Raw genomic sequence first — 113,990 nt, 5'->3', positions numbered from 1 at the left:
GGAAGATCGGCGGCACGAAGCCGAGGAAATCGAACGCCAGCGCGCCCGCCATCTGCTGCGTGCTCGCAGCGTACATGCCGAGCGGGAAGACCGCGCCCCAGTACAGCGGGTCGTACTTCAGCGGGAAGCGTTTATAGACATGTCGCCACAGCCCGAGGATCAGCAGCATCGGGATCCACCACGTGCCCGTCGCCCAGTAAAACACCGTGAACCCTTTGAGGAACGGCAGCAGCGAACGCAGGAAAGGCGCGTCGGGAGCGTTCACGATCAGCAGCGAGCCGGCCAGCGTCGAGATCGCCATCGCGCCCATGTTGATCCAGTACGGCGGCGCGAGGTCGCCGGGGGAGAACAGGAAGAACGTGTAGCGGTAGAAGATCAGCGACATCATCCAGATGTAGAGCATGCCGCCCCACAGCCACATCGACAGCGCGAGGAAGTTCAGCTCCAGCCGGTAAGGCTGCTCGAGGTGGTTCGCGAGCAGCGCGCCGAGCACTGCGATCGACTGCGTCGCGACCACCGCGAGCAGCCAGCCGCCGCTGATGCCGCGGTCGAGCGTCGGCTTCTGCTCCTTGACGGTGAAAGCCGTGAAGATCGTGTAGGTCAGCCCGATCCACAGCGCGATCGCGACGAACCACAGCGCGAGCCCGGCCGCTTCGCTGTCCGCGAGGATCAGGAACTGGCTGCCGAGGATGCCGGACGCGGCGACCGCGGTGAAGAAGCCGGGCCCGCGCAGGTGATCGACCATGTCGCCGAAGAAGCGCTGCGGAAAGCGGATCATGCGCAGCACGAACAGCGCCGCGATGACTCCATAGATGCCGACGTTGAGGACGAACAGCGCGTGCGCGAGGCGCGGCAGCGCGAGGAGATGCGCGCCCAGCGAGATGATCCCGGTCGCCATGACCATGCCGAAGTACGCCGGAGACATGCCTTCGAGATCCTGCAGGAGGCGTGCGCCGGCAAGCGTGCGTGCTGCCGGAGCGGCGGTCATTCTGCGCACCCCTGCGGCGGGTGCGCGTACCACCTGCCCGGTTCGCCTTCGTACAGCGTGACACTCGACCAGAAGTTCCAGCTGAAGCCGATGTCCTGCCGGTCGCCGGTGGACAGCGCATGGGCGAAGAACCAGCCGTCGGCGGTGGCGCGGCCGGCAATCACGTGCCCGCCCGGCGAGGCCGTTGCCTGCGCGCAGCTCATGCCGGAACCGCCGCGCGCGACGACTTCGACCGCGCGGCTCGCCGACGCCGTGTTGCCGGCGCTGTCGGTCGCGCTATAGGTGCACGCGTAGCGGCCCGGCCGGGCCGTATCGACGCTGCTGCAATCGGCGCTGACCGCGAGTTCGCCGTCCTCGGGGTCGGCGACGCTCGCACCCGGATCGACGAACGTCTGCCCCTCTTCGAGGCGCAGCGGGTTCGCGCCGGCGATCGTGATGCGCGGGCCGCCGGGTTGGGCGGCGCCCGCGCGCGGATGGCGCTCGAAGAAATTCCACGCGATGTCCGGAAAGCTGGGCCCGTGCCGGATCGACCATTTGCCGTCCCGCCCCTGCTCGCCGCCGATCCAGTAGTGGCCATGGTCGGTGTCGGACGGGTTCGGCGTCGCCTGCGGACCGTCGTAGAACACCGTCTCGACGATCGAGCGGCTCGCGGTGGCGCCGTTCGTCGTGAAGACGGAATGCCGGCAGCCGTAGTCGTCGTCGCCGAACACCGGCGTGCACGGCATCTGGCGCGCCATCGCCGTCGCCGGCGTATCGTGTCCGGCCGAGCCGAACACCGTCAACTGCGCGTCGCGCAGCGCGCGACCGGCTGGCTGGACGACCGTGCAGTCGGCGTTGTTCTGCACCACCAGCAGCGGGATCGGGTAAGGGTCATCGATTTCGGCCTGCATGTCGGCGACGACGCGGCTCACCGGATGGAACGTCGCCCGCCCCGGGCACTGCCCCGACAGCGACACCGACGCCGAGTCCTCGCCATACGGAATGCCGGCCACGCTCGCCGCGGCCGCCCAATACTCGTTGTGCGCGACCGCCGCGACCACTGTCATCGCCCCGCCCGACGACAGGCCGGTGATGTAGCGTCGCGCCGGGTCGATGTCGAAATTGCCCTCGACTTCGCGCGCGATGCGATGCAGATCTTCCGGCTCGCCGCGCCCTTCGTGCTGGTGCGCGTCGAACCAGAACCCCCAGCAGTTGCTGTTGCGCAGCCCGTCGTAGCTGGTGATGCGCGGCGCGACGAGGATGAAGCCGTAGCGTTCGGCTGCGGCGGCGAGCCCCCAGTCGCGCAGCACGTCTTCCTCGGTCTGCTGGCAGCCGTGCAGCGCCATGACCAGCGGCGCCGGCCCGCTCAGACCGTCCGGGACATAGACTTTGTACTGCCGGTCGCGCGAGCCGGAATAGTCCTGCGCGCGGAACGTGAAAGCTTCGGTCGTGCCGGCGATCGCCGCCGTGCCACCCACAACCAGCAGCACCGCAGCCAGCGCATTTCGCCACACCCGTTTTACGCGCATCGACACACCTCCCTGAGGCTCGCCGCGGAAGATCCGCGGGCAGTTCGTCATCTCGCGCGTCCCGCCGGGCCGTGCCCCAGACTCCGACGCGCCGGCCACTGCGCTCCCGGCCTGCGCTTTCACTGTAACCCAACGTGCGTATTGACACAGTTTTGCGTCGCTTTTGACCCATCGCACACCGGTATCGTGGTGCTCAACGTGGTGCACGCGGCGAGGAAGTTTCCTCACTGATTACGCCGGGCCACCTCGAACTCGCCATGGGCACCTCTTGCACCGCTCGTGGAGATGCGTATAGTGATGCACAATGGCATCTTTAATGATGATGGTGCGCGGATGAGAACGACTGTTACGATCGATGATGACCTGTACGAAAAGGCCCTGGAAGTTGCCGACCCGGCCATGGACCGGGCCGATCTCTTCCGCGAGGCGATGAAAACTTTCGTTCGGGTACAAGCCGCCAAGCGTCTTGCTGCGCTGGGTGGCACCGTGCCGGAGATGCAGGATGTGCCGCGACGGCGCGGCGAGACCTCGCAATGAAAGGCGTCCTGGTCGACACCTCGGTATGGGTTGACCACTTCCGACAACGCAATGATGTCCTGGTGGACTTGCTCGATCGGGACCTGGCGCTCACGCATCCAATGGTCCTGGTCGAACTGGCGTGCGGAACACCCCCTGCACCGCGGGCTCGAACACTCGGCGACATAGGACTGCTTCAACAGACGCAACAGGCGAGTTTGCGCGAGGTGATGGACTTCATTGAACGCGAAAAACTCCATGGGCTTGGGTGCGGGCTGGTTGAAACGGTTTTGTTGGCGTCAACGCTGATCACACCGGGCGCAGAGCTGTGGACGCTGGACAAGCGCCTGGCCACGCTGTCAGAACGGTTCGGCGTGATGCACCAACCGATCTCACGCTAGAAGCGGCCGGCAATCAGATCAATCGTGGCACTCAGACGGCTCCACGTCGCCAGCGGCAGGAAAAGCGTCAACGGCGAGTCGGGCAGAGCGATGAAGCCGTGATAGCAGATAGAAGGCCGCTGCCGCTTCATCCTTCGCATCGACCATCAAAGCATAAGCGGCAATCTCGGAGTTGACCGCACGGTCGAGCGCATCGGCCAGCAGCGCACCGCCTAAACCCTGGCCCTTGAAAGCCTGATCGACGGCCAAGCGGCCCATGCGAACCGCTGGCACAGTCGGATAGCGCGGCAGCTTCTTGCCGGTGCTGGCCGGAAGATCGGTCAGCAACAGGCTTGCCGACGCCAGGGTGTAGTAGCCCGCGATGCGACTGCCGTCCCCCAAGGCCACGAAGCAGGCCGCCACGCGGCGGCGAATGTCTTGGGTAACCTGCTCCCGCAAGTAGCGATCTAGCGAGCCAGCACCGCAGTTGAATGCGGCGCGGTCATGCTCGGCACCAAGCGGCGCAAGCAGGAACGGTGCGCTGCTCATTCAGCACGCAGGAGCTTGCGGCGACGCGCGAAAGCGCGCTCCAGGGCTGGTGCCGGTTGCGGCGGCGACAGCAGCGCCTGGGCAAAGCACTCCTGATCGGCGAGCGACAGACGGATGACTTCAGCCTGCTCGATAGCGCGCTGTGCGGCTTCCTGCACGGCAGCGATGACAAAATCAGTCATGGTGCGCCCTTGAAGTTCAGCGGCGCGCTTGAGCATCGAATGCAGATCCGTGCTGATCCGGGCTTCGAGACGGGCGGTGGAAATGGCTGCAGGCATAGTATTGTCCTCCTGACGCAAGGATACGGCAAACTGCCGTACGTTGCCACGCCCCTCTCATACGATTTTTAGAAGTTTGGTCACCTGCCCCTGCTTCATGCTTCCCCAGAGCCGACGCCTCACGCCCCCGCGAACGCGGCCGGACGGCCGAAGTGGAAGCCCTGGTAGAAATCGAAGCCGAGCGCGCGGCAGCGGCGGGCGCGTTCGGTGGTGTCGACTTTCTCAGCCAGGAGCCGCGCCGGGTAGAGCCGCAGGCGGCGCACCAGCCGTTCGAGCGCGTCGGCATCGAGCTGCAGCACGTCGATCTTGACGATGTCAACGAGCGCGAGGAGCGGTTCACAGGCGGGCGTGATCGCGCAGAAGTCGTCGAGCGCGAGGCGGTAGCCGAGGTGCTTGAGTTCGGCGCAGCGGTGAACGATCGCCTCGTCGACTTCGATCGTTTCGAGCAGTTCGAGGACGACATCCTCTTTCGGCAGGCGTTCGACGCCGCGGCCGAGCAGGGTTTCGGCATCGAGGTTGACGAACGCGGCGCAGCCTCCCATGACGCTGTGGACGCCGAGCCGGCCGAAAACACGGGCGATCACCTGCGCGGTCGCGCGCGCGCCGTCGCTGACTCTCGCTTCGCCCGATCCATCGTCGCGGAACAGCAGTTCATAGGCGATCACATTGCGCTCCTTGTTCAGGATCGGCTGACGCGCGACGAACACTTCGTTCTGGTTGCCCATGATTGCCTCCATTGCCGTGATTCCCGGCGGCATGCGTTGCCTCGACCGCCCTGCCCGGCGCTTTCCGGACCATGACTGCATTCTTCTCCACTGCGGCTGAACGACTCATGAAGACGGCATTCACAACGCGTTCACCCGGAAAAATCTCTCCTTCTCTCGGGAACGACTGTTGCAGCGGAGCTCATCCGGGCTTCATTTGTCGTATGTCCACAGGCGTCTGATCACGCCACATTGTCATTGTTTCAATCGGGATGCCTGGCGCCGGAAATTTTGGTGCGCGTCCCGTCCTACAACCTGTCCTGCAATCGTCGTGCCCTGCCGGGCGGGCGGCGGATCGGACAGGCTGGCAGCGCAGGACTGCCCGTAATGGAGATGCGAGATGGAAAAATCCAAGGCGGAAAAATCCGGGGCGGAAGAACACGACGGGGGAAAACCCGCGGCGATTCCCGTTTCACTGATATTGAGTGGCGGCCTGGCGCTCGGCGCCTACGAGGCCGGTGTTCTCGAAGCGTTCGACGAGTCGGGGCTGCTCGAAACGGTGGCCGTCGCGGGGTCGTCGATCGGCGCACTCAACGGGGCACTCTTCGTTGGCAATCCGCCGGACAGACGGAGCGCGCAGCTGCGGGCGTTCTGGTCGCGCATCACGTCGAACGTGCTGCCGGGAAAATGGCTTCAGCCGAACGGCGTCGCCGACCAGCGCCTGTTCCGACATGCGAGGAACTGGATCAATACGCTCGGCGCGCACGTCGCGGGCGTTCCGAACCTGTTCCGCCTGCGCACTTTCCTCGACGCAGGGCCGAGCGAAGTCCCGAGTTTCTATGACTCCTCGCGAACGAGGGTGACGCTCGCCGAAATGGTCGATTTCAACCTGCTCAACGCCGGGCCGATGCGCTATTGCGCCGTCGCCACCGACGTCGAAACAAGTGCTGCGGTGCCGTTCGACACTTTGGAAGGGACGCGGATCACGATCGATCACCTGCTCGCCAGCTCGTCGCTGCTACCGTCGTTTCCGCCGGTGCGCATCGGCACGCGCCTGCTCGCCGATGGCGGCCTGTCCGCGAACTCGCCTCTCGAACCTTTTCTTGCGTCCGACCGCGTCGGCGAACTGCCTTCGCTGTGCATCCTCATCGACCTGTTCTCGACCGAAGCGAAGCCTCCGCGCACGCTCGAAGCGGCGATGGAGCGCGGGACCGACATCAAATACGCTGCCCAGACGCGCCTGAGGCTGGAAGCGATCCAGCGGGAACGCCGCCTCGAAGCCGCACTGAAGTCCGGCGAGGCGGGCGACCGGGGAACGGACCTCGTCCACCTCTGCTACCGGCCGCTCCCGCATGACGCGGGCTCGGAAAAGCAGTACGACTTCTCGAGCGAGACGCTCGCGGACCGATGGCAATACGGGCGGGCCGACGCACTGCTCGCCCTCGAGCGGATCAGCGCGCTGGCGAAGGAAACGGTCCAGGGACCGGGGCTGCGCGTTTATCGCGTCGGCGCGTGGACGGCGCCGTAGCGGGGAGCGTCGGCGCCGCGGCAGGCGGAAGGGTGTCCGGCTGCTACGGCGCGGCTTTCGCGATCGACGCGATCGTGTCGTCGATGAGCCGGCGCGCGATGCTGAAAGGATGGGGCAGGCGCGGCAGGTGGTCGATGCCGAACCAGGCCGCGGCTTCGATTTCGCCGGGCTGCGGGACGATCTCGCCGCTGACGTAGTCGGCGACGAAGGCGATCATTAGCGAGTGGGGAAAAGGCCACGGCTGGCTGTCGAAATAGCGCAGATTCGTGATCTCGACGCCGACCTCTTCGCGCACTTCGCGCTGCAGCGTCTGTTCGAGCGTTTCGCCAGGCTCGACGAAACCGGCGAGCGCGCTGTACATGCCTTCCGGGAAATGCGGCGAGCGCGCGAGCAGCAGCTCGGGCCCGCGCCGCACCAGCCCCATCACCGCCGGCGACAGGCGCGGATAGCCCGCAAGTTGGCAGTTCGGGCACACGCGCGCCCGCTCCCCGTGCTTCAGCGCGGTAGGCGAACCGCAGCGGCCGCAATAGCGGTGCGTGTCGTCCCACTCGACGACCTGGATCGCGCGACCGGCGATCGTCAGCACCGTTTCGTCTAGCCGCCCGAAAAGCCTTCGCAAGCCCTGCCATTGGGCATGTTCCGGCAGTTGCGGCGGCGCTTCGGCCGCTGCCGTGAAACAGCTCCGCTCGCCGAGCCGGCCGAGATAGTGGCGGCAGCGCGTCGCGGCGACGCCCAGTTCCTCGAGCTCGCGGCGGCACGGCACCCGCGCCGTCGTGCCTTCGCCGATCACGAGCAGGCTGCCCGCGTTGAACACGAACCACAGGTCGCTGTCGCTCGTCTGTGAAGGTTCGGTGATTCCCGGCACAAAAGTGTCCATGCGCATTCGCTGATTCCCGCTGTTCATCGTCGCTCGGCAACAGTCTCCACGCTTTGCGCGGCGGCTGGAAGTGCCGGCGCGTCTCGTTCAGCACGCGGTGCGCGGAGTTCCGCGTTCGACGCGTGCCAAGTGCGCGGACCCGCGCCTTACGCCACGAGCAAAAGACCGGCCCGCAGGCATGGCCGAAGGCCGCAGCATCATCGCCCGAAAGGCTGCGCGGGCGCGCGCGGCAGAAGCATGCCGAACGTCGTGACGCCATCGGCCGACTCGGCAGTCATCGTTCCGCCGTGCGCCTCGACGATCGCGCGGGTGATCGCGAGCCCGAGCCCCGCCCCTTCGCCGTGGCGCTGCCGGTCCGGGCTGGCCCGATGGAAGCGCTCGAAGACCCGCGACAGCTGGTCGGGCGAAATCGTGTCGCCGTGATTTCGCACGCGCAGCGCGACTTGCGGGCCTTCGTCCGCGATCGTGATCTCGATCGTTCCGTCCGCCGGCGTGTGACGGATCGCATTCGACAGCAGGTTCGAGATCGCGCGGCGCAGCATCAGCCCGTCGCCGCGCACACGCGCGTTCCCGCCCACGTCCATTTTCACGCCGCGCTCCTCCGCCAGCGCTTCGTAGAACTCGACGAGAGCCCGCGCCTCGGCGGCGAGCTCGACGGTTTCGTCGGGATGCGGCAGGCGGCCGTTCTCCGCTTTCGCGATGAACAGCATGTCGCCGACCATGCGCGCGATGCGCTCGTATTCCTCGAGGTTCGACGCCAGCACGTCGCGATATTCCTCGGCGCTGCGCGGGTGCGACAGGCACACCGCGGTCTGCGTCATCAGGTTCGATACCGGCGTGCGCAGCTCGTGCGCGATGTCGGCGGAAAAATCGGAAAGACGCTGGAACGCGGACTCGAGACGGTCGAGCATGCCGTTGAGCGCTTCGACGAGCTCATGCACTTCGGCCGGCGCATCGGTGTCGTCGAGACGTTCGCCGAGCCGCGCGGCCGACAATGCGCCGGCAGTCGCAGTCACGCGGCGCAACGGCGCGAGGCCGTGATGCGCGGCCCACCAGCCGAGCATCGCCGCGACCGCCGCGGCGACCGAGATGCCGAGCCACAACCCGCGCCGCGTCGCATCGAGGAATTGCGCGTGGTGCGTGATGTCGAGCCCGACCAGCGCGGTGACACGGCTCGCGTCGCCCGCCCCGGACGGCAGCGTGAACGTCCTTTCCCTGCCGACGTAATCGCGCCCGTCCTTTTCCCAGCTCGCGATGCCCTCCGGCAGGCGCTGCCCCGCGAGCTGCGACGCATTGAAGAGGCTTGGATGGACGGCGTAGATGACGCTGCCTTCGGCGTCGCGCAGCAGGACGCCGACCATGTCATGGCCGACGAACGCGTCATCGAGGCGCTGCCCGAGCGTGTCGCGCGCTTCGGGCGTCGCCGACGTCAGCAGGTGGTTTTCGATCAGCGCGAACTTGCCCAGGAGCTCGTGGTTGTCGAGCTCGACGAAATGCGCTTCGACCGCCCGCCCGAGGACCACGCCGACGACGATCAACAGGCTCGCGGTCATCGCCGCGAACAGCAGCGCGAGGCGCGCGGTCAGCGACAGCGGACGCTTCACCGCGGCTGCGGCGCTTCGAGCACGTAGCCCATGCCGCGCACCGTGCGGATCAGTTTCGGCTCGAACGGGTCGTCGACTTTCGCGCGCAGCCGCCGCACCGCGACTTCGATGACGTTGGTGTCGCTATCGAAGTTCATGTCCCACACCTGCGACGCGATCAGCGAGCGCGGCAGCACTTCGCCCTGGCGGCGCAGCAGCAGTTCGAGCAGCGCGAACTCCTTCGACGTCAGGTCGATCTTCACGCCGGCGCGCGTCACCCGCCGGCGCAGCAGGTCGAGCTCGAGGTCGCCCGCGCTGTAGATCTCCGGCTCCTTCGCCTTGCCGCGGCGCAGCAGCGTGCGCACGCGCGCGAGCAGCTCGGAAAACGCGAACGGCTTGACGAGGTAGTCGTCGGCGCCGAGCTCGAGTCCCCGAACGCGATCCTCGACCTGGTCGCGCGCGGTCAGGAACAGCACCGGCATGTCGCGCCCGCTGCGCCGCACCGTCTGCAGCACGCCCCAACCGTCGAGCGACGGCAGCATCACGTCGAGCACCATCAGGTCGTAGTCGCCGTCGAGCGCGAGATGCAGGCCGTCGAGCCCGTCGCGTGCGAGATCGACGACGAAGCCCGCTTCGGCGAGCCCCTGGCGCAGGTAATCCCCGGTTTTCGGCTCGTCCTCGACGATCAGGATTTTCATTGCTCGTATCCCCCGCGGCTATCCGCGAGCGCATTCTGCCCCGGCACAGGCCGACACGAGCGGAGATTACAAAGATGTAATCGCCATGTCAGCATCCCGACTGCTGCCGGCGCGACGAACGCGACCCGCGCCAAGGCGGCGTCGCCGCACTTTGCAGTCCCCGTCAGGGCGTGTCTCGTGCCCAGGCGTCCGCCGCGCGCCAACGAGGCGCGAGGCACGCCCTGACGGGGGCGGGCAGAAACCGACGATGCCGAATGGGGAAGGAACCGTCGCTACTCGATGATCCCCAGCAGCCGCGCCCGATCCACCGCGTGCCGGCGGTTCGCGGCGTTGAGCTTGGCGAGGAGGTTCTTCATGTGCCACTTGATCGTCTCGGCGCCGACATCGAGCATTTTTGCGATTTCCTTGTTCGAGCGGCCGAGCGACAGCGCGCCAAGGATTTCCATCTCGCGCGCGGAGAGCTGCGCCGGGCGGCTCTTCGGGTCCGCGGTCTTCTGCCCGCTCGCTTCCGGCACCCAGCCGAAGCGGCAGCGTTCGGCGGCGCGCTCGACGAACGCCGGCGTGATGCCGGCGCCTTTCGCGAGGCCGGAGCGGTCGAGCTCCGGCAGGCATTCGAGCGCCGCCGGCCAGTCGTCGGCGATGACGCGCACGAGACGGAAGGATTCGGCGAGGCTCAGCGCTTCGGCGAGCAGCCGCGCCGAGGCATCGTCGCCCGACCCTTCGCAGCACGCGGCGAGCAGCTTGACGGTGAGCTGGTCGCGCCCGCGGCGCAGCCGAGCGGCGATTCCGCCCGCGTGCTCCAGCGCGAGCGCCGCCCCCTCATCGTTGAAATCGAGCAGTGCGACGCGCGCGGCGGCGATCTCGCGGATCAGGCGCAGTTCCGCCTCCAGCCCCTGGTCCGGCCGGTCCGCGCCGGCGATGATCTCGTCGATCGCACCCAGCAGCATGCGGCACGACACGACCCGGTTGCGGAGGGCGTGCTGGCGGACCTGCTCGCCGAGGCTCGCGACGACGAGGCGCGGCTGGTGGCGCAGTTCGCCGATCGCTGCGAGGCTGTTCAGCGCGTCGAACGCCTTTCCCTCGCGCCCTTTCTGGTTCTCATAGCGCGCGAGCGTCAGGTACGCGAGCATCACCGCGTCCGGCAGCGCCGCCTGCTCGATGAGATCGAGGCGGTTCGCGAGCAGCGCGCGCGCTTCGTCTTCGGCGCCGAGCTCCCAGCACGCTGCCGCAAGCCCCGCCGCCTGCATCGCCGCCGGCAGCGAGCGCCAGCCAGTGCTCGCCTCGGCGCGCTCGAGCGCAGCGCGGAAAATGCCCTCCGCTTCGCTCGCCTGACCTTCGATCAGGTAGCTCAGGCCGACCGCGAACGCGCCGTACATCGCGTCGTAGAAGTTGCGCACGCCGCGTCCGCGGCCGTCGGAAATCTGCTGGTAATAGCGCGCGCGGTCGGGGAAGCCGGTATGGATCGCGACGAACGACAGCGTATTGCAGTACAGCGGCCCGAGCTCCGGGTCGTAGCTCTCGATGCAGCCGCGCGCGCGCGTGTAGTCGTCGCAGTGGATCGCGACCGCCGAGCGCACGATGTTCGCCTGCAGCGCGATCTCGGGCGTGACCCCGGGGCGCGCGAGGATCACGTCGGTCAGGCGCTCGGCATCCTGCGGGCGGTAGCACAGCGCGCACGCCCACGCGGCCGTCAGCTGAATGCCTTCGCGGCGCGTGATTTCCTCGGGCGGCAGGCGGTCGAGCCACGCCAGGACTTCGACGATGCGGCCCTGCACGCCGAGGTGGCGCAGGCGCTTCTCGATCCAGTCCATCGCCTGCGTGCGCATGCCGGCGACGAACGCGTGGTCGGCCGCCTGCTCGAGCATGTTGTGCGCGGCGAACCACTCGGCCGCCGTCGCGTGCAGCACGCGCAGCTCGTCGGCCGGCAGCGCGTCGAGGAGGCTGTGCAGGTACTCGATGAACAGCGGGTGCATGCGGTAGTTGTCGCCGTCGCCGCCGACCGACGTCACGAGTCCGGTGTTCTGCTCGAGCCGCGACAGGATTTCACCGCTCTCGGCGACGCCGCTCAGCGCCGTGCACAGCTCGGGGTGCTGCGTCTTCAGGATCGACGCGCGCACGAGCATCGCGACGGCGTCCGGCTCGAGGCTTTCGAGCACGAACTGCGAGAAATAGCGCGCGATGTCGCCGGTCGCGCCCGAAAGCCCCGCGACCGTGCCCGCGACGTCGCTTTTTCGCGCCATCGCGGCGGTGACGATCTGCAACGCCATCGGCCACCCTTCGGTGCGCTCGTGCAGCCGCGCGCAGGTCTCGATGTCGATGTCTTCGCCGAGGCGCCGGCGCAGGAAACCGATCGTGTCGTCGAGGCGCAGGCGCAGGTCCTCGGTGACGAATTGGGTGTACAGGCCGTGGGCGTTCAGTTCCTCGACCGGGAACGGCGGGTCGGCGCGCGAAGTGGCGACGACATGGAAATTCGGCGGCGCATTGCGGATCAGGTAATAGACGAACTCGACCGCGTGCTCGTCGGACAGCTGGTGCAGGTCATCGATGAGGACGTAGGTCGGGCGCGCGAGTTCGTGGATCTGCACGAGGACTTCGCTCGCGATCCACAGGTCGGCGCCCGACTGGCCGAGCTGGTCGAACGAGCGCGCCGGGACGTCGAGCCCGACTGCGACGCGGATCGACGCGACGAGCGCCGGGATGAACGTCGCGCTGTCGTCGCTCGCGTCGACCGTCAGCCACGCGACGGCCGCGCCGGTCGCGAGCAGCTCGCGGCGCCACTGCACGAGGAGCGACGTCTTGCCGAAGCCTGCCAGCGACGTGACGACGACCAGCGGCTGCTCGGCCGTCTCGCGCAGGCGCTCGAGCAGGCGCGCCGGCGCGAGCGCCTGCTTCGCCGAATGCGGCGGCATCGTCTTGAGGGCAAAACGATACGGGATTGCCTCGGTGGTCTTGTTCCTCATGCAGCGTCCGTGCGTCGATGATGCGGGAACGCCACGATACCAGCGGTTTCATCCGCGCCGAAGCCTTACGCGTCGGCGGGCGGCTTCGCTCCCGGCACGGTTGGCGACTCTTCGGTGGCGGCGCTTTTCGCCCAGAACGCCTGCAGCGCCCGGTCGAACTCGGCAATCGCTTCGGCGGGAACCTGGCTGCCGCATTCGTAGCACGTGCCGTGCATGCGATCGAACCAGCGGCAGCCGCACTGCTCGCACGCGAGTTCCGGAGCGCCGGACGGGTTGTGGAAGATCATCGGCACGCTCCCAGGAAAGCCAGGCCGAGCGTATCGAGGAACTCCTCGTAGCCCGCGTCCTGCAGTTCGAACTTCGTGCGCAGCACGAAGAACATGATGTTGCCCTGGCGGATCAGGCGCTTGATCGACGACAGCGTGTCGCCGTCGAGCGATGCGTGCATCACCGCGAGCGCGACGTCGTCGGCGACGAACAGCAGGTCGACGCGCGCGTCCTGGAAGCCCGGGTACGGCTCGACGCTCGCGACCATGCCGCTGCCGTCGGCCATCCAGCGCATCATCTCGACGTCGCTGCCGCTTTCGACGAGCCCGGCGACGTGCTTGCCCGGCTGGATGCCGGAGCCCGTGCGCGGCACGAAGCCGACCGCCGAGCCCGGGATCATCTCGGTGAAAAGTTCGCAATGCCGGTCGAGCATCGCTTGCCACACGGGCGGTTCGACAAACACGCGCGACGCGGTCGCCGGCGGTGCCTCCAGTTCAATCTGCATCTGAACCTCCATGCCTCATCGGGCCAATTCCCTTCATCACCCTTTCCCCTCGCTCGAACAGCCGTCGCGGCAGTAGCGCGCGAGGCCGGCGCGAATCTCCGGCGGGATCGGGACCGATTTCATCGTTTCCAGGCAGCACATCACGAGTGTCTGCCGGGCTTTCAGCCGTATTTCGTCGCCAACGCGCCCCTGCACTTCGAGGTCGATCGCGCTGTTGCCGATCTTCGTCACCGTCAGCCCGAGCACCAGCCGGTCGCCGAGACGGCTCGGGCGGGAAAACGTGCAGTCCATCCTGGCGGTCGGGGTTCCCATCTTGCGCACCGTCACGAGTTCAGCGGAATCGACGCCGAGCCCGTCGGTGAACCAGTCCTCGACGAGGCCGTTGAGGAGGACGAAATACTGCGGATAGAACACGATGCCGGCTGGATCGCAGTGCGCGAACCGGATCAGCTCCTCGCGCTCGAACATCGCCGCTGCGGCGCAGGGTTCGAGCGATGGCTGCGCGTCCCGCTTCGGTGCCGCGACGGGCGTCACTGCCGACACGAACGGCAGGAAACCGAGCAGCGTCTTCCACACCGACGTCATTACTGCCGCTGCCGATTTGGCGCCGGCGTCCGCAAAACGCTCTCCGCCCCGCACGTTGCGCGCCGCCCCTTCGGGCACGACCCCTGTCGCCATCGCGTTGCCCAAAGCTGTCATGGTCTTCCTCCTTGCACGAGCCGCCGGGAGACCGGGGCTGCTGAACATGGAGTGAATATAACGACGCACCGTCCCCGCCACCCCCCCCACCCGGGAGGGGTGAAGGAAAGCGCTTACCTGCAGCAGATGCGGGCCTGATCGGCAAGCGTCTTTTCGGCGACGCCGACAAGCTTGTTTTCGCGCCCCTCGACTTTGCGCAGGTCGATGTCCTGCATCGGGCTGCGCGCCTCGCCCCCTTTCAAGGGCGCGGCCGCTTCAATTCCACAGCATTTCCGCGAGTGCTTCGGGCAGCACCGGCTTGCTGAACAGATAGCCCTGCCAGGCCTCGCACCCCTCCTGCGCGAGGAAGTCTCGCTGCGCCGGCGTCTCGACTCCTTCCGCGGTGCAGCCGAGCCTGAGACTCGACGCCAGCCCGAGGATCGCGCGGGTCACCGCCTCCGCATCGGCATCGCCGGGCAGATCGCTGATGAACGACTTGTCGATCTTCAGGTGCTGGAGCGGGAACTGCCGCAGGTGACTGAGCGATGAATAGCCGGTGCCGAAATCGTCCAGCGACACACGCACGCCGAGGCGGGCCAGTCTCGATAGCGTCTCTTGCGCTTTTTCCGGATCGCCCATCACCATGCTCTCGGTGATTTCCAGCTCCAGCATGGTCGGCTCGAGACCGGTCTCTTCGATCAACGCGGCGATCCGGTCCGCCAGTTTCTTCTGGTTGAATTGGCGCGGCGACAGATTGACGCTGATGAACCCCGGTCTGCCGTAGCGCGCTTGCCACTGGGCCATCTGCCGGCACGCGGTCTTCAGCACCCATTCGCCGATCGGTTCGATCATTCCGGTTTCTTCCGCGAGTCCGATGAACCGCGTCGGCAGGATCAGTCCGTGCTCCGGACTCTGCCAGCGCACCAGCGCCTCGGCACCGACCACCGTCCCGCTTTGCATGCAGATGCGCGGCTGGTAGTTGAGCACCAGCTCGTCGCGCTCGACCGCGCCGCGCAGACTGTTCGTCAGGAAGAGCCGCTCCCTGGCCTGCTGGCTCATGCCGCCCGAGAAGAAACTATAGGCGTTCTTTCCCTGGCCCTTGGCAATGTACATCGCCTGATCGGCGTGGCGTCGCAGCATGTCGGCGGACTTGCCGTCGAGCGGATAGCAGGCGATGCCGATGCTGGCCGACAGGCGCAGCCGCTGGCCGGCCAGATTGAACGGTTCGGCGAGCAACTCCACCATGTTCTGGGCCATCCAGCCTGCCTCGTCGACGTCGTGCAGCTCGTCGAGCAGCACCATGAACTCGTCGCCCCCGAGTCGCGCGACGGTGTCGGACTTGCGCAGGCAACAGCTCAGTCGCTGCGCCACCCCCTGCAGCACCTGGTCGCCGACCTCGTGGCCGAGCGCATCGTTGATCGGCTTGAAGTGATCGAGGTCGATGCACAGCACTGCAAAGCGCGAATTGTGTCGTTGTGCCCGCACCACCATATCCTGCAGCCGTTCCTGGAAAAGGGCGCGATTGGGCAGACCGGTGAGGCTGTCGTGATGCGCCAGGTAGTGCAGCCGCTCCTCGACGGCGCGATTCAACGAAATGTCGGAGAAGACGGCGACGTAGTGGCGCCCGCCGCTATCGGCCACCACGCTCAGGCTGGCCCAGGCGAGATACACCTCGCCACTCCTGCGCCGGGCCGAGATCTCGCCCTGCCACGCGCCGGTGCTGCGCAGCGCGGCGCGTTGCGCCTCGAGCTGCTCGGGCCGCGGCGTTTCGGCGTACAGCATGTCGTACTTTCGTCCGATCACTTCCTCGGCCGGATAGCCGGTGATCGCCGTAAACGCGCGGTTGACGGAGAGGATCCGGCCGCCCTGCGAAATCATGACCCCTTCGCCGGCGCTTTCCAGTGCGCGCGCCGCGAGGCGCAGCTCTTCCTCGGTGCGCCGGCTCCTGGTGATGTCGAGGTGGACGCCTCTGAGCTTGCGCTGCCCGCCGCTTTCCTCGGCCAGCGACAGGCGGCACAGGATCCAGCGATCGCTGCCGTTCTTGTGCCGCAAGCGGAATTCCAGCTCTCGCGCGGGTGAAGGGGCCTCGATGTACTGGTCCATCGCGTCGATGACGCTCTGGCGTTCCTCGGGATGCAAGAGACGGATAAAGTCCGAAAATTCGCCGTTCAGCTCATCCTCGGCATAGCCGATATGTTGTTTACATTGGACCGACACATGCATCCGGTCGGTCTCCAGATCCCGCTCCCAGAAACCGAGCTGCGCGATTTCGGCCGACGCCTGCAACTGCGCCTGGGTTTGCTGCAACTGACGTTCGGCGCTTCGTTTCTCCGTCACATCCATCAGCGTCACGGCACAGCCGAGGGACCGGCCTTTTCCGTCGTTCACCCGATTGGCACTGACCAGCACATCGATCGCGTCCCCGCGGGCGTTGCTCAATGCCGCCTCGAGGCCCCGGACGGTTTCCCCTGCCCGAACCGCACGCAATGAAAAGCCCCTGTCCCGCCCGCTGGAGGCGAGCGGAAACGCTTCGTCGAAAGGCAGGTACAAAGGGTTGCGACCGGCGAGGCGATAAGCCTGCGTGTTGGCCCGGACGACCCGCCCGTCCGCGTCGCACATGATGGTTGCTTCGGCGGCCTGCTCGAGGATCGACGCGGCCAGCCGCTGCGACGCGAGGAAAGCTTCGGTGTGCTTCTGCTCGGTAAGGTCGGTGAGCACGACGCACAGCAGCGGGATGCCGTCGATGCAGGCTTTGCTGACTGACGCGTAGACCGGGATGGTGTCGTCCCGCGCGGTGGCGAGCCTGATTTCGTCCTTCGATTTTTCGGCGGCCCCTTTCTCGAGCAGCGCCTCCATCACCATCCGGTCGCGCGGGTCGACGTACGCGTGTATCGGCGAGCCGACAATTCGTGCCGTCGGCAGGCCGATGATTTCGCCGAAGCTGCCGTTGCAATAGAGAATCGTGCCGTCGAGCGCGACGGTCGCCGCACCCTCGTTCATCTCCTCGACCAGCACTCGATAGCTGTCCTCGGCGCCGGAGAGGATAAAGATGCTGTCCCCCACCTCCTCGTTGACGACCAGGGCATCGACGCTCCTGCTCCGGATCGCCTCGAGCGTCTCTTCCAGCTCGGCCAGGCGCCCCTGGAGAGCGGCAATCATGGCGGCGGGATCGGGGGCTTTTGAAGTCGTCACGTGGGTAGAGGTGGGCGTTTGCCTGGTGCGAGAGCTTAGTGTAGTTTCGCGCCGGGAAACAATTTTCGTTTTTCGTGGAGCCCAGCTCCATACGAAGTAGTATCTGTAAAAGATGCAAGAAAAAGACGACATTCAGCAGGAAATCACGTCCAGCATGCGCAATTATTCCGATATCGATCCGGCTCCCCTGGAAAAAGCCCCGACCGGAATCGACGGCTTCGACGACATCACCAGAGGGGGGTTGCCACGCGGCCGGCCGACCCTTGTTTGCGGATCGGCGGGCTGCGGCAAGACGCTGTTCGGCATGGAATTCCTCGCACGCGGCGCGGCGGAATTCGACGAACCGGGGGTATTCGTCGCGTTCGAAGAAACACCGGACGAACTGATCCGAAACGCGGCCTCGGTCGGCTTCGACCTCGCGGCGCTGAGCGCCCAGGGCAAGCTCGCGATCGAGCATATCTACCTCGAGCGCAGCGAGATCGAGGAAACCGGCGAATATGATCTCGAGGCGCTGTTCATCCGGCTCGGCTACGCCGTTGACCAGGTCGGCGCCAAGCGCATCGTGCTCGATACCCTCGAAGCCCTGTTCGCCGCGCTGCCGAACGAGTTCATCCTGCGCGCCGAACTGCGGCGCCTGTTTCGCTGGCTGAAGCAAAGAGGCCTCACTGCGGTCATCACCGGCGAGCGCGGCGCGGGCACGCTGACGCGCCACGGGCTCGAGGAATATGTCTCCGACTGCGTGATCCTGCTCGACGTGCGAATGGCCGAGCAGGTCGCGACGCGGCGCCTGCGCATCGTCAAGTACCGCGGCTCGAGCCACGGCTCCAACGAATATCCGTTCCTGATCGATCGCGGCTTCACGGTGCTGCCGATCACCTCGGTCGGACTCGAGCACGAAGCGTCGGACGAACGCATCTCCACCGGCATCGCCCAGCTCGACGCGATGCTCGAGGGCAAAGGCCTCTACCGCGGCAGCAGCGTGCTGCTGTCGGGCACAGCGGGCTCGGGAAAATCGAGCATCGCGGCGCATTTCGCGCAGGCCTCGTGCGCGCGCGGCGAGCGTTGCCTGTACTTCGCGTTCGAGGAGTCGCAACAGCAGATCCTGCGCAACATGCGTTCGATCGGGGTCGACCTCGCCGCGTGCCTCGAGGGTGGCCTGCTGGCCTTTCACAATGCGCGCCCGACGCAGCTCGGGCTCGAGATGCATCTCGCGCTGATGTACAAAACCATCCGGACGTTCAGGCCGCGCATGGTGATCGTCGACCCGATCTCGAACTTCATGTCGCTCGGCACCCAGATCGAAGTCAGGGCGATGTTCACCCGCCTGGTCGATTATCTGAAGACGGAAGGGATCACCGCGGTCTTCACGAGCCTGACGAGCGGGAGCGCGATCGACAATCTGGAGCGCACCGAGACCGAAATTTCGTCGATCATCGATGCCTGGCTGCTGCTACGGGACATCGAGACGGACGGTGAGCGCAACCGCGCAATGTATATCCTCAAGTCCCGCGGCATGGCTCATTCGAACCAGATCAGGGAATTCGTTCTCTCCGAGCGGGGCATCGACCTGATCGAGGTCTACACCGGGCCCGAAGGCGTGCTTACCGGCTCGGCCCGCCTCGCGCGCGAAGCGCAGACCCGCGAGGCGCAGCTCGACCGCACCGCGCAGCTGGAGCTCACGCGCGTCAGGCTGGAGCACAAGCGACACGCGATCGAAGCGCAGGTGGCAGCACTGCATGCGGAACTGGCCGCAGAAGCGGCCGCCTTCGACACGGCGCTTAAGGCCGAACAGGGGCGAGACGCGCGCTTTTCCGAGGACCGCGACCGGATGGCGACACAGCGCAAGAAAGGGCCTTTCGCCGCCCGGCAAGGGAAGGGGGAATGATGCCCGGCACCGCTGACGAGGGGTTCTACGAACTGCGGCTGTATGTGGCCGGGCAGACGCCCAAGTCGGTCGCAGCGTTTGCAAACCTGAAAAGAATCTGCGAGGAACATCTCGAGGGACGCTACCAGATCGAAATCATCGACCTGCTCGAGCGTCCCCAGCTCGCCAAGGGGGACGAGATCATCGCGATCCCGACGCTCGTGCGGCGCCTGCCCGAGCCGATCAAGAAGATCATCGGCGATCTGTCGAACACGGAAAAAGTGCTGGTCGGATTGCAGTTGAAGCCCCACCATTGAGCGCTTCGACTGCGCCGCGCGGCTTGCCCATGCCAGAGCAGTACATCCTGAAGCTCTACGTCACCGGCACGACGCCGAATTCGCTGCGTTCGATCGCGAATATCAAGGCGATCTGCGAAGCATATCTGGAAGGTCGCTATCAGCTCGAGGTCCACGATCTGTATCAGGAGCCCGAGCTGATCCGCCGGCATCACCTGATCGCGGCGCCGACGCTGATCAAGGAGCATCCGCTCCCGTACCGGAAGCTGATCGGCGACATGTCCGACACGGATCGGGTACTCGCCGGCCTCGGCCTCTAGCGGCCGGCACTCGCCCGACGCCGGTTCGATCTTTCCCGACGCCGCGCTGCAAGCGGACGAAACGAGGCGCGGGACGCCGCCCTTTGCCGGCGCCCCGTTCTGCCCCCTCCCGCCCGCTTACATCTTGCAGCCGCGGGCCGGATCGGCGAGCGCTTTCTCGGCGACGTCGACGAGCTTGTTGTCGCGCCCTTCGACCTTGCGCAGATAGATGTCCTGCACCGGGTTGTGCGCCTTCGACATCGTGAAGGCGCCGCGCGGACTGTCGATCTTCGCCGACTCCATCGCCTTGATCATCGCCGTCTGGTCGAGCTTGCTGCCCTTTACCCCTTCCAGGCCGGAGCGCAGCAATTGGGCCGCGTCGTAGCCCTGCACCGCGTAGACGTCGGGCTGCATCTTGTAGGCGTTCTCGTACGCACTGCGGAAGCTCTTGTCCTTCTCGTTCGTCAGCCCGTCGGCGTAGTGCAGCGTCGTCAGCAGGCTCTCGCCGGAGCCGCCCATCGCGTCGAGCGTGCCGTCGGTGAGGAAGCCCGAACCATACAGTGGAATACTCTTCTTCAGCCCGGCAGCGTCGTAGTCCTTGACGAACTTCGCCGCACCGCCGCCGGCGAAGAACACGAACACCGCATCCGGCTTGAGATTCGCGATCTCGGTCAGGAAAGGCTGGAACTCGACGTTCGGGAACGGCAGGTAGAGTTCCTTCGCGACCTTGCCGCCGGCCTTCTCGAACGCTTCCTTGAAACCGGCGACGGCCTGCTCGCCGGCAGCGTATTTCCACGTCAGCGTCACCGCGTTCTTGTGGCCGCGTTCGGCTGCGACATTGCCCATTGCATAGGCCGGCTGCCAGTTCGTGAACGACGAACGGAAGATGTTCGGTGCGCACAGCGGGCCGGTCAGCTCGTCGGCACCGGCGTTCGGGATGATCAGCAAGGTCTTGGTGTCGCGCGCGACTTTCGCCATCGCCAGCGCGACGCCCGAATGCACCGTGCCGACGAGGACGTCGACCTGGTCGCGCTTGATCAGCTTGCTCGCGTTCTCGGTCGCTTTCGACGGATCCGATTCGTCGTCGACGACGAAATACTCGACTTCACGCCCACCGAGCGTGCCGCCCTGCTCGGCGACGTGCTGCTTGAAGCCGTTCGTGATCGCGTTGCCCAACGCCGCATAGGTGCCGGTGTAAGGCAGCATCAGGCCCACTTTGACTTTCTCCGCGGCCTGTGCGGCGCCGAGCGGAACCAGGACGCCGATCGCCACTGCCAGCACCGCACGACACGCTTTCTCTTGTTGTTTCTTGCGCATCCTCATCTCCTCCCGTCGTTCCATGGATTGGCGGCAATTGCGGCGGCCGCTCGGCGCCGTCGTGCGCCCCCCGCTGTCGCTGTTCCGTTCAGGGGGCGGGATTGCGCAGCCGGAACCGCTGCAGCTTACCGGTTTCAGTGCGCGGCAGCTGGTCGAGGAACTCGACCGCACGCGGATATTTGTACGGCGCGATCGTGCGCTTGACGTAGTCCTGCAGTTCCCGGACGAGCGCAGCACCTGCTTCGTGGCCGGGTCTGATGACCACATAGGCTTTGACGATCTGCCCGCGCTCGGCATCCGGCACGCCGATCACCGCGCACTCGGCGACGGCCGGATGCTGCAGCAGCGCGTCTTCCACTTCCGGGGATCCGATGTTGTAGCCGGCCGACACGATCATGTCGTCGACGCGCGACTGGAAATGGAAGTACCCGTCGGCATCCATGATGTAGGCATCGCTGGTGTAGTTCCAGCCGTCCCTGACGTAGTCGGCCTGCCGCGGATCGTCGAGGTAGCGGCAGCCGGTCGGCCCTTTCACCGCGAGACGGCCGAGCGTGCCGGGCGGCACTTCCCGCCCGGCCTCATCGACGATGCGGGCACGGTAGCCGGGCACCACGGTGCCGGTGGCGCCGGGTCGCGCATGGGCTTCGTCGGCCGAGATGAAGATGTGGAACATCTCGGTCGCGCCGATGCCGTCGATCAGCTCGATGCCGGTGGCGTCTTTCCACAGCGCGCGTGTCGCCGCGGGCAGCACTTCACCGGCGGACACGCATTTCCTCAGCGGCCCGCCGTGCGGCGCGCCGAGCCGCCGCTCGCGGGCGCCATCGGCCATCGCGCGATACGACGTCGGTGCGGTGAAGAGAACCGTCGCGCCGAACTCGCCGATCGCATCGAGCAGCTGCGGCGGCGACGCCTGCTCGAGCAGGACGGTCGAGGCGCCGACACTCATCGGGAACAACACCAGGCCGCCCAGCGCAAAGGTGAACGCCAGCGGCGGACTGCCCATGAACACGTCGTCGGCCTGCGCTTTCAGCACGTGTTCGGGCCAGCACGCGCAGCTGGCGAGCAGGTCACGATGAAAATGCATCGTCGCTTTCGGCTGACCGGTCGTGCCCGACGTGAAGGCAAAAAGACAGGTGTCGTCGGCCGCAGTGGCGACGTTGTCGAACTGCCCGGAATGGTGCGCCATGTCCGCTTCGAGGCCGGTGCCGGACGGGCCGTTGAAAAAGCGCAGCTGCGCGAGCGTCGGATGCGCGCGCGCAGCGTCTTCGAGTTCGGCGCGCAGCGCGTACTCGCACAGCGCATGGGTGACACGGGCCTTGTCGATGACTTGGCCGAGCTCCTTCGCCCGCAGCAGCGGCATCGTCGTCACCGCGATGGCGCCGACTTTCATGACCGCGAACCAGCACGCGACCATCATCGGGTTGTTCGGCCCGCGCAGCAGCACCCGGTTGCCGGGGACGACGCCGAGGTCACGAACCAGCACATGCGCGATGCGGTTCGCGTGCCGTTGCAGATCGGCATAAGTCCAGTCGCTGCCGCCGGGCGCGCGCAGGCAGGTCCGATCCCCTTGGCCCCGCTCGATCCAGCGGTCCAGCAACTCGGTCGCGCAGTTCAGAAGCGGCGGGAACTGCAGCGATGGAAGGTCGAACAGGAATTCGGGCTGCTGCGCGACCGGGGGCAGATTGTCGCGCGCGAACGTATCAACGTGAGCCGTCATGTCATCTCCTCGCATCAGTCGACGGGTGGCGGAAGCCGTCGGACAAGGCGCAAAACGTCGCCGTGCACTCCCCGCCTCCGCTCGCGAAAGGAGCGGGGCGGGCGAAACATCCGGGCCTGGTCTTACGGCGTCTTCGTGAAGTCCGGCTTGCGCTTTTCCTGGAACGCGGTGATGCCTTCGCGCGCGGCGTGGGTGCAGGCGCTCTCGCCGAACGCGCGATAGCCGACTTCCAGCGCCTCGTCGAGCGTGCGGGCGGACGCCGCTTCGTGGATCGCGGATTCCATCAGGCGGATGACTTCGGCGCTCAGGACCTGCCCGTTCGCGGCTTTCGGTTCGATGCGGTCGAGCGGCGCGATGTCGATCGCCCCGTTCGGAATCCCCGCCACCTTGCCGGACAGCGCACGGACCCGCGCGACCGCGGCGCGCACCAGCCCCGGATAGTCGTCGGCGAGCTCGTCGATAACGCCGAGTTCGAGCGCACGCCCGGCCTTGAGGCGCTCGGCGCGGCGCAGCATGCCGTTGAACTCGCGCGACGCCTGCGGCCAGCGCCGGTACGGCACGACCATCGCGCCGATGCCGTGCACGATGCCGAGCGTGACTTCGGGCAGCTGCATCCACGCGTCCTTCAGCGCGACGATGCCGTGGCAGCGGATCGCCAGTTCGAAGCCGCCGCCGAGCACCATGCCGTTCAAGGCCGCGACGACCGGCTTCTTCATGCTGTCCAGATACACGAGGAGGCGCGAGCAGTCGCGCGCGTACTGCGCGGCGCCCGCCGCGTCGCCCAGCAGGCGCGGGAAGCGGCCGATGTCGGCGCCGGCGCAGAACGCGCGGTTGCCGTAGCCGGTGATGACGAAACCGGTGACTTCGGCGTCGTGTTCGTGCCGGCGGATCACCGACAGGATCTCGTCCGTCATCTCGTCGTGCAGCGCGTTCATCGCTTCGGGGCGGCGCAGCGTGATGACCTTGACGCCGTCGACATCATCGACGAGCACGTGTCGCAGGAAATCCTGGTACGCGGCAAACGAGCGTCGCGGCTCGGGCATTCCCGGTCGCTCCGCGCAGAAGCGTTCGACGATGCGGCCGGTCGTGTCATCTCCGAGGTCGCGCATCAGATCGAGCGGTCCCTTGCGGAATCCGAGCGCTTGGCGGCAGCCGAAATCCAGATCCGCCGGTTCGCCGATGTTGCGATCGAGGATGTCCGCGCTCTGTGAGAACAGCACGCCGAGCAGGCGCTCGCGCACGGCCTCGGCCGTTTCGGGCGACACCGGCACCGACTTGCCGGGGGCGACCGTGAGCCAGCGATCGACCGAGCGGAAGACCGGCGCGGGCCGGTAGTGCGGGCCTTCGATCTCGGCCTGCAGCGTGTTCGTCTCGGTGATGATCGGGTTGCCGTTCGCGAGGTTCAGCACGAAGAACGGGCCGGCATGGACGAACTCGGCCGCGACGGTGTCGATTTCGGCCGCAGTCGCGCGCTCGAGCAGCAGCGCCGACTCGTTGCACCAGTTGTCGAAAATCCGGTCGAGCATGAAGCACGCGACGTCGTCGGTGACGAGCGGCACTTTGCCGGTGCTGCAGAACAGCCAGCGCAGGTACTCGACGACTGCCGGGTCGGTTTTCTCCCAGCGCACGACTTCGACGACCGGGTTCTTCCACGCCGGGGCGAAGAAGTGCGTCACGGTGGCGCGGTCGGGGTGGCGCAGCTCGGCGAAAATCTGCGCGGCCGGCAGCGAACTGGTGTTCGACGTGATCAGCGCGTCGGGTCGCACGACCGCTTCGACGTCGGCGAAAATCCTGCGCTTCAGCGCGATGTTCTCGGTCGCCGCCTCGAGCACCCAGTCGGCGTCGGCGATGTCGCCGTAGTCGAGCGTGCCGGAGAGGTTCGCGGTCACCGCTCGGGCTTCGGCTTCGCTCATCTTGCCCTTCGCGACCGCTTTGGCCGCGTAGTCGTGGAAGCGCTGCAGCGCGCGGTCGAGCGCCGCCTGCGAGACATCGACGAGCGTGAGCTTCAGCTCCGGCAGCGCGCTCTTGAGGTAATAGCCGATATCCGGCCCGATCGTGCCGGCCCCGATGACGGCGACCGCGCGCGGCATGGGGCGGGACGAGCCCGCGAGCAAGGGATTGGCGAACGGGAGTGCCATGCGTGGGTTCCTTTGGTGTCGAGTGGGTCCGTGACCGGATCGCGGCGATGAGAGGCCGCCCGGTTTTTTATGTATACAGTATCCCGTACTCTTCCGCGAAAACGCAACTTCAATGTATCGTGGCGATCGCCCTGCAACGGCCTCCGCTCGCGCGCGGCTGCGGGGCCGGTCGAAACGGCTACGCGTCGTGCGGCCGCGGGGCCCGCTCGACGCCGTGGCGCAGCATGTCGACCATCGCGTCGGCGATCTCCTTCGGCGAGCGCCGGCCTTCGCGATACCAGATGTACACCCAGTTCATGGCGCTGAGCAGCAGCAGGCGCAGCAGCGTGCGGTCGGTGCCGGGCGCGAGCGGCAGCGCGTCGATGAGTTCGCGGTAGATGTTTTCATACGCTTCGCGCACCGGGCGGATTTTCGCGAACAACCCGTGGTGGCGGATCATCGCGAGATTGTGGCCGGTCACGCGGTCGACCGGAGAGCCGGTCGCGATGCCGCCGACATGGACTTCGCAGGCCCGCATGAGGCGTTCCCACGGATCGCGGGTTTCACCGATCGCGGCCGTGACCGCTGCCGTCAGGCGCCGGAAGCCTTCGCCGTGCACCGCCAGGTAGAGCTCGTCCTTCGATGCGAAATAGTGATAGACCGAGCCGGGCAAGAGCCCGACCTTGCGCGCGATGTCGCGGATCGAGCTGCGGTCGTAGCCCTGCTCCGCGAACAGCTCGGCAGCCGCGTTGAGGATCACCTGGCGGCGGTCGATCGGCTCTTCGACGGCATCTGCGGCCGCTCCGGGCGAGGCGCTGCGGACGAGCCGTGCGGTGAGCGCGCCGCGCTCGAGCAGCCCGCGCTGCGTGTCGGTGAGGGCCGCCAGTCCTTCGCGCGAACTGCCGGCAAGCGCCCGCAGGCGCTTGACCGCGGTCTCCAGGCCATGCTTCTGCCAGATGTAGCGCACGCCGGACGGCGAGATTGGCAGCCCGGCCTGGCGCAGCCGCTCTGCCACCGCGGCTTGGCCGAGCGCCGGCTCATCGCGCGACAGCCGCAGGATTTCGGCTTCGACCGCGGAAGGCTGGGCAGTGCTGTGTTCGGAAACGGTCGGGGGCTGAGTCATCGAAACCGGGGCATGGGAGGTCGGATGGGGACAGGATCATAACGAGCGCCGCGGCCCGATGCAGCAAATCGCGCAGCAGTTCCTATGTAACGCTGTCGGGAGCCGTGCCGAACCGCTACCCGCTTCCGCCTTCGCCACGATTGCAGTGTCGGATGTTCGTCCGTCTCCTCGCCTTTACATGCAAAAAAATACTGTATACAGTATTCATTCATCGGCCTTCGGCCCCGCATTTGCCCCTGCAAGGTTCTGCTCATGGTTCCGTCACTCAAACCTGTCGAACGTCCGCTTGCCCTCGGCGAGCAGGTGTATCACAAACTGCGCTCGCATCTGCGCAACGGCATGATCGTCGCCGGCCAGCCGCTGCAGGAAGTCCAGCTCGCCGAGCAGCTCGGCGTGTCGCGCACCCCGGTGCGCGAAGCGTTGCGGCGCCTGTCGAGCGAAGGCCTGCTGGTCTCCGACGGGCGCAGTTTCGTCGTCCCGGCGCTGACGCTCGACGACGTCAACGACATCTACGAGATCCGCTTTCTCGTCGAAACGGCGGCGATCCGCCGCATCGCCGCTTTCACGCAATCGCCGGCGATGCGCCGCTCGATCGACGACGCGCTCGCCGCGGCGGTGCGCGCGCACGAGGCGAACGACGCCGACGCTTTTCGCGAAGCCAACATCAGCTTTCGCGCCGCGTGGCTCGCGCTGGTGCCCAATCCGCGCCTCGTGCGCATCGTCGAACAGTACGCGGACCACATGCAGCGCATCCGCACGCTGACGCTCGGCGACGCGCAGATCCGCACGATCGTGCTGCGCGGGCTCGGCCGCATCGCCGCAGCGCTCGCCGCCGGCGATGGCGATGCCGCGGCAGCGGCGATGCACGAGCATCTGTCGGAAGCCAAGCACGCGTTCATCGTCGCGGTCGGCCTCGACGACAGCGCGGCCGGATAGCCGTCTCGCGCCTCGGCCCCACAGCATCCCGCCCCGACACGTCATACCTCCCCGCGAACAACCACGGAGACCGGAACGAATGAAGAGCATCCGCATCATCGGCACCGCAAAGGCGGTCCTGTCGTGAGCTACAAGGCCGAAATTCCGTACGGCGCTTACTGGAGCACGCCGTTCGCGCGCTGGCAGGGAAGCTTCGCAAATCTCCACAGCGTCCGCTTCGCAGCGCACGTCGCGCGCGAGGAGCTGGGCCGGCGCGCAATCGATCCCGCGCTGTTCGACTACGGCGTGCTCGGCTTCTCGGTGCCGCAACAGCACGCGTTCTACGGCCTGCCGTGGCTGACCGGCATGATCGGTGCAACGCGCGCCGGCGGCCCGACGATGATGCAGGCGTGTGCGACCGGAGTGCGCACGCTGCTCGCGGCGGCGCAGGAAATCGAATCGGACATGGCGAGCGTCGCGCTCGCGATCAACTGCGACCGCACGTCGAACGGACCGCACCTCTATTACCCGAATCCGCGCGCTCCCGGCGGCACCGGCAGCGCCGAAAACTGGGTCATGGACAACTTCGGCTGCGACCCGCTCGGCGGCCATTCGATGCTCGCCACCGCCGAGAACGTCGCGTCGAAACACAACGTCACGACCGCACAGCAACACGAACTGGTGTTGCGGCGCGAGCAGCAGTACGGCGACGCGCTGCGCGACGATTCGGCGTTCCTCAGGCGCTTCATGACGCTGCCTTTCGCGGTGCCGAGCGCGGACTTCCGCAAGACGGCCGCGACGCTCGACGGCGACGAAGGCACGTCCCGGTCGACGGCCGAGGGGCTCGCGAAGCTGCGGCCCGTCATCGACGGCGGCAGCGTGACGTTCGGCGCGCAGACGCACCCGGCCGACGGCAACGCCGCGATCGTCGTCACGACGCCGGACAAGGCGCGCGAGCTATCGGCGGACCCGAAGATCGCAGTCCGCCTGCACGGCTTCGGCCTCGCCCGGACGGAGCTTGCGTACATGCCCGAAGCGATGATCCCGGCCGCGCGCCGCGCGCTCGACCAGGCCGGACGCAGCATCGCCGACCTCGCCGCGATCAAGACGCACAACCCGTTCGCGGTGAACGACATCGTCTTCGCCCGCGAGACCGGCGCCGACCTCGCTTTGATGAACAACTACGGCTGCTCGCTCGTGTGGGGCCACCCGCAGGCGCCGATGGGCACGCGCGCGATCATCGAGCTGATCGAGGAGCTCGCGCTGCGCGGCGGCGGCTTCGGCCTCTTCACCGGCTGCGCGGCCGGCGACACGGCGATGGCGGTGGTGATCGAAGTATGTGACGCATAGGCAACGCAAGCTGCACGAGCTCCCCCGACGGGGAGCGACGAGAGGCGCAAAAGCGCCCGGACAGACGTACCCCGACCAGAGTGAAAGCGTGTTTATAGAGGCGCAAAAAGCGCCCGTGACGAGACAACTGGAGGAGGAGTGGGCATGGAGCTGTCCGAATGGATAGACCGCCACGCCGGGCTCGTGCCCGGCAAGACGGCAATCCGGTTCCCGGAGCGCGACCTGTCGTACGCGCAGCTGGCCGCGCTGGTCGAGCGGCTCGCGTCGGCGCTCAACGCGTCCGGCGTGAGGCATCGCAGCTGCGTCGCATATCTCGGCTACAACAGCCCGGAGATGCTCGCGACGCTGTTCGCCTGTGCGCGGCTCGGCGCGCTGTTCATGCCGCTGAACTGGCGCCTGGCCGGGCCGGAGCACCGGCAATTGCTCGCGGACTGTCCGCCGTCGGTGCTGCTCGTCGAGCCGCGCTTCGTCGCGCAGATCGACGCGTTCCGCGACGCGCTGGCGGACGTGACGCTGGTCGCGTTCGATGCGCCGCCGCAAGGCTGGATTTCGTACGACGCGCTGCTCGAGCGCAGCGGTGACGCAGTGGCGCGCGACCCGGAAGTCGGGCCGCAGACCCCGCTGCTGATCTGCTACACGTCGGGCACGACCGGCAAGCCGAAAGGGGCGCTGCTGTCGCAGGGCGCGCTGGGGTGGAACGCCGCGAACAGCATCGACCTGCACGAGCTGAGCACCGACGACCGCATCCTGACGACGCTGCCGCTGTTTCACGTCGGCGGGCTCAACAACCAGACGACTCCGGCGTTCTCCGTTGGCGCCACCGTCGTGCTGCATCCGAAGTTCGACGCCGACGCGACTTTCGACGCGATCGAGCAGGAACGCATCACGCTAACCGTGCTCGTGCCGGCGCAACTCGAAATGATGATCGCCCGCCCGCGCTGGGAGAGTGCCGACCTGTCGAGCCTGCGCATGATCACGACCGGCTCGACGATCGTCCCCGAGCGACTGATCCGCGAAGTGCACCGGCGCGGCGTGCCGCTCGTACAGATCTACGGCTCGACCGAGACTTGCCCGATCGCCGCGTACGTCAAGCCCGCAGACGCGCAACGCAAGGCCGGTTCGGCCGGTCGTGCGGCGCCGCACTGCAGCCTGCGCGTCGTCGGCGATGACGGGCGCGACGTGAAGCCGGGCGCGACCGGCGAAATCCTCGTGCGCGGCCCGAACGTCATGAGCGCGTACTGGAACGACCCGCAGGCGACTGCCGCAGTGCTCCAGGACGGGTGGTTTCGTACCGGGGACATGGGCCACCAGGACAGCGAAGGCTTTCTCTGGGTCGACGGGCGCAAGAAGGAAATGATCATCTCCGGCGGGGAGAACATCTATCCCGCCGAGATCGAGAACCTGCTCGGCGAATCGCCCAACATCGCCGAAGTAGCGGTCGTCGGCCGGCCCGACGAGCGCTGGGGCGAAGTCGTCGTCGCCGTCGTCGTGCCGCTCGAAGGCCGCACGCTCGACACGGGGCACGTGCTGCAGCTGCTGGAAGGCCGCATCGCCCGCTACAAGCTGCCGAAAGAGGTGGTGTTCCTCGACGAACTGCCGCGCACCGCGCTCGGCAAGGTCAGGAAGGATGACGTGCGCCGGCTGGTCGCACGGAAAACGTTCATGGAGCAGACCTGATGACACTGAAGATCGGAATCGACGTCGGCGGCACTTTCACCGATTTCGTCGTCACGCGCGACGGCGCCGAGCCAGCCATATTCAAGTCGCTGTCGACGCCGGCCGACCCGTCGATCGCGGTCGTGAATGGCCTCGCCGACATCGCCGCAAGCATGGACCCGCCGCTGTCGCTCGAAGCTTTCGCGCCGCTGATCGACACGATCGTGCATGGCACGACGGTGACGACGAACGCGACGCTGACCGGCAACGGCGCGAAATGCGGCCTCCTGACGACCGAAGGCGTGCGCGACGCGCTCGAGATGCGCCGCGGCGTGCGCGAAGAGCAGTACAACAACCGCTACACGAACGTGAAGCCGCTCGTCCCGCGTTATCTGCGCGCCGGCATTCCGGGACGGCTCGACCGCGACGGCCAACAGACCACGGCCCTCGACCTCGATGCAGTCGCGCAGGCGATCGAACTGTTCCGCCGCGAAGGCGTCGAGGCGGTGTCGATCTGCTTCATGAATTCGTTCGCGAACCCGGCGCACGAACAGGCCGCAGCCGAGCTCGTGCGCCGCGAACTGCCCGACGCGTACCTGTCGGTGTCGACCGACTTGCTGCCGTCGATCCGCTTCTACGAGCGCGTCAGCACGACCGCGCTCAATTCCTACGTCGGCCCGAAGCTCAACCACTACCTCGACCAGCTCGTCGGCCGGCTCGAGGGCATCGGCTTCGACGGCCTGCTGTTGATCATGCAGTCGAACGGCGGCGTGATCTCGCCGCAGCTCGCGCGCGAAAAAGCGGCGCTGACGCTGCTGTCGGGCCCGGCCGGCGGACCCGGCGCAGGTCTTTTCTACGTCCGCACGCACGGCCAGGACCGCTGCATCATCACCGACATGGGCGGCACGAGCTTCGAAGCGTCGGTCGCGGTCGGCTCGCCGATGATCAAGAACGACGGCGAAATCGCACGTCACAAGATCGCGCTGCCGATGCTCGACATCCACACGATCGGCGCCGGCGGCGGCTCGATCGGCTGGCTCGACGAAGGCGGCCTGCTGCGCATGGGGCCGCAGAGCGCCGGCGCCGATCCGGGACCGGCGTGCTACGGCAAAGGCGGAAAGCTGCCCGCGACGACCGACGCGAACGTCGTGCTCGGCTACCTCGACCCGGAATTCTTTGCCGGCGGAAAAATGAAGCTCGACGTCGAGGCCGCGCGCGCCGCGATCGAGGAGCACATCGCGACGCCGATGGGGCTCACGGTCGAGGAAGCTGCGGCGGGCATGTACCGCGTCGCGTGCAACAACATGGCGCAGGGCGTGCGCGAAGTGACGATCAAGCGGGGCTTCGACCCGCGCGAGTTCCCGTTCATCCCGGCCGGCGGCGCCGGCCCGATCCACTCGTGCCTGATCTGCGACGAACTCGAGATTCCGCTGCAGATCGTGCCGCGCGAGTCGTCCGTGCTGTGCGCGTTCGGCATGCTGATGAGCGAGTTGAAGCACGATTTCGTGCGCACGTTCGTGTCGCGCCTCGACGCGCTCGACTGGCCGAAACTCGGCGCCATCATCGACGAGATGGCGCTCGACGGCGCCGGCCAGCTCACCGAAGAGCGCATTCCGGACGCACGCCGCCGCTTCGACGTCAAGCTCGACTGCCGCTACGTGAAGCAGTACCACGAAGTGTCGTTCATCGTGCCGCACCGGCTGATCCAGGCGGGCGACGCGGCGGCGATCGCGGCGGCGTTCCACGCCGAGCACAACCGGCTGTACGGCTACTCGCTCGAACAGGAGGCAACGCCGGTCGAAGTCATCAACGTGCGCGTGCAGGCGATCGGCGTCACCGACAAGCCGGTCGCGCGCGAGGAACCGTGGGCGGGCGACGACGCGGCGCACGCGCTGAAAGGCCGGCGCGCCGTGTATATCCCCGAGACGAAGACGTTCCGCGACGTGCCGGTCTATGACGGTCACCGCATGCGCCACGGCAACCGCATCATTGGGCCGGCGATGATCGAGCAGGAGACCACTGCGATCTTCGTCAGCGCGGCATACGACTGCGTCGTCGACGCGCTCGGCTCGTTCGCGCTGTTCCGGAAAGGCCGCGAGGATCTCGTGAAGTCGTGCATCAAGGACAAGAAGGAGGCTCTGGCATGAGCGCCGTGACTATCGATCCGATCCTGCTCTCCGTCTATGCGCGGACGTTCCGCTCGATCACCGACGAGATGAGCATCTCGATGGAGCAGACGACACGCTCGCCGATCCTGTGCGAAGCGAAAGACTACGTCACCGGGCTGTACGACGGCGACGGCAACATGCTCGAACAGACCGAGAACCTGCCGATCCTCGCGTTCTCGCTCGCGCCGGTGTGCAAGTACATCAAGGAATATTTCGGCGACGAGATCTACCCCGGCGACGTGATTTTCCACAACGACGTGTTCAGCCTCGGCAACCAGAACAACGACGTCGCGGTGTTCAAGCCGGTGTTCTTCGAAGGCCGGCTCGTCGCCTGGACTGCGGTCAAAGGCCACCAGGCCGACATCGGCGGCAACGTCGCCGGCGGCTACAACCCGAACGCGGTCGAAGTGTGGCAGGAGGCGCTGCGCATCCCGCCGGTGAAAGTCGTCGAGAAAGGCAAGCTGCGCAAGGACGTCTGGAACCTGATTTTCGCCAACGTGCGGCTCGACATTGTGCAGCACGACATGAAAGCCGAGATGGGCGCCTGCACGGTCGGCGAGCGGCGGCTGCTCGAGCTGCTCGCCAAGTACGGCGTGCCGAGCTACGAAGCGCACAAAGAGGCGCTGTTCGACGCGACGCGCAAGATGATGGAAGCCGAGATCGCGAAGATCCCGAACGGCAGCTATTCGGGTGAAGGCAAAGTGTTCTACGACGGCCGCCACGTCGGCTCCGAATTCACGATCCGCGTCGACATCGAGGTCAAGGACAAGTCGATCCGCTTCGACTATTCGCGCACCGACCCGCAGACCAACGGCTTCGTCAACGGCACGTTCACGTCGAGCGCGTCGGCGACGATCCTCACCTTGCTGCAGATGGTGAACCCGGACATCCCGCACAACGAAGGCATGGTGCAGCCGATCGAGATCGTTATCCCGGAAGGCACGATCCTGAACGCTGCGTATCCGAAAGCGACGACGTTCGGCAACCACCTGTGCCCGCCGAACGCCGATGCGATCCAGCGCGCGCTGGCGCCGGTGATGCCCGAGCGCGTCACCGCCGGCTGGAACAACCTGCTCGCGAGCCTGACGACCGGCATCGACCCGCGCAACGGCGAGAAATACGTCGATATCGGTTTCATGGGCCTCAAGGGCGGCTCCGGCGCGATGCTCGGCACCGACGGCTACGACCACATCGGCATGATCGACGCGTCCGGCGGCGTGCTCGACCAGGACTACGAGATGTTCGAGCAGCAGACGCCGCACCGCCTGATCCGCCACGAACTGCTGACGGACTCGGCCGGCGCCGGCGAATGGCGCGGCGGGCTCGGCGTCGAGACGATCTTCGAGATCGGGTCGGAGAACACGCAGCTCGTGACGTTCGGCGACGGCGACTTCGAGCCGGCGTTCGGGCTCTTCGGCGGTGGCGAAGGCGGGCTCAACTTCATCCGCCTGAACTACCCGGACGGCACGACCGTCGTGCCGAAAAACAAGGACCTCATCACCGGCGTGCCGAAAGGCACGATCTACCACCAGGTCGCGAGCGGCGGCGGCGGCTACGGCGACCCGAAGCGCAGGAGCCGCAAGCTGCTCGCCGAGGAGATCCGCAACGGCGTGATCTCGGCAGAAGCTGCGCGCGAGAAGTACGGCTTCGATCCCGGGCAGGTGGCCTGATGGACTTCGATCTCACCGACGAACAACGCGCGATCCAGGACACGTTCGCGCGCTTCAGCGACGAGCGCATCGCGCCGCAGGCGGCCGCGCTCGACGAGGCGGGGGCGTTCCCGCGGGCGCTTTTCCGCGAGCTCGCCGAGCTCGGCTTTTTCGGCATGCGCTATCCCGAGTCGGTCGGCGGCTCGGGGCTCGCGCTGAGCGAGTTCTGCCTCGCGCTGTCCGAAGTCGCGCGTGGCTCGATGTCGCTCGCCGGCGCGGTCGCGATGCAGTCGCTGATGGGGACGAAGTTCCTGCACGCGCTGGGCAACGCCGACATCGTCGAGCGCCTCTTCAAGCCGGCACTGGCCGGCAACAAGATCGGCGCGATCTGCATGACCGAGCCGAACGCAGGCTCCGACCTCGAATCGATCGCGACGACCGCGACCAAAGTGGACGGCGGCTATCTCATCAACGGCCAGAAGACGTGGATCACGTCGGCTCCTGTCGCGGACTTCTTCACCGTGTTCGCGCGCGCCGGCGACGAGAAGAAGCTGACGATTTTCCTCGTCGAGAAGGACTTCCCGGGGATCACCATCGGGCGCGAAATCCACAAGATGGGCGTGTGGGCGCTGCCGACGTCCGAAGTCGCGTTCGACGGCTGTTTCGTGCCGGACAGCCACCGCCTGTCGAAAGAGGAAGGCGACGGCGAAGGGCATCTGAAGAAGACGCTCGCCGAGATCCGCATCATCACCGGCGCGATGGCGCTCGGCGTCGCGCGCGCGGCGCTCTTGGCTGCAGTGCGCTATGCCGGCGAGCGGAAACAGTTCGGCAAGCCGATCAACCGCTTCCAGGCGATCCAGCTCAAGCTCGCCGACATGGCGACCGGGCTCGAAGCCGCGACCGCCCTTGTCCACCGCGCCGCGTGGCTGTGCGACATGAAGCGCCCGCATCACAAGGAAGCCGCGATGGCGAAGCTGTTCGCGACCGAAACGGCCGCAAGCATCTGCGACGACGCGGCGCGCGTGCTCGCGTCGTACGGCTACGCGATGGAATACCCGGTGCAGCGGTATCTGCGCGACGTGCGCTTCACGCTGATCGGCGGCGGCACCAGTGAAATCCTGAAACTCGTCATTGCGAAGGAAGTGAGCTCATGAACGACACAGGACAGCAACGCAGGATCAAGGTCCTGCTCGCGAAGCCCGGCCTCGACGGCCACGACCAGGGCGCGAAGATCGTCGCCCGCGCGATGATGGACGCGGGCTTTGAAGTGATTTACACGGGCCTGCGGCAGACGCCCGAGCAGGTCGGGCGAATCGCACTCGAGGAGGACGTCGACGTCATCGCGCTCTCCAGCATGGCGGGCTCGCACCTGCCGTTCTGCCGCAAGCTGAAACCGCTGCTCGAAGAGAACGGTCTGCACGACAAGCTGTGGCTGATCGGCGGCAACCTGCCGGCGCAGGACCATGACGCGCTGCGCGAACTCGGCTTCAAGGGCATTTTCCCGACCGGCTCGAAGCTCGACGCGATCGTCGCTTATATCCGTGAGAACGTCCGGGAGCACGTCGCATGAACGATCGCGCGCAATCGACGCTGAAAATCATCACGAACGAATCAGGGCTCGAAGTCAAGCCGCTCTACACCGCGGCGGACGTCGAGGAGAGCGGCGGCACGACGATGCTCGGCGAGCCGGGCGAATACCCTTTCACGCGCGGCATCCACCGCGAGATGTACCGCAAGCAGCCCTGGACGATGCGCCAGTACGCCGGCTTCGGCAATCCGCATGACACGAACCAGCGCTTCAAGTACCTGATCGCGAACGGCCAGACCGGCCTGAACGTCGCGTTCGACCTGCCGACGCAGATCGGCCTCGACTCGGACGACCCGCTCGCCGCCGGCGAAATCGGCCGCGTCGGCATGTCGATCGACACGCTGCGCGACTTCGAGGTCGCGTTCGACGGCATCGACCTCGACAAGATCACCGTGTCGATGACGATCAACGGCGCCGCGGCGATCGCGATCGCGATGTACCTCGCGATGGCCGAGAAACGCGGCTACGACGTGAAGAAGCTGCGCGGCACCGCGCAGAACGACATCCTCAAGGAGTTCATCGGCCGCGGTACGTGGATCTTCCCGGTCGAGCCGTCGATCAAGCTCGTCGGCGACACGATCGAGTACTGCGCCGAGCACGCACCGAAGTACAGCCCGGTGTCGGTGTGCGGCTACCACATCCGCGAGTCCGGCGCGACGCCGGCGCAGGAGATGGCCTACGCGTTCTGCATCGCGAAGGCCTACGCCGACGAAGTCATCGCGCGCGGCCTGGCGGTCGACGAGTTCGCCGGGCGGCTGTCGTACAACTTCAACATCTTCGGCAACCTGTTCGAGCAGGTGTGCAAGTTCCGCGCGGGCCGCAGCCTGTGGGCGAAGATCATGAAGGAGGAGTACAAGGCCGAAAAACCCGGCTCGATGTGGCTGCGCATGATCGCGGCAGGCGGCGGCGGCGGGCTCACGTTCGAGCAGCCGGAACTCAATATCGTGCGCGGCGCATACTACGCGCTGATCAGCGCCTTGTCGGGCACGCAGACGATGGCGCTGTGCTCGTACGACGAGGCCTACACGATCCCGACCGAGTATTCGGCACGCATCTCGCTGCGCACGATGCAGATCCTCATCGAGGAGATGGGGATGACCGAGACGGTCGACCCGCTCGGTGGCTCGTACTACGTCGAGACGATGACGAACCGCATGCGTGACAAGATGGAGGAGATCATCGCCGAGACCGACGCGCAGGGCGGCATCGTCAAGCTCGTGTCCGAAGGGATCATCCAGGCGAAAGTCTCGGCGCAGGCGTACCAGATGCAACGCGACATCGAGTCCGGCAAGTTCCCGAAAGTCGGCGTCAACCGCTACCGCAACGAGCACGAGGACGAGCATCCGGTCGAGTTCCACCCGTACAACGAGGACGACGCGCGCGTGCAGGTGGACGGGCTGAACAAGGTGCGCGCCGAGCGCGACAGCGCGCACGTCGCGCGCACGCTCGCCGCCGTCAGCGAAGCCGCCCGTGCCGGCGCCAACGTCATGCCGGCGATCGTCGAGGCGGTCAAGGCCTACGCCAGCGTCGGCGAAATCACGAAGGAACTGGTGAAGGTCTACGGCCGTTACCAGGAACCGATCCGCTTCTGAGAGCACCGAGGAAGTCGAGGAAAGAAATGAGCGAAACCATTGAAGCTATCACGACCTACCTGGCGCCCCGGCGCCTCGACGAGGCGTTGCAGGCCATGGCGGACGGCGAGGCGACGGTATTGTGCGGCGGCACGGATCTCGCGCCGCAGACCGAATCCGGCGCGCGCCAGTACAAGGCGCGGCTGCTCAACATCAACCGCGTCGAGGGGCTGGGCGGCATCGCGGCCGACGGCGGCGAGATCCGCATCGGCGCGACGACGACCGTGGCCGAGATCCGCCGCAGCGCCGCGCTGGCCAAGATCGCGCCGGTGCTGGTCGAGGCGGCCGAGCATTTTGCCAGTGAACAGATACGCAACGCGGCCTCGCTGGGCGGCAACCTGTGCAACGCCTCACCGGCCGGCGACATGAGCCCGCCGCTGCTGGTGCTGGGCGCGGCGGTCGAACTCGCGTGCTGGCGCGACGGCGCCGCGCACACGCGCCGGGTGCCGCTGGAGCAGTTCTTCGTCGGCCCGGGCAAGACCGTCAAGCTGGCGCAGGAGCTGCTGACCGCGGTCGTGTTCGCGCGGCCCGCACCCGGCTTCGTCGCCCGCTTCCGCAAATCCGGCCCGCGCCCGGCGCTCGAAATCTCCACCGTTTCGGTGGCCCTCGGCGCGCGCGTCGCCGACGGCAGGCTGGGTGACGTGCGCGTCGCGATGGGGTCGGTGGCGCCGACGCCGTTGCGCGCCCGCCATGTCGAAGCCGCGCTCGAAGGCCGGCCGCTCGACGCGGCGACCGTCGCGGCGGCGGTCGCCGCGGCGGCCGAGGATGCCAAACCCATCGATGACGTGCGTGCCAGCGCCTGGTACCGCAGTCATCTCGTGAAAGTGTTCGTTGAAGAGGTACTCGATGATGTCCGTGGAAACTGAAATCCGCTTCTCGCTCAATGGCCGCCCGGTCAGCCTGAAGGTGCCGGCCACGATGAAGACGCTGGCGATGCTGCGCGACAGGCTCGGCATGACGGGCACCAAGTACGCCTGCGGCGAAGGCGAGTGCGGCGCCTGTACGATCGAGATCGACGGCAAGACCGTCAACAGTTGCCTGATGTACGCCGTCGATTGTGACGGACGCGAGGTCGTGACCATCGAGGGGCTGCGCACGCCCGAGGGCCTGCACCCGGTGCAGCAGGCCTTCGTCGACCACGGCGCGGTGCAGTGCGGCTTCTGCATGCCGGGCATGATCATGCAGTCGCGCAACCTGCTCGCCAACAACCCGGAGCTGACACGGGAACAGGCGCAACGGGGCCTCGAAGGCAATCTGTGCCGCTGCACCGGTTACACCAAGGTGCTGGATGCGGTCGACGCCGTCGCCGCAACGAACACGTGCGGCGGCAGGGCCAACCCGTAACCCGGATCGGAGTCAAATCATGGAAAAGACCGCCAACGCTACACCCACGGCGAAGCAGACCTTGATCGGCACGCGCGTCAAGAAGCCCGACGCCCCCGACAAGGCCACCGGCAAGACGCGCTACATCAACGACATGGTGCTGCCGCAGATGCTGATCGGCAAGGTGCTGTTCGCCGGTCGGCCGCACGCGAAGATCGTCCGCATCGACACGTCCGCCGCGGAGCAGCTGCCCGGCGTCCACGCCGTGCTCACCGGCAAGGACGCCACCGGCCTCAAGTTCGGCTTCGTGCGCGACAACGTCGCCCTCAAGGACAAGGTGCGCTGCGAGCATGACGAGATCGCCGCCGTCGCCGCCGAGAGCGAGGACATCGCGCGCCAGGCCGTCGCGCTCATCGAGGTCGAGTACGAGGACCTGCCGGGCGTGTTCACGCCCGAGGACGGCGCCCGCGAAGACGCGCCGCTGATCCACGACAACTTCCCCGGCAACAAGAGCCTCGCCTTCGATTTCCAGCACGGCGACGTCGCCGCGGCCGAGGCGGCGTCCGACTTCGTCGTCGACAACGTCTTCCGCCCGCACCACGTCACCCACTGCTGCATGGGCACCTCTTGCGCCATCGCCGACTTCGACCACAACGGCAAGCTGACGATCTGGACGCAGACCCAGTACCCGTACAACTACAAGATGGACCTGGCGCCGGCGCTCGGCCTCCACCCCGGCGACATCCGCGTCATCCAGCCGCCGATCGGCGGCGCCTTCGGCTCCAAGCTCGACGTCTATCCCTACGAGCCCATCGCCGCCCTGCTGGCCCGGAAGACCGGCCGCCCGGTCAAGGTGATCTACTCGCGCGAGGAGGAGTTCAAGGCCTCGCCGACGCGCCAGCCGGCGATCATCCACATGCGCACCGGCTGCACGCGCGACGGCACGCTGACCTTCCGCAGCGCCGACGTGCTGCTCGACAACGGCGCCTACACTTCCTGGGGCCCGACCATTCCGGTCATCATGATGCGCACCGTCTCGGGCCACTACCGCGTGCCGGCGGTCGACTTCAAGGCCCAGGCGATCTACACCAACAACCCCTACGCCGGCTCCTTCCGCGGCTACGGGAACGTGCAGTGCACCTACGCCACCGCCCAGCAGATGGACATGCTCGCCGACATGGTGGACATGGACCCGCTCGCGTTCCACCTCAAGAATTCGCAGAAGTCCGGCGAGATCACGCCGCAGAAATCCTTCCTCAGGGAATGCGCCCTCGTCGAATGCCTCGAGACCGCGGCCCAGGCCAGCGACTACAGCCGCAAGCGCAAGGAATACGCGGCGCAGCAGGACGCGCCCGGCCGCTACAAGAAGGGCATCGGCCTCGCCTCGTCGATTCACAACGCGGGCGGCGCCAAGATCCACAAGTCGGACGGTATCGGCACCATCCTCAAGATGGACGACTACGCCCGCGTCACGGTCATCACCGGCGCCTCGGAAATCGGCCAGGGCATCGACGCGGTCATCACCCTGATCGTCTCCGAGGAGCTCGGCGTGCCGCTCGAGCACGTGACCCTCGTCAACAACGACTCTGACATCGCACCCTGGGACGTCGGCGTGCACGCCTCGCGCACCACCTTCATCGCCGGCAACGGCACGCGCCGCGCGGCGCGCAAGGCCAAGGCCCAGATCCTCGCGGCCGCCGAGAAAGTGCTCGGCGAGCCGGCGGAGACGCTGGAGCTGCGCGGCGGCTCGGTCGTGCGCGACCAGTGCGGCACCCCGATCATCAAGCTCGACCGCCTGTTGCGCCAGATGCACTTCCAGGCCGAGCCGGAGCTGGTGATGGTCACCGACTACTACGAGCCGAAGAGCGAGCCCGAGGGCGCCCAGCACATGTCCGACCACTCGGCCGCCTATTCCCACGCTGTGCATATCGCCGAGATCACCGTGGACACGCTGACCGGCGAGATCAAGGTGGACAAGGTCACTGTCGCCCAGGACGTCGGCCGCATCATCAACCGCATGGGCCTTGAGGGGCAAGTCGAGGGCGGGCTGGCCATCGGCCTCGGCTACGCGCTGAGCGAGAACATGCTGCTCGACCACGGCCTGCTGAAGAACGCCTCCTTCCGCGACTACAAGCTCATCACCGCGCCGGAGATGCCGCCGCTCGACCTGCACTTCATCGAGAGCGACTGCGCCGAAGGCCCGTATGGCGCCAAGGGCATCTCCGAGCTGCCGACCATCGTGATCGCGCCGGCCATCGCCAACGCGCTCTACAACGCGACCGGCGTGCGCATCTTCAACCCGCCGATGTCGCCGGAAACGGTCGCCCGCGCCATCCACGAGCGACGGATGCAGACAGCGCCCGGCAAGGCAACCACGCCCTCGGAAGCGCTGGCGGTGTGAACGCGCATGAAGCTGAAGTACTACGCCTGGCTGCGCGACAGCCTGGGCCGCGAGTCGGAAGAGATCGTGCTGCCACCCGAGATCAAAACCGTGGGCATGCTGCTCGACTGGCTGCCGAGCCAGGGCGAACGCTACAAGCGCGCCTTCGAGTACATCGACGTAGTGCTGGTCTCGGTCAATTCGCATTATGCCGATCGCAACCATCCGGTGCGTGACGAGGACGAAGTCATTTTGGCCCCCCCGATCGCGGGGGGGTGAGGAGAAGCTCTTGATATTCCAGATCTTGCCTGCCGAAAGCACCCGCCGGAGTGCCGCATGAGGCGCCGTACCGTCCTGTCGATGGAGCAAGCGCTGTCGATGCCGTACGCGACGCTGCGCTTCGCCCAGCTCGGCTGGCGCGTCATCCGCATCGAATCGACGCCCTCCCGTGGCGGCCTGCCCGGCGACCCGAACCGCTACATCGGCGCGAACGTCGTCGATGACGACCGGCGCACGTATTTCATCGCGCCGAACGTCGGCAAAGAGGCGATCGCGATCAACCTGAAGGAGCCCGACGGGCAGCTCCTGCTGCGTCGCCTCCTCGTCGAGCTCGACGTCGACGTGTTCTGCTGCAACACCGTGCCGCGCCGCTACGAGCAGCTCGGCATCGACTACGAAACGCTGAGCCGCACGAAGCCCGACCTGATCTGGGCGGGCATCTCGGCGATGGGCCCGGACTACCCGGACGCGCCGGGCTACGACCCGGTGCTGCAGGCGATGGCAGGCTACATGGAGCTCACCGGCGACGCCGACGGCCCGCCGACGCTCGCCGGCGTGCCGATCGTCGACCTCAAGGCGGGCGACGAAGTGTTTGCCAACGTCATGCTCGCGCTGCTCGAACGCGCCGAGACGGGCAAAGGCAGCCGCATCGACGTGTCGATGCTGCAGGCCGCGGCGTCGTGGCTCATCACGACGCTGCCGCTGCTCGACTTCGACTGCCAGCCGGCGGAGATCACGCGCTGCGGCAACGCACACCGCAAGTTCATCCCGACCAACGTCTACCCGACCGCGGACGGCTTCATCTACATGGCGATCGGCAGCGATGTGCAGTGGCGCCGGCTCACCGAGATCCCGAAGTTCGCCTCGCTCGCCGCCGGCATCCGGGCGACGAACGAAGGGCGCCACAAGGAGCGCGACGCGATTCATCGCGACATGGCCGCAGTGACGGCGCGCTTTGCGACAGCTGAGATCGCCGCGGATTTTCGCGACGCGACGATCCCGCACGCGCCGATCCACGACATTCCCGCGGTACGCGACATGGAAGCCGTGCGCCGCCGTCTGACGACGACGCGCACCCCCGACGGCCGGCTCGTGCACATGCAGCCGATGGCCGTCGACGTCGCCGGCGCGAGCGGCGAACTGGCGTTTCCGGCGAAGTACGGAGAGGACACCTGCGCGGTGCTGCGCGAAGCGGGCTACGCGGACGAGGCGATCGCGCAGCTGCGCGAACGGGGCATCGTCGCCGGCTGAGCGTGCCGCAACGGCACCGAACGAAAGGCGGCTCGACTGCAGCGTGTCGGGCCGGCGCGGGCGCTGCACCGGGAGAAGCAGCCCGCGCCGCATTTCCATGCCTCCCGGAAAGCATTTTCGAGTGACAGCGAGGTAGGCCTTTCGAATTCTGAATTCTTCACGCGCAGCAGCAATCCGGTCTTTTTGGTCCACACCGCAGGAGACAAGAAAACATGAAAATGAAAACGATGCTGATGGTCCTGTCAGGGCTGTTCCTGACAGCCTCCCTGCCGTCCCACGCGCAGGTCAGAATCGGCGTGGTTTCGTCCGCGACCGGCCCGACGGCGCTGGTCGGCATCCCGCAGAAGAACACGGTGGCGCTGTTGCCGGCGAAGATCGGCGACCTCACCGTCGAGTACATCGCGCTCGACGACGCGAGCGACCCGACCGCGTCGGTGACCGCGGTCAAGAAGCTGATCTCGGAGCAGAACGTCGATGCGATCATCGGACCGTCAGGCTCGCCGAACGCGATGGGCGTGATCCAGTTCATCGCCGAGGCCGGCGTGCCGCTGCTCGCGCCGGTCGGCACCGCGGCGGTCGTCACGCCGATGGACGACAAAAAGAAATGGGTGTTCAAGACCACCCAGAACGACGACATCATCGCCAAGGCGTTGATGGAGCACATGGTCAAAAGCGGCGTGAAGACGGTCGGCTTCATCGGCGTCGGCGATCCGTACGGCGAAAACTGGCACAAGGTGTTCTCCGCGCTCGCCGCCGCCAACGGCATCCAGATCATCGCGAACGAGCGCTTCCAGCGCCAGGACGCGTCGGTCACCGGCCAGAGCCTGAAGATCCTTGGCGCGAACCCCGACGCGGTGCTCGTCGCCGCGGCCGGCGGGCCGGCAGTGCTGCCGCAAACGACGCTGCGCGACCAGGGGTACACCGGGCGGATCTACCAGACCCACGGCGCCGCGCTGCCGGACTTCCTCAAGCTCGGCGGCAAGAAAGTCGAAGGCACGATCCTCGCCGCGAGCCTGATGCTGGTGCTGCCCGAGATCGCCGACAGCAACCCGTCGAAGAAAGTCGCGACCGAGTACATCGCTGCGTACGAAAAGGCGTACGGCTCGCGGCCGGCGACCTTCGGCGCCAACGTCTATGACGCCGGCCTGCTGCTGCAGCAGGCGATCCCGCTCGCCGCGAAGACTGCCAAGCCCGGCACGAAGGAGTTCCGCGCGGCGCTGCGCGACAACCTCGAGCGGACCAGCGAGCTGATCGGCACGCAGGGCGTCTACAACATGACGAAGGACGACCACAGCGGCTTCGACGAACGCGGCCGCGTGCTGATCGCGGTCAAGGACGGCGGCTGGACGCTGGCGAAGTAAGCGTCAACGGGGCCGCGCCGTCGCCGACGCGCGGCGCCCCGTTGAAACGGCAGCATCGGTGAGGAATGGCGGTTGCAAGCGCGGAGCGACACTGCGCAAAGGAAAGCCTCCCCGATGTTCGGCCAGACGGAAGAATGGGTGCGTACGGGCGTCGAGTGGCTGCGGCTTTTCGTCGAGACACTCGGCGCGCTCGTCATCGCCGTCGGCATCGCGGTCGCGCTACGAGGGCTGGTGGCTCACTGGCGCGAACGCCGCCACGACGACTTCAATGCCGTGCGCCTCGGCTTCGCACGCTATCTCGCGATGGCGCTCGAGTTTCAACTCGCGGCCGACATCCTGTCGACGGCGATCGCGCCGACCTGGGAGCAGCTCGGCAAGCTCGCCGCCGTCGCGGTGATCCGGACCGGGCTCAATCACTTCCTGATGCGGGAAATCCGCGAAGAGCGGGACGAAAAAGTCAGCGGCTCCTGATATGCCGACCTCTCGCCTACCCTCCCGGTCGCGGGCGCGCGTCGATCGACAGCGCCGGGTCACGGGCAGGGCACAACGCAAAACCGCACGGCATGGCGACTGCGCCACACGTCGATCGCTCACGGATAGCCCGCGCTGCGCGCAGCCTCGTCCCGCGTCATCGTGAGCCGCACCAGCCCCACGCCCCAGTCGATGCGATCCACCGCTTCAACGGGGATCAGGACGTGCCCGCTTCCCACCCAGTTGCGCTTGTCGACGAGCAGGTAGCTGACGCGCCAGTCCTCGTCGTCGATGAGGAAGTCTTCGACGGTGCCGATCGTGCCATCGGTCGCCTCGATGTCGTATGCGATCACTTCCGCGCCACTGCGCAGATGAGAACGTTCAGCGGCCTCGATCTCGCGTTCGGCAATCGCTTCCAGCTGGCTCACTTCGTTCCCCGGCTGCAGTTGCGCCGTTCCGAGCAGCATGCCGAACGAGCCGCCGGCCCGGCTGGGCGGGTCGTTCCAGTGAAAGTCGTCGCGATAATGGGCGGCATGCGCCATTTCGTAATGTCTCGAGATGGGGTGGCCGGTGGCGACGGGCGGGCTCTTTTCGACCTGCTCGCGCGTCAGGCTCGTCGCAATTGCCTCGCCACTCCGGGCTCCCCGGCGAAGCGCGCGCGGCGAGATCAGCACGTCGCGCTCGCGCAGCCAGTCCCCGGACCGGACGACAAAATAGCGCACACCCCATCCTTCGGCGTCGAAGTACACATCCTCGACGCAGCCGATCGTGCCGTCGACAGCATCGATCGGGTAACCCTGCAGCTTCGTCAGTCGATAGAACATCGCGGTCTCCTTCGGTCCGCCGGTTGCAGCGAAAACCGCTCCGTCCGGCGGTCACGGTGTCGTCATTCGCGGTGCCGGCTCCTTCAGCATCCTTTCGCCGCGCGCGCCGGGCCGCACCATGGTGTCCGATTGGCAAGCCCCATGCCCGATTCGAGCGGCACGCCGCTTGCATGAGCTTCGCCCCGAGCCGGGCGAGGAGACGAGACCATGACAGATTCCGATATCACGCCGACGGTGGCGCGCCGCGCCCGGCATGACTGGCGAAAGGGAACAGTGCCCGGCGCCGGGCCGGTAGCGGCGCCCCCCTTGGGCCGTCCTCCCGGCCGCCCGGCGCTCCTGGCGCTGCTGTGCTCGCTGAGCCTCGCCGCGTGCACCGAGACTGCGCGGCTGCCCCCTTCCGCGAGCCTCGGCCCCGACCCGGTGCTGCCGCCACCGGCGAAGTCGCTGATCCCGACAGTCGATATCGCGCCGGCAGTCGGCTGGCCGTCGGGTGCGCAGCCCGTCGGCGCGCCAGGAACGCGCGTCCAGGCTTTTGCCGGCGACCTCGACCACCCGCGCTGGCTGTACGTGCTGCCCAACGGCGACGTGCTGGTTGCCGAGACCAACGCGCCGCCGCGACCGAAAGACCGGCAGGGCATCAAAGGCTGGGTCATGGCGCAGGTGATGAAGCGCGCCGGCGCGGCAGTGCCGAGCGCGAACCGCATCACCCTCTTGCGCGATGCCGATGGCGATGGCGTCGCCGAAGGGCGGTTCGCGTTTCTCGAAGGGCTCAACTCGCCGTTCGGCATGACGCTCGTCGGCAGCGACCTGTATGTCGCGAACACCGACGCGCTGGTGCGCTTTCCGTACCGCGACGGCGACACGCAGATCGCCGCCGCCGGCGTCCCGGTCGTCGCGCTGCCGGGCGGACCCCGCAACCACCACTGGACGAAGAACGTCATCGCCAGCCCCCACGGCACGCGGCTCTACGTGACGGTCGGCTCGAACAGCAACGTCGCCGAGCACGGCATCGACGCCGAATCCGGCCGCGCGGCGATCTGGGAAGTCGACCCGGCGACCGGCGCGCACCGCATTTTTGCGAGCGGCCTGCGCAACCCGAACGGCCTCGACTGGGAGCCGCAGACCGGCAAGCTGTGGACGGTCGTCAACGAGCGCGACGAACTCGGCAGCGATCTCGTGCCGGACTTCCTGACGTCGGTTGCCGACGGCGGCTTCTACGGCTGGCCTTACAGCTACTTCGGCGCACACGTGGACGAGCGGGTCAAACCGGCGCGCCCCGAACTCGTCGCCCGCGCGATCAAACCGGACTACGCGCTGGTGCCGCACAGTGCGGCCCTCGGGCTCGTGTTCGGCGAAAAAAGCGCGCTGCCGCCGCCGTTCCGCGACGGCGCCTTCATCGGCCTGCACGGCTCGTGGAACCGGCGACCGCCGAGCGGCTACAAAGTGGTCTTCGTCCCGTTCTCCAATGGCGCTCCATCCGGCGAGCCGATCGACGTGCTGACCGGCTTCGTCAATGACGACGGCGAGGCGCAGGGCCGTCCGGTCGGCGTCGCGATAGACAGCCGCGGCGCGCTGCTCGTTGCGGACGACGTCGGCAATGTTGTCTGGCGCGTCTCGGCCAGCGATGCCGCAACAGGCGCAGGGACGGCCGGAAGCGGGCAGTGAAGTTCTTTCAAGGCGCTGTACTTCTTGCCGGGCGGCGGCCGGAGCAGGCCGGCCGGCCCGCGCTCCACCCCCGCAGAACGTCTACGCTTTCGCTGCCTTCTCGACCTCGGCGCGCGCAATATTCAGGCGCACTTCGCGCGTCGCCCAATCGACTTTCGCGACGGCGCTGGTCGGCAGCCGCAGGTGGTCGCTCGGCAGCCAGGTGCGCGTGTCGATGACGATGTCCGTGATGCGCCAGTCGCTGTCGTCGATGAGGAAGTCCTCGATGTGCCCGGCCGGTCCGTCGGTCGCGACGAGGCGGTAGCCGATCACCTCCTCGCTGCTGCGCAGATGCGACTCGCGCGCGCGCTGCTCGGCTTCCTTCAGCTCGCGCACGCGCTCACCGGCGGCTTCACCGCGCGGCGTCAGGGTCACCGACGGTTCGCCGCTGACCGGGTGCGGCGACGAGCCCCACAGGTAAGGCCCGTCCCAGTAGAACGGGTAGCCGTAGTAGCGCGCGTGCGCTTCCTCGAACTGCCGTGACACCGGCATGTCCTGGTCCGCCCCGGGGCTGTTGCGCACCTGCTCGCGGGTCAGCGCGACTGCGATCTCCCGGTCGCTGCCCGCGTCACGCCGGATCGAGGACGGCGAGATCAGCACTTTGCGTCCGCCGATGCCCTCGTCGCCCGCCTCGACTTCGAGGTAGCGTACGACCCAGCGCGCGTCGTCCAGATACACGTCGCGCACCGCGCCGATCCTGCCGTCCGTCGCAACGAGATGCCGATCGAACAATTCGCCCTTCGCCCTGAGAAGCATGGCTGCCTCCTTGGATTTGGTGGTCGTAGGCTGGGACGAGCAAACGGCGTTCCGTGCAGCGCGGGCGTGAGGCATCTCACGACCAGACGCCGAACAGCGTCCCGATCGTCCCGAGCACCGCGAGCCCGAGCGCGACCATCGCCCAGCGGTGGGTTGCCCACCACAGCGCCGGAGCGGACGACGTCGCGCGGTCGTCGAAGCGTCCGTGCGCGCCGCGGTCGCCGGGCAGCGGCTCGTGCAGGTTGTCGGGACGTCCGGCCGGATCGGCATGATCGGTGAGCTGCCCCTCGTAAGCCTGGAAAGCCAGGCGCCGGTCGAGAAAGCCCGGCACGAGCCGCGTGCCGAGGATCGCTTGGGCTGCCGGCAACCCGACCCACAATTCACGGCGCCGATGCGTCCCCGCCCAGTAGATGCCGCGCGCGGCGATCTCCGGCTGGAAAATCGTGCCGAGCGGCTGCGGGCGCTTGCCCATGCAGTTGCGCGCCCAGTCGAACTGGGGCGTATTGAACGCGGACAACTGCACCATCGTGACGTGGACGCGGCTCTTGTCGTGGATCAACTCGCTGCGCAGCGAATCGATGAAGCCGCGCGTCGCGCTCTTGGCGCCGCAGTAGGCCGATTGCAGCGGAATCGAGCGATACGCGAGCGCCGAGCCGACTTGCACGATCGTGCCCGAGTCGCGCGGCTTCATGTGCCTGAGCGCTGCGAGCGTGCCCCACACCGAGCCGAGGTAGGTGACGTGCGTCGAACGGGTGAAGTCTTCCGGGCGGGTGTGCAGGAAATCGCAGAAGACTGTCGCCATCGCGTTGTTCACCCACACGTCGATGCGCCCCCACTCGCGCTCGACGCGCGCCGCCGCGGCATCCACTTGCGCGTGGTCGGCGACGTCGGTCGGCACGGCGAGCGCCTCGCCGCCGGCCTCCGCAACATCGCGGCACGCACCTTCGAGGCCTTCGGGGCTGCGTGCGAGCAGCGCGACGCGCCAGCCGTGCCGCGCGAACTCCATTGCGGTTGCCCGCCCGATGCCGGCCGAGGCGCCGGTGACGACAACGACTTTCTTGTCCATTTTTTCCCCTGGCCGGAAGCAAGGGCGCGGCAGCAATCGCAATGCCCGCCGGTCCCCGCACGCACCGGGTCGCCATCGGCGACCGCTCGCCCCCCCTTCACGGGGAGTGCAGGAATCGTGGGATGTGCCAATAATTTGCTTCCGCACCGCCAAGGGAGCTCAACATGGCATTGCAGGAAGCAACGGCCGTGCAGGCCGTTTCGTTCGGCTCGCTCCGCTACCGCTATTACCATCACCTGATGAACGCCTGCGGCCTCGTCGCCGCGCTGCTGCTCGGCGCGATGGCGCTGCTGGTGTGCGCCGACGTCGTCCTGCGCAACGTCGGCGGCGGTTCGATCGCGTGGAGCACCGAGATGACCGAGTACATCCTGATGGTCGCGACTTTCGTCGCGGCGCCGTGGCTGCTCTATCTCGGCGACCACATCCGCGTCGACGTCCTCGTCCGCGAGGTTTCGGCGCCGATGCGCCGGCGCCTCGAACTCGCGACGGACCTGCTGTGCTTCGTCATCTGCGCGGTGCTCGCGTGGCAGGCCCTCGCCGTCGCCCGCGACGCCGCCGCGCAAGGCAGCGTCGTGTTCAAGGTGCTGGTGATTCCCGAGTGGTGGCTGAACCTCCCGATGATCTTCGCGTGCACGCTGCTCGCGATCGAGTTCGCGCGCCGCTTCGCCCGCGCGCTGCCTGGCGCCGGAGGCGGCTGACATGGAATGGTACTGGGCACTGCTGCTGATGCTCGGCCTGATGTTCGGGCTGATGGCGGTCGGCGTTCCGGTCGCGTTCACGTTCCTCGGCGTGAACCTCGTCGGCGCGTGGATCTTTCTCGGCGGCGAGGCGGGACTCGGCCAGCTCGTGCGCAACTCGGTCGGTTCGATCACCAGCTTCTCGCTGACGCCGATCCCGCTGTTCGTGCTGATGGGCGAAGTGCTGTTCCACACCGGACTCGCGTTCCGCGCGATCGAGGCGATCGAGCGGCTGATCGCGCGCCTGCCCGGGCGCCTGTCGGTCGTGTCGGTGCTCGGCGGCACGACGTTCGCCGCGCTGTCCGGGTCGACGATCGCGAACACCGCGATGATGGGCGGCGTGATGCTGCCCGAGATGTTGAAGCGCGGCTATCACCCGACGCTGGCGATGGGCCCGATCATGGCCGTCGGCGGCATCGCGATGCTGATCCCGCCGTCGGCGCTCGCCGTGATGCTCGGCAGCCTCGCCGGCATTTCGATCGCGCAGCTGCTGATCGGGGGCATCCTGCCCGGGCTGCTGATGGCCGCCTGCTTTCTCCTCTATGTGATCATCCGCTGCCGCCTCGATCCGCAGCTCGCACCGATCGACGAAGCCGCTCCGGTCGCAGGCGCATGGGCGCGCTGGAAGCCGTTCGTGCGCGACGTGCTGCCGCTGTTCTCGATCTTCGCCGTGGTCGTCGGCAGCATGCTCGCCGGCTGGGCCTCGCCGACCGAGTCGGCCGCGATCGGCGCGGTCGCGTCGGTGATCGCGACGATCTGCTACCGCGCGCTGACGCTGCGCGCGCTGCACAAGTCGCTGGTCGAAACCGCGCGGGTGTCGGTCGTGATCCTGTTCGTGCTCGTCGCCTCCACGACGTTCGCGCAGCTGCTGAGCTTTTCCGGCGCGACCAGCGGCCTGCTCGGCGTCGTCAGCGAACTGCAGCTCTCGCCGCTGATGCTCGTGCTCGGCATGCTGCTGATCCTGCTCGTGCTTGGCTGCGTGATCGACCAGATCAGCATGATGATGATCACGCTGCCGTTCTTCATGCCGCTCGCGAACGCTGCCGGCATCGACCCGGTATGGCTCGGCGTGATGATGCTGGTGTCGATGGAACTCGGGCTGCTGACGCCGCCGTTCGGCCTCTTGCTGATGGTGATGCAGTCGGTCGCGCCGCCGCCGATCCAACTGCGCCAGATCTACGCTGCCGCGACGCCGTTCGTGCTGATCGAGGTCGCCGTGCTCGGCCTCATCGTCGCCCTGCCGTGGCTCGCAGTCGGCCTGCCGCGGCTGATGCACTGACCCGCACTTTTTCCGCCCCCCACCTCTTAGGGAGAACGACAAGATGAGTTCCAGGACCCGCAAACTCGCGATCGGCGCCCTGATCGCACTGCTCGGCAGCGGCGCGCACGCCGCGGAAATCACGCTCAAGGCGGTCAGCGCCTTCGGCCAGGACACGTTCTTCAACCAACGCTTCAAGACTTTCGTCGAGAAGGTCAACCGCGAAGGCAAGGGCCTCGTGAAGATCCAGGTCGTCGGCGGGCCCGAATCGATCCCGCCGCTCGAAGTCGGCAACGCCGTGCGCGCCGGCGTCGTCGACTTCGCCAACACCACCGGCGTGTTCCACGCGACGCTGGTGCCCGAAGCGATCGCCGGCTCGCTCGCCGAAAAACCGATCGCCGAGCTGCGCGCGAACGGCGGTCATGCGCTGCTCGACCGCATCCACCGCGAAAAAGGCAACATGGTATGGCTCGCGCGCGTCTCCGACGGGCTGCAATACCACATCTACGCGAACAAGAAAGTCAGCGGCGGCGATTTTTCGGGCTTGAAGCTGCGCAGCGTGCCCGTGTATCGCGCGTTCTTCCAGTCGCTGGGTGCTACGCCGCTGCAGGTGCCGCCGGGCGAAGTGTTCACCGCACTCGAGCGCGGCGTCGTCGACGGCTACGGCTGGCCGTCGGTCGGGATCTTCGATCTGGGCTGGCAGGAAAAGACCAAATACCGCATCGAGCCCGGCTTCTACAACGTCGAAGTCGGTTTCTACATGAACCAGAACAGCTGGAAAAAGCTCGACGACGCGCAGCGCGCGTTCCTCGAAAAACAGGTCGCCTGGGTCGAATCGCACAACGTCGACGATCTTGCCGCGGCCGACGCGGAGAAGGCGCGGCAGGCTGCGGCAAACATCGAGACCCTCCCGATTCCGGCCGAACAGGCCGCGCAGTTCCGCAGCCGGGCGTACGAGGCCGGCTGGAAAGGCATCGAGCAGGCGAGCCCGCAGCACGTCGCGAAACTTCGCGAGCTGTTCGGCAGCGGCCGCTGAAGCGGTGAACCGAGTCTCGAACCATGGCTGAGCGTTCGTTCAAGAAGGAAGTCGGGCAGCTGCGCATCCCTGCGGGCGAGGAGTTCCGCGGCGAAGGCATCCTCGCGGTGACGAAAGCGCTGCTGCAGTCGGGAGTCGGCTACGTCGCCGGCTACCAGGGTTCGCCGATCTCGCACCTGATGGACGTGCTCGCCGACGCGAAAGACATCCTCGACGAGCTCGGCGTGCATTTCGAGGCGAGCGCGTCCGAAGCGACTGCGGCAGCGACGCTCGCGGCGTCGGTGATGTACCCGATTCGCGGCGCGGTGACGTGGAAATCCACGGTCGGCACGAACGTCGCGTCCGACGCGCTGGCGAACCTCGCGTCGGGCGGCGTCACCGGCGGCACGCTCGTCATCATCGGCGAAGACTACGGCGAAGGCTCGTCGATCATGCAGGAGCGCTCGCACGCGTTCGCGATGAAGTCGCAGATGTGGCTGCTCGACCCGCGCCCGAACCTCGAATCGATCGTCAAGGCGGTCGAGGACGGCTTCGAGCTGTCGGAAGCGAGCAACACGCCGGTGATGCTCCAGATGCGCGTGCGCTCGTGCCACGTGCACGGGCGCTTCATCACGCGCGAAAACCGCCGCCCCGCTTTCACGCTCGCCGAGGCGCTGGAAAACCCGAAGCGCGATGTCGGTCGCATCGTGCTGCCGCCGGCGTCGTTCGCGCACGAGCACGAGAAAGTCCGCGAGCGCTGGCCGGCAGCAGTGAAGTTCATCCGCGAACGCAAGCTCAACGAGTTCTTCGACGGCGATTTTTCGGATATCGGCCTGATCCTGCAAGGCGGCCTCTACAACGGCGCGCTCCGCGCGCTGCAGCTCCTCGGGCTCGCCGATTCGTTCGGCAACACGCGCCTCCCGCTGTACGTCATGAACGTGACGTATCCGGTCATCGACGACGAAGTGCTCGAATTCTGCGAATCCAGGCGTGCTGTGCTGCTGCTCGAGGAAGGCCAGCCGGATTTCATCGAGCAGAACCTGCACGCGATCCTGCGCCGCGCAGGCTGTGCGACCGTGCTCGCCGGCAAGGACGTGCTGCCAATGGCCGGCGAATACACGACCGAAGTGATGCGCGACGGCATCGCAGCGTTCCTCGCCGCGCACGCGCACGCCCTGGCCCCCGCCCTGCCCGCCTCCGCCCTGCCCCCTCGGCCCCGCCGCCGGCTGCCGTGCCGCTGCGCTTTCACCCGAAAGTCACGGCGCTCGCCTCGGTCGTGCCGGCGCGCCCGGCGGGTTTTTGCACTGGCTGCCCGGAGCGCCCGATCTTCGCCGCGATGAAGCTCGTCGAGGCCGACCTCGGCGAACATCACATCTCGTGCGACATCGGCTGCCACCTGTTCTCGATCCTGCCGCCGTTCAACCTCGGTGCGACGACGATGGGCTACGGCCTCGGCGCAGCGTCGAGCGCGGCGTTCAACGTGAAGGGCGGCAGGCGCGCGATCTCGGTGATGGGCGACGGCGGCTTCTGGCACAACGGGCTCGCGTCCGGGATCGGCAACGCGGTGTTCAACAAATACGATGGCGTCATCGTCATCGTCGACAACTTCTACGCGTCGGCGACCGGCGGCCAGGACATCCTGTCGTCGCGCGCGGACAATCCCGACCGCGCGACGAACAACCCGATCGAGGCCGCGGTGCGCGGCGTCGGCGTCAAGTGGCTGCGGGTCATCGACCGCACTTACGACGTCGCACGGCTGCGCGACACGCTCGAAGAGGCGCTGACGACGCCGGAGCCCGGCCCGAAAGTCATCATCGCCCAGTCCGAATGCATGCTGAACAAGCAGCGCCGGGTGAAGCCGATCTTCAACAAAGCGGTGAAGGCCGGCGAGCGGGTCATCAAGGAGCGCTTCGGCGTCGATGCGGATGTCTGCAGCGGCGACCACGCGTGCATCCGCCTGTCGGGCTGCCCGTCGCTGACGCTCAAGGACAGCGGCGACCCCCTGAAGGAAGATCCGGTCGCGTACGTGGACGCGAGTTGCGTCGGCTGCGGCAACTGCGGCGAAGTCGCCGACGCGGCGGTACTGTGCCCGTCGTTCTACCGCGCCGACCTCCTCCACAACCCGACGCGGCGCGACCGCCTGCTCTCGCGCGTGCGGGGCGCGGTGATCGGCTTCCTGCAACGCCGTCGCGCCGCGCGTCTCGCCGGCTCCGCGCTATGAGGAAACCATGACGAAGCGCATCACATTTCATCCCGGCACGCCGATCAGGATCGCGATCCTCGCGATGGGCGGCCAGGGCGGCGGCGTGCTCGCCGACTGGATCGTCGAGATGGCCGAGCGCGCCGGCTGGTGGGCGCAGACGAGCTCGGTGCCGGGCGTCGCGCAGCGGACCGGCGCGACCGTCTATTACCTCGAGCTGCTGCCCGAGTCGGCGGCGCACGCGGCCGGCCGGCCGCCGGTGCTCGCGATGATGCCGACGCCCGGCGACGTCGATCTCGTCGTCGCCGCCGAATTGATGGAAGCCGGGCGCGCGATGCAGCGCGGGCTCGTGACGCCGGAGCGCACGACGCTGATCACCTCGACGCACCGCAGCTACGCGGTCGCCGAGAAATCCGCCCCGGGCAACGGCATCGCCGATCCGAACAAGGTCATCGACGCCGGGCGCGCGGCGGCGAAGCGGCTGCTGTGCTTCGATCTGCAGCAGATGGCCGAGCGCGCCGGCAGCGTGATCTCGGCGAGCCTGTTCGGCGCGATCGCCGGCGCCAAAGTGCTGCCGTTCGCGCGCGAAATGTTCGAGGAGACGATCCGCGATGGCGGCGTGGGCGTCGAGGCGAGCCTGCGCGCGTTCGCGCTCGGCTTCGAGGCAGCCGCGCAGGCGCCCGCGGACTTTGCGCCGATCGACACGTCACGCCCGCCCCCCGAGGTGCCGGAGCGCGCAGCCAGCCCGCACGCGCAGGCGCTGCTCGACGCCGTGAAACGCGACTTTCCGGCAGGCACGCAGCCGATGCTCGTCGCCGGCCTGCGCCGCCTGATCGACTTTCAGGACATCGCCTACGCGGCCGAATACCTGCGCACGCTGCAGACCCTGCGCGAGCTCGACGAGCGCAGCGGCGGCGGCGCGCACGACTGGGCGCTGACGCGCGCCGCAGCCCGATACGTCGCGGTCGCGATGAGCTACGACGATGTGATCCGCGTCGCCGACCTCAAGACGCGCGGCAGCCGTTTTGCGCGCGTGCGTGACGAAGTCGGCGCGAAACCCGACCAGCTCCTCTACACGACTGAATTCATGCACCCGCGCTTCGAGGAAATCTGCGGCGTGTTGCCGGCAGGCCTCGGGCGCCGGCTCGAGCGCTCCAAAGCGTTTGGCGATTTCTTCCGCCGCCATGTCGAGAAAGGCCGTCGCGTGCGCAGTGGCACGCTGACGGGGTTCCTCGCGCTGTACTGCGCGGCCGGCATGCGGCAGTTTCGCCGCGGCACGTTGCGCCATCAGGTCGAGACCGCGCACCTGCGCGACTGGCTCGCACGCGCGACCCGCATCGCCGCCGCCGACTACGCGCTTGCCGTCGAAGTGCTCGAGTGCCGCCGGCTGATCAAGGGTTACAGCGGCACGCACGACCGCGGCGACAAACGCTTCGCCCGACTGATGGAAGCCGCCGACCAGTTGCTCGGCCGGGCCGATGCCGCCGCGACGCTGCACCGGCTGCGCGACGCCGCGCTCGCCGACGAGGAAGGCCACGCACTCGACGCCCAACTCGCAGGCCTTCTCCGCGGGCCTTTCACGCCCCCGCAAGAAACCCGCCGCCCGGGTCATGTCGCGGCCTGAGGCGGAGCGGACCGGTCTCCGCGGCCGCACCCGTCATATCCGTTGCGCACGCTGCGCCGCCCGGGGGCGAATAGAATGAAGCCCCTCGATGAATTTCGCGCTCCGCCGATGTCCCCGCCGCCATTCCCGTCCCTGTCGGCCCCCGTGTGGGCGAGCGCCTTTCGGCCGTTCTACCTGCTCGGCGCGCTCTATGCGCCGCTGCTGATGGCCGTCTGGGCGGGCGCGTACCTCGGCGCGTGGGGTGTGCCGGTTTCGGCCGCGACACCGCTCGCGCTGTGGCACGGCCACGAAATGCTCTTCGGTTTCGCCGCCGCGATCATCACCGGCATCGTGCTGACCGCGTTGCCGAGCTGGGCCGGCACACCGGAAATCCGCGGCGGCCGGCTCGCGCTGCTGGTCGCGCTGTGGCTCGCCGGCCGGCTCGCGTGCTGGGCGACGCCGTGGCTGCCGCCGCTGTCGGTCACCGTCGTCGACAGCCTGCTTTTCGCCGCGCTGTTCATCATGCTCGCGCCGCAACTGTGGCGCGCGGCGAACCCGCTCTACCTGCTGCTGCTGCCGATCCTCGCCGCGTTCTTCGGCGCCAACCTCGCCTATCACGCCGGAATCGCCGCCGCCGACCCGACCCTGGCCGGCCTCGGCCTGCGCGCCGGCGTCTATGCGGTGATCGTGCTGTACGTGCTCAAAGGCGGCCTCCTCACGCCGATTTTCACCGGCAACGCGCTGCGCGAGAAAGGCCGCGGCGACCAGGCGCCGTTCCGCGCCGGGCTCGAGGCCGCGGCAGTCGTCGTCGTCGTCGTGCTCGCCGTGCTCGATCTGGCCGCGGCGCCGGCGCACTGGACCGGTGCCGCGGCCTTCGCCTGCGCGTCGATCCACGCTTGGCGTGTCGCGCGCTGGCAGGGCTGGCGCGTCGCCGACGTGCCGCTCGTCCTCGTCATGCACCTCGGCTTCGCGTGGCTGATCTTCGCGTTCGCGCTGAAAGCCGCCGCGGAACTGGCCGGCGTCGTCCCGGAAGCCGCGTGGCTGCACGCCTTCACCGTCGGCAGCCTCGGCATGATGATGGTCGGCCTGATGGTGCGCGTGAGCCTGCGCCACACCGGCCGCCCGCTCGCGCTGCCGAACGCGATGCGCGTCGCCGGCGTGCTCGTGTTCGCTGCAGCCCTGGCGCGGCTCGCCGTGACGGTCCATGACTTGGGAGCGTGGGCGGTCGCGCTCGCGGCGCTGCTATGGAGCGCCGCGTTCGTGATCTACCTCGCGCGCTTCGGCACGATCCTGGTAGGTCCGAGCGTGCCACGGGCCCGCGCAAAACGACACGTCTGAGCGACGCCGCACAAACCGCGCGTCAGTATTCGAGCATGCGAGGCAGCGTCTTGGCCTCTTCCACCCATCTTGCGACCTCGGTCTGAGCCGGCATCCGTCGAGTGAGCTTCATTTTTTCGTTTGCCGCCTGCATCGCCTCGGTGAGATTGGCGACGTTTCGTCGCGACAGCTCCGGCACGGTATCCACACCGGCCGCTTCGAGGAGCTCGGAATACTCCGATCCCACCCCTTTGATCCGGAACAGATCCGCCATGTTGGCGAATTTCAGAATCTGATCTTCAGGAATTTTCGTTTTTTCAGCCAGTTCTTTCCGCTGCTGCGGCGTACGACAATGCGCCAGTAGCGACGCCGCACTTCCGATGCCGGCGCCACGAAATTTTTCCGCTGTCACCGCGCCGATGCCTTCCACCTCTTCGATTTTTGCGTTTGGCATTTCATGCCCCCTTTGCCGATTGACTGCGCTGCCTGTCGTTGAAAACCTGTCACTGGGAGCAAGCCGGCTTTGATACCCCACTCGCCGATCGATTCGGCGGAATCGTTCTTATGTCCGCCGCCGGCTGCTTTCCCTTTTTCCGGCCGTGGGCGCGTGAATGTGGGCAGCACCTGAAGAACCTCCCGGCATCGCCTTCCTCTCCGTCCGGCACCGGAGCCGCAGCACGAGTTATGCCAATGAGCTTCAAAGGCCTGATTTTTCAGGATTCGTGGTTATCGATTCGGGGAAAATGTAACGGAGTTGTAAATTTTTACGACACGCGTTCGCTGTTGCTGCCGAAACAACCGCCGAAGTGTTCGATTCAATCGAACAGAACGTCGAAAAGTGATCGAATGCTCTCGCCAGCTTTGCCCGGAAAACCGCAACGGAATCCGCAAGAACAATATTCCGTCAATATTTTCAAATGCTTAATTGGCGCGCGCGACCTTGCGACTTATTGGCATGCGTCGTGCTGAAGTCCGATCGAGCGCAGCACCGGCTCAGTGGAAACTTCAATGACGCGGACGAGGAGAAATATCATGTCAAAGCTGACCATCAGGGACCTGCCCGTCACGCAGGGACGGAAAGGCGAGGAAGGCAAGGCGATCCGTGCGTTGTCCCGCGAGGAACGGCGCGAAATCCGGGGCGGCCGCTCCGTGGCGGTGACCGTCGATGGGACGGGCACCGGAACCGTGGACGACTTCGGAATCAACATCGCGATCTTCGAAGGTCGCATCAACGGCTCGTACATCCTGTAAGGGGCGAGCTCACAGCCGCGACAGGCGCAGGAACGCCCCTGCCGACAGGCCAACGCAGGCAGGCCGATCAGGGGAGCCGGACCTGCTCGCCGTCCGGGCGATACATCAGCAGATGGCTGACCAGCCCGCCCTGGATCGACTTGATCATGGATTCGAGCGCTTTCTGCGTCGCCTCGTCGCTCGGTTCCCGGTCTCCCTGCCCGCCCAGGCAGCCGACGAACACCATGTCCCAGGGTTTCCCCATGCGGCGCGATTCCTCGACCAGCTCGGCGAAGCTGTGGATTTCGTCGGTCTTCTTGTCCACGTACATCACCGGGGCGAGCGCGCCGCCCTGGCCGTTTTCGAAGCGGCGCTTCTCTTCCGCTGTCGCGCCTTCGGGCAGTTCCGCCCGCGCGAAAACGAACAGCAGCCGCTGCGGCTCGGGTTGCTGCCGCGCAGCCTCGAGGAGGCTTTCAAAGCCTGAAATGACCATTTTCCTGCCCTTCCTGTGATGGGAACGAAGCGCATTCTGTCACAGCGCGCCGGGCAGTTCCTTACGCGCCGCTTCCTCAGCCCGCGGCGACGGCTTTCGCGAGAGCTTCGAACGGGATCAGCACGCAGCCGTGGCGGCTGCGGTGCTGGCGCACCGGCTCGAACACCGCCAGTTCGGCCCAGCCGTCCGGCCGCTCGCCGCCAGCGAGCATCGCTGCGACTGCGGCGCGCAGCGCTTCGGAGTCGGCGGCGGACAGGCCGACGCCGTGCAGGCCGATCACCGACGCGGCGGCGCGGCACAGCAGGCAGCCTTTCACCTCGTGGGCGAGCGCGACGATGCGACCGTCGGCGACGCGGACTTCCATGCGCACGCGGTCGCCGCACACCGGGCTGTCGCGCATCGCCGCGCCCGACGGCGCGTCGAGCTTACCCGCGCCGCATGCGGCCGCCGCGAGTTCCTTGATGCGCTGGTTGTAAAGTGCCTCGATCACGTGACCGGCTCCTCGACGATGCCGCTGCCGGTCTGGGCGACCAGCGACGCTTCGGCCTGCGCGAGATCGCCGGGCCGGTCGACATCGACGAAGATCGCGTCGTCGTCGATTGCGACCCGCTTCACGCGGTCGGCGTTGTGTTCGAGGAGGCCGCGCGCGCCCTGGTCGCCGCCGAGGCTCGCCATCGCGACGAAGAACTCGCGCGGCCACAGGATCGGGTTGCCGCGGCGGCCGTCCTTCTCGGGCATGACGATCGACGGCGCTGCAGGGTCGAAGGCCGCGATGACGCGGTCGACATGTTCGGCAGTGATCCGGGGCATGTCGCCGAGCAGCACGATCACTGCGTCGATGTCGTCCGGCAGCGCCGCGAGGCCGTGGCGCAGCGAGCTCGACATGCCTTGCGCGTGGTCCGGATTATCGACGATCGTCGCCCCGCTCGCCGCGAGCGCCGTCCCGACCGCTTCGGCCTCGTGTCCGACGACGACCGTCACCGATTCGGCGCGCGACGCGCGGGCCGCATTGACGGCGCGCAGCACCATCGGCACGCCGCCGACCTCGATCAGCAGCTTGTTCGCGGCGCCCATGCGCGACGACCGCCCGGCCGCCAGCACGAGCGCGGCGACGCGCGGAGCGCCCGGCTGGCGCGGCGCTGCGGCACCTTCGCCGTTGCCGTCCTCCGCATCTTCTGCCGCATCGTCTTCCGCTTCGAGCGGACTGCGGATCAGGCCGCCGACGCCCAGGCGCATGATGTCCTCGCGCGTCGGGGCGAGCCCGGCGAGCAGCCGCTGCAGCACCCAGTCGAGTCCGTTCGTGCGCCGCGAGCGGCCGCAGCCGGGCAGGATCACGACCGACACGCTGCCGACATGGGCGAGCACGAGCATGTTGCCCGGTTCGACCGGCATGCCGAAATGGTCGATTTGTCCGCCGGCGGCCGTGACCGCTGCGGGCGCGATGTCGTTGCGGTCTTTCGCGACCGTCGCACCCGAGACGAGCACCAGCTCGCAGCCGGACGCGAGCGCCTGGCGCACCATCGCTTCGAGCGCCCCGCGCTCGTGCGCGCAGCGCAGCACCAGCGCGAGGCGGCTGCCGAGCGCGTCGAGGCGGTGGCGGGTCGCGGCGACGGTTCCGGCGAAGATGCTTTCCTTCATGCCGGGCAGCTCGCTCATGATCAGCGCGACGCGGTGCGGTTTCAACTCGGCGACGCGCAGCAGCGGGCCGGCCGAGGCGATCTCGCGGCACGCTTCGATGAGGCGCGGCGGCACTGCGAACGGGATGATCTTGACGGTCGCGACGACCTGGCCCGGGCGTGCGAGCGCGTGCTGCGGCAGCGTGCCGATCGCGACCGCCTCGTCGAGCAGGTTGAGGCGATCGATGCGCTCGACGTCCACCTGCACGATGCCGCGCAGCGAGGCGTGCAGGTTGCAGCGGCCGGTGTAGGGCCGGCGCGTTTCGGCATTCGTGTCCGGTCCGGTCAGCAGCGCCGCGATCTGCGCCGCCGCGGCGTCTTCCGCGACGTCGCCGGGCGCGAGGCGCGCGCCGAGGACCGAGTCGATGCCCGCGTCGCGCAGCCACGCGAGATCCGCTGCAGCGAGCGTGCGGCCTTTTTTCAGCGTCCTGCCGCCGGCTTTCAGGGTATGCGCGAGCATCACGCCCAAAGCGGCATCCGTGTCGAATTCACCGAAAATCATGGAGTTCTCCAGGACTGTAGCGGGTCCGTTCCGGCCGCGCTGCGCTCATCTTCCGCGATGCCTCGCCTGGACCACTTGGGCGAGGATCGCGACGGCGATCTCGGCCGGAGCGCGCCCGCCCAGGTCGAGCCCGACCGGCGCGTGAATGCGGGGAACCGCGTTTTCGAGCCCCGCTTCGGCGAGCCGCGCGACGCGCTTCGCGTGGGTTCGGGTGCTGCCGAGCGAACCGATGTAGAACGCGTCGCTCTGCAGCGCGACGATCAGCGCCGGATCGTCGAGCTTCGGGTCGTGCGACAGCGTGACGACAGCGGTCTGCGCGTCGATGCCGAACCGCTCCAGCGCCTCGTCGGGCCAGTCGGTCGTCACGCTGACGCCGGGCAGGCGCTGCGGCGTCGCAAACGCGCGCCGGGGGTCGACGACGATCACTTCGAAGCCCGCGATCGCGGCCATCGGCGCGAGCGCTTGCGCGATATGCACTGCGCCGACGATGACGAGCCGCGGCGCGCCGACGTGGCAGCGCGCGAACAGCGCGCCGTCGGCCGATGCGAGCGCGCCGCTGCGGTCGGCACGCAGGCGCTCGCGCGTCTCGGCAAGCTGCTCCGGCGTCAGCGCCAGCGCGCCGGAAAACCCCTCCTGGTTTTCGTTTGCGCTTTCCTCTTCGTGCACCAGCGCCGCTTCGCCGTCGGCGAGCCGCGTGACCACCGCGACCGGCCGCTTCGCGCGACGATCGGCGAGAAGCCGCTCGAACATCGCCGCTTTCATTCGATCCGCTCCACGAGAACCTGCACCCGGCCGCCGCACGCGAGGCCGACTTCCCACGCCTGCTCGTCGCTGACGCCGAACTCCAGCAGGCGCGGCCTGCCGTCGGCGATGACCTCCTGCGCTTCGCCGATCACCGCGCCTTCGATGCAGCCGCCGGACACCGAGCCCAGGAACGCTCCGCTCTCCTCGATCGCGAGATGGCTGCCTTCGGGGCGCGGCGACGAACCCCAGGTCCGCACCACCGTCGCGAGGGCGACACCACGGCCCGCCGCACGCCAGCGCCGCAGCTGCTCGAAAAGTTCGTCGTCGGTCGCGGGCGCCGCCGGCGTCGCGTCGCTCGCTCCCGCCGAGGACGCGACGCGCAGCCGCCGGCCGATGCCGGTGACGCCGGCGTGCGCGTCGATCCGGTCCGCGAGCTCGGCGATCCCTTCGCTACTCGTCGCGACCGTGCGCAGCACCGGCACCGTCCAGCGTTCGTCGCGCTGCAGTCCGCCGCTCGTCTGCAAGTCGAGCATCGTGCGCGCGGCGAGCGGCGAGTCGCCCTTGTTCACGACAAGGATGTCGGCGATCTCGAGAATGCCCGCCTTGATCGCCTGCACTTCGTCGCCGAGTCCCGGTGGACACACGACGACGTTGGTGTCGGCGACGCGGCTGATCTCGACTTCGGACTGCCCGACGCCGACCGTCTCGACGATGACGACATCGAAGCCCGCGGCGTCGAACACATCGACGAGCTGCGCGGTCGTGCGCGACAGGCCGCCGAGGTGGCCGCGCGACGACAGCGAACGGATGAACACCCGCTCGTCGACGCCGTGCCCGCCCATCCGCACGCGGTCGCCGAGCAGCGCACCGCCGGTGACCGGGCTCGACGGATCGACGGCGACGACCGCAATGCGCCGGCCGCGCGCGAGCAATTCACCGAGGAGCGCGTTGATCAGCGTCGATTTGCCGGCACCGGGCGCGCCGGTGATGCCGACGACGTGGGCACGGCCGCGGTGCGACGCGAGGCTCGCGAGGAGTTCGGCGGCGCCGGGCCGGCCGTTTTCGACCGCGGTCAGCGCGCGCGCCAACGCCGGACGCGAGCCGCCGATGACTGCGACCGGATCGATGTCTTCGGAAAGGCTCATGGCTGCAGTGCCGTTTGTTTGACTTCCAACCATCTTGCCCGTGTGCGCGCGCTCGCGCAACCGCGCATGCGGCGTCAGTGCCGTGGAAACACGAGCCCGAAGTCCTCGACGAAATCGGCCAGGCCGGCGTCTTCGAGGTCTTCGAGCGTCCTCAGCATGTAAGGATGCAGCTTGCCGCAGCGCACGAGCGGCGCGACCTGCGCGAGGCCGTCGGCAAGCACCGCGGCGAGCGCGTCACGGTCGGCGACGAGCAGCATCGCGACGTCCGCGTCGAAATCCCCGCGATAGCCGCGCAGCGACACATCCGCGCCGTCGGGCGTGCCGCGCCACACGAGCATGCTGCCGTGGCGCGCGGCGAAATCGTGCTTCGTCAGCACGCCGACCGCGGCGTCCGCCGCGCGCACGCCTTCGCGGTCGAGCATCGCTTTCCACGATGCGCAGTCGAGAAGTTCGTCGCTCATCGCGTCATCCCCGCAGTCTCGCGAAGTGCCGCGTTCAGGCCGGCAGCATCGCCGTGACCTCGATTTCGACTTTCGCGCCCTTCTCGACGAAGCCGGCGACCTGCAGCGCCGTCATCACCGGGAAATGCTTGCCGATCAGCTCGCGATACACTGCGCCGATTTCGGGGAGACGAGCGTTGTACTCGACGCTGTCGGCGAGATACCAGTTCATCCGCACGATATCGGTCGGACGCGCATCGGCGGAGGCGAGGATCGCGACGATGTTGCTCAAGGCCTGGCGGACCTGGGCGACGAGGTCGTCGCTGCGGAACTGCTCCTGTTCGTCCCAGCCGACCTGACCGGCGACGAACACCATGCGCCCGCTCGCGACGATCCCGTTTGAATAGCCTTTGGGGCGTGCCCATCCGGGCGGTTGCAGAAATTGCATCGGTTCGATCTCCTTGCGTTTTCGAGTGGGCAGTGCAGCCGCGCCCGCTTCCTGGGCGCGGCTGCACTGCCATTTGCGTGACGGCGCCGGCTCAGATCCGCACGCCGAGCCGGTAGCCTTCGTGGATCGCGGCGTCGAGCCCGCGCGCGATGACTGCGTCGCCGGCGCCGTGCAGCTCATCGACCATCCACTGGAATTCGTGGAACAGGTCGTGGTTCGCCTTGCGCGGCCCGGACACGACGACCGTGTCGGCTTCGACGAAAATCTCCTCGCCTTTGCCGTTCTTCACCGTCGCGCCTTCGACCGTGACTTTCGTCAGCACCGACGACGTCAGCGTGCGGATGCCGAGTTCCTCGATCCACGCCGAGTGGCGCCACTTGAACGACGGCATGACGTCGCCGGCGATGCGCTTGTCTTCCTCGACGAGGACGACTTCGTGGCCCTGCTTGCACAGCGATTCGGCCAGCGTCAGGCCGATCTTGCCGGCGCCGACCATGACGATGCGCTTGCCCGGGGTCACTTTGCCGGTCGCAACGTCGAGCGCATCGACGAGCTGCTCATGGCCTTCGATGTGACGGTAGGCTTTCATGTCGGTGCGCGAGCCGGCCGCGACGATGCACACGTCGAACTGGTGCAGGATGCTGCGCATGAACTTCGCGTTCGCCTCGGTGTTGAAGCGCACGTCGATCTCCATCTTGCGCGCCATCGTTTCGTAGTACTTGATCACCGAGATCAGGTCGTCGGGCCGCGCGAGGTCGTTCGCCGCGTAGCCGGCAAGGCTGCCGCCGATGCGGTCGCCTTTCTCGAACACGGTCACCTCGTGGCCGCGGCGCTTCGCGGTAATCGCCGCTTCCATGCCGGCCGGGCCCGCGCCGATGATCATGATCTTCTTCTTCACCGCCGCCGGCGTGACGTGGTATTCGGGCTCGACTTCATGGCCGAGCGCCGGGTTCATCGCACAGGTGTAGGGCAGGTCGCGGAACAGGCGCGACAGGCAGTTCAGCGAGCCGATGCAGCGGCGCACCTCGTCGAGCCGATCTTCGGCCGCCTTGTGCAGCAGCTCGGGGTCGGCGAGCATCGGCCGGCACACTTCCCAGTAGTCGAACACACCTTCGGCGATGCACTGGTTCGCCATCACCGGGTCGGGCAGGCGGTTGCCGAACGTGATCAAGGTGTTCGGGAAAAGTTTCTTCGCTTTCGCCGACAGGTAGTTCCAGTGCCCGGGCGCGACGTCGCGGCCGATCGACGATTCCGGCGCTTCCTGCCAGCCGACGGTCACCGAGATCATGTCGACGCCCGAATCGACCGCCTGCTGCATCAGCTCGAAGCACTCGTCCTCGCTGTTGCCGCCCCAGCGGTCCATCAGCTCGGCGCCGTTGAGCCGCACGACGAGCGGATGTTCGGGAGTCGCCTGCTTGATCGAATCAATGAGCTCGCGCATGAAGCGGCCGCGGTTCTCGATCGAGCCGCCGTATTCGTCAGTGCGCTGGTTCGTGAAGCGCGAGTTGAAGTTCGCGAGCAGATAGCCCATGAAGCTCGTCACTTCGGTGCCGTCGAAGCCGGCGCGGATCGCGCGTTTCGCGGCATCCGCGTGCTGGCCGATGATCGCGCGGATCTGCTCCTTCGTGACTTCCCGGGGCGGGCGGAAATGCGGCAGCGTCTGCGGCACGACCGACGGCTGGATGCAGTAGCCCAGATCGATGCCGCCGTAGCGCCCGGCGTGCAGGATCTGCTGGATCGCGACCGCGCCGCCGTCGTGGATGTACTGCGCGATGGTCTCGAACTGCGGCAGGAACTTGTCGTCGAACAGCGCCACCTGGCGGAAGTAGGACTTGCCTTCGCCGAGCGGGTCCGGGTACGCGCCCTGGTTCGTGATGATGCCGGCGCCGGTCGCGGCGATGACGCGCATGCGGGCGAGCTCGCGCGGAGTGATGTAGCCGTCGCGCGTGTTGTAGTTCGACACGCAGCACGCGCCGTACTTGACCATGTTCTTGGTCGGATACTTGCCGATCTGGCCGGGTTTGAACAGGTGGGGGAGCTTGAGCTCGCCGGGTCGGGTCATGCGGGTCTCCAGTGGATTTCGTTGCTCATGAACGAAGCGTTGCAGGGATATGGGTAAAAACGGGGGTAAAAACGGGTCGGCGGGCCGGAGCGGGGAGCGCGCGGGAACTACGCGACGCGCACCGCTCCATGTCGATCGCGTAGCGGCGTCACGCGGCGACGGTCGCGGTCTTTCGTCCTTTCACCGGCGGAAGGGAATCCATGAACGCCCTCAGGCTGTCGCCCTGCATCTCGTGGATGAGCGCGACGACTTCGCCCAGTGACGAGGCGCACACGCACGAACAGGCTGCGGGGAAATCGATCCCGCTGCGCGCCTGCGTCACCGGCGCGTCGGCGGCCGCGTCGTCTTGCTCGAGTTCCCGAATGAGCATCATCACATTGCCCAGTGCTGTCATGGCCTTTCCTCCTTCCAGGAATCCGCCTCGTCATCGAGGCGGCTGAACATGGATTCAATATAGCCATGCGCCGGATGCGGCACCCCCCCCATGCGGGAGGGGTTTGCGCGATGCTCAGCCGCGCGCCCTTTCGCGCGTGCGCGAAGGACATTCGCCGTACTTGTTGCGGTAGTCGGTGGCGAAATGGCCGAGGTGATGAAAGCCCCAGCGCATCGCGATATTCGTCACGGTCTTGTCGGCTGACGAGGGGCTTCGCAGTTCCTCGTGCACCCGCGCCATGCGCACCGACTTGAGGTAGGCCATTGGCGTGGTGTTGCGGAATTCGCGGAATCCGGCGAACAACGCGCTGGTGCTGACTTTCGCATGCGCGGCGAGATCGCCGATCGTCAGCTCCTGGTCCGCGTGCGCCTCGATGAACTCCTCGACGCGCCGGACGTGGCGCGGCGCGATCGACTGCGGCGGGTCGAGCAGCGCGTCGCGGTAATTGTTCGGCTGCACCATCAGCAGCGTCGTCACCAGCAGATGTTCGATCTGGGCCATCGCCAGCGACGAGCCGAGCATCGGCGCCTCGCGTTCGAGTTCCGACGCCAGATGCGACACGAGCACCTGCCAGCTCACGCCGCCCTGGCTCGACATTTCCATGCCGAGCCGGAATTCGACCGGTTCGGACAGCTCGTGCCCGAGCAGCTGCGCGCAGACGCTCTCGAGCAGCGCGCGGTCGATCCTGACCATGATCTGGTCGCAGCCGCCATTCACCGTCTGCGACAGATTCTGCGTCGGAGTTACGACCGACGCGAGCTCGGGCGTCGAGCGGATATGCTGGCTACCGCAATGGATGTCCGCGCTTCCGAGCATCGGCATCATCACCAGCACGAAATCCTTCAGGCAGCCGGCGTCGATCTCCACCGTCGGGCCGTAGCGCAGCCGGTTCAGCGACACGCCGCGAATCCGTGCGTGCTGCATACAGGCGTCGACGGCGCCGCCGCGTCCGGCGATTTTCAGTTCATGCGGGCAGAATATGTCGGCAACGCGGTCGCGCGCCTCTTCCGCATCCGTGGTCTGGAACAACGCATAGCGGGAAAGCGGATCACGCCCCCCCAGCGTCCTCACGAGCGCGTGGGTCATCCTTCACTCCTCCTCCGGACTGCATTCCCTGCCTCGTTATTTTTCGACGCATGGGAATTCCAAGCTTGCGCAAGTTGGGGCTTGCGGCTTGGCCGTCGCGCGATGTCGTCTCGTCCGGTTCCCGCCGGCGATTTCACGCGTCCAGGATCCGGCCCCATCGCGGCGGCCAGAAACTGTATACAGTACACAGGTGTCGAGAGCAAGCCTTTCGCCCGTCCGCCTCGGACGGGCGATCACCGCCGCGACCGGCCTCGTTCAGGCCGGGACGAGCGCGAGCACTCTGAGCGGGCTGCCCGAGCCGTCGACGAGCTTCAGCGGCGATGCGACGAGCACTGCGCCGGTCGGCGGCAGCTGGTCGAGATTGCACAGGCTGGCGAGTCCGAACTTGCCGTTGCCCTGCATGATGTGGTGCGTCCAGAACGGGGGATCGAACGAGTGGGCCTGGCCGGCATCGGTGCCGACGGTCTCGACGCCGACGCCCAGCACGTCGCGTTCGAGCGCGAGCAGTTCGGTCGCGCCGCGATCGAAACCCGGCGAATGCGGACCGTCTTCGCGGCAGTTCAAAAACTCCGCCGCACCGACGCGCTTCGACCAGTCGCTGCGCAGCAGCACCCATGCGTTCGGCGGAATGCGTCCGTGCCGGCTTTCCCATTCGAGCAGCGCGTCGCGCGTCAGCAGGTGATCGGCGTTCGCCGCGGCCTCGCGGCTGATGTCGATGACGCAGGCCGGGCCGACGAGGCGGCGCGCCGGGATCGTATCCACCGTTCCTTCGCTGCGGTCCTTGCCGCTGATCCAATGCACCGGCGCGTCGAAGTGCGTGCCGGTGTGCTCGCCCATGCGGATCGTCCGCCAGTACCACGCCGGCCCCTGGTCGTCATAGTGTGAGATCGTCTCGAACGTCACCGGCGGCGAATTCGAGAACGGCTCGGGCAGGCCGAGCACCGGCGTGTCCGGCCCGAGCGGCTGGGTCAGGTCGACGACCTTCACACTCCCCGCTGCGAGCGCGTCGACGAGCTGCGTCAGGACGTTTCCATTCGATGACATCTTGTTCTCCTCGGTTTCGTTATCGGGTGCCGGAACCCGGCGTTTCCCTGGGTGGCCCTATTCGTCAGCGTCTGAAACGCGGCGCCGAACCCGTCACCGGATCGTACGCGCCGGCCTTGAACATCAGCACGCGAAATGCATAGTAGCCGGCCAGCTGCGCGCCCGACACCGCGAGCATCCACGCGAACTGGCGCGGCGCAAGCGCCATCATCAGCGCCGACACGACGAAGCCGAGCCCGATGACGAGCGGGATGAACCAGCGCGCGAAGCGCCCGCGCAGCAGCAGGCCGACGGCGGCGCGGCCGGCTTCAGAACCGTAGCGCGCCCCGTGCAGCATGCTCAGCACGGTGACCAGGCCGAGGAGCATCAGCGCGATCGCCGCGGCCTGCAGCAGCCGCACCGCCTCGCCGTCGGCGGCGAGGAACGGCGTGTTGAAACCGAGCACCAGCGTCAGCAGCACGCCGTTGAGCAGCGCATAGATGAGGCTCGCGATCGGCATCAAGCCGGTGTTCCACAGCGTGATCGCCGACGAATGGGACATCGCGAAACCCTGATACACCATGATCACGAAGCACGCCAGCAGCGCCACCGCGCTCACCAGTTCCGACACCGCGCCCGGCAGGAACGGGCTCCTGACGTCGAGAAGGTGCAGCGCGCCGGCAACGGCGAACACGACGATCGCGAGCAGCCCGCGGCTGACCCACGAACTGCGCACTTTCGTCAGCGCACGCCAACCGCGCAGCGGCTGGCCCAGATGCAGCAGGTGGCCGCCGGCCTTGCCGAACAGCACCATCAGCAGGCCGACGGTCATGCCGGTGACGAAATCGAAGAACTGCGACACGAAATACAGCCCTGCCCCGGCCTCGCCGAAAAAGAACGCGGTCGCCATATGCACGCCCCACGCTTTCTGCATGCGAAAGCCGACGCGAAAATCGTCGCCCGCGATCGGGACGTTGCTCGCCATCATCGAAATTTCTCCTTCGTCGCTACCGATCAGTCGATATAGAAAACGCGCGGATTGGTGTTCTTGTCGGCCAGCGGCTGGCGCGCCCGGTGCTCCTGGATCAGCTGCCGCACGCGGCTTTGCGCATCGTCCAAGTCGCCGAAGATGCGCGCTTCGGTCGGGCACGTCGCGACGCACGCGGGCTCCTGGCCGGCATCGACGCGCTCGTGGCAGAACGTGCATTTGACGACCGTGCCGACCGTGAAGCGCGTGAGGCCCTGCTCCTCGAACGGCGTCAGCCGCCCGTTGCCGAACAGCCCCTGCTGCAGCATCTCCGGCTCGAGGCGCGTGCGCTGGTCGTATGGACACGCGACGATGCAGGAGCCGCAGCCGATGCATTTGTCGCGATCGACCATGACGATACCGTCGGCGCGGGTCCACGTCGCGCCCGTCGGACAGACCCGCTCGCACGGCGCGTCTTCGCAGTGGTTGCAGATCGTCGGAATGTAGGTCCGCGTCGCGTGCGGATACTCGCCGACCTCTTCACTCAGCGTCTTCGTGAAGAACACGCCGTTCGGCAGACTGTTCTCCTGCTTGCACGCGACCGCGCAGGCGTTGCAGCCGATGCAGCGCCGCAGGTCGAAAACCATGCCCCACTTCGCCATCAGTGCGTCCTCCGCTGCCCGAACACCGAGTTGCCCGCGGCGATCCCGGGTGGCATCGCGGCGAGCTTCGTCAGCTTCACTTTCGCGACGGTTTCCGGCTGCCCGCTGCACGCGTCGGTGTGTTTCAGATTCGCCGGCAGCAGCTCGTTGAAGTTGCCGCCGCCGTGGCGCACCCCGGTGTTCTGCGTTGCGACCCGCGAGAGCGCGTTCGACACGCACACCGCGTCCGGATGCACGCCTTCGGACAGCGCGACGCGCCCGACGATGCTGCCGTACGGCGATTCGATGCGCACGATGTCGCCGTCGCCGAGCCCCTTGGCTTTCGCCGTCGCCGCGTTCAGCAGCACCGCGGTGTGCACCGGGTCCTTGAACACGATGTCGTTTATCCACGGGTTGCCGATGCTCTCGCCGAAGTTGATCTGGATGTCCTTGAACGTGATCGCGTACAGATCGAACCCGGCCGGCTCGAGATGCACCGGGTCGAGCACCGCGGTCGGCAGCGGCTGGTAGTCGCCCCATTCCCATTCGTGGCGGATCGGCACGTCGGCCGCTTCCATCTTCGCGCGCAGTTCGTCACGCGCCCGCACGATGTCCTCGATGTAGAAGTGCAGGCGCATGCCATCCCACGGCCGGTACCATTTTTCCGGGCGGCGCGGCGTCACTGCATGGCCGTGCTCGACGTACCAGTCGAGCCCCTTGCCGTTCCACAGCAGGCCTTTGCGCTCGGCGATGTCGCGGTCGGTGTATTTGCGGTTCGGTTCGAGCAGCAGCTCCGGCTTCTGGTGGAAGCCGTTGACGAAATTCAGGATCGTGTTCCAGGTTTCGAGGATGCCGAGGCGCTCGGAGATTTCGTAAAAGATCTCCTCCTCGCTCTTCGTGTCGTACAGCGGCGGCGTCGCCGGCTGGCGCAGGCACATGCCTTCGTGGTGCGGCGGCTCGATCATCGTCATGTTCCACGACTCCATCAGGTCGTGCGCTGGCAGGATGATGTCCGCCCATTCGTTCGATTCGTTCGGCAGGATGTCGATCGCGACGATGAAGCGCATCGCGCGCATCATTTCGTACCATTTCTCGCGGCTGCCGGAGATGTTCCACAGCGGGTTCGAGTGGCACAGCAGCATCGTGTCCGGCGTGTAGTCGAGGCCGAACTTCTCCGCGTTCGCGAGCGTGTGCTGCGTGAGATGCCCGGGATCGACGCCGATCGGGAAATAGCCCATCAGGTGCGTCTCGTTCGGCGGGTACGAAAACGGCACTTCCGGGTGCAGCTGGTGCGGCGCTGTCTTCATCATGCCGTTGTCGCCCGCGACGATCTGCCCGACGCCGCCGCGGATCTCCTGCATCTGGTCGTCGAGCGTCGCGCCGACGTGACCCCCGGGCGTATCGATCGCGCCGACGAGGAAATTCACCAGCTTGAACGCCTGGTTCGCCATCGCGCTGTACTTGTGGCCCTGCGCCCCACGATAGTAGTTGTACGCGGCTGGGCGCAGCGGCAGCAGGCGCCCTTCGATCTCGATGAACGAGCCGATCTGCGCCGCTTTCGCGAACTCGCGCGCGATGCGCCGCGTCGTCGCGGCGGGGACCGTCGTTACCGCTTCCATCTGTTCCGGCGTGCATTCGGCGAGGATGTCCTTGAACTTCTGGAACGCCGGCTGGCACGTTTTGCCTTCGACCTCGAAGCTGCCTTCGAGCGCGAGTTCCTTGATGTCCAGGTCGTCCCACAGCTTCGCGCAGCCGTCGGCTGCATCCCAGACGTAGATCTTGCCGTCGGCGTTGCGGACGAAATAGCCGTCCGGGCCGACGAGATATGGCGCGTTCGTGTCCTTCACCAGGAACTTCGCGTCGTAGAGTTTTTCGCTGACGAGCACGTGACACAGGCCGAGCGCGAACTGCCGGTCGGTCGCCGGGCGGATCGGCACCCACTCGTTCGCTTTCGCCGCGCCAATCGACAGGCGCGGCTCGACGACGACGACGCGCATGTTGCGCTCGACGCGCGCTTTCGCGACGTGGTTCGCCTGCGCCGCCGTGTGCAGGTGCGACGAGAAGCCGTCGCCGCCGCCGTTGTTGATCCAGTAGTTGCAGTAATTGACGTCGTTCGCGGCGGCGAAAGCCGAATGGACGAAGCCGTTCATCGGGTGATAGCCGCCGCCGCAGAAATTGCCGACCGACGAAAAGTAGTTCGCGTTGCCGAATGCGGCCGGCCACGCCCACAGGAAAAGTTTCTGGAAGTTGTTGATCGCCGGCAGCAGCTTGCGCCGGTCCTCATCCATCGTCCGCTTCAGCTCGCGGCCGACGATGTCCAGCGCCTCGTCCCAGCCGATCGCCTCCCATTTCGGATCGACGCCCGGCCCTTTTTCCGGATTCGTGCGGCGCATCGGCGTCCTGAAGCGTGCCGGATCGTAATGGCGCAGGATCGCGGCGTTGCCTTTCGGGCACAGGCGGCCGTTGTTGCTCGGGCTGGTCGGGTTGCCCTCGACCTTGTTGACGATGCCGTCGTCGGTGATGTGGATACGGGTGTTACAGGAGTGGATGCACATCTTGCAACTCGAATTCAGCCACTTCCCCGGCTTCATCGAATTTTGCACAGGCTGCGTCGGGTTCTGCATTGCAGCTCCTCGTTGGAATTTCTCGACTGCTCACCGTGCTGAAGTTATGGGAGTCGCCGCAGTGCAGCTATCCCGTGGTTGCGGCGCCTATCCCGGAAATGCCCGTCTTTCGCAGACCGCGGAGAACGCGGCGCAAAAAATGCGGGGCTGGGCACCGGGTTTCTGTGCGCCGGAATCGCGCTTCCAGTGCCGCGCTTGCCCGCAGTTGCCGCAGTTGCCCGCAGTTGCCAATTAGTCCGCTCGCCGGCAGCATGCGGGCGGGCATCAGGACTTTCCCGCCCGCGTTCCTGTCGCCCCCTGAATCACGCCTTCCAACCGGCTGCTCCCAACCGATGAACCACCGCGAACGCCTTCTCGACCTGCAGTCGGTGCTGCTGCAACACCAATCGCTATGGCGGCCGCAGCCGTTTCACGTCCCGCGCCCCGCATGGTGCGATCAGTGGCCGGCGCTCGCCGGAGCGGTGCTCGGACTCGACGAACCCGCGCTCGAGCGATTCATCGCCGATCCCGCCGCGTGCCGCGCGTGGCTCGCGCCCCGGCTGCCGATCGTCGGCATGCTCGAAGCCTTGTGCCACATGCCGGCCCTCGCCCCCCGCGCGCTGCCGCCTGTCGACACCCGGTTCGACTGGTCGATTCCCGGACGCAAGCGCGAGCAGGTCGAAGCTTTCGCCGCGCACGGGCCGGCCGCCCATGCCCCGCTGCTGGAGTGGTGTGCCGGCAAAGGGCACTTGGGAAGGCGCCTCGCGCTGGCCGACCGGATGCCGGTCAGCTCTCTCGAGCTCGACCCGGCGCTGTGCGAAGCGGCGCAACGCCTCGCCCGGCGCGCCGGCATCGAGCAGACCGTACTGTGCGCCGACGCGCTCGCCCCCGGGTCGCGCGAGCACGTCCGCGGCCACGCCGTCGTCGCACTCCACGCGTGCGGCGAGCTGCACCGCACGCTCGTGCGCTCCGCCGCCGACGACCGCGCGCACAGCTACCGGATCGCGCCCTGCTGCTACCACCTCGGCGCCGACGACGGCTACCGTCCGTTGAGTTCGGAAGCTTCGCTGCCGCTCGACGCCGCGGCGCTGCGCCTCGCGGTGACCGAGACCGTCACCGCCCCCCGCCACGTGCGACAGCGCCTCGCCCGCGACCAGGCGTGGAAGCTCGGCTTCATTGCGCTGCGCAACGCGCTCGAAGGCGAAGCGATCCGCCCTTTCCGCCCGGTGCCGTCACCGTGGCTGTCGGGCGACTTCGCCGGCTTCTGCAAAGCCCTGGCGCAGCGCGAGCGCGTGCATCTCCCCGCGGCGATCGACTGGACGCACTGGCTCGCGAGCGGCGAGCGCCGCCGTGCCGAAGTGCGGCGCTTCGAGCTCGTTCGTCACGCGTTCCGGCGCGCGCTGGAGACCTGGCTCGTCATGGATCTCGCGCTCGGGTTCGAAGAGGCCGGGTTCGACGTCGAGGTCGGCACTTTTTGCCCCCGCGCGCTGACGCCGCGAAATCTGTTGGTGCTGGCCCGGCGGCGGAAAATTTACCATCCCCGACCCCATGCCGGGCGCCGTCAGTTTCTTCCCTGATCGCCGATTCAGCAGGCCGGGCGGATGCTCCTGGATCGCCCCCTGGGAAGCCGTTGCCCGAACTCACGGTCGCAGCCCTGATCCACCTGTTAAAATGAATGCGAATTGTTTTCATATGCGCAAAATCCCGGGAGCAAAGAATGAAGAAGCCTGTCGTCATTGCAGCGATCCTCGTTGCCATCGCGTTCGTTCCACCCGCCTTCGCATCAGGGGCGGACGAAGCGATCAGGCATTACAAAGGCAAGCCGGTAGAGACCCTGCCTGAAGCCGTAAAGACCTTTTCCGAATACAACGCCAAGCTCGAAGCCATTCTCAAGGGCAATGTGAGCGATGCGGCGATGGCCGACGTGCACGTGTTGACGTACACCCTGGAAAACGCGCTGGGGAAGATGAACGAGGAATTGACGAAGCTCGCCGAGACGCTGGAGAAGCTGCATCAGGCGTCCGAAAAACTGGATCGGGAAAGCGTCGTCCAGCATGGCGACGAATACCTTTCGGTTTCCCGGCAGGTCGTAAAGTAGCTGACCGTCAGCCTCGTCGGCCCTGCTCCAACCGTGTGTGTGGCGATGCCCGGATAGTGGATGTTTATTTCGAGGAAAAGGAATGAACAGTCTTCGATGGGCGCGCTGTGCGGCGCTCGCCTGCGTGGCACAAGCGGCAGCGGCGGCAGATCCCGCCGAGTGCCGGCACATCGACGAAGACGCCGCACGGCTGGCCTGCTACGACGAGGCGTTCCGAAGCGCGCAGACGCAGGTCGGCTCCGGGCCATACACGACGCTCGACTTTCGCGAGCTGTGGGTCAACCTCAGTGGCCACAGGGGAAAAAAAGTCGAGGTAGAAGGCGAGATTTCCACCTTGGCCGAACCCGGCCTCGTGTCTCTGGGGAAACGGTTGCCGAGCGCGAACACGATTCAGGTCAGAACCGACCAGCTCGACCGGGAGCTACGGCTGCGGATCCTCGAAGCCTGCAACCGCTCTTGCGCGGTGATCGTGAAAGGCGTCGTCTCGACGCGCGGCCAGAACCATATCCTCGCCGATGACATCGTGTTAAAGAAAGCGCTGACCCCGCAGGAGCGGCGCGAGCAAGGCCGGCAGTAGTCACTACGTAATTTGCACCGCGCTCTTCAGTTCGGGATGGCTGGTGGATATCAGGGACAGGAAATCGTGATGTCGATCTCGACCGCTACTCTCTTGGCCTGATCATACGGCCGTGCTGTCGCGCTGCATGACGGGTGCCGTCAGGATCGCGTAAAGCGGGGTGTTGATGTAGTAGTTGGTACGCCCGATTCTGCGCTTTTCGAGTAGACCGTCAGCCGCCAGCCTGTCGAGATACTTGGTAGCGGTGAGCCGCGACACCTTGAGATCGTTCTGCAGGAACTCGATCTTGGTGTACGGGTGGGTGAACAAGTTGTTGATGAGATCCTGGCTGTAGAAGCGATAGTTCGAGCGGATTCGGTGCTTTACGTCGAGCAGCGTCGTCCGGATCGCATGGATCGTGGCGATGGTCTCCGCCGCGGTTTCCTTCACGGCGGTCAACATGTACATGACCCACTCCTCCCAGCTGTCGCGATCCCGCACTTCCTGCAGCAGCCGGTAGTAGTCCGGCTTGGTGCGGACGATGTAGCGGCTCAGATAGAGCACCGGAATGTCGAGCAGTCCCTGCTTCACAAGATACAGGACGTTGACGATCCGGCCGGTGCGGCCATTGCCGTCGTAGAAAGGGTGGATGCTCTCGAACTGATGGTGGATCAGCGCCATCTTGATCAGGGGGTCGGCGTCGAACGCGGCGGCATCGTTGATGAAGCGCTCGAGGTCATCCATCAAGCCGGAAATGTGCTCGGGGTGCTGCGGCGGCGTATAGACGACTTCGCCCATGCCGTTCTTGAGCGCGGTTCCGGGCAGCTTACGGAACCCGGCATGGTTGCACTCGAGCTCGATCTGAACCTGCAGGATGTGATTGTTGGTCAGCAGGCCGGTCTCACGCACCAGTTGGTAGCCCAGCCACAATGCCTGGCGGTAGCGCAGGACTTCCTTGGTTGCCGGCGATGCGCCGTCGTCTGCCGCGGCTTCGTCCTTGAACAACTCGTCATGCGTGGTAACGATGTTTTCGATCGCGGAACTATCCTTGGCTTCCTGGATACCGAGAGTGTTGATCAGGATGCCCTGGTGCGGAATGGTCGCTGCAACGCCCTTCAGTTCGGCCAGTTGACGGCTGGCCGTGGCGAGCTTCTTGAGAATGTCTGGGGTATCGAAGCGGCTCGGGAGGAGCGTCTGAAGCGGTGCAAGATCGGTCATCATCACCGCCCCACACGCTGAACGTGTATAGAAAAAGCCGGTTTCCTATACACATTGCTCTCGACCTGTATAGAAAGGCGCCGCTCTCGATACACGTCACGCCAGAAAGCCCCATACATTCGGCCGACGGTCGGAGCATTGGCGGGGCTCATTGCACTGCCTCGCCGGCGACTGCTTCGATCATCCGCTCGAACTTCGCCTCCACCTTCCTGGCGAAGTCGTTCTGCATCTGCCACCCGTCGGCAAACTCGGCGAAAGCCCAGTAGCCGTATCTGGCGTGGGTGTTCACGCCCGGCACCCAGTAGGTGTCCATCGTGGCCTTCTTCTCCTTCGCGTCCTCGCGGCGGTAGCCCTTGATTTGGACGATGAGGTGTAGCGGATTGCTCCTCATTGGGTCGCGCCCGCCGCTGCCGTCGCCGATGAGGACGACGAAGTCCGGCAGTGACCACTAATCGTCACTTCTTCTACCAATTATGCCAATTTTCTTGTGATGAACCGAATCGACTCTCCCCTTCGGACTTGCTGCAGGAGGACGCAATCGAGATCACGACGAAAAAACAGCCGCCCAAAGGCGACCGAAGGAGCGATGCGGAGGGATCCGTCGTTCGACAACGCGGGCACAAGGCCTCGGCCACGTCATGCCGGCTTGAACTCGGCGCTGCCCGCGCGCCGGTCAGCCACCGGCACTCATGCGGCGGCACTCCTCAGCGCAGCGGCGGCAGGCCTGGGCGCACTCCTGGCAGTGGGGATTCTGATGCTTCGCACACTCGTCGCCGCAGGCTTCGCAGACAGTCGCGCACAGCTGGCAGACCTGCTTCGCAAACTCGCTGTCTCGCGCCATGCAGCCGGCCGCGAGACGACAGATCGCGGCACAGTCGATGTCGAGCGCGATGCAGCGCGCCATCATCTTGATGTCGGGCTCCTGCAGGCAGGCGGTCGAACAGTGGTCGCAAGCGTCGGCGCAGGCGTTGCAGGCTTCGACACACGACGCGTATTTCTGATGAGCCATGGGACACCTCTTCAGTGAGTGGAGACGCCGGCTGCACGGGACCCGGATCGAATGCCGCCCGCGCGAAACGGATTTGCCGGTGCGGCTGCGCGAGCAAGAACGGTTCCGCGGCAGGGCACGGGTGCAAGGCCGCGCCGTAGCCGGCATCACCGTTCAGCGCGGACTTCTTGTCCGGGCACGTCGTGGATTTGGCGGGGTGCGGCGGGCAAGTCTTGCACCGGCCGGAAAATTCTGCATTCGGGCCGACTACGGTCTTTGATTCCGCAGCGGCAGTTGTCGAGCGCAGCGGGCAGCGCGGCAACAGGCGCACGTCATGCCGTCGCGCCGGAATCGTTGCGCGTCGCCGGGCCGGTCAGCGCACGAATTGCCGCTTCAAGGCGCTGCCAGTCGTTTTCCGCCCCCGGCAGGCCGAAGCGCAAGCCCTGGCAATCGGGCGCCGCGAAATGGCGGACCAGGATGCCCTGGCGCGCCAGCGCAGCCGCGATCGATTCGGCCGCCGGAGTGGGCAGCCAGACGAACAGCGGATTCACGCGCCGCGCCCCCTGCGGGTCGAGTGGTGCGAGCAGCCGGGCGAGGCGTGCGCTCGCTTCGGCGAGCGTGCGCCGCATGACGTCCTGCCACGCGGTGTCGGCGAGCGCCCGGCGCGCCACCGTGCGTGCCGGGCCGCACAGTGGCCACGGCCCGGCCGCTTCGCGCAGCGCGGTCAGAAGGTCCGGGCGGGCGGCGACGAAGCCGACACGGGCACCGGCGAGGCCGAAGAACTTGCCCAGCGAGCGGAGGACGATCAGGTTCGGCAGGCGCGCGCCGGCCAGCGTGATCACTGAAGCCTCAGGGGTCGCGTCGATGAAAGCTTCGTCGACCACCAGATGGCCTTCGCGCGCCTGCAGGCGTTCGGCGACGTCGATCAGGACCGCCGGCGCGATACAGCCGGCGTCGGGATTGTTCGGCTGGCAAACCACGAGCGTGTCGAGCGTGTCCGCGACGGCGGGCAGCGCTGCGGCCGCAAAACGGATCACCTCGTGGCCGGCGCGCTGCCAGTGATGCGGGTGTTCGGCGTAGGTCGGCGCCAGCACGCCGACGCGGCCGCGCGGCAGCAGGAAAGGCAGGCCCTGGATCGCCTGTTGCGAGCCGGCCAGCGCGACCAGCCGCGCGGTGCCGTAGTACGCCGTGGCAGCGTCGAGCAGGCCGTCGTCGTCTTCGGGCAGACGCAGCCAGTCTTCGGCCGCAATGGCCGGCACCGGATAAGCGTGCGGACTGATGCCGGTCGACAGGTCCAGCCAGTCGGCTTCGGGGATTCCATAACGCCTGGCCGCAGCACGACGGCGCCCGCCGTGTTCAAGCATGGAACGCTCCCCCGAGCAGTGCCAGCACCAAACCGGCCGTCAGCCACAGGCCGATGCCGCGCCGAACCAGCGTCAGCGCACGACGGATGTCGGCCGCTATGGGCGCCGATCCGACGCCCAGCGTCGGGCGGGCCTCGCGCTGCCCGTGATACACCGCCGCGCCACCCAGGCTCACGCCGAGGCTGCCGGCGCCCGCGGCCATCACCGGCCCGGCGTTCGGGCTGTCCCACAGCGGTGCCTGCGCGCGCCAGCACGCCAGCGCCTGGCCCCCGCGGCCGAGCGCCGCGTAGGTGAGCGCGCAAAGGCGAGCCGGCAAGTAACCCAGCAGGTCGTCGAAACGCGCTGCCGCGCAGCCGAAGTGAAGGTAGCGTTCGTTGCGGTAGCCCCACATCGCGTCGAGCGTATTGGCGAGGCGGAAGAGCAAGGCGCCCGGGCCGCCGAGCAACGCGAACCAGAACAGCGCGCCGAACACCGCGTCGCTGCCGTTTTCCAGCGTCGATTCGACCGCGGCGCGCGCGACTGCCGTCTCGTCGAGCGCCGTGGTGTCGCGCGAGACGATGCGGCCCACGGCTTCGCGCGCGGCGGGCAGGTCGTCGGCGTCGAGCGCGTCGGCGATCGGCAGCACGTGTTCGCGCAGGCTCTGTGCACCGAGCGCAAAGTAGAGCAGGACGACATCGAGCGCGACCACCAGCCAGGCCGGCCCGATATTGCGCAGCCACAGCGCAACGCCGGCGAAAGGCAGCACGGCCAGCAGCCAGGCGGCGATGCCGGCATTTTTTTGCCGGTTGTGCCGCGTCGGGAAGCGGCGCAGCGCGGCTTCGATGCGTTGCGCCAGCCGGCCGAAACCGACCAGCGGATGAAAGCGGCGCGGTTCGCCGAGCACGCGGTCGAGGCCGACGGCGACGACGGCGCAAAGCGGCAGCTGCAGCCACTGCAGCCATTCGACCGCAGCGGTCAGCAGCTCGGCATCGCCGCGCCCGGCACCGACCAGATCGACGATCCCCGGCGTGGATATTACTGACATCATCGTTTCAGCTCATCGCCGCCGGCTCGGCCAGCAGCGCTTCGATAGAGGTGGGCAGGCCGAAGCGCGCGACAATGGCCGTCGCGCGATCTCCGGAGTAACGGTCGGGGCTGCGGCTTCAACCCGGAATTTCCGGCTCGACGAGCCGCGCCAGATGTTCGAGCGACTCCTGCCACCCGAGGTAGCAGAATTCCGGCGGAATCGCCTCCGGAATGCCTTCCTGCACGATATGCACCTCCGTACCGCAGAGCACTGCGCGCAGGGTGAGCGTCATCACCATTTCGCCGGGCAGGTTCGGGTCGTCGAACTTGTCCGTGTGGCGGATGCGCTCGTTCGGCACGAGTTCCAGATAACTGCCGCCGAAGGATTGACTGCTGCCCGAGCCGAAATTCCTGAACGTCATCCTGAAAGTGCCGCCGACCTTGGCGTCCAGATGGTCGACCTTGCAGGTGAAGCCGTTCGGCGGCAGCCATCGGGCGAGCGCTTCCGCATCGAGGAAAGCACGGTAGATCTTCTCGGGTTTTGCGCGCAGCACGCGGTGCAGGCGGACAGTACCGGCAGGCATGATCTCTCCTTTCATCGGGGTTGTATTCGGGGCTGTTGCCGCCCCTTCTCATACCTTAGTCTAACGGCCGGCAGGTCGGCACTGCCGCAACTTCTTGCCGCTCGAGCGCATATGCCCGCCGGGAAGCCCCCGACTCTGCCACGCCCTTCGGAATTTCGCGATGTTTCTGTAAGTGGACAGGTATTCAACAGAGGCGTAATCACGGCAGTCACAGCGTAACAGCCGCTTGCGGGACCCTGTTTTTACATTCCGCCGCCCGCTTTTCGGCACCGCGGCGGGACTCCCGCGGGGAATGTTTCTTGCCACCGCTCCTTCGTGAGTCCGCATCGGCCCCTCGAGGGCCGACCGGGCGAGGCCGACGCTCGCCGTCATCCGTGGCGACCGCGTCGACGGTGCCAACTTCACGAAGCCAGGGTCGTTGTTCCTGTTGTTGCAGCGACCGGCAAGGAGGATTGGAATGAGAAACCATGTGAGTCGCGTCACATCGGCCATCCGCGGGTTCAGCCTCGGGATGCTGGCGATGTATCTGTTCGATCCTGATGTCGGCAGGCGCCGGCGCGCGCTGGTCACCGACCAGTTCACGAGCACGCGCAACCGGCTGACCCACTTCGCCGACACCGCGTACCGCGACGCGGTCAACCGCAGCTACGGTGTCGCGGCGCGGCTGCGCCCCGGTACGGAGCGGCGGCAACCGATGACGGCGCATCAGATCGAAGAGCGCGTGCGGGCGCGCATCGGCAGGGTCGTGCGTAATTCACACGCGCTCAGGGTGCAGGCGCGCGACGACGGCACGGTCGTGCTGTCCGGCCCGGTACTCGCGAGCGAAGTGAACCGGCTGATGAGCGCGGTGTGGTCGGTGCGTGGCGTCACGGGCATCGAGGACCAGATGCAGGTGCACGAGCAGCCGGGGAACGTTTCCGCGCTGCAAGGGGCCCTTGCGCACGAAGGGCGCCGCGGTGCGGGAATGGCCGAGAGCTGGCCGCCCTCGATCCGGCTGCTCGCAGGGATTACGGGCGGCGCACTCACGCTGGCGGGGCTGTCGCGCAGCCGTCCGTTTGGCATGGTGCAGGCGTTGCTCGGCGGCGCGCTCGTCACACGGGCGCTAGCAAACCGCAAGCTCGGCGAAGTCGCAGGAACGTCGGGGCCGCGCAGCGTGCACATCGATAAGGAAATGTTCATCGCCGCGCCACCCGAACGCGTCTTCGACTTCTGGCAGCATCAGGAGAATTTCCCGCAGTTCATGCGCAACGTCGAGGAAGTGCGGCCGACCGGCGAAGACTGCTGGCACTGGAAAGTCGCCGGCCCGTTCGGCCCGGTCGAATGGGATGCCCGGATCACCGAGCGCGAACTGAACCGCCGCCTCGCGTGGCACACGGTCGAGGGTGCTCCGGTCGAGAGCGAAGGGCATGTCGACTTCGAACCCGCCGGCGAAGGCACGCGGCTGCGAGTGTCGATGGACTACGCGCCCGCTGCCGGGGCGATCGGTCATGCGGCAGCGCGGCTGCTCGGGCGCGATGCTAAGACCGAGATGGACGAGGACCTGATGCGCGTGAAGTCCTTCCTCGAAACCGGCGTCGCCGCCCGCGACTCGGCCGCCGGACGCGCTGCGGAACACGCACAACGCTTCCACTGAGCCGGAGCCCCGGGCCGCGTCGTCTCCGGTTTTCGGCCAGGGGAAAAACAACGGCCGCCCGCGGGCGGCCGTTCTGTGCAGCGAATGCCGAAACTAGCAAGCGCGAGCGCGTTCGCGCGCGCCGCCCAGCCCTTTCTCGTTGATCCCTTTCAACACTTTCTCGGGCGTGATCGGCGCTTCCATGAACTGGATGCCGAGCGCGTGATAGATCGCGTTCGCGACTGCCCCGACCGGGCTCACGAGACCCGACTCGCCGACGCTTTTCGCCCCGAACGGCCCGACCGGGTCGGCGTTCTCGACGAGGATCGTCTTGATCTTCGGCATGTCGCTCGGCCCGAACATCTTGTAGTCGGTGAAGCTGTTGTTGAGCATCCGACCCTGGCTGTCGTAGTACGTCTCCTCGCTCAGCACGAAGCCGAGGCCCTGCTGGATGCCGCCTTCGAGCTGCCCTTCGACTGCCGCCGGGTTGATCGCGCGGCCGATGTCGTGCGCGTTGACGAGCTCGAGCACGCGCACTTCACCGGTTTCGGTGTCGACTTCGACTTCGGCGAACGACGCGCCGAAAGGCGGCGAGTTGTGCGGCGCGAAGAAGCTCACGTAGCCCTGGATCTGCCCCGGCGCACCTTCCGGCTTGCCGGTCATCGGGTCGATGAAATGGTACACGCCGGCCCGCGTGATGCTCTCCACGTCGATCGAGCGCGCCGGGTCGCTCTTCGCGAAGATCTTCTTGTCGCGGATGTCCAACTGGTCCGCGGGAACCTGCAGCGCTTCGCTCGCGCGGGCGAAAAGTTGCCGTTTGGCGTCCTCGCATGCGGCTTTCACCGCTGCGCCGCCGACGTAGATCGTGCGGCTCGCGTGCGCGCCGATGTCGAAGCCGGCGTCCGACCCGGGATTCGCGAGCTGCACGTCACCGAACGGGAAGCCGAGTGTCTCGGCAGCGATCTGCTTCAGCGCCGTATGCGATCCCTGCCCCATGTCCGAGCACGCGAAGACCACTTCGGCAGTCGCGTCCTCGTTGATCTTGACGGTGCACACGGTATGTTCGAGCAGCATCGGCATTGCGCCGCTGGTGTGGTTCATCACCGCGCAGCCGACTCCGCGCCGCTTTGTGCCGGTCTGGTTCGCATATTTGCGCCGCTTCGCCGCCCAGTCGATCGCCGCGGCGCCGCGGTCGAGGCACTCGTCGAGCGCGCACGACGGGTAAGTCACGCCCGGGCACCAGCCGTCGTCGCCAACGCCCTTGTGCCATTTCTTGCGCCATTCGACCGGATCGGCACCGACCTGCGCGCACGCGCGGTCGATCAGCTGTTCGAGCGCGAAGTTCGTCTGCGGGTTGCCGTAGCCGCGGAACGCGCCGGTCAGGCCTTGGTTCGTGAAATACGATTCGCCCTTGTAGCGCAGCGCCGGGAACTTGTACATGCCGCCGAGCCACGCGCCGGCGGTGAAAGCGGTGCCCGACGCGTCGAGGTAATAAGCGCCCTTGTAGTTCTCGAAGCGCGCGTCGCACGCGAGCGGCGTGCCGTCCTTCCGGAGCCCGATCTTCATCCAGTACTTGCCCGGATGGCGGCTCGGCGAAATCGCCCAGTCTTCCTCGCGCAGCGTCTGCAGCTTGACCGGGTGGCCCGGCACGGCCATCGCCATTGCGCACGCCTGCGGCTCCGAAATCATCCCGAGCCGCGCGCCGAAGCCGCCGCCAATCACGGTCGCATTGATCTTGACGCGGCTCATCGGCAGCTCGAACAGCTTGGCGAGCTTCGCCTGCACGAGCTTGGGCATCTGCGACGACGTCCAGCACGTCAGCCGCCCGGCGTTGTCGAGCTTGGCGATGTACGCGTGCGGTTCCATCTGGCACTGCTTCTGCTTCGGCACGTAGAACACGTCCTCGACGACGATGTCCGCGTCCTGCATCGCGGCATCGACGTCGCCGCCGCCGAGCGCGTTGCCGGGGAACATCGCTTCAGGCAGCTGGAACGCCCGGTTGCCCGGCTTTTGCGGCGTGAACTGGACTGCGTCGGGCTGCTTCGACGCCTCGGCAGTCAGGTAGACCGGCAGCGGCTCGTATTCGACGATGACTTTCGCCGCCGCGCGCTCGGCGGCCTCTTCGGACTTCGCGATGATTCCGCAGATCGCGTCGCCCTGGTATTTGACGTGCGTCGTGAAGATGTCCTGGTCGTCGATGTCGCCGAGCATGTCGTGCAGTTGCGCGGACACCATCAGGTCCATGACGGACGAGTTGTACTTGTTCCGCGTGACGTCCGCCGGGCCGAGCACCTTGACGACGCCGGGCGATTTCGCCGCTTGCGACAGGTCGAGGCGCACGACGCGCGCGTGCGCGTGCTCCCAGCAGCGCACCACCTTGCCGTACAGCATGCCGGGGAGCTGGATGTCGGCCGCGTAGAGCGCCTGGCCGGTCGCCTTGTCCTTGACGTCGACGCGCTGTGCGCTCGTGCCGACGATGGTTTCCGCGTTCATTGCGCCACCTCCTGACAGGCCGCGTCGGCCTTGACGGTGCGCCCCGGCGCAGTGCGGGCGGCTTTCTGCACCGCCTTGACGATTTTCTCGTAGCCGGTGCAGCGGCAGATGTTGCCTTCGAGCGCGTGGCGGATTTCGTGCTCGGTCGGGTCCGGGTTCTTCGCCAGCAGGCTCGCCGTCTTCACGATCATCCCGGGCGTGCAGTAGCCGCACTGGATCGCCGCCTCGTCGTTGAACGCCTGCTGGATGTGGTTGAGCTCGCCGAAGTGCGCGAACCCGGCGGCAGTCGTGATGCGCTTGCCGTCCATCGTCGCCGCGAGCGCGAGGCACGAATTGATCGCCCGGTCGTCGACGAGCACCGTACAGGCGCCGCATTCGCCGGTGCCGCAGCCGTATTTGGTTTCGGTCATGCCGAGCTGGTCGCGCAGCACTTCGAGCAGCGTGCGATTGACGGCCACATTGAGCTTGTGTTCCTCTCCATTGATATGGAGGGTGATCGCTGCATCCTTCATTTCTGTCTCCTCGTGAAGATCGGCGCCCGCCGATTCAAGTCGGTTCGGGTCGGTTCGGTCAGGCGGCGCTGCACGCTTCCTCGATCGCGCGCTTCAGCAAAACGCCGGAAACCTGCCGGCGGTATTCGGCGGTCGAACGCTTGTCGTCGATCGGGCTGATTTCCGACGGCACGGACTCGACGAGGCGCGCGAGCAACTCCGCGGTGATCTCCCGGCCTTTGAGCAGCGCCTCGGTGTTCCTCAGGCGCAGCGGCGTCGGCGCGACGCAGCCCATCGCGAAGCGCGCCTCGACGCAGGTGTTGCCGAGCATCTCGAGCTGCACCGCGACGTTTAGCTTCGACAGGTCGTCGTTCGTGCGCGTCATGCGCTTGAAAGCGCTGCGCGCGCCGATGGCCGGCGGCGGCAGGACGAGTTCGATCGCAAGCTCGTCGGGCTCGCGCGCAGTGACGCCGTACGACAGCCAGAAGTCGTCGATATCGACTTCGCGCCGGCCGTCCGTGCGCTGCAAGATGAGCTTGCCGCCGATCGCGTAGATCGCGCAGCTGCAGTCGCCGGCGGGCGACGCGCGCAGCAGGTTGCCGAGCACGGTCGCGGTGTTGCGCACTTGGCCGGTCGCGAAGATTTCGGCGGCGTGCCACAGCGCGGGGTAATGCTGCTTCACTTCCGGCTGCGCCAGCAGGTCCGCGATCGTCGCCTTCGCGCCGATGCGCAGCCCTTTCGCCGCATCGAACACGACATATCCGAGCCCGGGGATGCCGTCGAGGCTCATGACGTATTCCGGCGACTGCGTGAACTTCATCGCGACCAGCACGTCGGTGCCGCCGGCCATCACGGTGATGCGCTGCCCGTGCGTCGCCAGCAGCTCGACCGCTTCCGCAAGGCTTTTCGGCAGCAGAAGATCGAAGTCCGGCAATATTCGACTACTCATGGAGTGACTCCTTCGCGAGACGTGAGTGGAGAAAAAGGGACGGTCGTCCCGGTTCGTCGAGTCGTGGAACCCTTGCCCCGGCATCGGACCGAATCGCCCGGACGCGCAGGGATACCGCTCCGGGAACGCCAACAGCCGATACCGGTCATGCTTTTCATCGGCGCGCGCAAGGCCCTGTTGCGGATACCGCCATTGATACCGGCGCAGCGGTTTCGTCGCTATCCGCTGCATCCATCGCCTATCCTGAAAATTCCATGAAGTTCCAGCACAGCCGAAAACGGCCCGCAATGCGAACTCGTATAGAATTTCGCGGCTCCCGCAGCACAGCCTTGCGGAAAACCCGCAGGGGTCGGGCATCCAGTTTCCTGCGCATCGTTTCAACAGCAACCCCGCTCCGGCCTGGCGTCGCTCGCAGGGCGGTCGGGGGGGAATCCAAGCATGAGTGAACAGAACCACGAGCCGGACGATCGCGGCGCGCCCGTGCTGCCCGCCGCGTTCCCGATTGTCGGCATCGGCGCTTCAGCGGGCGGCCTCGAAGCGTTCAACGAGTTCCTCGACCATCTCCCGCCGGACCTCGGCATGGCTTACGTGCTGGTCCAGCATCTCGACCCAACGCACCCCAGCATCCTCGCCACCCTGCTCGCCGGGCGCACGCGCATGCCGGTTAGCGAAGCGGGCGACGGCATGCGCGTAGAGCCGGATCACGTCTACGTGATTCCGCCGAACACCAACCTCGCGATCCTCGGCGGCGTGCTGCACCTGATGCCGCCGGCCCAGATGCGCGCCCCGCAGCTGACGGTGGACTATTTCCTGCGTTCGCTCGCGCAGGACCAGGGCAGCCGCGCGATCGGCGTCATCCTGTCGGGTGCCGCGTCGGACGGCGTGACCGGCATGAAGATGATCAAGGCCGAAGGCGGCATCACGTTCGCCGAAGACCAGCAAAGCGCCCGCTACAGCAGCATGCCGGACGCGGCGATCGCGAGCGGCTGCGTCGATTTCGTGCTGCCTCCGGGCGAAATCGCCGAAGAACTCGCGCGTCTCGGCGGCCGGGTGGCCGCGACGCCGCCGCGCGAGGCGCCGGCCGTTCCCGCCGACGACGAAGGGCACCTCGACAAGCTCTTCATCCTGCTGCGCCGGCGCACCGGCGTCGACTTCGCGCAGTACAAGCACACGACGATCCACCGCCGCATCCAGCGCCGCATGCTCGTGCACCGGCTCGACCGGCTCGCCGACTACGTCAGGCTGCTGCAGGAGCGGCCGGCCGAGATCGACACGCTCTACAACGAGATCCTGATCAACGTCACCGCGTTCTTTCGCGACCCGGCCGTGTTCGACGCGCTGGCGCGCGAAATCCTGCCGGGGATCATCGAGCGCTGCGCCAGCGGCGGCGACCCGGTGCGCATCTGGGTGCCGGGCTGCTCGACCGGCGAGGAGCCGTATTCGATCGCGATCGCGCTGCTTGAATGCATGGAGGCAGCCGACCTCCACCTGCCGATCCAGATCTTCGCGACCGACATCGACACCCACGCGATCAACACCGCGCGTGCCGGCGTGTTCCCCGACAGCATCGCCGCCGACGTGTCGCCGGCGCGGCTCGCGCGCCACTTCACGCACGACGAGCAGGGCTATCTGATCAGCAAGCAGATCCGCGACATGTGCCTGTTCGCGAAACAGAACGTCGTCAAGGACCCGCCGTTCTCGCGCCTCGACCTGATCAGCTGCCGCAACCTCCTGATCTACCTCGGTCCGGTGCTGCAGAAGAAAGTGCTGGCGCTGTTCCACTACGCGCTCAAGCCGACCGGTTTCCTGCTGCTGGGCAGCGCCGAGACCGTCGGCAAGCACGCCGACATGTACCGGACGCTCGACACGAAGCACAAGATCTACGTCAAGAAGGCGCTCGCGGCGACGCTGCAGTTCGACTTTTCCGCACCGCTGTCGGCGTCGTTCAGCCTCGCCGACCCGGTCGCGCGCGAACGGACCGCGCCGGTACTCGCCGGCCGCGACCTGTCGAAGGCCGTCGACCGGCTGCTGATGAAGAAATACTGCCCGGCCAGCGTCGTCATCAACGAGCAGATGGACATCGTGCAGTTCCGCGGCCAGACCGGCGAGTTTCTCGAGCCGGCCTCCGGCGAAGCGAGTTTCAACCTGCTGCGGATGGCGCGCGGCGCGCTCGCGATGGAGCTGCGCGAGATCGTCGGCGAAGCGCTCACGACGCGCGCCGGCGCGCGCAAGGAAGGCATCGCGCTGCGACGCGGCGCCGAGACGCTGCTCGTCGAAGTCGAAGTGTCGCCGCTCGAATCCGCCGCGCCGGGCTTCTTTCTCGTCGTTTTCCACGCAACGCGCGGCATGCCACTTGCTGCGGAGAGCGCGGGCGCGCCCGACGCGCAGCACGAGGAACGCCTGGCGCGGCTCGAACACGAGCTGTCGGCGACGCGGGAATACCTGCAGTCGGTGATCGAGCAGGACGAGACGATCAATGAGGAACTGCGCTCGGCGAACGAGGAGATCCTGTCGAGCAACGAGGAACTGCAGAGCACCAACGAAGAGCTCGAAACAGCCAAGGAAGAGCTGCAGTCGGTCAACGAGGAGCTGTCCACAGTCAATGAAGAACTGGAGACGCGCAACCGCGAGCTGTCGCAGCTCAACAACGACCTGTCGAACCTGCTCGGCAGCGTCAACGTCCCGATCGTGATCCTCGGCACCGACCTGCGCATCCGCCGTTACACGCCGCTGGCCGGGAAGGAACTGAATCTCGATGAACGAGACATCGGGCGCGCGCTCGGCGACGTCGAACTCGGCATCCGGGCGCCGGATCTGCCCAAGCTCGTCGCGCACGTCATCGACACCGTCACGCTGCAGGAGATCGAAGGCCAGGCGCGCGACGGGCGCTGGTATTCGATCCGCGTGCGGCCGTACAAGACGATCGAGAGCCGCATCGAAGGCGCGGTCGTCGCGTTCGTCGACATCGATGAAACGCGGCGCGCGCTGCGGATGGCGCAGGAAGCCCGCGACTACGCCCAAGGCATCGTCAACGCGATCCGCCACCCGTTGCTGGTGCTCGACAAGAACCTCAAGGTCGTGTCGGCGAACCCGGCGTTTCTCGACACGTTCCAGGTCTCCCCGGCGGAGACGGTCGGCAACCTCCTTTACCATCTGGGCAACGGCCAGTGGGGGATCCCACAGCTGCGCAAGGCACTCGAAGGGGTATGCACGCACGGCGAAGGGTTCGAGGATTTCGCCGTCGAGCACGATTTCGAGGCCATCGGGCCGCGAAGCCTGGGGGTGTCAGGATTTCTGTGTGTGAGGCGTGAAGAGACTGTTCCAACGGGGCCGCCTGCAGGCGGCCCCGTTGGAACAGTCGGTAGTCATTTTAGCCCCGGCCTGCTTCAAAGCGCTCGGCGTAAAGGATGGCGAACTGGTTCATCGCCTCTTTCCAGTCTTTGGCTGCCCGTCCCCAGTCGGCGGTGATGTTGCGCAGGGCGAGCCAGATCAGCTTGGTTGCCGCCTCGTCGCTCGGGAAGTGCCCCCGCGTCTTGATGATCTTGCGCAGCCGCGCGTTGATGCTCTCGATGGCATTGGTGGTGTAAATCACCCGGCGGATCGGGGACGGAAAGGCAAAGAACGGGATCACCCGATCCCACGCCCGGCGCCAGGCGGCGGCCACGGGGGGAAACTTCTCGCCCCACGGGCCTTGGGCGAATGCGTCGAGTTCGGCCAGCGCCGCTTCGGCACTCGGGGCGGTGTAGATCGGCCGGATTGCCGCCGCCAGCGCCTTGCGATCTTTCCAACTCGCGTAGTCGAGGCTGTTGCGGATCAGATGCACGATGCAGGTTTGCAGCGTGGTCGCCGGAAACACCGCCTCCAGCGCTTCGGGCATGCCCTTCAGGCCGTCGGTGACCGCAATCAGGATGTCGGTCACGCCGCGCGTCTTGAGGTCATTGAAGACCTTCATCCAGAATTTTGCGCCCTCGGTGTTCTCGATCCACAGCCCCAGGATGTCGCGTGTGCCGTCGGGCAGCACCCCGAGCGCCAGGTAGATCGCCTTGTTGCGGACCACGGCGTCCTCGCGGATCTTGACCCGAAGGGCATCGAAAAACACCACCGGGTACATCGGCTCCAACGGGCGGGATTGCCAGGCAGTGACTTCACCCATCACGGCATCGGTGACCGAGCTGATGAACTCGGGCGACACGTCGGTGCCGTATTGCTCGCCCAGAAATCCCTGGATCTCGCGGATCGTCATTCCGCGCGCATACATGGCGACGATCTTGTCGTCGAAGCCGGTAAAACGCCGCTCGTGCTTCGGGATGAGCACCGGCTCGAAACTGCCGGCGCGGTCACGCGGCACTTCGATCCGCAGCGGCCCGTCTTCGGTAAGCACCGTCTTGCCGCTCGCGCCGTTGCGGTGATTGCTGCTCTCGACCGGCTTGTCAGCGCCCGGCAGGTAGCCGAGGTGATGACTGAGTTCGGCGCCGAGTGCCCGTTCGATCAGCGCCTTCTTGAACGCCATCGCGGCCGCGTTGACCGCCTCGGCGCTCATTGGACCGCCGACGAACTGGTCAATCAGTTCTTTCGGAATGTTGGGCAGCGCCGCCGGTTGCTTCTTGCTCGTCTTGCTTGGCATACATGCTCCTTGCTGACATGTTATGCCTCACACACAAAATTTCTGACAGGCTCCGAAGCCTGCGCATCAGCGGCCGGCCGATCGATGCAGCAGCCGGCCCGCCGTTTCTCGCGCTGATGCAGATCGAGGCAGGCACCGATGACAACGGCGTCGCGCGAGACAAGGAGTAGCCATGGACGGGTATGGCGAGGATGGCAAATCCAGGGATGAACTGATCGCGCGCATCCGCGAGCTCGAAGCGCGTCTCGGCGCGCTGCGAGCTGCCCCGGACACCTCTTCCCTCGTCGAGGAGCTGCGCGTGCACCAGATCGAGCTGGAAGCGCAGAACAACGAACTCATCGAAGCGCGGCGGGCGCTCGAGGACGCCCGCGACCGCTACAGCGACCTCTACGATTTCGCCCCGGTCGGCTATATGACGCTCGACGAGCACGGCGTGATCGTCGAGATCAACCTGACCGGCGCGCGCCTCCTCGGGCAGGACCGCGCGCAGGTGATCGGCATGCCGTTGAGCGGCTGGGTGCCGAACGGCGCGACGGCGCGGCTGTTCGGTCACCTGCGCCGCGTGCTGTCCGAGCCGGGACGGGTGTTCGACCACCTGCCGCTGCGCACGTCGCCCGCTCGCGAGAGCCCGATCCGCCACGTGCGGCTCGAGAGCATCGCTTTTACGCAGTATGGCAGCGGGCGCCTGTACCGCACTGCGCTCGTCGACCTCAGCGACCGCAAGCGCGAAGAAGACCGCCTCAACCTGATCGCCCAGGTGTTCGAGCGCAGCACCGACGCGATCATGATCACCGACAGCCTCAACCGCATCGTGTCGGTCAATCGCGCCTTCACCGCAGCCACCGGCTACTCGCCCGACGAAGTGCTCGGCCGCAACCCGAAACTGCTCGCCTCGGGCCGCCATGATCGTGACTTCTACCGCGAGATGTGGAGTGCGATCGAACGCAACGGCTCGTGGAGCGGGGAAGTCAGCAACCGCCGCAAGAACGGCGAGATCTACAACGAATGGCTGACGATCCACGCGGTGCGCAACGAGGCCGGCGACATCGAGAACTGCATCGCGATCTACGCCGAGATCACCGACCAGCGGGCGGCCGCGTCGCGCATCCAGTTCCTCGCCCATTACGACCCGCTGACGCTGCTGCCGAACCGCGCGCTGCTGCAGGACCGCATGCAGCAGGCCCTCGCCCACGCCGCCCGCGAAGGGACGCGCGCGGCGGTGCTGTTCCTCGACCTCGACCGCTTCAAGACGATCAACGATTCGCTCGGCCACCTCGTCGGCGACCACCTGCTGCAGGAAGTCGCCCAGCGTCTGAAGGGCAGCGTGCGCGAGGACGACACGGTGGCACGCCGCGGCGGCGACGAATTCATCGTGATGCTGCCGCACATCGACTCGGCCGAGCAGGCGGCGCATGTCGCCGGGAAAATCATCGAGGCGATGGAACAGAGCATCCCGGTCAACGGCTACGTGCTGAACGTGTCGTTCAGCATCGGCATCAGCGTGTTTCCCGACGACGCGATGGACCCGGACACGTTGGTCCGCAACGCCGACATCGCGATGTACCGCTCGAAAGCGAGCGGGCGCAACCAGTTCCAATTCTTCACTGCCGACATGAACGCGCATGCGCTCGAGCGGCTCGCCCTCGAAAACGACTTGCGCCGGGCGATCGAACGCGACGAGTTCAGGCTCGTGTTCCAGCCGCAGTTCGATGCCAGCGGCGACATCGTCGGCGCGGAAGCGCTGCTGCGCTGGCAACACCCTCAACGCGGCCTCGTCACGCCGGCAGAGTTCATTCCGGTCGCCGAGGAAACCGGGCTGATCGTGCCGATCGGCGCTTGGGTGCTCGAACGCGCGTGCCAGCAGGTGCGTGCGTGGCGCGAGGCCGGATTGAAGAAGATCACGGTATCGGTGAACATCTCGGCGCTGCAGTTCTCGCAGAAGAACCTTCTCGAGCTGATCCGTCGGCTGCTCGCCGTGAGCCACATCGAGCCCGGCACACTGGAGCTCGAGCTGACCGAAAGCGTGCTGATGCACGATCACGTCGCGACCTCCGGCCTGATGAGCGAGCTCCAGGAAATGGGAGTGCGGATGGCGGTCGACGACTTCGGCACCGGCTACTCGTCGTTGAGCTATCTGCGCAGCTTCCCGATCAGCAAACTGAAGATCGACCAGTCCTTCGTGCGCGACCTCACTGACGGCGGCGACGCGGGCGCGATCACCGGCGCGATCATCGGGCTGGCGAAGAACCTGAACATGCGCGTGATTGCCGAAGGCGTCGAGACCGCGCAGCAGGCGAGCTTCTTGCAAGCGCAGTGCTGTGACGAATTCCAGGGGCACTTCTTCAGCAAGCCTGTATCGCCAGAGAAACTCGCCCAACTGCTGCGCGCCGGCTAGCCGGCGCCGGCACCGCCGGCCACCGCCACCGAGCCAGAGCATGTCCAGCACGAACTCTTCGCCTTTTCGCGTGATCGTCATCGGTGCTTCGGCCGGAGGGGTCGAGGCGCTGCGCAGCCTCACGGGCGCGCTGCCGGAGAATTTTCCGGCCGCCGTCTTCGTCGTCCTGCACTTGTCCCGCGACAGCCCTTCGGTGCTGCCGGACATCCTGTCGCGTGCCGGCCCGCTGCCGGCGAACCGCGCTGTCGACGGCGAGCCGATCCACTCCGGACGCATCTACGTGGCGCCACCGGATTTCCACCTGCTGGTCGAGCCGGACCAGGTGCGCATGTCGCGAGGCCCGCGCGAGAACAACGTGCGGCCGGCGATCGATCCGCTGTTCCGCAGCGCGGCGATCGCCTATGGCCCGGCAGTCATCGGCGTCGTCCTCACCGGCAACCTGTACGACGGCGCAGCCGGGCTGAGGTCGATCAAGCTGCGCGGCGGCACGACAGTTGTTCAGGATCCGCGCGACGCACTTTTCCCGTCGATGCCGCAGAGCGCGCTGCGCCAGACCGAGATCGACCATTGCGTGCCGCTGCACGAGATCCCGCGCGTGCTGGTGAGCTTGGCAAAGCCCCTGCCGGCGGCCGCCGAAGTGGGTGCGCCGACCCGGGGGCCGCAACCGGACCTGCATTCCGGGCCCTCCGCTGTTTCGAATCCGCAATCACGGCAGACGAACATGGCGAAGACGGAGAACGCAAAAACGAACATGACGACGACGGAGATCGATGCCGTCGAAGCGAAGATCGCCGAAGGCAGCGCCAACAGCGAGGAGTTGTTGCGCCGGATCGCCTCACCCGCGCCCTACGTCTGCCCCGAGTGTCACGGGGCGTTGTGGGAAATCCGCGACGACACTCTGATCCGCTTCCGCTGCCGCGTCGGCCACGCCTATACGCTCGAATCGCTGCTCACGGAACAGGACGAGGCGATCGAGGAGGCGTTGTGGGTCGCAGTGCGCGCCCTCGAGGAGCGCGCGACGCTCAACGCGCGGATGGCCGAACGCGTCGAACAGCAACAGTTCACCGGGTTCGTGCAGCACTTCCGCGACCGCGAGCGGGAATCGACACACCACGCGCAGGTGGTGCGCCGGCTGCTGCAGGGCGGCATCGACAAGCTGGCCCCCAAGTAGCACGCGCATCGAGTAGCGGCCCGGCAGACCGGGCGAACCGGCCGCATGCTGCCGGCGAGGATCATTTTTGCAGGAATATTAAATACTTGGTGCATGCTAATATTTCGTCATTCATCCAAAATTCTGGCGAGATATCGAACGACCGATGAACGGACTGCACCTGATTGCCGACCTGTACCGCTGCGGTGCCACCGCCGCCGCGCTGACCGAGCGCGAAGCGCTCGAAACCCTGTGCGTGACGCAATGCCGGGAGGCCGGGTTGACGCCGCTCGGCTCCTATTTCTATCAGTTTCGCGACGAAAGCGGAGCAGCGGCTGGCGTGACCGGGACGGTCGTGCTGGCCGAATCCCATCTCGCGATCCACACCTGGCCGGAGTCGGGCGGCGTGACGCTCGACGTATACGTCTGCAACTTTTCGCGCGACAACGGCGATCGCGCGCGCGTGGTGTATCGCGCAGTCATCGACGCGCTGCGGCCGGCGCAGATCGTCGCGCACGAAGTCGTCCGCGGCCACCTGCCGGAGAAAGCCGAAATCGGCCCGATGGCGCTCCCCGCTGTCGAAGGCGTGATTTTCGAGCAGCTCAACGACAACGCCGGCTATTTCACGCGCGGCGGAAAACTGATCGAAAAAGGCCGCTCCCGCTATCAGGACTACGAGGTCTGGGAAACCCCGCAGTTCGGCCGCCTGTTCCGGCTCGACGGCTGCTTCATGACGTCCGAGCGCGACGAGTTCCATTACCACGAGAACCTGATCCAGGTGCCGGCCATCGCGCATCCGGCGCCGGCACGGGCGCTGATCCTCGGCGGCGGCGACGGCGGCTCGGCCGAAGAGCTGCTGAAGCAGCCGACGATGGTGAAAATCGTCATCGCCGAGCTCGACGAGAAAGTGATCGAGATCGCGCGCGAGCACCTGCAAGCGGTCCACCACGGCGCCCTCGACGACCCGCGCGTCGAGCTGCGCATCGGCGACGGCTTCCGTTATGTCATGGAGCAAGCCCCGGCCGCCACCGAGCGCTTCGACCTGATCGTGCTCGACCTGACCGACCCGGTCGGTCCTGCCGAATCGCTGTATTCGGAAGACTTTTTTCGCGGTTGCCACGCGCTGCTCGCCCCGGGCGGCGCAGTCAGCCTGCACATCGGCGCCCCGGCCTTCCAGCCGGAGCGCGTGCGAGCGCTCGTCGCGCGGCTGCGCAAGGTGTTTGCGATCGTCCGCCCGTATTTCCTCTATGTCCCGCTGTACGGCACGCTGTGGGGTTTCGCGACCGCTTCCGACACCCTCGACCCGGCCGCGCTACCCGCCGCGGAAATCGACCGCCGCGTCGCCGAACGCCGCATCGGCGCGCTGCAGCACTACAACGGCGCAGTCCATTGCGCGCAGTTCGCACTGCCGAACCACCTCCGCGCGCTGCTGGGCTGATCGCTGGTAGAACGCTGTCATCGCCTCGTCGTCGCGCCGTCTGCTGAATTCGACGAACAGGTCGCGCTGCGCGGCGGCGCGCAGCCGGCAGAAAACTTACAAGTCCGTGTAACTTTTTCCTGACCGCTGCTGCCCCGTTTGCGCGGCCGGCGGTAGTGTGCTGAGAAGTGTGCAGAAGCGCCTTCGGCTGGAAGGCGCGGGTGGCCATGGCTAAGGTTGATTGTCGGATCGACCTTTAACCCCGTGGAGAGGGCAGCCATGACCACGATCAAGCGTAGTTCGAAGGGCGCGACAGTGGAAGCATTGGTGGCGTCGGATCCGGAGCTGATGAAGGCGCTGATGAAGCAGGCGCTGCAGGAGGTCCTGGAAGGCGAGATGACCGAGTTGCTGGGAGCGGCGCCGGGCGAGCGCACCGACCGCCGTCAGGGCTACCGGGCCGGCTACTACAGTCGTGGCTTGGTGACGCGCATCGGAAAACTGGAGCTGCGCGTGCCACGTGACCGTAACGGCGAGTTTTCCACCGCGCTGTTCGAGCGCTATGCGCGCAGCGAGAAGGCGCTGGTCGCGGCGCTCGCCGAGATGTACGTGCAGGGGGTGTCGACGCGCAAGGTCAAAATGATCACCGAAGAGCTGTGCGGGCACAGCTTCTCGGCCTCGGCCATCTCGGCGATCAACAAGAGCCTGGACGAGGCGCTGGCGCGCTTTGCCGCGCGGCAGCTGGACGAAGCGTACCCCTATCTGATCCTCGATGCCCGCTACGAGAAAATCCGCGAAGACGGCGTGATTCGCGCGCAAGCGGTGCTGATCGCGATCGGCATCAATTGGGAGGGGCACCGCCAGGTGCTCGCGGTCGAGCTCGCCCACCGCGAGAGCCAGAGCAGTTGGAAGGACTTTCTGCTGCGGCTCAAGGAGCGGGGCCTCGCGGGGGTCGAGTTCGTCGTCTCGGACGATCACGCAGGGCTCAAGAAGGCCATTTCCGAAGTGTTGAGCGAGGCGGTCTGGCAGCGCTGCTACGTCCACTTCCTGAGGAACGCCCTTGATTACCTGCCGCGCAAGGCTGACGACGACTGTCTGCAGGAGCTGCGCTGGATCTACGACCGGCGCGACATCCAGGAGGCCCACCGCGACCTGGCCGCGTGGATCACGAAGTGGCAGGCAAAGTATCCGAAGCTCGTCGACTGGGCCGAGTCGAACATCGGCGAGACGCTGACCTTCTACCGGCTGCCGCGCCAGCATCACAAGCACATGAAGAGCACCAACATGCTCGAACGGCTCAACGAGGAGATCAAACGACGCACCCATGTCGTGCGCATCTTCCCCAATACCGATTCGTGCCTGCGACTGATCCGCGCGCTGTGCGTCGAAACGCACGAGAGCTGGCTCGAGGACAACCGCTACCTGAACATGACCCTGCTCGCCGAGCAGAAGAAGGAGGCCCTGCGGCTGGCCGCGTGAGGCCGCCACCCGCTTTCAGCGCCGCTTCGGGCTACGCCCTGTGCGGCGCTGAAAGCGAAATGACATCAACCATGTCGTGCTCACCCAATTTGCACAACTTGACGCACACAACTCGGCCGGCCTCGTGCAGATCCTCAGCAGGTCCCCGTCGGCTGATCCTGCCTCGGCGGCGAGCGCCGACACCTTGCATCCCTGGAAGCCAACCCTTCACCCAGCGCGCGCCTCTGCTGGCCACCCGGGGCACGCCTATTGCTCAGGATGGGGAGGAAATCGATGGGCGGCCGGAGCCGTCCCTTTTCCGCCGGGGTGTCTCGAAACCCGGTTTGTTGTCGCCACCTGAGGAGACAGAACATGAAATCGCAGCGTCAGAAAGGCCAGCGTGAGCAGAGCTACGGACAGCATGACTACGAAGAAGAGGAATACGGCCAGCAGGGCGGTCGCCAGTCTCAACAAGGGATCGGCCAGCAGGGCTGGGGGCACCAGCAGCCGCAGCAAGGATTCGGCCAGCAAGGCTACGGTCAGCATCAGCAAGGCTACGGACAGCAAGGTTACGGGCAGCAGGGCTATGGCCAGCAGTATGACCAGGGTTACGGCCAGCAGGGCTACGGTCAGCAGCAGCCGCAGCAGGGCTTCGGCCAGCAGAGCTGGGGCCGACAGCATGAACAGGGGTTCGGGCAGCAAGGCTACGGCCAGCAGCACGAGCAGGGTTACGGCGGACAGCAGGGCTGGGGCCGGCAACACGAACAGGGGTTTGGCCAGCAGGGCTATGGTCAGCATCAGCCGCAGCAGGGTTTCGGCCAGCAGGGCTGGGGCCAGCAGCACGAACAGGGATTCGGCCAGCAAGGTTACGGCCAGCAGGGCTATGGTCAACAGGGCTATGGTCAACAGGGCGGCCAGCAGGGTTTCGGCCAGCATCAACCGCAGCAGGGATTCGGCCAGCGCGGATACGGCCAGCAGTCCCAACAGGGGATGGGTAGCTACGGGCAGCAAGGCAGCTACGGGCAGCAAGGCAGTTTCGGCCAGCAAAGCGGCCTTGGTCAGCAGGACTGGGGCCAGCAGCCGCAGCAGGGGATGATGGGCACGCAGACGTCGTCGCAGACGGGCCGTGGTTACGGCGCGATGCAATCCTCGTGGGGCCAGTCCGAGCTGTCGTCGCGCGGCCGCAAGGGGCCGAAGAACTACGCCCGTTCGGACGAACGCATCCGCGAGATGGTATGCGAGCGCCTCGTCGAGGAACCCGGGGTGGACGTCAGCGAAGTGAGCATCAACGTCAAGGAAGGTTGCGTGGAACTGGAAGGCACGGTGCCCAGCCGCCAGATGCGCCATCGCATCGAGGACGTCGTCGATGAGTGCTGGGGCGTGCAGGACATCGAGAACCGCATCCGCGTGCAGTCCGAATCGCAATCCGGGTCGCAGTCGCAGTCATCCTCGCAGCAGTCGTCTTCGCAGCAGTCGCAGTCCGGCCAGCAGCGGGGCGCGAGCGGCAGCGAGCACGGCCAGAGCGGCTCGTCGTCCGGCGGTGGCTCGTCGTCCGGCGGCTTCTCCGGCATGTCCGGTTCATCGAGCAGCAAGTCGGGCTCGAGCGAATCGAGCCGCGGCAAGAACAAGGAGGAGTAGGACGCATCTCTGCCGTCCGCCCGCCAGCCTAGCGGGCGGCGGCGGGGCCGGCCGCGCGATCGTGCGGCCGGCCCCGTTTAGCTTTCGCCTTCGCGTTTTTCGCTGCGCGGCGCATTGCAGGTGTTCTGCCGCAGTGCCTCCGCAGTGAGCTGGATGTTCTCCCAGTCCGGATTCGGCAGGGCACTGAAGACTTCGCGCAGCTGTTGGCTCCAGAGCTTGCGGATCAACGCGAAATAAGCGTTGTCCTCGCGGATGACGCAGTAATGGCCGACGCGCAGCGCGTCGCGCTGATAGACCAGCAAGTCGAGCGGCAACCCCACCGAGAGGTTCGAGCGGATGCTCGAATCCATCGACACGAGCGCGCATTTGACCGCTTCGTCGAGCGATGTCGTGTGCGTGATGATGCGTACGATGATCGGCTTGCCGTACTTGGATTCGCCGATCTGGAAATACGGCGTCTCCTGGGTCGCTTCGGTGAAGTTGCCGGCTGCATAGAGCTGGAACAGGCGCGGCTCCTCGCCCCGTATCTGGCCACCGAGCAGCAGCCCGGCCGAAAAATCGACGCCGAATTCCTTCAGCGATTCGGCATCACGCGCGTGGACTTCGCGCAGGCAGTCGCCGACGTGCTTGGCCGCTTCGAACATCGTCGGCACGTTGCACAGGTTCCTCCCCCCGCCCGACTCGATCCGTTCGCGCAGCGTGTTGACGACCGACTGGCTGATCGACAGGTTTCCCGCCGTCATCAGCACCAGCACCCGTTCGCCGTGGCGCTCGAAGAAATGCATCTTGCGGAAAGTGTTGATGTGATCGACGCCGGCATAGGTGCGGGAGTCGGACAGGAAGACGAGACCTGCATCCAGCCGTATGGCGACACAATATGTCATGAACCCCCCGGGTGCGAGCGAAGGAATCCCGCGGGGCTGCCCGCGGCCGCCGATGTGACGTCGGAATTCCTCCGCGTTAACGGGTTACATCGGGCACAGCACGCAAAAACTGTCCAGTTGGACCGATCCAGCCGCGTTTCGTGCCGCGCCCCGGCTCACGTTCAAAGCAAGATCGGCTCCCTGCCCGAGCGGGAAAGCTGTAGCAGGGGGCCCCAGACGGGCCGTTGTTCACTTGCCCGGCACTGCCCCCTCGCGCCGGAGATTCGTCTCGTACTGGCTGCGCGCGGACAGATACTGTTTCGGCCACGCGACGTCGTCGAAGCCGATCTTCGCCGCTTCATGCAATGTCCAGGCCGGATCGGCGAGGTGCGGGCGCGCGATCGCGCACAGATCCGCGCGGCCCGCGGCGATGATGCTGTTCGCGTGGTCGGCCTCGTAGAGCGCGCCGACGGCGACAGTCGGGATGCCGGCTTCGTTGCGGATGCGGTCGGCGAACGGCGTCTGGTACATGCGTCCATAGACCGGCCGATCGCCTTTCCATACCTGACCCGACGAGCAGTCGATGAGGTCGGCGCCGGCGTCCTTGAAGAGGCGCGCGAACTCGACCGCGTCGTCCGCAGTGTTGCCGCCGGGGAACCAGTCGTGGCACGACAGGCGCACCGACATCGGGCGGTCCTGCGGCCACACGGCACGCATCGCGCGGAACACTTCGAGCGGGAAGCGCGCGCGGTTCGCGTGTCCGCCGCCGAATTCGTCGCTGCGCCGGTTCGTCAGCGGCGACAGGAAGCTCGACAGCAGGTAGCCGTGCGCGCAGTGCAGCTCGAGGATGTCGAAGCCGGCCTCGGCGGCCATCTTCGTCGCGCGGACGAAGTCGTCGCGCACGCGCTCCATGTCGTCGCGCGTCATCTCGCGCGGCACCTGGGAATGCGGCAGGTACGGCAGCGGCGACGCGGACATCAGCGGCCAGCCGCCGCCTTCGAGCGGTTCGTCGATGCCTTCCCACGCGAGCTTCGTCGCGCCCTTGCGCCCGGCGTGACCGAGCTGCATGCCCATTTTCGCGCCCGAATTCGCGTGGACGAAATCGACGACGCGCTTCCATGCATTGACGTGCTCGGGCTTGTACATCCCGGCGCAGCCCGGCGTGATGCGCGCGTCGGGCGACACGCACGTCATCTCGGTATACAGCAGCCCCGCCCCGCCGAGCGCGCGCGCGCCAAAATGCACGAGGTGGAAGTCGGTCGCGCTGCCGTCGTCGGCCGAGTACATCGCCATCGGCGACACGACGACGCGGTTCGCAAGCGTCAGGCCGCGCAGCGTGAAGGGCGTGAACATCGGTGGCGGCGCCTCGCCGGCCTTGACCGGCAGCCCCGCGTTGTTCGCGAACCAGCGCTCGTAGCCTTCGAGCCACGCCGCGTCGCGCAGCCGCAGGTTCTCGTGCGAGATGCGCTGCGAGCGCGTCAGCATCGAGTACATGAACTGCTCCGGCTCGAGCGTGTCGCAGTAGCGCGCGCCGCAGACTTCGAACCATTCCATCGCATTCCATGCGGCGTTCTGCAGCCGCAGCACGTCGATGTTGCGCGCCGCCTGGTAGCGTTCGAGCACCGCCGGGATATGCTCCGGGGTGTCGCCTTCATCGCGGAACAGGCGCGTCAGCTCGATCGCGTCCTCGAGCGCGAGCTTCGTGCCCGAGCCGATCGCGAAATGCGCGGTATGCACCGCGTCGCCCATCAGCACGACGTGGCTGCTGCCGTTGTCGTGGTGCCACTGCTCGCACTTGACGCGCTGGAAGTTCAGCCACGCCGAGCCGCGCAGGTGGCGCGCGTTCGTCATCAGCGGGTGGCCGTCGAGATGTTTCGCGAACAGCTTCTCGCAGAACGCGATCGACTGCTCCGAATCGGTGCGGTCGAGCCCGTGGGCTTTCCAGACATGCTCTGGGCATTCGACGATGAAAGTCGTCGTCGTGTCGTCGAACTTGTAGACGTGCGCCTGAAACCAGCCGTGCTCGGTCTTCTCGAACAGGAACGTGAACGCGTCGAAGAGCTTGTTCGTGCCGAGCCAGATGTAGCGGTTCGGCCGCGTGACGATGTCCGGCTTGAACACTTCCGCGTACTTGTTGCGGATGCGCGAGTTGATGCCGTCGGACGCGATGATGAGATCGGCGTCGGGAAACTCGCTGTCCGACTCGACATCGCGGTCGAACACCAGCTCGACGCCGAGTTCCTCGCAGCGCGCCTGCAGGATGTTGAGCATCTTCTTGCGCCCGATGCCGACGAAACCGTGGCCGCCGCTGCGGATCGTGCGCCCTTTGAAATGCAGCTCGATGTCGTCCCAGTGGTTGAACGCGACCTGGATCGCGTCGGCCGTCACCGGGTCCCATTCGCGCATGTTGTCCATCGTCGCGTCCGAGAACACGACGCCCCAGCCGAACGTGTCGTACGGCCGGTTGCGCTCGATGACGGCGATCTCGTGCGCCGGGTTCAGCTTCTTCATCAGGAGCGCGAAATACAGCCCCGCGGGTCCGCCGCCGATACACACGATGCGCATGCCAGGTCTCCTTCGTTCGTTGCGCCTGCGGACGCGACGCCGGTGCCGCCCCTGCAGGGTTCGGCCGGGCCGCGCGACAGCGTCAATTTGCCGCACGACGGCAGGCGGCGCGCCCCCTTTCACGGGGGGGCGGAACGATGGGGGAATCGTGGGGAAAACCGGGGGAAAATGACGCCGATCCGCTCGACAGCGCGAGCGTCCTGTACAACAGATGCGCCGCTCACCGAAACACGCCGATCCACACCTGTCGCATATTCCTTCCCGTCCGCCGCCTGCGAGCGGGCGGGTCGCCGCCTCCCAGCCCACCCGCGGCTGACAAAAATGTAATCTTCCCGTCAGCCTCCAGTCGGTATTACGAACTCATACTTCATTCCACTCACCGAAACACAGGATCCATGATGCCCCTCACCCGCCCCCTCACCCGCCCCCTCACCCGCCCCCTCGCCACGTTCGCCCTCCTCGCCACGCTCACGAGCGCCGGTCCGGCCTTTGCCATGAGCGGGCACGGACACGATGCCGCTCACGGCGCCGCGATGCCCGTCGCCGACGCGAAAGCTTCGCTGTCGGAAGGCACCGTCAAGAAAGTCGACAAGGCCGCCGGCAAGATCACGATCAGCCACGGCCCGCTCGAGAACCTGGGCATGCCGCCGATGACGATGACCTTTCGCGCGACCGACCCGTCGATGCTCGACGCGGTCAGCGAGGGCGACAGGATCCGCTTCGCCGCGCAGCGCGTCGATGGGGTGTTCACAGTGACGCAGCTGGAGATGGTCAAATAAGGGCGAAACAGGCGTGACGCCGAGGCGCGAGCCCACCGCAGCCGGACCCCCTGCGGCTGCGGTCCGCCCGGCCCGCCGATTCGCCTTCGGGCACCTGCCCCGCCCCGGACCCTGGCCACCCCCACTTTTTCCGGACATCCGATGAAACCGCTTATCGCCGGCCTGCGTTCCCTGCGTCTGGCCGCGGGCATCGCCGTGCTCGCGGCGAGCGCTTTCGGCCACGCGCAGGACACCGCGCCGCCCGCTGCCGCTCCGCCGCCCCTCGGCGCGGACCTTCCCGGCCTGATCGAATACGCTCGCATGAACAACCCGGCTTTCGCCGTCGACCGCGCCGAAGCGGATGCTGCCCGCGAACGTGTCGAACCCGCCGGCGCGCTGCCCGACCCGAGCTTCCAGATCGAGCTGATGGACTTCACGAACCGCATGCGCGGCGGCCCGACGACGCTCGTGCCGGGCGAAGTCGGCGAAACGCGCTACCGCGTCATCCAGCCGCTGCCGGCGTGGGGCAAGCGCGAGCTCGCCGAGCGTGCGGCGGGCGCGCGCGCGGACCAGGCCGAGGCGGCCCGCGATGCGGCCTGGGCGAACATGGCTGCCGAAATCAAGGCGGCGTGGCTGCGCTATTACGCCGCCGACCGCGAAGCGGTGCTCAATCGCGACGCGCTGGCCTTGCTGCAGAGCCTCGAGGAGATCACGCTGTCGCGCTACCGCCTCGGCCTGCTGCCGCAGCAGGCGGTGCTGCGCGCGCAGCGCGAGATCACGTCGCAGCGGCTCGCGCTCGTCGGCGTCGAACAGCGCCGCCGCGGCACGGCGTCGGCACTGAACGCGCTGCTCGGCCGCGCGCCCGGCAGCGCCCTCGCCGCGCCGCAGGATCCGCCGCCGCTGCCGCAGGCGGTCGCCCTCGCGCCCCTCGTCGAACGCACGCGCACGACCCATCCGGCGATCGCTGCCGAAGCGCGCGGCCTCGACGCGGCGCGCCTCGAACGCGACCGCACGTGGCGCGACCGCTACCCGGACTTCAGCGTCGGACTGACGAACAACCGCCCGCGCGGCGGCGAACCGTCGTCGTGGGACGTGATGCTCGAAGTCATGATCCCGCTGCAGCAGTCGGCACGCCGCGCGCGCGAGCGCGAAGCCGCACTGATGGTCACTGCCGCCGACGCGCGACGCGCTGCAGCCGAATCGGCGCTCCTCGGCGAACTCGGCAGCGCGTACGCCGCGTTCACGAGCGGCCACGAGACGCTGCAGCTCCTGCGCGGCACGCTGACGCCGCAGGCCGAAGCGACGCGCGACGCGACCCGGGCGGCGTTCTCGACGGGGCGCGTCGACTTCGACACCGTGCTCGAAGCCGAGCGCCAGCTCGTCGATACGCGCATGGCGCTGCTGCAGGCCGATGTCGAGACCCGCATGGCGCTCGCCGAAATCGAAAAACTTGCAGGAGAACAGCCGTGAAGCCCGCCGTACGACTTTCCCTCGCGGCGCTCGCCGTCGCGGCTGCGCTGGGCGCCGGCTATTGGGCAGGCAGCCGCAGCGACCCCGCTGCCGCGCCCGACAGCACGACGGCCGCTGAAAACACGGCCGCAGGCGCCGGCAGCGAACGCCAGATCCTCTATTACCGCAACCCGATGGGCCTGCCCGACACGTCACCGGTGCCGAAGAAGGACTCGATGGGCATGGACTACATCCCGGTCTATGCCGACGACCAGCCCGACGACAGCGGCGCAGTCGTCGTCAGCCCGGCGCGCGTGCAGACGCTCGGCGTCAAGACCGCCGTCGCCGAGATGCGCGTCGTCGATGCCGCAGTGCGCGCGGTCGGACGCGTCGAGCTCAACGAGCGTGCGGTCGTCGACGTTGCGCCGCGCTTCGAAGGCTGGATCGAGCGCCTGCACGTCAATGCGGTCGGCGACCCGGTGCGCCGCGGCCAGCCGCTGTTCACGATCTACAGCCCCGAGCTGCAGTCGGCCAGCGAGGAACTGCGCATCGCCGAGCGGCTACAGCGCGACAGTGCCGCCACCGACCCGATTGCGTCGGAAGCGGCGCGCCGCTTGGCCGACGCGACGCGCGAGCGCCTGCAGAACTGGCAAGTCGCCGCGCCGCGCGAGGGCGAGGGCAAGATTGCGCAGCGCCAGACTTTCCATTCGCCGGCCAACGGCGTCGTGCTCGAGAAGAACGCGGTGCAGGGTGCGCGCTTCATGCCCGGCGAAGCGGTCTATCGCATCGCCGACCTGTCGAAAGTGTGGGTCATCGCCGACATCTTCGAGCGCGACCTCGCGCGCGTGAGCGTCGGCCAGCGGGCGAGCGTGACGCTCGACGCCTTCCCGGATCGCCACTTCGACTCGAAAGTCGGCTATCTCTACCCGACGCTGAACGTCGAGACGCGCAGCACGCGCATTCGTCTCGAACTCGACAACCGCGAAGGCCTGCTGCGCCCGGGCATGTTTGCGCACGTCGAGCTCGCGTCCGGCTCGCCGACGCCGCGCGTGACCGTGCCGACGTCCGCGGTCATCGACGACGGCGTGCGGCAGGTCGTGCTGATCGCGCTCGACGAAGGCCGCTTCAAGCCGCAACCGGTGCGCCTGGGCGAGCGCGGCACCGAGCACGTCGAAGTGCTCGAAGGCGTCGAGGCCGGCGACCGCGTCGTGACGTCGGCGAACTTCCTCATCGATTCCGAAAGCCAGCTGAAGGCCGCGCTGTCGAACCTGACCGACGCCGCCCCGGCAACGGCCGCAGCGCCGCAAACATACGAGGCCGAAGGAACGTTCGACGCCGTTGATCCGGCGACGAACACCGTGACGCTGACGCACGGCGACATCCCTGCGCTGCAATGGCCGGCGATGACGATGGACTTCGCGGTGGCGTCGCCCGAGCTCGTCGCCGACCTCGCGCCCGGCACGCCGGTTCGATTCGAGTTCGAACAGCGCCAACCGGGCGAATTCGTCGTCACGCGTATCGAGAAGGCATCGAAAGGCACCGCCGGGAAACCGGCAGCGGAACCGGCGGCCGCGAACGGACACGGGAGCCACTGACATGCTCGACCGCCTCATCGACTGGTCCGCGAAGAACGTCTTCCTCGTGCTGCTCGCGACGCTGTTCGTCATCGGCGGCGGGCTGTACGCGGTGAAGAACACGCCGCTCGACGCGCTGCCGGATCTGTCGGACGTGCAGGTGATCGTGTTCACCGACTTCCCCGGCCAGGCGCCGCAGGTCGTCGAGGACCAGGTGACCTACCCGCTGACGACATCGATGCTCGCCGTGCCGCGCGCGAAAGTCGTGCGCGGCTTCTCGATGTTCGGCGCGTCCTACGTCTACGTGATCTTCGAGGACGGCACCGACATCTACTGGGCGCGCTCGCGCGTGCTCGAATATTTGAGTTCGGTCGCGGGACGCCTGCCGCAGGGCGTGTCGCCGCAGATCGGGCCGGATGCGACCGGTGTCGGCTGGGTCTATCAGTACGCGGTGACCGGCAAGAACATGTCGCTCGCCGAGACGAGGAGCCTGCAGGACTGGTACATCCGCTACCAACTGACGAAAGCCGGCGGGGTGGCGGAAGTTGCGAGCGTCGGCGGCTTCGTGCGCGAATACCAGGTCACCGTGGACCCGCACCGGCTCGCGACATTCGGCCTCGCGCTCGACGACGTCAGCCGCGTGATCCGCGAGTCGAACCGCGATGTCGGCGGGCGCGTCGTCGAGATGGCCGAGAAGGAATACATGGTGCGCGGCCGCGGCTATCTGGGCGGCAGCGACGACATCGCGAACCTGGTGCTGAAAAGCGCAGGCGGCACGCCGGTGCGGGTCGCCGACATCGGCCGCGTCGAACTCGTGCCGGCCGAGCGGCGCGGGATCGCCGAATTGAACGGCGAAGGCGAAGTCGCTTCCGGCATCGTCATGGCGCGCTTCGGCCAGAACGCGCTCGACGTCATCGCGAACGTCAAGGCGAAGATCGCGGAGATCGCGCCGGGGCTGCCCGAAGGCGCCGAGATCGTGCCGGTCTACGACCGCTCGAACCTGATCGAGCGCGCGATCGCGAACCTCAAATGGACGCTGTTCGAAGAGAGCCTGATCGTCGCCGCAGTATGCGTGATCTTCCTGCTGCATGTGAGGAGCGCGCTCGTCGCGATCATCACGCTGCCGCTCGGCATCCTGATCGCGTTCATCGCGATGCGCGCCCTCGACCTCGGCTCGAACATCATGAGCCTCGGCGGCATCGCGATCGCGATCGGTGCGATGGTCGACGCCGCGATCGTGATGATCGAGAACGCGCACAAGCGCCTCGAACATCTGCCGGCGGGCGCGACGCAGGCCGAGCGCGCGCAGACGATCATCCGCGCGTGCAAGGAAGTCGGCCCGGCGCTGTTCTTTTCGCTGTTGATCATCACCGTGTCGTTCCTGCCGGTGTTCACGCTCGAAGGGCAGGAAGGACGGATGTTCTCGCCGCTCGCGTTCACGAAGACGTTCGCGATGGCGGGCGCGGCGCTGCTGTCGGTAACGCTCGTGCCGGTGCTGATGCTGTTCTTCGTGCGCGGGCGCATCCTGCCCGAGGCGAGGAACCCGGTGAACCGCTTCCTGATCTGGGCCTACCGGCCGATCATCCGCGGCGTGATGCGCCACAAGGTGCTGACGCTCGTCGCCGCGGGGGTGGTGATGGCGGTGACGGTGTTCCCGGCGCGCCAGCTCGGCTCGGAGTTCATGCCGACGCTGAACGAAGGCACGCTGTTCTACATGCCGGCGGCGCTGCCCGGCATGTCGGTGACCGAAGCCGGGCGTCTGCTCGCGACGACGAACCGCATCATCAAGACGTTTCCCGAAGTCGAATCGGTGTATGGCAAGGCCGGGCGCGCGCTGTCGGCGACCGACCCGGCGCCGCTCGAAATGTTCGAGACGGTCGTGAACCTCAAGCCGCAAGCCGACTGGCGGCCAGGCATGACAACCGACAAGCTGATCGCCGAGATGGACGCGGCGCTGAAATTCCCCGGTGTCGCGAATTCCTGGACGATGCCGATCAAGGCGCGCCTCGACATGCTCGCGACCGGCATCCGCACGCCGATCGGCGTCAAGGTGTTCGGCAACGACCTCGCGACGATCGAGCAGGTCGCGAAGGACGTCGAAGCCGCGGTGCGGAACGTGCCGGGCGCTTCCAGCGCGTACGCCGAGCGCGTCAGCGGCGGCTACTACCTCGACATCGTGCCGCGCCGCGACCAGCTCGCACGCTACGGCCTGACGGTCAATGCGTTGCAGGAAGTCGTCGCGACCGCGCTCGGCGGCGACATGGTCACGACCGCGGTCGAAGGGCTCGAACGCTACAACGTCACCGTGCGCTACCCGCGCGGCCTGCGCGACGACCCGCAGCGCATCGCGGCCGAAGTGTACGTGCCGACGGCGAGCGGCCCGATCCCGCTCGGCCAGCTCGCCGACGTTCAGCTCACGCGCGGCTCGCCCGGCATCCGCACCGAGAATGCACTGCTCGCCGCGTACGTGTACGTCGACACGCGCGGCGCCGACCTCGGCGCGTTCGTCAAACGCGCGCAGCAGGCGGTCGCCGAACAGGTCACGTTCCCGCCCGGCTATTACGCGACGTGGAGCGGCCAGTTCGAGTACATGGAGCGCGCGAAGGAGAAGATGAAAGTCGTGCTGCCGCTGACGCTCGGGCTGATCTTCGTGCTGCTGTACCTGAACTTCCGGCGTCTCACCGAGACCTTGATCGTGATGCTGTCGGTGCCGTTCGCGCTCGTCGGCGGCGTGTGGCTGATGTGGTGGCTCGGCTACCAGATGAGCGTCGCGGTCGCGGTCGGCTTTATCGCGCTCGCCGGCGTCGCGGCCGAAACCGGCGTCGTCATGCTGATCTACCTCGATCACGCGTGGGAGGCGATCCGCGCGAAACGTGCTGCCGAAGGCCGCGAGGCGTCGGTTGCCGACCTTTATGAAGCGATCATGGAAGGCGCAGTCGAGCGCGTGCGCCCGAAGATGATGACGGTCGTCGCGATCATGGCGGGCCTGCTGCCGATCATGTGGGGCACGGGCACCGGCTCCGAAGTCATGAGCCGCATCGCTGCGCCGATGGTCGGCGGCATGATCTCGTCGACGGTGCTGACGCTCGGCGTGATCCCCGCGCTGTATGCGCTGGTCAAGCAGTGGCAGCTGCGGCGGGAGCTCGAATCCGGTGCGCACACGCCGGTCGTGCCGGCACCGGCGGCGACGATTCGATGACAGAAATGTAATCAACGCGTCAGCCTTGCGTCGCGCGGCGCGGACTATGATGAATCCATCGGAGCACGGCCAGCGCATCAGGAACACGCCTCACCCTCGTGCCCCGACGCAACGTTCGAAGCTTCGTCCGACGGCCGGCACGGCCAACGAATCGGCGCCGTCTTTATTGCCTCTGCGTGCAATCCGGCGCCCGCCCGGCCACCTATTTTTCAGGAGACGCATCATGAAAAAGACGCTCACTGCCATCGCGATATCCCTGGTCGCGGCCTTTCCTGCCTTCGCGGAGGATGCGCATCACCCGGATCAGGCTTCGGCCGTCTCGGCGCAGGTACCCGCAGCGACGGTGCAGACGATGCGGGACAACACGACCAAGATGCAGTCCCAACTCGATGCCCTCGCCGCAGCCAAGAGTCCCGAAGAGCGGCAGAAACTGCTGATGGAGCACATGCAGACGATGCGCGAAAACATGATGTTGGGCCGGCAGATGGCGGCGGGTCAGATGGGCTGCCCGATGATGGGCGACCCGGCCATGATGCAAGGTATGGGAATGATGCAGGGAATGGGAATGATGGGTCCGGGCGCGGGCGCGCCGTCGGCCGAGGCGCTCGCCAAGCGCATGCATCAGATCGAGCAGCGCCTGGACAGGATGGAGAGGAGGGTGGAACAGACGCCCTGATGCACCGCGGAGAAAATCGTCATGAGTGAAATCCGTCCCGGCCCGGCGCACGATCCTCATCGCCACGGCGGTCCCGAACATGCCGCTCCCCCGCCTGCCCCGGCAACCGACCCGGTGTGCGGCATGACCGTGAAACCCGATTCGCCGCACGTCGCGACGCACGACGGGCAGACGTACCGTTTCTGCAGCGCGAAGTGCCTCGACAAGTTCCGCGCCGAGCCGACGCGCTATCTGCACCCGGCACCGGCCGAACCCGAAGCTGTCACGCCACCCGGCACCGAATACACCTGCCCGATGCACCCGGAGATCCGCCAGATCGGCCCCGGAAGCTGCCCGAAATGCGGCATGGCGCTCGAGCCGGTGCTGCCGGAGCTGGAGGAAGGCGAAAACCCCGAACTCGCGGACTTTCGCCGGCGCTTCTGGTGGACATTGCCGGCGACCGTGCTGGTGACGCTGATCGCGATGTCCGGCGGACTCTTCGACCCGCTGCTCGGCGCCGCACGCCCGTGGGTCGAGCTGCTGCTCGCGACGCCCGTCGTGCTGTGGGGCGGCTGGCCGTTTTTCGTGCGCTGGGCGCAGTCGCTCGCGAACCGCAGCCCGAACATGTGGACGCTGATCGGCACCGGCGTCGCCGCAGCCTATGGCTACAGCGTCGTCGCGACCGTCGCGCCGGGAGTCTTCCCCGAGTCCTTCCGCATCGGCGGCCACGTCGCGGTGTATTTCGAGGCCGCCGCGGTGATCGTGTCGCTGACGCTGCTCGGCCAGGTGCTCGAACTGCGCGCGCGCTCGGAGACCGGCGCGGCGATCAAGGCGCTGCTCGGCCTCGCGCCGAAGACCGCGCGCCGGCTCAACGCCGACGGCAGCGAGGAAGACATCCCGCTGACCCATGTGCACTCCGGCGACCACCTGCGCGTGCGTCCCGGCGAGAAAGTGCCGGTCGACGGCGTCGTACTCGAAGGCGACAGCGCAGTCGATGAATCGATGCTGACCGGCGAGCCGCTGCCCGTCGACAAGCGCGCCGGCGACAAGCTGATCGGCGCGACGCTGAACACCAGCGGTGCGCTCGTGATGCAGGCCGAGAAGATCGGCTCGCAGACGGTGCTCGCGCAGATCGTGCAGATGGTCGCGCAGGCGCAGCGCTCGCGTGCGCCGATGCAGCGCATGGCCGACCAGGTCGCGGGATATTTCGTCGTCACGGTCGTCGCGATCGCCGCCCTCACTTTCTTCGGCTGGGGCCTGTTCGGCCCGGAACCGTCGTGGGCCTTCGGCCTGATCAACGCGGTCGCGGTGCTGATCATCGCCTGCCCGTGCGCGCTCGGCCTCGCGACGCCAATGTCGGTGATGGTCGCGACCGGCAACGCCGCGACCCAGGGCGTGCTGTTCCGCGATGCCGCGGCGATCGAGAACCTGCGCCGGGTCGACACGCTGATCGTCGACAAGACCGGCACGCTGACCGAAGGCAAGCCGGCGTTCCACGCGACAGTCGCCGCCGCCGGCTGGACCGGGGACGAAGTGCTGCGCATCGCCGCGAGCCTCGACCAGGGCAGCGAACATCCGCTCGCGCACGCGATCGTCGACGAGGCACGGCGCCAGGGCCTGGCGCTGTCGAAACCGGACAGCTTCGAATCGTCGTCCGGCATCGGCGTGCGCGGGGTCGTCGAGGGCCGCAAGGTCGTGCTCGGCAACACCGCGCTGATGGACGACGAGGGCGTCGCCTGGCAGGACCTCGCCGAACAGGCTGAAGCGCTGCGCAGCGAAGGTGCGAGCGTGATGATGCTCGCCGTCGATGGCCGGGCGGCGGGTCTCGTCGCGGTCGCCGACCCGGTCAAGGCAACGACGCCCGAGGCGCTCGGCGAACTGCGCGCGAACGGGATCACGCGCATCGTCATGGCGACCGGCGACGGGCTGACGACCGCCCGCGCAGTCGGCAAGCGGCTGGGCATCGGGGAAGTGTTCGGCGAAGTCAAGCCGAAGGACAAGGACGACCTCGTCGCGAAGCTGCAGGGCGAAGGTCGCGTCGTCGCGATGGCCGGCGACGGCATCAACGACGCACCCGCGCTCGCACGCGCCGACGTCGGCATCGCGATGGGCACCGGCACCGACGTGGCGATGTCGAGCGCGCAGCTCACGCTGGTCAAGGGCGACCTGCGCGGCATCGCCGCCGCGCGCCGCGTGTCGGTCGCGACAGTGCGCAACATGCGCCAAAACCTCGCCTTCGCGTTCCTCTACAACGCGCTCGGCGTGCCACTCGCCGCCGGCCTGCTGTATCCCTTCACCGGCCTGCTGCTGTCGCCGCTGGTCGCCGCGCTGGCGATGAGCGCGAGCTCGGTGTCGGTGGTCACCAATGCGCTGCGGCTGCGTCGGCGAGCCGGCTGAGCCCATGAAATCGCTGGACGACAGGGAGCAGTCATCCCATCCACACGCCCGCTCCGGCTCACGGGCGAAGTGGACCTTCGCCGGCTTTCTGGCGCTGGCCGTGTTCTTGCTCTTCACTGAGCACCGCGCCCACGTGCTCGGCTTCCTCCCCTGGCTGATAGTGCTCGCGTGTCCGCTGATGCATCTGTTCATGCATGGCGGTCACGGCGGACACGATCACGGGACAAAGCCGAAAAGTGTGGAAGGAGATGAAAAATGAGCGACACGCCCGCCTACGGCCTGTGGTCGCTGGTCGTGATCAATTCGCTGTTCTTCATCGCGTTCGCGTTCAGCTTCGCCAGGCCTCACAACAAGCGCGACTGGCGCTCGTTCGGTGCCTACTCGGCTTTCATCGTCGCGCTGTTCACCGAGATGTATGGCTTCCCGCTCACGATCTACCTGCTTTCGGGCTGGCTGTCGTCGCGTTTTCCGGGGGTGGATTTCCTCGCCCATGATTCCGGGCACCTGCTCGAAACGATGTTCGGCTGGCGCTCGAATCCGCATTTCGGCCCCTTCCACCTGCTCAGCAGCGTGTTCATCGTCGGCGGATTCTGGCTGCTCGCCAAGGCCTGGCCGGTGCTCTACGCGGCCCAGCGCGAGCATCGGGTAGCCGACAGCGGTCCGTATGCCCGCATCCGACATCCCCAGTACGTCGCCTTCGTGCTCGTGATGTTCGGCTTCCTGCTGCAGTGGCCGACGCTGATCACGCTCGTGCTGTTCCCGATCCTGCTCGTCATCTATGCTCGGCTCGCGCGGCACGAGGAGAGCGACGCGGTCGCCGAATTCGGCGATGCGTACCGCCGCTACGTCGAACGCACGCCGGCGTTCATCCCCCGCCTGGGGGCGCAGCGGTCCGGAGCACCGCGGCACTGACGAAACGGGGTTTCGATCGCACGGCCATCAAGGGAGATTGCGGCCTTGAACGATTCACCCACTTCGACCACTTCAGCGGCAACCTGCAGTTGCTGTGGCGCGTTCATTGCGTCGCAGCCGCCGGAAACCGGCGATCCGCTCTGTGAGCGCTGTTTTCTCGAACCGCTCGCGGCGCAGTGTTCGAGTTGCGGCGACCTGAACGCCGGCTTCGCCGAGGCGCTCGCCGAGGCGCTCGATCTGCGCGAACATGAAACCGGTCTCCACTCACGGCGCGTCGCCTGCCACACCGTCGTCCTGGCGAAACACTCCTTTCCGCACGACGAGCGGCGCCTCGCCCAGATCTACTGGGGCGCGCTGCTCCACGATATCGGGAAGATCGGCGTCCCGGACCGTATCTTGTTGAAGAACGGACCGCTCGACGACGACGAATGGGCGGTGATGCGCCGCCATCCCGACGACGGCCATCACCTCCTCAGTCACCTCGCAGGCGTGGAGGACGCTGCAGAAATCGTGCGCTGCCACGAGGAACACTTCGACGGCACAGGGTATCCGCGTGGCCTGCGTGGCGAGGCCATCCCGCTGGGAGCGCGGCTGTTTGCGGTGATCGACGCGCTCGACGCGATGACCTCGGATCGCCCCTATCGGAAGGGACTGTCGTTCGATGTCGCAAAGGCCGAGATCGTGCGCCTGCGCGGCAGCCAGTTCGACCCCGTGGCCGTCCGTCTCTTCCTCGACGAAGAGCCGGCATTGCGGCGCATGGTCGAGTTGAAGTGCAGCGAAGCGGATTTCGGCCGAGCCGACCGGCCCTCCCCGGGGCGAGCATAGCAGCGAGCACGACACGTGTCGCGAGCGCTGCGTCCCCTTCAGTTGCCGCGACGATCGTGATGCAGCGCATCGTCGAGACGCCAGACCTCGTTGCCCTTCATCATGATTTTCTGGCCATCCTTCGTCTCCATCGCATGGCCCTCCTTCATCGAGACAACCTCGCCGGCCTTGTTTTCCATGGCCATCTTGCCGTCCTTGAACACATACACCGTGGAACCGTCCTTCAGTTCGTAGGACTTGGCGACATTGACCTTGTCGGCGGCGAAAGCCGAAGTGGCGATCAGCACGGACGCGGCGGCAGCGGCGATTTTCATCAGCATGATTTACTCCTTGTGAATTGCGTTATTTCGGCTCGAACCGGACGGGTAACGCCCTGTTCGAATCAGGCACTCGCGTTCGAGCAACCCTGGACACATGCTAGGCGGACGCCACTGACCGCACGATGACTGCAGCATTACTTTTGGTTCACCTTCCGGTTATCTCCCGGACAGGCGGGCCGTGAACCCGCACGCATTCGGGAACGGCGGGACGGACCGCGGTGTCCATAAAGCGAATGCCGCAACGAGGTGTCATTGCCGCTTCTGCCGCTCGAGCAAAGACACCGATCCGCAACGACAATCCGAATATCCCGATGCAGTTGGAGTGTCAGTCAGTCTGCATCCCGCGTGCGGTGGTCTAGACTGACAGGAAACAAGGAGCTTGCGATGACCATCATCGGTCGGTTCCAGATCGACTACACACGCTTCCTCGATCCGCGGGGCGAAGCGACCCAGCCCTTGCCGGATTTCGCGCTCGATCCGGAAAAACTGATTCCCCT

100 protein-coding genes and 1 pseudogene (2 of these 101 only partly in view) are annotated in these 113,990 nt (G+C 66.9%); 52 read left to right on the top strand and 49 right to left on the bottom strand.

Features of this window, described 5'->3' with window-relative positions:
• Window positions 1-988 carry the 5' portion of a tellurite resistance/C4-dicarboxylate transporter family protein gene (locus tag GO608_RS11495; protein ID WP_169199679.1) on the bottom strand. The gene continues 86 nt to the left of window position 1, outside the view, so 988 of the gene's 1,074 nt are visible here — the first part of the coding sequence; it begins with the start codon at window positions 986-988; its stop codon lies off the left edge, out of view.
• Window positions 985-2,496 carry an extracellular catalytic domain type 1 short-chain-length polyhydroxyalkanoate depolymerase gene (locus tag GO608_RS11490; RefSeq protein ID WP_169199680.1) on the bottom strand — a complete coding sequence of 504 codons (1,512 nt, stop codon included), beginning with the start codon at window positions 2,494-2,496 and terminating at the stop codon, window positions 985-987. Before GO608_RS11490 ends, GO608_RS11495 begins: the two co-directional genes overlap by 4 nt.
• A gap of 297 nt (window positions 2,497-2,793) precedes the next feature.
• Here GO608_RS11490 and GO608_RS11485 point away from each other — a divergent pair, with 297 nt between their 5' ends.
• The gene (locus GO608_RS11485) at window positions 2,794-3,033 is read left to right on the top strand and encodes a type II toxin-antitoxin system VapB family antitoxin (protein WP_247003079.1); all 240 of its coding nucleotides are present in this window, start codon (window positions 2,794-2,796) and stop codon (window positions 3,031-3,033) included.
• Window positions 3,030-3,413 (top strand): PIN domain-containing protein, encoded by a 384-nt coding sequence (locus GO608_RS11480; RefSeq protein WP_169199681.1) that lies wholly within the window; start codon window positions 3,030-3,032, stop codon window positions 3,411-3,413. Before GO608_RS11485 ends, GO608_RS11480 begins: the two co-directional genes overlap by 4 nt.
• An 18-nt stretch (window positions 3,414-3,431) precedes the next feature.
• Here the strand turns inward: GO608_RS11480 and GO608_RS11475 are convergent, their stop codons facing one another.
• The 3 genes from GO608_RS11475 to GO608_RS11465 all read right to left on the bottom strand — a co-directional run bounded on the left by GO608_RS11475 (window position 3,432) and on the right by GO608_RS11465 (window position 4,944).
• On the bottom strand, window positions 3,432-3,941 hold the full coding sequence (locus GO608_RS11475; RefSeq protein ID WP_247003077.1) for a GNAT family N-acetyltransferase: 510 nt from the start codon (window positions 3,939-3,941) through the stop codon (window positions 3,432-3,434).
• The gene (locus tag GO608_RS11470) at window positions 3,938-4,219 is read right to left on the bottom strand and encodes a type II toxin-antitoxin system TacA family antitoxin (protein WP_169199683.1); all 282 of its coding nucleotides are present in this window, start codon (window positions 4,217-4,219) and stop codon (window positions 3,938-3,940) included. Before GO608_RS11470 ends, GO608_RS11475 begins: the two co-directional genes overlap by 4 nt.
• 119 nt (window positions 4,220-4,338) lie before the next feature.
• Window positions 4,339-4,944, bottom strand: a complete 606-nt coding sequence (locus GO608_RS11465; protein ID WP_169199684.1) for an EAL and HDOD domain-containing protein — start codon at window positions 4,942-4,944, stop codon at window positions 4,339-4,341.
• Between the two features lie 379 nt (window positions 4,945-5,323).
• Between GO608_RS11465 and GO608_RS11460 the strand changes: the two genes are divergently transcribed.
• Complete coding sequence (locus tag GO608_RS11460) at window positions 5,324-6,451, top strand: patatin-like phospholipase family protein (protein ID WP_169199685.1); 1,128 nt, start codon at window positions 5,324-5,326, stop codon at window positions 6,449-6,451.
• A 43-nt stretch (window positions 6,452-6,494) separates the two neighbouring features.
• Here GO608_RS11460 and nudC read toward each other — a convergent pair whose 3' ends face one another.
• The 8 genes from nudC to GO608_RS11420 all read right to left on the bottom strand — a co-directional run bounded on the left by nudC (window position 6,495) and on the right by GO608_RS11420 (window position 17,178).
• Window positions 6,495-7,334 (bottom strand): NAD(+) diphosphatase, encoded by an 840-nt coding sequence (gene nudC, locus GO608_RS11455; RefSeq protein ID WP_169199686.1) that lies wholly within the window; start codon window positions 7,332-7,334, stop codon window positions 6,495-6,497.
• 191 nt (window positions 7,335-7,525) lie between these two features.
• Window positions 7,526-8,932, bottom strand: coding sequence for a heavy metal sensor histidine kinase (locus GO608_RS11450; RefSeq protein ID WP_169199687.1), 1,407 nt, complete (start codon window positions 8,930-8,932; stop codon window positions 7,526-7,528).
• Window positions 8,929-9,609 carry a heavy metal response regulator transcription factor gene (locus GO608_RS11445; protein ID WP_169199688.1) on the bottom strand — a complete coding sequence of 227 codons (681 nt, stop codon included), beginning with the start codon at window positions 9,607-9,609 and terminating at the stop codon, window positions 8,929-8,931. Before GO608_RS11445 ends, GO608_RS11450 begins: the two co-directional genes overlap by 4 nt.
• 272 nt (window positions 9,610-9,881) lie before the next feature.
• Window positions 9,882-12,569: a winged helix-turn-helix domain-containing protein gene (locus GO608_RS11440; protein ID WP_169199689.1), complete on the bottom strand. Its 2,688-nt coding sequence runs from the start codon at window positions 12,567-12,569 to the stop codon at window positions 9,882-9,884.
• A 65-nt stretch (window positions 12,570-12,634) separates the two neighbouring features.
• The gene (locus GO608_RS11435; RefSeq protein ID WP_169199690.1) at window positions 12,635-12,856 is read right to left on the bottom strand and encodes a cysteine protease; all 222 of its coding nucleotides are present in this window, start codon (window positions 12,854-12,856) and stop codon (window positions 12,635-12,637) included.
• Window positions 12,853-13,341, bottom strand: coding sequence for a hypothetical protein (locus GO608_RS11430; protein ID WP_169199691.1), 489 nt, complete (start codon window positions 13,339-13,341; stop codon window positions 12,853-12,855). The genes GO608_RS11435 and GO608_RS11430 overlap by 4 nt, the downstream gene beginning before the upstream one ends.
• A gap of 36 nt (window positions 13,342-13,377) precedes the next feature.
• Window positions 13,378-14,040 carry an acyl-CoA thioesterase gene (locus GO608_RS11425; protein WP_247003075.1) on the bottom strand — a complete coding sequence of 221 codons (663 nt, stop codon included), beginning with the start codon at window positions 14,038-14,040 and terminating at the stop codon, window positions 13,378-13,380.
• 255 nt (window positions 14,041-14,295) lie between these two features.
• Entirely contained in the window at window positions 14,296-17,178 is a 2,883-nt protein-coding gene (locus GO608_RS11420) for a bifunctional diguanylate cyclase/phosphodiesterase (RefSeq protein ID WP_169199692.1), read from the bottom strand.
• 187 nt (window positions 17,179-17,365) lie between these two features.
• On the opposite strand from GO608_RS11420, the gene kaiC reads away from it, so the two are divergent.
• The 3 genes from kaiC to GO608_RS11405 are packed head-to-tail and all read left to right on the top strand — an operon-like array spanning window position 17,366 to window position 19,691.
• Window positions 17,366-19,096 (top strand): circadian clock protein KaiC, encoded by a 1,731-nt coding sequence (gene kaiC, locus GO608_RS11415; RefSeq protein ID WP_169199693.1) that lies wholly within the window; start codon window positions 17,366-17,368, stop codon window positions 19,094-19,096.
• Window positions 19,093-19,392: a circadian clock KaiB family protein gene (locus GO608_RS11410; protein ID WP_169199694.1), complete on the top strand. Its 300-nt coding sequence runs from the start codon at window positions 19,093-19,095 to the stop codon at window positions 19,390-19,392. The genes kaiC and GO608_RS11410 overlap by 4 nt, the downstream gene beginning before the upstream one ends.
• A 29-nt stretch (window positions 19,393-19,421) precedes the next feature.
• Window positions 19,422-19,691, top strand: a complete 270-nt coding sequence (locus GO608_RS11405) for a circadian clock KaiB family protein (RefSeq protein ID WP_169199695.1) — start codon at window positions 19,422-19,424, stop codon at window positions 19,689-19,691.
• Between the two features lie 117 nt (window positions 19,692-19,808).
• Here GO608_RS11405 and GO608_RS11400 read toward each other — a convergent pair whose 3' ends face one another.
• From GO608_RS11400 to GO608_RS11385, 4 genes are all read right to left on the bottom strand, one after another.
• Complete coding sequence (locus GO608_RS11400) at window positions 19,809-20,987, bottom strand: ABC transporter substrate-binding protein (RefSeq protein WP_169199696.1); 1,179 nt, start codon at window positions 20,985-20,987, stop codon at window positions 19,809-19,811.
• An 88-nt stretch (window positions 20,988-21,075) separates the two neighbouring features.
• A complete protein-coding gene (locus GO608_RS11395; RefSeq protein ID WP_169199697.1) occupies window positions 21,076-22,704 on the bottom strand; it encodes an AMP-binding protein in 1,629 nt (542 codons plus the stop codon).
• 122 nt (window positions 22,705-22,826) lie between these two features.
• Window positions 22,827-24,842, bottom strand: a complete 2,016-nt coding sequence (locus GO608_RS11390) for a 3-hydroxyacyl-CoA dehydrogenase/enoyl-CoA hydratase family protein (RefSeq protein ID WP_169199698.1) — start codon at window positions 24,840-24,842, stop codon at window positions 22,827-22,829.
• Between the two features lie 178 nt (window positions 24,843-25,020).
• Window positions 25,021-25,944 (bottom strand): TetR/AcrR family transcriptional regulator, encoded by a 924-nt coding sequence (locus GO608_RS11385; RefSeq protein ID WP_169199699.1) that lies wholly within the window; start codon window positions 25,942-25,944, stop codon window positions 25,021-25,023.
• 252 nt (window positions 25,945-26,196) lie between these two features.
• Between GO608_RS11385 and GO608_RS11380 the strand changes: the two genes are divergently transcribed.
• The 15 genes from GO608_RS11380 to GO608_RS11310 all read left to right on the top strand — a co-directional run bounded on the left by GO608_RS11380 (window position 26,197) and on the right by GO608_RS11310 (window position 43,966).
• A complete protein-coding gene (locus GO608_RS11380; RefSeq protein WP_169118380.1) occupies window positions 26,197-26,880 on the top strand; it encodes a GntR family transcriptional regulator in 684 nt (227 codons plus the stop codon).
• A gap of 123 nt (window positions 26,881-27,003) precedes the next feature.
• Window positions 27,004-28,209, top strand: coding sequence for a thiolase family protein (locus tag GO608_RS11375; protein ID WP_169199700.1), 1,206 nt, complete (start codon window positions 27,004-27,006; stop codon window positions 28,207-28,209).
• A gap of 144 nt (window positions 28,210-28,353) precedes the next feature.
• Window positions 28,354-29,886: an acyl-CoA synthetase gene (locus tag GO608_RS11370; protein ID WP_169199701.1), complete on the top strand. Its 1,533-nt coding sequence runs from the start codon at window positions 28,354-28,356 to the stop codon at window positions 29,884-29,886.
• Complete coding sequence (locus GO608_RS11365) at window positions 29,886-32,012, top strand: hydantoinase/oxoprolinase family protein (protein WP_169199702.1); 2,127 nt, start codon at window positions 29,886-29,888, stop codon at window positions 32,010-32,012. The genes GO608_RS11370 and GO608_RS11365 overlap by 1 nt, the downstream gene beginning before the upstream one ends.
• Complete coding sequence (locus tag GO608_RS11360; protein ID WP_169199703.1) at window positions 32,009-33,703, top strand: hydantoinase B/oxoprolinase family protein; 1,695 nt, start codon at window positions 32,009-32,011, stop codon at window positions 33,701-33,703. Before GO608_RS11365 ends, GO608_RS11360 begins: the two co-directional genes overlap by 4 nt.
• The gene (gene iaaF / locus GO608_RS11355) at window positions 33,703-34,836 is read left to right on the top strand and encodes a benzylmalonyl-CoA dehydrogenase (protein WP_169199704.1); all 1,134 of its coding nucleotides are present in this window, start codon (window positions 33,703-33,705) and stop codon (window positions 34,834-34,836) included. Before GO608_RS11360 ends, iaaF begins: the two co-directional genes overlap by 1 nt.
• Window positions 34,833-35,252 (top strand): cobalamin B12-binding domain-containing protein, encoded by a 420-nt coding sequence (locus tag GO608_RS11350; protein ID WP_169199705.1) that lies wholly within the window; start codon window positions 34,833-34,835, stop codon window positions 35,250-35,252. Before iaaF ends, GO608_RS11350 begins: the two co-directional genes overlap by 4 nt.
• Complete coding sequence (locus GO608_RS11345) at window positions 35,249-36,862, top strand: acyl-CoA mutase large subunit family protein (RefSeq protein ID WP_169199706.1); 1,614 nt, start codon at window positions 35,249-35,251, stop codon at window positions 36,860-36,862. The genes GO608_RS11350 and GO608_RS11345 overlap by 4 nt, the downstream gene beginning before the upstream one ends.
• A gap of 26 nt (window positions 36,863-36,888) precedes the next feature.
• Complete coding sequence (locus GO608_RS11340) at window positions 36,889-37,767, top strand: FAD binding domain-containing protein (protein WP_211159509.1); 879 nt, start codon at window positions 36,889-36,891, stop codon at window positions 37,765-37,767.
• Complete coding sequence (locus tag GO608_RS11335) at window positions 37,748-38,245, top strand: (2Fe-2S)-binding protein (protein ID WP_169199707.1); 498 nt, start codon at window positions 37,748-37,750, stop codon at window positions 38,243-38,245. The genes GO608_RS11340 and GO608_RS11335 overlap by 20 nt, the downstream gene beginning before the upstream one ends.
• A 19-nt stretch (window positions 38,246-38,264) precedes the next feature.
• Window positions 38,265-40,625: a xanthine dehydrogenase family protein molybdopterin-binding subunit gene (locus GO608_RS11330; RefSeq protein ID WP_169199708.1), complete on the top strand. Its 2,361-nt coding sequence runs from the start codon at window positions 38,265-38,267 to the stop codon at window positions 40,623-40,625.
• Window positions 40,626-40,631: 6 nt separating this feature from the next.
• Window positions 40,632-40,883, top strand: a complete 252-nt coding sequence (locus GO608_RS11325) for a MoaD/ThiS family protein (RefSeq protein WP_169199709.1) — start codon at window positions 40,632-40,634, stop codon at window positions 40,881-40,883.
• Window positions 40,884-40,940: 57 nt separating this feature from the next.
• Complete coding sequence (locus GO608_RS11320; RefSeq protein WP_169199710.1) at window positions 40,941-42,134, top strand: CaiB/BaiF CoA transferase family protein; 1,194 nt, start codon at window positions 40,941-40,943, stop codon at window positions 42,132-42,134.
• Between the two features lie 212 nt (window positions 42,135-42,346).
• Entirely contained in the window at window positions 42,347-43,495 is a 1,149-nt protein-coding gene (locus GO608_RS11315) for an ABC transporter substrate-binding protein (RefSeq protein ID WP_169199711.1), read from the top strand.
• A 114-nt stretch (window positions 43,496-43,609) separates the two neighbouring features.
• Window positions 43,610-43,966, top strand: coding sequence for a DUF1622 domain-containing protein (locus GO608_RS11310; RefSeq protein WP_169199712.1), 357 nt, complete (start codon window positions 43,610-43,612; stop codon window positions 43,964-43,966).
• Between the two features lie 119 nt (window positions 43,967-44,085).
• On the opposite strand, the gene GO608_RS11305 is transcribed toward GO608_RS11310, so the two are convergent.
• Window positions 44,086-44,790, bottom strand: a complete 705-nt coding sequence (locus GO608_RS11305) for a PRC-barrel domain-containing protein (RefSeq protein ID WP_169199713.1) — start codon at window positions 44,788-44,790, stop codon at window positions 44,086-44,088.
• Between the two features lie 207 nt (window positions 44,791-44,997).
• On the opposite strand from GO608_RS11305, the gene GO608_RS11300 reads away from it, so the two are divergent.
• Window positions 44,998-46,455 (top strand): PQQ-dependent sugar dehydrogenase, encoded by a 1,458-nt coding sequence (locus tag GO608_RS11300; RefSeq protein WP_169199714.1) that lies wholly within the window; start codon window positions 44,998-45,000, stop codon window positions 46,453-46,455.
• Window positions 46,456-46,536: 81 nt separating this feature from the next.
• On the opposite strand, the gene GO608_RS11295 is transcribed toward GO608_RS11300, so the two are convergent.
• Entirely contained in the window at window positions 46,537-47,250 is a 714-nt protein-coding gene (locus GO608_RS11295) for a YlmC/YmxH family sporulation protein (RefSeq protein ID WP_169199715.1), read from the bottom strand.
• Window positions 47,251-47,326: 76 nt separating this feature from the next.
• On the bottom strand, window positions 47,327-48,316 hold the full coding sequence (locus GO608_RS11290; RefSeq protein WP_169199716.1) for an SDR family oxidoreductase: 990 nt from the start codon (window positions 48,314-48,316) through the stop codon (window positions 47,327-47,329).
• Window positions 48,317-48,480: 164 nt separating this feature from the next.
• Here GO608_RS11290 and GO608_RS11285 point away from each other — a divergent pair, with 164 nt between their 5' ends.
• The 7 genes from GO608_RS11285 (at window position 48,481) to GO608_RS11255 (ending at window position 56,467) form a co-directional block, all read left to right on the top strand.
• Entirely contained in the window at window positions 48,481-49,014 is a 534-nt protein-coding gene (locus GO608_RS11285; RefSeq protein WP_169199717.1) for a TRAP transporter small permease, read from the top strand.
• A gap of 1 nt (window position 49,015) precedes the next feature.
• Complete coding sequence (locus tag GO608_RS11280; RefSeq protein ID WP_169199718.1) at window positions 49,016-50,332, top strand: TRAP transporter large permease; 1,317 nt, start codon at window positions 49,016-49,018, stop codon at window positions 50,330-50,332.
• Window positions 50,333-50,375: 43 nt separating this feature from the next.
• On the top strand, window positions 50,376-51,347 hold the full coding sequence (dctP, locus tag GO608_RS11275; protein ID WP_169199719.1) for a TRAP transporter substrate-binding protein DctP: 972 nt from the start codon (window positions 50,376-50,378) through the stop codon (window positions 51,345-51,347).
• A 23-nt stretch (window positions 51,348-51,370) separates the two neighbouring features.
• Entirely contained in the window at window positions 51,371-52,666 is a 1,296-nt protein-coding gene (locus tag GO608_RS11270; RefSeq protein WP_247003073.1) for a ferredoxin family protein, read from the top strand.
• Window positions 52,663-53,547 carry a thiamine pyrophosphate-dependent enzyme gene (locus GO608_RS11265; RefSeq protein WP_247003071.1) on the top strand — a complete coding sequence of 295 codons (885 nt, stop codon included), beginning with the start codon at window positions 52,663-52,665 and terminating at the stop codon, window positions 53,545-53,547. Before GO608_RS11270 ends, GO608_RS11265 begins: the two co-directional genes overlap by 4 nt.
• A 7-nt stretch (window positions 53,548-53,554) precedes the next feature.
• The gene (locus GO608_RS11260; protein WP_169200145.1) at window positions 53,555-55,150 is read left to right on the top strand and encodes an indolepyruvate oxidoreductase subunit beta family protein; all 1,596 of its coding nucleotides are present in this window, start codon (window positions 53,555-53,557) and stop codon (window positions 55,148-55,150) included.
• 75 nt (window positions 55,151-55,225) lie between these two features.
• A complete protein-coding gene (locus GO608_RS11255; protein WP_169200146.1) occupies window positions 55,226-56,467 on the top strand; it encodes an NnrS family protein in 1,242 nt (413 codons plus the stop codon).
• A 22-nt stretch (window positions 56,468-56,489) separates the two neighbouring features.
• Here GO608_RS11255 and GO608_RS11250 read toward each other — a convergent pair whose 3' ends face one another.
• Window positions 56,490-56,900: a DUF4332 domain-containing protein gene (locus GO608_RS11250; protein ID WP_169200147.1), complete on the bottom strand. Its 411-nt coding sequence runs from the start codon at window positions 56,898-56,900 to the stop codon at window positions 56,490-56,492.
• Window positions 56,901-57,478: 578 nt separating this feature from the next.
• Here GO608_RS11250 and GO608_RS11245 point away from each other — a divergent pair.
• Window positions 57,479-57,697: a hypothetical protein gene (locus tag GO608_RS11245; RefSeq protein ID WP_197531848.1), complete on the top strand. Its 219-nt coding sequence runs from the start codon at window positions 57,479-57,481 to the stop codon at window positions 57,695-57,697.
• A 67-nt stretch (window positions 57,698-57,764) separates the two neighbouring features.
• On the opposite strand, the gene GO608_RS11240 is transcribed toward GO608_RS11245, so the two are convergent.
• From GO608_RS11240 to GO608_RS11175, 14 genes are all read right to left on the bottom strand, one after another.
• A complete protein-coding gene (locus GO608_RS11240; RefSeq protein WP_169200148.1) occupies window positions 57,765-58,169 on the bottom strand; it encodes a ribonucleotide reductase subunit alpha in 405 nt (134 codons plus the stop codon).
• Between the two features lie 76 nt (window positions 58,170-58,245).
• Window positions 58,246-58,659, bottom strand: coding sequence for an iron-sulfur cluster assembly scaffold protein (locus GO608_RS11235; RefSeq protein ID WP_169200149.1), 414 nt, complete (start codon window positions 58,657-58,659; stop codon window positions 58,246-58,248).
• On the bottom strand, window positions 58,656-60,347 hold the full coding sequence (locus tag GO608_RS11230) for an NTP transferase domain-containing protein (RefSeq protein ID WP_169200150.1): 1,692 nt from the start codon (window positions 60,345-60,347) through the stop codon (window positions 58,656-58,658). Before GO608_RS11230 ends, GO608_RS11235 begins: the two co-directional genes overlap by 4 nt.
• Window positions 60,348-60,392: 45 nt before the next feature.
• Window positions 60,393-61,109 (bottom strand): XdhC family protein, encoded by a 717-nt coding sequence (locus tag GO608_RS11225; RefSeq protein WP_169200151.1) that lies wholly within the window; start codon window positions 61,107-61,109, stop codon window positions 60,393-60,395.
• Window positions 61,106-62,236, bottom strand: a complete 1,131-nt coding sequence (gene meaB / locus GO608_RS11220) for a methylmalonyl Co-A mutase-associated GTPase MeaB (protein WP_169200152.1) — start codon at window positions 62,234-62,236, stop codon at window positions 61,106-61,108. Before meaB ends, GO608_RS11225 begins: the two co-directional genes overlap by 4 nt.
• 74 nt (window positions 62,237-62,310) lie before the next feature.
• Entirely contained in the window at window positions 62,311-62,697 is a 387-nt protein-coding gene (locus GO608_RS11215) for a hypothetical protein (RefSeq protein WP_169200153.1), read from the bottom strand.
• A gap of 34 nt (window positions 62,698-62,731) precedes the next feature.
• Window positions 62,732-63,124 carry a RidA family protein gene (locus GO608_RS11210; RefSeq protein ID WP_169200154.1) on the bottom strand — a complete coding sequence of 131 codons (393 nt, stop codon included), beginning with the start codon at window positions 63,122-63,124 and terminating at the stop codon, window positions 62,732-62,734.
• Between the two features lie 91 nt (window positions 63,125-63,215).
• Window positions 63,216-65,186 (bottom strand): oxidoreductase, encoded by a 1,971-nt coding sequence (locus tag GO608_RS11205; protein ID WP_169200155.1) that lies wholly within the window; start codon window positions 65,184-65,186, stop codon window positions 63,216-63,218.
• A 148-nt stretch (window positions 65,187-65,334) separates the two neighbouring features.
• Window positions 65,335-65,580: a hypothetical protein gene (locus GO608_RS11200; protein WP_169200156.1), complete on the bottom strand. Its 246-nt coding sequence runs from the start codon at window positions 65,578-65,580 to the stop codon at window positions 65,335-65,337.
• 114 nt (window positions 65,581-65,694) lie between these two features.
• The gene (locus GO608_RS11195; protein WP_169200157.1) at window positions 65,695-66,705 is read right to left on the bottom strand and encodes an AraC family transcriptional regulator; all 1,011 of its coding nucleotides are present in this window, start codon (window positions 66,703-66,705) and stop codon (window positions 65,695-65,697) included.
• Between the two features lie 255 nt (window positions 66,706-66,960).
• Complete coding sequence (locus GO608_RS11190) at window positions 66,961-67,749, bottom strand: cyclase family protein (RefSeq protein WP_169200158.1); 789 nt, start codon at window positions 67,747-67,749, stop codon at window positions 66,961-66,963.
• Window positions 67,750-67,813: 64 nt separating this feature from the next.
• Window positions 67,814-68,716 (bottom strand): DmsC/YnfH family molybdoenzyme membrane anchor subunit, encoded by a 903-nt coding sequence (locus GO608_RS11185; protein WP_169200159.1) that lies wholly within the window; start codon window positions 68,714-68,716, stop codon window positions 67,814-67,816.
• 26 nt (window positions 68,717-68,742) lie between these two features.
• Window positions 68,743-69,357 carry a 4Fe-4S dicluster domain-containing protein gene (locus GO608_RS11180; RefSeq protein ID WP_169200160.1) on the bottom strand — a complete coding sequence of 205 codons (615 nt, stop codon included), beginning with the start codon at window positions 69,355-69,357 and terminating at the stop codon, window positions 68,743-68,745.
• The gene (locus GO608_RS11175) at window positions 69,357-71,891 is read right to left on the bottom strand and encodes a molybdopterin-dependent oxidoreductase (RefSeq protein WP_247003069.1); all 2,535 of its coding nucleotides are present in this window, start codon (window positions 71,889-71,891) and stop codon (window positions 69,357-69,359) included. Before GO608_RS11175 ends, GO608_RS11180 begins: the two co-directional genes overlap by 1 nt.
• Before the next feature lies 1 nt (window position 71,892).
• Here GO608_RS11175 and GO608_RS11170 point away from each other — a divergent pair, with 1 nt between their 5' ends.
• The 4 genes from GO608_RS11170 (at window position 71,893) to GO608_RS11155 (ending at window position 74,614) form a co-directional block, all read left to right on the top strand.
• Window positions 71,893-72,195, top strand: a complete 303-nt coding sequence (locus GO608_RS11170) for a hypothetical protein (protein ID WP_169200143.1) — start codon at window positions 71,893-71,895, stop codon at window positions 72,193-72,195.
• A gap of 97 nt (window positions 72,196-72,292) precedes the next feature.
• Window positions 72,293-73,516 (top strand): methyltransferase, encoded by a 1,224-nt coding sequence (locus GO608_RS11165; RefSeq protein WP_169200162.1) that lies wholly within the window; start codon window positions 72,293-72,295, stop codon window positions 73,514-73,516.
• 140 nt (window positions 73,517-73,656) lie between these two features.
• Complete coding sequence (locus tag GO608_RS11160; protein ID WP_169200163.1) at window positions 73,657-74,037, top strand: DUF6746 family protein; 381 nt, start codon at window positions 73,657-73,659, stop codon at window positions 74,035-74,037.
• 82 nt (window positions 74,038-74,119) lie between these two features.
• Window positions 74,120-74,614 carry a hypothetical protein gene (locus GO608_RS11155; RefSeq protein ID WP_169200164.1) on the top strand — a complete coding sequence of 165 codons (495 nt, stop codon included), beginning with the start codon at window positions 74,120-74,122 and terminating at the stop codon, window positions 74,612-74,614.
• 102 nt (window positions 74,615-74,716) lie between these two features.
• Here the strand turns inward: GO608_RS11155 and GO608_RS11150 are convergent, their stop codons facing one another.
• The 6 genes from GO608_RS11150 to GO608_RS11125 form a co-directional block, all read right to left on the bottom strand.
• The gene (locus GO608_RS11150) at window positions 74,717-75,814 is read right to left on the bottom strand and encodes a Fic family protein (protein WP_247003067.1); all 1,098 of its coding nucleotides are present in this window, start codon (window positions 75,812-75,814) and stop codon (window positions 74,717-74,719) included.
• A 145-nt stretch (window positions 75,815-75,959) separates the two neighbouring features.
• A complete protein-coding gene (locus GO608_RS11145; RefSeq protein ID WP_211159570.1) occupies window positions 75,960-76,202 on the bottom strand; it encodes a hypothetical protein in 243 nt (80 codons plus the stop codon).
• Between the two features lie 282 nt (window positions 76,203-76,484).
• Window positions 76,485-76,820 carry a four-helix bundle copper-binding protein gene (locus GO608_RS11140; RefSeq protein ID WP_169200166.1) on the bottom strand — a complete coding sequence of 112 codons (336 nt, stop codon included), beginning with the start codon at window positions 76,818-76,820 and terminating at the stop codon, window positions 76,485-76,487.
• A gap of 311 nt (window positions 76,821-77,131) precedes the next feature.
• Entirely contained in the window at window positions 77,132-78,163 is a 1,032-nt protein-coding gene (cobD, locus tag GO608_RS11135) for a threonine-phosphate decarboxylase CobD (RefSeq protein WP_169200167.1), read from the bottom strand.
• Window positions 78,156-79,190: an adenosylcobinamide-phosphate synthase CbiB gene (gene cbiB, locus GO608_RS11130; RefSeq protein WP_247003065.1), complete on the bottom strand. Its 1,035-nt coding sequence runs from the start codon at window positions 79,188-79,190 to the stop codon at window positions 78,156-78,158. Before cbiB ends, cobD begins: the two co-directional genes overlap by 8 nt.
• A 115-nt stretch (window positions 79,191-79,305) precedes the next feature.
• The gene (locus GO608_RS11125) at window positions 79,306-79,752 is read right to left on the bottom strand and encodes an SRPBCC family protein (RefSeq protein WP_169200168.1); all 447 of its coding nucleotides are present in this window, start codon (window positions 79,750-79,752) and stop codon (window positions 79,306-79,308) included.
• Window positions 79,753-80,209: 457 nt separating this feature from the next.
• Between GO608_RS11125 and GO608_RS11120 the strand changes: the two genes are divergently transcribed.
• Window positions 80,210-81,385 carry an SRPBCC family protein gene (locus GO608_RS11120; protein WP_169200169.1) on the top strand — a complete coding sequence of 392 codons (1,176 nt, stop codon included), beginning with the start codon at window positions 80,210-80,212 and terminating at the stop codon, window positions 81,383-81,385.
• Between the two features lie 93 nt (window positions 81,386-81,478).
• Here GO608_RS11120 and GO608_RS11115 read toward each other — a convergent pair whose 3' ends face one another.
• The 3 genes from GO608_RS11115 to GO608_RS11105 are packed head-to-tail and all read right to left on the bottom strand — an operon-like array spanning window position 81,479 to window position 85,297.
• Window positions 81,479-83,857, bottom strand: coding sequence for a xanthine dehydrogenase family protein molybdopterin-binding subunit (locus GO608_RS11115; RefSeq protein WP_169200170.1), 2,379 nt, complete (start codon window positions 83,855-83,857; stop codon window positions 81,479-81,481).
• Entirely contained in the window at window positions 83,854-84,369 is a 516-nt protein-coding gene (locus GO608_RS11110; protein ID WP_169200171.1) for a (2Fe-2S)-binding protein, read from the bottom strand. Before GO608_RS11110 ends, GO608_RS11115 begins: the two co-directional genes overlap by 4 nt.
• A gap of 58 nt (window positions 84,370-84,427) precedes the next feature.
• A complete protein-coding gene (locus tag GO608_RS11105; protein WP_247003063.1) occupies window positions 84,428-85,297 on the bottom strand; it encodes an FAD binding domain-containing protein in 870 nt (289 codons plus the stop codon).
• A gap of 438 nt (window positions 85,298-85,735) precedes the next feature.
• Here GO608_RS11105 and GO608_RS11100 point away from each other — a divergent pair, with 438 nt between their 5' ends.
• Window positions 85,736-88,765 carry a chemotaxis protein CheB gene (locus GO608_RS11100; RefSeq protein ID WP_247003061.1) on the top strand — a complete coding sequence of 1,010 codons (3,030 nt, stop codon included), beginning with the start codon at window positions 85,736-85,738 and terminating at the stop codon, window positions 88,763-88,765.
• Here the strand turns inward: GO608_RS11100 and GO608_RS11095 are convergent.
• Window positions 88,668-89,921 carry an IS256 family transposase gene (locus tag GO608_RS11095; RefSeq protein WP_169200664.1) on the bottom strand — a complete coding sequence of 418 codons (1,254 nt, stop codon included), beginning with the start codon at window positions 89,919-89,921 and terminating at the stop codon, window positions 88,668-88,670. The two genes, GO608_RS11100 and GO608_RS11095, sit on opposite strands and share 98 nt — an antisense overlap.
• Window positions 89,922-90,093: 172 nt before the next feature.
• Here GO608_RS11095 and GO608_RS11090 point away from each other — a divergent pair, with 172 nt between their 5' ends.
• From GO608_RS11090 to GO608_RS11070, 5 genes and pseudogenes are all read left to right on the top strand, one after another.
• Window positions 90,094-92,316, top strand: coding sequence for a putative bifunctional diguanylate cyclase/phosphodiesterase (locus GO608_RS11090; protein WP_169200592.1), 2,223 nt, complete (start codon window positions 90,094-90,096; stop codon window positions 92,314-92,316).
• Window positions 92,317-92,356: 40 nt separating this feature from the next.
• Window positions 92,357-93,487 (top strand): chemotaxis protein CheB, encoded by a 1,131-nt coding sequence (locus GO608_RS11085; protein ID WP_169200593.1) that lies wholly within the window; start codon window positions 92,357-92,359, stop codon window positions 93,485-93,487.
• 145 nt (window positions 93,488-93,632) lie between these two features.
• Window positions 93,633-93,938: pseudogene (speD, locus tag GO608_RS11080) on the top strand (adenosylmethionine decarboxylase); the annotation flags it as partial.
• Window positions 93,939-94,028: 90 nt separating this feature from the next.
• Window positions 94,029-94,904, top strand: a complete 876-nt coding sequence (gene speE, locus GO608_RS11075; protein ID WP_211159648.1) for a polyamine aminopropyltransferase — start codon at window positions 94,029-94,031, stop codon at window positions 94,902-94,904.
• 258 nt (window positions 94,905-95,162) lie between these two features.
• Window positions 95,163-96,359 carry an IS256 family transposase gene (locus tag GO608_RS11070; RefSeq protein ID WP_169200660.1) on the top strand — a complete coding sequence of 399 codons (1,197 nt, stop codon included), beginning with the start codon at window positions 95,163-95,165 and terminating at the stop codon, window positions 96,357-96,359.
• Window positions 96,360-96,605: 246 nt separating this feature from the next.
• Here the strand turns inward: GO608_RS11070 and GO608_RS11065 are convergent, their stop codons facing one another.
• Window positions 96,606-97,322 carry a hypothetical protein gene (locus GO608_RS11065; protein WP_247003059.1) on the bottom strand — a complete coding sequence of 239 codons (717 nt, stop codon included), beginning with the start codon at window positions 97,320-97,322 and terminating at the stop codon, window positions 96,606-96,608.
• Window positions 97,323-97,328: 6 nt separating this feature from the next.
• Between GO608_RS11065 and GO608_RS11060 the strand changes: the two genes are divergently transcribed.
• Window positions 97,329-97,976 (top strand): BON domain-containing protein, encoded by a 648-nt coding sequence (locus GO608_RS11060; protein WP_247003057.1) that lies wholly within the window; start codon window positions 97,329-97,331, stop codon window positions 97,974-97,976.
• A 77-nt stretch (window positions 97,977-98,053) separates the two neighbouring features.
• Here GO608_RS11060 and GO608_RS11055 read toward each other — a convergent pair whose 3' ends face one another.
• A complete protein-coding gene (locus tag GO608_RS11055; protein WP_169200590.1) occupies window positions 98,054-98,860 on the bottom strand; it encodes a proteasome-type protease in 807 nt (268 codons plus the stop codon).
• Between the two features lie 228 nt (window positions 98,861-99,088).
• Complete coding sequence (locus tag GO608_RS11050) at window positions 99,089-101,404, bottom strand: bifunctional salicylyl-CoA 5-hydroxylase/oxidoreductase (RefSeq protein WP_169200589.1); 2,316 nt, start codon at window positions 101,402-101,404, stop codon at window positions 99,089-99,091.
• Between the two features lie 395 nt (window positions 101,405-101,799).
• Here GO608_RS11050 and GO608_RS11045 point away from each other — a divergent pair, with 395 nt between their 5' ends.
• From GO608_RS11045 to GO608_RS11005, 9 genes are all read left to right on the top strand, one after another.
• Entirely contained in the window at window positions 101,800-102,183 is a 384-nt protein-coding gene (locus GO608_RS11045) for a copper-binding protein (protein WP_247003055.1), read from the top strand.
• A gap of 141 nt (window positions 102,184-102,324) precedes the next feature.
• Entirely contained in the window at window positions 102,325-103,632 is a 1,308-nt protein-coding gene (locus GO608_RS11040; protein ID WP_169199625.1) for a TolC family protein, read from the top strand.
• Window positions 103,629-105,206: an efflux RND transporter periplasmic adaptor subunit gene (locus tag GO608_RS11035; RefSeq protein ID WP_169199624.1), complete on the top strand. Its 1,578-nt coding sequence runs from the start codon at window positions 103,629-103,631 to the stop codon at window positions 105,204-105,206. Before GO608_RS11040 ends, GO608_RS11035 begins: the two co-directional genes overlap by 4 nt.
• A 1-nt stretch (window position 105,207) precedes the next feature.
• Window positions 105,208-108,384 carry an efflux RND transporter permease subunit gene (locus tag GO608_RS11030; protein ID WP_169199623.1) on the top strand — a complete coding sequence of 1,059 codons (3,177 nt, stop codon included), beginning with the start codon at window positions 105,208-105,210 and terminating at the stop codon, window positions 108,382-108,384.
• 223 nt (window positions 108,385-108,607) lie between these two features.
• Window positions 108,608-109,060 carry a hypothetical protein gene (locus GO608_RS11025; protein WP_169199622.1) on the top strand — a complete coding sequence of 151 codons (453 nt, stop codon included), beginning with the start codon at window positions 108,608-108,610 and terminating at the stop codon, window positions 109,058-109,060.
• Between the two features lie 21 nt (window positions 109,061-109,081).
• Window positions 109,082-111,436 (top strand): heavy metal translocating P-type ATPase, encoded by a 2,355-nt coding sequence (locus GO608_RS11020; RefSeq protein WP_169199621.1) that lies wholly within the window; start codon window positions 109,082-109,084, stop codon window positions 111,434-111,436.
• A gap of 4 nt (window positions 111,437-111,440) precedes the next feature.
• Window positions 111,441-111,695 carry a DUF2933 domain-containing protein gene (locus GO608_RS11015; RefSeq protein WP_211159497.1) on the top strand — a complete coding sequence of 85 codons (255 nt, stop codon included), beginning with the start codon at window positions 111,441-111,443 and terminating at the stop codon, window positions 111,693-111,695.
• Complete coding sequence (locus tag GO608_RS11010) at window positions 111,692-112,348, top strand: methyltransferase family protein (RefSeq protein ID WP_169199620.1); 657 nt, start codon at window positions 111,692-111,694, stop codon at window positions 112,346-112,348. The genes GO608_RS11015 and GO608_RS11010 overlap by 4 nt, the downstream gene beginning before the upstream one ends.
• 45 nt (window positions 112,349-112,393) lie before the next feature.
• A complete protein-coding gene (locus tag GO608_RS11005; RefSeq protein ID WP_169199619.1) occupies window positions 112,394-113,173 on the top strand; it encodes an HD-GYP domain-containing protein in 780 nt (259 codons plus the stop codon).
• Between the two features lie 38 nt (window positions 113,174-113,211).
• Here the strand turns inward: GO608_RS11005 and copK are convergent, their stop codons facing one another.
• Window positions 113,212-113,493 carry a periplasmic Cu(I)/Cu(II)-binding protein CopK gene (gene copK / locus GO608_RS11000; RefSeq protein ID WP_169199618.1) on the bottom strand — a complete coding sequence of 94 codons (282 nt, stop codon included), beginning with the start codon at window positions 113,491-113,493 and terminating at the stop codon, window positions 113,212-113,214.
• A gap of 384 nt (window positions 113,494-113,877) precedes the next feature.
• On the opposite strand from copK, the gene pdhA reads away from it, so the two are divergent.
• Window positions 113,878-113,990: the 5' portion of a pyruvate dehydrogenase (acetyl-transferring) E1 component subunit alpha gene (gene pdhA / locus GO608_RS10995; RefSeq protein WP_169199617.1), read on the top strand. Its footprint extends 976 nt past the window's final position; only the first 113 of its 1,089 coding nucleotides appear in the window; its start codon is at window positions 113,878-113,880; the stop codon falls past the right edge of the window.

Source organism: Aromatoleum buckelii (assembly GCF_012910785.2).
GTDB classification, from domain to species: domain Bacteria; phylum Pseudomonadota; class Gammaproteobacteria; order Burkholderiales; family Rhodocyclaceae; genus Aromatoleum; species Aromatoleum buckelii.
This window is presented reverse-complemented; position numbering and strand designations above follow the sequence as displayed.

Bases quoted from the DNA above. Each gene is read 5' to 3' on its own strand.
- GO608_RS11030 (WP_169199623.1), top strand. From the start codon at position 105,208: ATGCTCGACCGCCTCATCGACTGGTCCGCGAAGAACGTCTTCCTCGTG.
- GO608_RS11425 (WP_247003075.1), bottom strand. From the start codon at position 14,040: ATGACAGCTTTGGGCAACGCGATGGCGACAGGGGTCGTGCCCGAAGGG.
- GO608_RS11330 (WP_169199708.1), top strand. From the start codon at position 38,265: ATGGAAAAGACCGCCAACGCTACACCCACGGCGAAGCAGACCTTGATC.
- GO608_RS11265 (WP_247003071.1), top strand. From the start codon at position 52,663: ATGAAGCTCGTCGAGGCCGACCTCGGCGAACATCACATCTCGTGCGAC.
- GO608_RS11230 (WP_169200150.1), bottom strand. From the start codon at position 60,347: ATGATTTTCGGTGAATTCGACACGGATGCCGCTTTGGGCGTGATGCTC.
- GO608_RS11460 (WP_169199685.1), top strand. From the start codon at position 5,324: ATGGAAAAATCCAAGGCGGAAAAATCCGGGGCGGAAGAACACGACGGG.
- GO608_RS11240 (WP_169200148.1), bottom strand. From the start codon at position 58,169: ATGGTCATTTCAGGCTTTGAAAGCCTCCTCGAGGCTGCGCGGCAGCAA.
- GO608_RS11010 (WP_169199620.1), top strand. From the start codon at position 111,692: ATGAGCGACACGCCCGCCTACGGCCTGTGGTCGCTGGTCGTGATCAAT.
- GO608_RS11365 (WP_169199702.1), top strand. From the start codon at position 29,886: ATGACACTGAAGATCGGAATCGACGTCGGCGGCACTTTCACCGATTTC.
- GO608_RS11175 (WP_247003069.1), bottom strand. From the start codon at position 71,891: ATGTGCATCCACTCCTGTAACACCCGTATCCACATCACCGACGACGGC.
- GO608_RS11380 (WP_169118380.1), top strand. From the start codon at position 26,197: ATGGTTCCGTCACTCAAACCTGTCGAACGTCCGCTTGCCCTCGGCGAG.
- GO608_RS11430 (WP_169199691.1), bottom strand. From the start codon at position 13,341: ATGCAGATTGAACTGGAGGCACCGCCGGCGACCGCGTCGCGCGTGTTT.
- GO608_RS11260 (WP_169200145.1), top strand. From the start codon at position 53,555: ATGACGAAGCGCATCACATTTCATCCCGGCACGCCGATCAGGATCGCG.
- GO608_RS11270 (WP_247003073.1), top strand. From the start codon at position 51,371: ATGGCTGAGCGTTCGTTCAAGAAGGAAGTCGGGCAGCTGCGCATCCCT.
- GO608_RS11110 (WP_169200171.1), bottom strand. From the start codon at position 84,369: ATGAAGGATGCAGCGATCACCCTCCATATCAATGGAGAGGAACACAAG.
- GO608_RS11195 (WP_169200157.1), bottom strand. From the start codon at position 66,705: ATGACCCACGCGCTCGTGAGGACGCTGGGGGGGCGTGATCCGCTTTCC.
- GO608_RS11165 (WP_169200162.1), top strand. From the start codon at position 72,293: ATGAACCACCGCGAACGCCTTCTCGACCTGCAGTCGGTGCTGCTGCAA.
- GO608_RS11435 (WP_169199690.1), bottom strand. From the start codon at position 12,856: ATGATCTTCCACAACCCGTCCGGCGCTCCGGAACTCGCGTGCGAGCAG.
- GO608_RS11295 (WP_169199715.1), bottom strand. From the start codon at position 47,250: ATGCTTCTCAGGGCGAAGGGCGAATTGTTCGATCGGCATCTCGTTGCG.
- GO608_RS11190 (WP_169200158.1), bottom strand. From the start codon at position 67,749: ATGTCATCGAATGGAAACGTCCTGACGCAGCTCGTCGACGCGCTCGCA.
- GO608_RS11310 (WP_169199712.1), top strand. From the start codon at position 43,610: ATGTTCGGCCAGACGGAAGAATGGGTGCGTACGGGCGTCGAGTGGCTG.
- dctP (WP_169199719.1), top strand. From the start codon at position 50,376: ATGAGTTCCAGGACCCGCAAACTCGCGATCGGCGCCCTGATCGCACTG.
- GO608_RS11250 (WP_169200147.1), bottom strand. From the start codon at position 56,900: ATGCCAAACGCAAAAATCGAAGAGGTGGAAGGCATCGGCGCGGTGACA.
- GO608_RS11345 (WP_169199706.1), top strand. From the start codon at position 35,249: ATGAACGATCGCGCGCAATCGACGCTGAAAATCATCACGAACGAATCA.
- GO608_RS11025 (WP_169199622.1), top strand. From the start codon at position 108,608: ATGAAAAAGACGCTCACTGCCATCGCGATATCCCTGGTCGCGGCCTTT.
- GO608_RS11305 (WP_169199713.1), bottom strand. From the start codon at position 44,790: ATGTTCTATCGACTGACGAAGCTGCAGGGTTACCCGATCGATGCTGTC.
- copK (WP_169199618.1), bottom strand. From the start codon at position 113,493: ATGCTGATGAAAATCGCCGCTGCCGCCGCGTCCGTGCTGATCGCCACT.
- GO608_RS11070 (WP_169200660.1), top strand. From the start codon at position 95,163: ATGACCACGATCAAGCGTAGTTCGAAGGGCGCGACAGTGGAAGCATTG.
- GO608_RS11300 (WP_169199714.1), top strand. From the start codon at position 44,998: ATGACAGATTCCGATATCACGCCGACGGTGGCGCGCCGCGCCCGGCAT.
- GO608_RS11290 (WP_169199716.1), bottom strand. From the start codon at position 48,316: ATGGACAAGAAAGTCGTTGTCGTCACCGGCGCCTCGGCCGGCATCGGG.
- GO608_RS11040 (WP_169199625.1), top strand. From the start codon at position 102,325: ATGAAACCGCTTATCGCCGGCCTGCGTTCCCTGCGTCTGGCCGCGGGC.
- GO608_RS11245 (WP_197531848.1), top strand. From the start codon at position 57,479: ATGTCAAAGCTGACCATCAGGGACCTGCCCGTCACGCAGGGACGGAAA.
- cbiB (WP_247003065.1), bottom strand. From the start codon at position 79,190: ATGATGTCAGTAATATCCACGCCGGGGATCGTCGATCTGGTCGGTGCC.
- iaaF (WP_169199704.1), top strand. From the start codon at position 33,703: ATGGACTTCGATCTCACCGACGAACAACGCGCGATCCAGGACACGTTC.
- GO608_RS11145 (WP_211159570.1), bottom strand. From the start codon at position 76,202: ATGAGGAGCAATCCGCTACACCTCATCGTCCAAATCAAGGGCTACCGC.
- GO608_RS11405 (WP_169199695.1), top strand. From the start codon at position 19,422: ATGCCAGAGCAGTACATCCTGAAGCTCTACGTCACCGGCACGACGCCG.
- meaB (WP_169200152.1), bottom strand. From the start codon at position 62,236: ATGAGCCTTTCCGAAGACATCGATCCGGTCGCAGTCATCGGCGGCTCG.
- GO608_RS11200 (WP_169200156.1), bottom strand. From the start codon at position 65,580: ATGACAGCACTGGGCAATGTGATGATGCTCATTCGGGAACTCGAGCAA.
- GO608_RS11470 (WP_169199683.1), bottom strand. From the start codon at position 4,219: ATGCCTGCAGCCATTTCCACCGCCCGTCTCGAAGCCCGGATCAGCACG.
- GO608_RS11150 (WP_247003067.1), bottom strand. From the start codon at position 75,814: ATGATGACCGATCTTGCACCGCTTCAGACGCTCCTCCCGAGCCGCTTC.
- GO608_RS11475 (WP_247003077.1), bottom strand. From the start codon at position 3,941: ATGAGCAGCGCACCGTTCCTGCTTGCGCCGCTTGGTGCCGAGCATGAC.
- GO608_RS11285 (WP_169199717.1), top strand. From the start codon at position 48,481: ATGGCATTGCAGGAAGCAACGGCCGTGCAGGCCGTTTCGTTCGGCTCG.
- GO608_RS11410 (WP_169199694.1), top strand. From the start codon at position 19,093: ATGATGCCCGGCACCGCTGACGAGGGGTTCTACGAACTGCGGCTGTAT.
- nudC (WP_169199686.1), bottom strand. From the start codon at position 7,334: ATGCGCATGGACACTTTTGTGCCGGGAATCACCGAACCTTCACAGACG.
- GO608_RS11015 (WP_211159497.1), top strand. From the start codon at position 111,441: ATGAAATCGCTGGACGACAGGGAGCAGTCATCCCATCCACACGCCCGC.
- GO608_RS11060 (WP_247003057.1), top strand. From the start codon at position 97,329: ATGGGTAGCTACGGGCAGCAAGGCAGCTACGGGCAGCAAGGCAGTTTC.
- GO608_RS11180 (WP_169200160.1), bottom strand. From the start codon at position 69,357: ATGGCGAAGTGGGGCATGGTTTTCGACCTGCGGCGCTGCATCGGCTGC.
- GO608_RS11205 (WP_169200155.1), bottom strand. From the start codon at position 65,186: ATGACCCGACCCGGCGAGCTCAAGCTCCCCCACCTGTTCAAACCCGGC.
- GO608_RS11100 (WP_247003061.1), top strand. From the start codon at position 85,736: ATGAGTGAACAGAACCACGAGCCGGACGATCGCGGCGCGCCCGTGCTG.
- GO608_RS11490 (WP_169199680.1), bottom strand. From the start codon at position 2,496: ATGCGCGTAAAACGGGTGTGGCGAAATGCGCTGGCTGCGGTGCTGCTG.
- GO608_RS11115 (WP_169200170.1), bottom strand. From the start codon at position 83,857: ATGAACGCGGAAACCATCGTCGGCACGAGCGCACAGCGCGTCGACGTC.
- GO608_RS11210 (WP_169200154.1), bottom strand. From the start codon at position 63,124: ATGCAATTTCTGCAACCGCCCGGATGGGCACGCCCCAAAGGCTATTCA.
- GO608_RS11280 (WP_169199718.1), top strand. From the start codon at position 49,016: ATGGAATGGTACTGGGCACTGCTGCTGATGCTCGGCCTGATGTTCGGG.
- GO608_RS11485 (WP_247003079.1), top strand. From the start codon at position 2,794: ATGCACAATGGCATCTTTAATGATGATGGTGCGCGGATGAGAACGACT.
- GO608_RS11095 (WP_169200664.1), bottom strand. From the start codon at position 89,921: ATGCCAAGCAAGACGAGCAAGAAGCAACCGGCGGCGCTGCCCAACATT.
- GO608_RS11385 (WP_169199699.1), bottom strand. From the start codon at position 25,944: ATGACTCAGCCCCCGACCGTTTCCGAACACAGCACTGCCCAGCCTTCC.
- GO608_RS11140 (WP_169200166.1), bottom strand. From the start codon at position 76,820: ATGGCTCATCAGAAATACGCGTCGTGTGTCGAAGCCTGCAACGCCTGC.
- GO608_RS11085 (WP_169200593.1), top strand. From the start codon at position 92,357: ATGTCCAGCACGAACTCTTCGCCTTTTCGCGTGATCGTCATCGGTGCT.
- GO608_RS11125 (WP_169200168.1), bottom strand. From the start codon at position 79,752: ATGCCTGCCGGTACTGTCCGCCTGCACCGCGTGCTGCGCGCAAAACCC.
- GO608_RS11390 (WP_169199698.1), bottom strand. From the start codon at position 24,842: ATGGCACTCCCGTTCGCCAATCCCTTGCTCGCGGGCTCGTCCCGCCCC.
- GO608_RS11360 (WP_169199703.1), top strand. From the start codon at position 32,009: ATGAGCGCCGTGACTATCGATCCGATCCTGCTCTCCGTCTATGCGCGG.
- GO608_RS11055 (WP_169200590.1), bottom strand. From the start codon at position 98,860: ATGACATATTGTGTCGCCATACGGCTGGATGCAGGTCTCGTCTTCCTG.
- GO608_RS11315 (WP_169199711.1), top strand. From the start codon at position 42,347: ATGAAAATGAAAACGATGCTGATGGTCCTGTCAGGGCTGTTCCTGACA.
- GO608_RS11445 (WP_169199688.1), bottom strand. From the start codon at position 9,609: ATGAAAATCCTGATCGTCGAGGACGAGCCGAAAACCGGGGATTACCTG.
- GO608_RS11045 (WP_247003055.1), top strand. From the start codon at position 101,800: ATGATGCCCCTCACCCGCCCCCTCACCCGCCCCCTCACCCGCCCCCTC.
- GO608_RS11370 (WP_169199701.1), top strand. From the start codon at position 28,354: ATGGAGCTGTCCGAATGGATAGACCGCCACGCCGGGCTCGTGCCCGGC.
- GO608_RS11155 (WP_169200164.1), top strand. From the start codon at position 74,120: ATGAACAGTCTTCGATGGGCGCGCTGTGCGGCGCTCGCCTGCGTGGCA.
- GO608_RS11440 (WP_169199689.1), bottom strand. From the start codon at position 12,569: ATGAGGAACAAGACCACCGAGGCAATCCCGTATCGTTTTGCCCTCAAG.
- GO608_RS11395 (WP_169199697.1), bottom strand. From the start codon at position 22,704: ATGACGGCTCACGTTGATACGTTCGCGCGCGACAATCTGCCCCCGGTC.
- GO608_RS11020 (WP_169199621.1), top strand. From the start codon at position 109,082: ATGAGTGAAATCCGTCCCGGCCCGGCGCACGATCCTCATCGCCACGGC.
- GO608_RS11105 (WP_247003063.1), bottom strand. From the start codon at position 85,297: ATGAGTAGTCGAATATTGCCGGACTTCGATCTTCTGCTGCCGAAAAGC.
- GO608_RS11335 (WP_169199707.1), top strand. From the start codon at position 37,748: ATGATGTCCGTGGAAACTGAAATCCGCTTCTCGCTCAATGGCCGCCCG.
- GO608_RS11350 (WP_169199705.1), top strand. From the start codon at position 34,833: ATGAACGACACAGGACAGCAACGCAGGATCAAGGTCCTGCTCGCGAAG.
- GO608_RS11050 (WP_169200589.1), bottom strand. From the start codon at position 101,404: ATGCGCATCGTGTGTATCGGCGGCGGACCCGCGGGGCTGTATTTCGCG.
- cobD (WP_169200167.1), bottom strand. From the start codon at position 78,163: ATGCTTGAACACGGCGGGCGCCGTCGTGCTGCGGCCAGGCGTTATGGA.
- GO608_RS11160 (WP_169200163.1), top strand. From the start codon at position 73,657: ATGAAGAAGCCTGTCGTCATTGCAGCGATCCTCGTTGCCATCGCGTTC.
- GO608_RS11465 (WP_169199684.1), bottom strand. From the start codon at position 4,944: ATGGGCAACCAGAACGAAGTGTTCGTCGCGCGTCAGCCGATCCTGAAC.
- speE (WP_211159648.1), top strand. From the start codon at position 94,029: ATGGCGCTCCCCGCTGTCGAAGGCGTGATTTTCGAGCAGCTCAACGAC.
- GO608_RS11215 (WP_169200153.1), bottom strand. From the start codon at position 62,697: ATGAGCGACGAACTTCTCGACTGCGCATCGTGGAAAGCGATGCTCGAC.
- GO608_RS11320 (WP_169199710.1), top strand. From the start codon at position 40,941: ATGAGGCGCCGTACCGTCCTGTCGATGGAGCAAGCGCTGTCGATGCCG.
- GO608_RS11090 (WP_169200592.1), top strand. From the start codon at position 90,094: ATGGACGGGTATGGCGAGGATGGCAAATCCAGGGATGAACTGATCGCG.
- kaiC (WP_169199693.1), top strand. From the start codon at position 17,366: ATGCGCAATTATTCCGATATCGATCCGGCTCCCCTGGAAAAAGCCCCG.
- GO608_RS11325 (WP_169199709.1), top strand. From the start codon at position 40,632: ATGAAGCTGAAGTACTACGCCTGGCTGCGCGACAGCCTGGGCCGCGAG.
- GO608_RS11420 (WP_169199692.1), bottom strand. From the start codon at position 17,178: ATGATTGCCGCTCTCCAGGGGCGCCTGGCCGAGCTGGAAGAGACGCTC.
- GO608_RS11340 (WP_211159509.1), top strand. From the start codon at position 36,889: ATGAGCGAAACCATTGAAGCTATCACGACCTACCTGGCGCCCCGGCGC.
- GO608_RS11255 (WP_169200146.1), top strand. From the start codon at position 55,226: ATGAAGCCCCTCGATGAATTTCGCGCTCCGCCGATGTCCCCGCCGCCA.
- GO608_RS11480 (WP_169199681.1), top strand. From the start codon at position 3,030: ATGAAAGGCGTCCTGGTCGACACCTCGGTATGGGTTGACCACTTCCGA.
- GO608_RS11225 (WP_169200151.1), bottom strand. From the start codon at position 61,109: ATGAAAGCGGCGATGTTCGAGCGGCTTCTCGCCGATCGTCGCGCGAAG.
- GO608_RS11120 (WP_169200169.1), top strand. From the start codon at position 80,210: ATGAGAAACCATGTGAGTCGCGTCACATCGGCCATCCGCGGGTTCAGC.
- GO608_RS11185 (WP_169200159.1), bottom strand. From the start codon at position 68,716: ATGATGGCGAGCAACGTCCCGATCGCGGGCGACGATTTTCGCGTCGGC.
- GO608_RS11400 (WP_169199696.1), bottom strand. From the start codon at position 20,987: ATGCGCAAGAAACAACAAGAGAAAGCGTGTCGTGCGGTGCTGGCAGTG.